This window comes from Rhodococcus sp. AH-ZY2 (genome assembly GCF_030916465.1).
Lineage (GTDB): Bacteria > Actinomycetota > Actinomycetes > Mycobacteriales > Mycobacteriaceae > Rhodococcus > Rhodococcus ruber.
The window spans coordinates 228,238-343,580 of record NZ_CP126460.1 but is presented as its reverse complement, the minus strand read 5'-3'; the positions used below and the strand labels follow the sequence as shown (position 1 = coordinate 343,580).

Here is a 115,343-nt window from a genome sequence, read left to right as displayed (position 1 = left end):
TGAGGGTGCGGTCCGCGACCTCGATTCGATCACCGTCGGCCACAAAGTCCACGCGGTGCAGCAGGTCTGGTGCCAGCCGCGGCGATCGGAGCGCGCGCTCGCCGATGCGGACAGGGTCCGGGCACCCTGTCGTCGCCATGAGACTCCGCCATACGGCCGTTCGTGCCTCGTTGAACGCAGACCGGTCGGGCCGCACGGTGTCCGCGTCCGCGATATGGAGCCACACCCTCGACTGCGGCGCGTGCTCGAGCAGTCGCGGTGTGAGGCCGAAATGATCCGGGTGCATGTGTGTGATCAGGACACGGGTCACGTCAGCGAGGTCGAATCCGCACTCGGCGGCTCCGCGCACGAGCGTGGTCCACGCCTCGTCGGTGTTCAGGCCGGGGTCGATAAGGACGCAACCGTCGTCATCCGCAATCAGGTAGCAGAGTGTGTATCGGATCGGGAGGCTGCCGGCGGGCACCGGAACAGCCCACACGTCGGGAGCGATCTGCTCGACGGCGGGAAGTCTGCGGGCAGACCAGGCGTCCCGTTGTCGACTACCTGTGCAAATCATGACAGTCCTCCGCGTTGTTTGGCGTTGCCCTGAAGCCAAGCCGAAGTGGAGCACGTCACACAAAGTCCAAACGTCGAAATCGTCGGTCGGAAGTGCCTATGGCTGGGTAAAGGCTGTGAGCGAGTATGGATTCCGTCACGATCCTTGTAGGCTGATGCCATGGATCTACGGCTGCTTCGGTACTTTGTTGCGGTAATCGATCACGGGAACGTCACCGCTGCGGCGCAGGCCCTCTACATGTCGCAGCCGTCGCTGTCGCAGGCTATGCGGACTCTCGCAAAGCGCCTCGACGTCACCTTGTTCACCCGGGTCGGGCGGCAGCTACAACTGACGCCGGAGGGCCGCGAACTGGAAGTGCAAGCCCGCGAGATCATCGAACAGGTCGATCTGGCCCGCGCCCAGGTCGAAGAGGTCGTTCAGCTGCGGACCGGGCGGGTCACGGTGGCGACGTCGAGCACCTTCGGGGTGTTTCCGCTCCCGGCCATCGCACGGGCAATGCTCGCGCGCCATCCTCAGATACAGGTTGTCGTGCTCGACGGCCGGTCCCCGGAGGGAGCGGCGACGCTCGTTCGCAACGGTGCGGCCGAGCTCGGTTTCGTCGAGCTGCCGATGCATGAGGAGTCGCTGGTCACCCACCTGCTCGGCAGCGAGGAGATTGTCGTGGTCGGCGCCGAGTCGGTTATCGGCGACGGGGCGGAACCCTTGACCAAGGCGCAGACCCGGCTGCTGCCGTTTGCGCTGCTCGACCGCGCGAGCGCGGGACAGTCGCGTTCCGCGCGGCACATCGTCGCGGTGGCCGAGCGAGTGCTCCTGACCGCAGCCGAGCGCGAAACCCTTTGGGACGTAGTGTCGTACGGAGCAGTTGCGACCTTCGTCTCAGACGCAGCCGCCGACATCGTGCTCCCGGGGACACCACGTCGGTCGCTCTCTCCGCCCCTGCTCCGCGACGTCGGACTGGTCCATCGCACTGGACCGCTGACACCCGCAGCTCAAGCCTTCGTCCGCGCGGCGAGATTGGTCTCCGCTTCCGCCCTGCAGACCTCGACGAAGTCCTGAGTGACGCCTGATTCCCGATCCTCGGCCCACAGCAGGTGGACGTCACGTTCGAGGACAGGGTTCAACGGGCACACCACGGCGCCGATGTGCTCCGCACGGGCCCGGTCCCGGTCGGTGATGAAGCTCGACCCCAGCCCGGCGGCGACCAAACTCAAGCGGTCCTCCCGGCGGGAGGCGCGTAGGGGAACCCGCCGCGGTGAACCGAGCAGGCTGAAGTGCTCCGCCAATGCCGGATAGATGTCGGAAGACGAACTGGACAGAACCAGCGGGCGTTCGGAGAGATCTTCCAGGGTCAATCCCTCCGCCGGAACCACGGTGCCGGGAGGGTGAACGGCGAGAACGGTTTCGGTGTCCAGAACGAGCGAGGAGAGATCGTTCGCCTGGGCGGCCGTCCGCCCGACAACGACGATCGCGACGTCGGCCATCCCACTCTTGACGAGATCGGCCGCGTCCGTCGCGTTCGCCGCGCGGGTCGTGACCACCGATGCCCGTGAACTCTGTCGAAGAAAACTGGCGATGCACCGTGGCCCCGCCCCCGAGGCCGAGTTGTCGATCAGACAGACGGTGAGCCGAGCCGCGGCAGCGCCGCCGTCCTGTCGGATGGCCTCGGGGGTTGCTGCGGCAAGTCGTGTCAGGCGCCGCGCGGTTCCAAGCATCGCGTACCCGGCCGAGGTCAGGGCCATCCCGGTGCCGAGCCGGTAGAACAACGGTGTCCCGAGCTTGCGCTCAAGCGTCTGCAGTGCCTCCGAAATGGTGGCCGGGGAGGCCTGCAGCACGGAGGCGGCGGCGCTGATGCTTCCTTGCTCGCTGACCACCACGAAGAAGCGTAGCTGCTGCAGCTCCATTGCCCCTCCGATCCTGGTCGGGCGGAGCCGGGGAGATCACAGCCCGATCGACTTGGCGATGATGCCCCGCTGCACCTCGTTGGTGCCGCCATAGATGCGAGAGATTCGAGAGTCAGTGTACATCCGGCTGATCCGGTACTCACTCATGAACCCGTACCCTCCGTGCAGTTGCAGACACCGATCGATGACACGCGACTGCAACTCCGTGCAGTACACCTTCGCCATGGACGCCTCGGAGGCGGTCAGCTCGCCGGCCTCGTGCGCGAGCATGTACTGGTCGATCAGTGCTCGACCTGCGGCGATCTCGGTTCGGCAGGAGGCAAGTTCGAACTTCGTGTTCTGGAAGCCGGCGACCGGCTGGCCGAAGACCTTGCGTTCCTTGACATAGTCGATTGTGATGCGCAGCGCGGTCTCCGCGGAAACCTGGGCTCCGAGGGCGATACCCAAGCGTTCACCGACCAGGTTGTGGGCGAGATAGCTGAACGCCGCCCCCTCCTCTCCGAGGAGGTTGCCCATGGGGACCCGCACGTCCTCGAAGAACAACTCGGCGGTGTCAGTGGCCTTCTGACCCATCTTCTCGAGGTTGCGACCTCGGCTGAATCCGTCGAAGTGCGACTCGACCACGAACAGGGAGAGCCCCTTACGGCGCTCCTCGTGCGTGCTCGTGCGTGCCGCGACGATCACCAGATCGGCGTTGATGCCACCGGTGATGAACGTCTTCTGCCCGTTCAGTACCCAGTCGCCGCCGTCCTTTCGGGCGCTCGTCCGCATGCCGGCCAGATCGGAACCCGTCGCCGGTTCCGTCATCGCGATGGCGCCCATGCGACGTCCGTCGACCATGTCCGGCAACCAGCGCTTCTTCTGCTCTGGGGAACCGTTGGCGAGGATGTAGGGAATGACGAGGTTCGCATGGGTCCCCACTCCCCCGAGAGCCACACCCGCGCGGCTGCATTCCTCGGTCCACACCGACTGATACAGGAAGCTGTTCTCCAATCCGCCGCCCCCGTACTCCTCCGGCACTCGCAGTCCGAACAGGCCGAGATCGCCGACTTTCGTGTAGAAGTCGTGCGGCACCTTGCCGGACTTCTCCCATTCGTTGAAGTGCGGCACCACCTCGCGTTCGAGGAAGGTCCGCACGGACCCGCGGAACGCCTCGTGTTCAGGCTGGTAGATCGATGTGGTCATGGCGTCTCCTTGATTGTCAGTCCCGGCGAGAGGAGCCGAGTGCGGTAATCCGTGGCGCGGGTTCCGGCAACGCGAATCCGTTGGCGTCCGTGGAGAAGACAGCGCGTTCACGGTTGTGAGGATGATGCGGGGCCTCATGCATGGCCAGAACTGGCGACACGCACGCGTCGCGCCCAGCGAAGTGCTCGACCCATCCGTCCCGGTCGCGAGTTGCGAACCGGGACTCGAAGAGTCGGCGATGCTGCGGCCAGGCATCGCGGTCGTGCTGGTCTCGGGGGTCCACCTGGTCCGTCAGGTCGAGACCGTCCAGGAGCTCGCGATAGAACTGCGGTTCGATGGCCCCTACTGCGACATGACGACCATCGGCGCAAGTGTAGGTGTCATAGAAGGGTGCGCCCCCATCGAGCAGGTTCCGGCCTGCGGGCTCCGACCACCGACCCTCCGCGGCAAATCCCCACGTCATGGCCATGAGGGCAGCGGACCCGTCCACCATCGCCGCATCGACGATGGCACCGACACCGGTGTCTTTGGCTCTCAGGAGCGCACTGACCAGACCGAACGCGAGCATCATCGCACCGCCTCCGAAGTCACCCACCACGTTGAGGGGAACCACCGGTCGGTCCGGCTCCCGGCGAATCGAACCGAGTACGCCACTGACCGCGATGTAGTTGATGTCGTGCCCGGCACTGTCGGCAAGTGGGCCGCTCTGCCCCCACCCGGTCATACGGCCGTAGACGATCCCGGGCCTCACGCCGGCCACGTCGTCTGGTCCGAGGCCGAGCCGTTCCGCGACGCCGGGACGGAATCCTTCGATCACGGCGTCCGCGTCTGCGACGAGCGCCAAAACCTCCTGGCGGCAGCTCGGATCCTTGAGATCGATCTCGACGATCCGCTTTCCGCGGTCCAGGACGGCCGGGCGCGGCACGGCGCCGGGTCGAACGAGACGGGTCACCTCTGCACCGTGGTCCGCCAGCATCATCGCGCAGAACGGTGTCGGGCCGACACCGCCGAGCTCTACCACGCGAATGCCGGTCAGCGGCGCCGGGCTCATGACCGGGTCCACACCGGGCGCCGCTTCTCGGCGAACGCCGCGGCACCCTCACGCGCGTCGTTGCTCGTCGCGATCGGCGCGGTGATCGGCGCCTGCCGGGCGAACCTGTCCTCCAAATCCCAGTCGACGGACTCCACGAATACTCGCTTGCTCGCCGCGACGGCGAGGGGCCCGTTCGCGGCGATGGTGGCTGCCAGCTCGAGTGCTCGATCCAGCGCCTGCCCGCCGGGGGTCACGTGATTGACCAGGCCGTAGTGATGTAGGCGCCCCGCGTCGATGGGCTCACCGGTCAGAATGAGCTCGAGCGCGATGTTGGCCGGGATGCGCTCGCGAAGGCGGAAGAGCCCACCTGCCGCCGCGACCAGGCCACGTTTCGTCTCGGGAAGCCCGAATCGGGCGGTTTCAGAGGCGACCACCAGGTCGCATGCCAGCACGAGTTCAAATCCTCCCGCCAGCGCCCATCCCTCGACCGCTGCGATCAGCGGCTTCGTCGGCGGCCGCTGTGCAATCCCGCCGAACCCGCGACCGGGAATCGACGGCTTCTCACCGCGGAGGAAGCCCTTGAGGTCCATTCCCGCACAGAACGCGGTCCCCGTTCCAGCGATGACCGCCGCCGACAAGGTGTCGTCCGACTCTAGGTCGTCGACGGCCGCCCCGATGCGCTCGGCCATCGCGAGCGTCATGGCATTGCGCGCGTCCGGTCGGTTGAGGGTGATGAGTAGTACACCGTCGGTGCGTTCGATCAGTACTTCGTCGGTCATGCGAACTGTCCGTTCGGAACGGGAACCAGCGGAGCGAGCCGGTTCGCGATGAGATCGGTGGCTTCGAGGACAATGCGCTCGACGAGTTCCGCCACTGTGGGGACGTCGTGAATCAGGCCTTGCGACGTGCCGACGGTCCAGATACCCAGGTCGGGATCGCCGTTCTCGTACACCCGGCGCCCCCTGGCCCCTGCGACGAGTTCGCGAATGTCTTCGAACACTGCACCGTCGTTCAGGCGCCGGACCACCTCCCGGCTGACGTCATTGCTGGCAACGCGCGCCGTGTTGTTCAGCTGACGGAAGATGAGTTCCGTTGCCCGCTCATCGGCGTTGACGATGGCGTCCTTGATGTCCGGGTGGATCGGCGACTCCTGGGTGCACATGAAGCGTGTCCCCATGTTCACCCCATCGGCGCCGAGCGCGAGGGCCGCGACGAGCCCTCGGGCGTCGGCGATGCCACCCGAGGCGATGACGGGAATCGACACGCTTTCGACGGTGCGCGGTATCAGCACGAGTCCTCCGATGTCGTCCTCACCGGGATGGCCCGCGCACTCGAAGCCGTCGATGCTGATCGCGGCAACGCCGAGGGACTCGGCCTTCATCGCGTGCCGGACGCTCGTGCACTTGTGAATGATCTTGACGCCGTGCGGGCTCAGCATCTCGACGATATGAGCGGGCAGATTGCCTGCTGTCTCGACGATCCTGACCCCGCTGTCCACGATCACCCGGCAGTACTCGTCGTACGGGGGCGGATTGATCGTGGGCAGGATCGTCAGGTTGACGCCGAAGGCGCGATCGGTCAGCCCTCGGGTCCGCTCGATTTCCGCTGCGAGCGCGGCCGGAGACGGCTGGGTGAGCGCAGTGAGGAAGCCGAGAGCTCCAGCGTTGGCGACGGCGGCGGTCATCTCCGCCCGTCCGACCCACTGCATCCCGCCCTGCACGAGCGGTACGTCGATCCCGAACAGCTCCGTGAAGGGTGTGCGTATCGGTCCGGGTGTGGTCACAGTTGCCACCGTCCTTCGAATCGCGGTGTCTCGCGGGCCACCGCAGCGGCGCGACCGACCGGTGCGTCGGTCGCGAAATTGATGAGTTGGGCGTCGTTCTCGCGCGCGACGGCCTCGGCGAACGTGCCGTTGAACGCAGCGTTGACCAACGCCTTGTTCTGCGCGAGCGCGACTGGTGGTCCGGCTGCGATCCGTGCCGCCAGCTCGGCAACCGTGGATTCGAGATCGGCCGCGTCCACCAGCCGGTTCACCAGCCCCAGCTGATGGACCGCCGTCGCGTCGAGTAGGTCCGGCAGGAACAGGAGTTCCTTCGCGCGGTGCACCCCGACCATCCGTGGCAGCAACCACGATCCGCCGCAGTCGACCGACAGGCCGCGCCGGGCGAAGATCTGGGAGAATCGCGAACGGGTCGTGGCGACGACGAGATCGCAAGCGAGAGCAAGGTTCCAGCCCGCGCCCACCGCGTCGCCGTCGACCTTGGCGATCGTCGGCACCGGGATCTCGTGCAGCGCGACGACGGCACTGGTGATCAACCGCATCCGGGCGGACGGGTGCGCCGCCGGACCCCCACCCGCGGTGACATCGGCGCCGGAGCAGAAGGTGTCCGCGGCGCCCTGCACCACCATCGCTCGCGTGGTCCCGTCGTCAGCCACATCCTCGACGGCCTCGCGCAGCGCGATCCACGCGGATCGGTCGAGCGCGTTCTTGCGGTCGGGGCGATTGAGGGTCAGTGTCGTGACCGCACCGTCGCGGGCGACCAGCACACTGGGTGTGCTCATGCGAGAGCCTCCACGACCGTCGCGTTCGCCATGCCGCCGCCCTCGCACATGGCTTGCAGGCCCCAGCGACTGCCCTCCCGCTTCATGCGATGGACCATCGTGGTCATGAGCCGGGCGCCGGACGCACCGAGCGGGTGCCCGAGAGCAATGGCGCCGCCCTGCGGATTCGTGCGTGCTGGGTCGGCGCCTGTTTCCGTCAGCCAGGCTCCGAGGACCGACGCAAACGCTTCGTTCACCTCGAAGGTGTCGATGTCGTCGATCCCGAGACCCGCTTTGGCGAGCACGGCCGCCGTCGCCGGGATCGGGCCGGTCAGCATCGTGAGTGGGTCGGAGCCAACGACACTGAATGAGTGCAGGCGCGCCATCGGGGTCAGGCCGAGTTCGGCGGCGCGCTCCGACGTCATCAGGAGCAGGGCCGCGGCCCCGTCCGAGACCTGGGACGCGGAGCCGGCAGTGTGCAACCCGCCGAATGCGGGCTCGAGCGCGGCGAGGGTCTCGGCGGTCGTCTCGGGTCGGATGCCCTCGTCGGCCGCCACCACGTTGCCGTTGGGGGTGGTGACGGGAAGGATCTCGTCGGCGAACGTTCCTGTGCGTTGCGCCTCGGCCGCACGGTGGTGGGACACGGCGGACAGTTCGTCGAGTTGCCGTCGCGACAGCTGCCACTCTTCGGCGATCCGGTCGGCGCCGGTGCCCTGATTGAAACGGGTGATCCCGTATCGCTGTTCCAGGCTGGGCCCAAGTGCCGACTCCACCCCCATCCGGGCGGTGCCCATCGGGACCCTGGTCATCGACTCGACTCCCGCGGCCACCACGATGTCCTGCATACCTGACAGGATCGACGCTGCGGCGAAATGTACTGCCTGCTGCGATGATCCGCACTGTCGGTCGACGGTGACGCCGGGAACGGATTCCGGCCACCCTGCGGAGAGCGCAGCCATCCGTGCGATGTTCCCCGCCTGTTCCCCTGCCTGGGACACACAACCCATGATCACGTCGTCCACCAGGAGGGGGTCGAGGCCCGACCGGTCGATCAGACCGCGCAGGACCTGACCCGCGAGTTCCACGGGATGCACATCGGCGAGGCCCTTCCTGCGGCGACCGATGGGGCTCCGCACGGCTTCGACGATGACGACGTCACGCATAGGGGTTCCACCTTTCCAATTCCGGGACTTTCGGGTTCTTCCGATTGAATGCGGCCCGACCAGCGCCGAACAAGGACCAGTTGCCGACGGGCGGTGCCGGAGAATTGAATGGGTTCCGCGAAGGAGCAGGTCAGGGCTGCGGAGGCCGGCTACGGCGGGTTGGCGCGACGCTCCCGTTCGTTGACACCACACAGCGCCGTGATGTGGTCTGCGTCTCATCACATCCATGACCCGTTCCCACGGAAGGCCCCCACATGCGCCCACTGAGAAATGTGCTCACCACTGCCGCCTTCGCGGCGGTCGTACCCCTCGCTCTGACTGGTTGCTCCACACCCGAAGGAACCAATTCCACTGCAGCGGAAGGTGGCTCGTCCGAGGCATGCCCCACGTCGTCGGCTCGCGAATCGGTGACGCTCGCCGCCGGGCAACTGATCGAGGGAATGGCGCCTGTGCTGCTCGCGATCGAAAGCGGAGCGTTCGATGAGGCGAACCTGGATGTCAAGATCGAGCCGCTGCCCACCGCGGACGCCCTTCCCCAGATCGCGCAACGCAGACTCGACGGGCAGATGACGTCGTTCAGTACCGCCAACTTCAACATGGCCAACAGCGGGATGAACCTGCGGTGGGTGATGCCGTTGTACGAGCTGCCGTCGACGGAAGAGACGGAGGAGCTGCCCGGATACTGGGCGAACATCCGGTACGTGGGGACAGGTGACGAACTCGACCTGTCAGGTCTGAAGGGTCAGCTGATCGCGACGCCTGTCGCGCCGGCCGGGACCGGCGCGGGTGCCAAGCTGCTCGAGAAGTCGTTGACTGAACAGGGCATGACCCTTGACGACGTAAAGTGGACGGTGCTCAGCGGCGCGGATTCGCTTGCGTCACTGGAGAACGGCGCGGTGGCGGCGGCGTGGCTGTCGCAGCCGTTCGAGCGGATGGCAGCGAAGGACGAGAACCTCCGTTTGCTCGGGACGTACGAGCCGGGCGTGAACGGCAGCGCACTGCTCGCCGGCCCGTCGCTCGGTGACCGCCCCGAGGTTCTCAAGCGGTTCATGATGGTGGTCGGGGACGTGTCCGAGAAGTATCTGCAAGGCAACTACCGCGGGAACCCGGAAACGGTGCGGTTGCTCGCGGCGGCACTCGACCAGGACGAGGCGTCGCTGCGCGAGGGTGTTCCGTTGACGTTTGATCCAACCCTCAGCATGGACGGCGCTGACACGTACGTCGAGGAGCTGCAGGAGTGGACGATGGCCCAGGGCAACCTGGAGTACGACACACCCGTTCCGACCGACCGACTGGTGGACACGGAGACGGTAGCCGCGGCCGCGGCCTGCCGTCAGGGCTGACCGTCGGCGGGTGGGGGCCGACACTCCCCTCAACCCCCACCCGTCGCGGTTAGCGGACGATTCGCTCGCCCAGAACTACCAGCGTCTCGCTGAGAACCTCCCGCACCTGATCCTGTGTGAGGGTCTCGTGGTCCACCCATTCCCGCACTGCGGCCTTCACCATCCCGCCGTACGCACGGATGGTCGCCAGTGCGGTGACCCGCGCGCTCCCGGTGCCCGTGAACCCGATCGCCTCGAGAACCCGATCGGCCGCTTGGTTGTCGGCCTCGTCGAGGATCGCCCGCAGTTCAGGGTCGTTGCCTCCCCCATCAACGCCGACCGCGAGCCAGGTCCGACCGTGGGCCGCCAGAACCTTCATCAGCCAGTCGACGGACGCGGTCACCCGCTCGCGCAGCGTCCCCTCAGGGAGGTCCACGTCGTCGAGCATCGGGACGAACATCATCGCACGCACGACTTCGAGGTACAGGTCTCGTTTGGTCCCGAAGTAGTGGTGGAGCAGCCCTCGGGCGACACCGGCCTCTTTGGCGACCGCCGCCATCTGGACGGACCCGTAGGGTTGCTCACCGAAGACCCGGATGGCGGCAGTCAGGATCGCAGACCGCCGCTCATCCGGCTCCAGGCGTCGCCACCGAGGTTCGAGGTTGGTCGTCATGGCGTCAATGCTGTCACAGCAGCCGCTCGCCTCTCGCAGCCGACGCACGTAGCGAACCTGCGACCACGAACCGGTCGCCGTAGCGTTCCCGAAGTTGATCGGCGCGGGCAACGAATCCGGCGAGACCACCATTGTATTGGTTGATGTACTGCAGCGCGCCTCCCGTCCAGGCGGGAAATCCAATCCCCATGATGGAGCCGATGTTCGCCTCAGCGACGGTGGTGATCACACCCTCGTCGTAGCACTGGTAGGCCTCGATCGCTGCGGCGACGAGCATCCGCTCCTTGGCGTCGTCGAACGGGATGTCGACGAACGGGCGGTGGTAGTCCTCGGCTATTCGCGGCCACAGACCCAGCCGCTTGCCCGCCGGCCCGTCGTACTCGTAGAAGCCGCGGCCCTCGAGTCGCCCCGGTCGGTCGAACTCCTCGAGCATCCGGTCGACGAGCGGGTAAGAGGCGCTGGGTACGAACGGGATGCCACGGGACTTCGCGTCGGCGATGAATCCGGCGCGGATCTTCGCGATGGTCTTCATGTTGATCTCGTCGAAGAGTGTCAGTGCGCCAGCAGGGAATCCGGCCTGCAGCGCGGCCTGTTCGGCGCTCGCCGGATGCATGCCTTCTGCGACGAGGGACAGCGCCTCGTCCACGAACTTGGCGATGACGCGGTTCGCGTAGAAGCCGTACACGTCCTTGACGACGATGGGTGTCTTGCGAATCTGCTTGACGAAGTCGAGTGCGCGGGCCAGTGCCTCGTCGGAGGTGCTCTCGCCGACGACGACCTCGACGAGCGGCATCTTGTCGACAGGGGAGAAGAAGTGGAGACCGATCACGTTGTCCGGGCGGTCGACGGCGGAGGCCATCTCGCCAATCGGCAGGGCTGAGGTGTTCGAGGCAAGTAGCACGTCGTCGTTGCCTACGTTGGCGGCGACCTCGGCGAGGACCTTCTTCTTCAGCTCGACATCTTCGAACACCGCCTCGACGACGAGGTCGGCATCCTTGACGTCGGCGATGTTGTCTGTTGCGAGGATCCGGCCGAGAACAGCGTCGCGCTTGACCTCGTCGATACGCCCCTTGGCCACGGACGCGTCGAGCAAACGTCGGGAGTAGTCCTTACCGCGCTCGGCCGCATCCATGGTGATGTCCCGCAGAACCACTTCAGCACCAGATAGCGCAGCCACATAGGCGATTGCCGCGCCCATCATGCCGGCGCCGAGGACGGCGACCTTCTCGGCGCGGCGCTCCGGGTAGTCAGTGGGCCGGGTCTGGCCCTTGTTCACGGCATTGAGGTCGAAGAACAGTGCCTTGATCATGTTCGCCGACACCTGGCCGCAGATCAGGTTCGTGCAGTAGCGGGTCTCGATGGCGAAGGCGGTGTCGATGTCCACCTGTGCACCCTCAACCGCGGTGGCGACCACGGCGATCGGGGCCGGCATCGGTGCACCCTTGAGCTGCTTGCGTACATTGGCCGGCACAGCGGGCAGGTGGGCGGCGAGGGCGGGTGAGCTCGGGGCCCCACCAGGGATTCTGTAGCCCTTGCGGTCCCAGGGCTGCGCAGCATCGGGGTTCTCGGCGATCCACGCCTTCGCGCGGGCGAGCATCTCGTCGGCCGTGGCGACGACCTCGTCGACGATGCCGACCTTCAGCGCCTTCGACGGATTCATCCGTTGGCCCTGGCCGACGACGTTCAGGATCGCGGGGGTCACGCCGAGCATGCGGACGACGCGGGTGACGCCGCCGGCGCCGGGCAGGACGCCGAGGGTGACCTCGGGCAGGCCGAGCAGGCTGCCCTTCTTGTCCAGGGCGATCCGGTGGTGCGTGGCGAGCGCGACCTCGAAGCCGCCGCCGAGCGCGGTGCCGTTGATCGCGGCGACGACGGGCCGGCCGAGGGTCTCGAGGCGGCGGAACGACTCCTTGAAATGATCGAGCCCGGCAGCGATCTCGGCGGAGTCGGCGGGACCGGCGTTCATCAGCTTGTTCAGGTCGCCGCCAGCGAAGAACGTGTCCTTGCCCGAGGTGACGACGACACCGGTGATGCGGTCCTTCTCGTCCTCGAGGCGTTCGACGATCAACCGGAGTGCGACTGCCATCGAGTCGGTCATGGTGTTGGTGGGCTGGCCGGGATCGTCGATGGTGACCGTGACGACGCCGTCGGCGTCCTGCTCCCAGCGAATGACGTCGGTGTGGTTGTTGGTCATGACGGTTCTCCTCAGACCCGCTCGATGATGGTGGCGACGCCCATGCCGCCGCCGATGCAGAGGGTGATCAGGGCGCGGCGGGCGCCGCGACGCTCGAGCTCGTCGACCATGGTTCCGGTCAGCATCGCTCCGGTGGCGCCGAGCGGGTGGCCCATCGCGATCGCACCTCCGTTGACGTTGATGACGTCGTCGGCTATGCCGAAGTGCTGCTGGTAGTTCAGGACGACGGACGCGAACGCCTCGTTCAGCTCGAACAGGTCGATGTCGTCGACCGTGAGTCCGGCCTTGGCCAGCACCTTCTCGGTCGCCGGGACGGGACCGGTCAGCATGATCGTGGAGTCGGCGCTGCTGGTGGCGGTCGCGACGATGCGCGCCCGCGGCGTCAGTCCGGCGGCCTCGCCCGCGGCCTCGCTGCCGACGAGCACCAGCGCGGAGCCGTCGGCGATACCGGACGAGTTGCCGGCGTGGTGGACGTGGTCGATCTTCTCGACCCAGTGGTACTTCTGCAGGGCGACGGCGTCGAAGCCGCCGAGCTTGCCCATGTCGGCGAACGACGGCTTGAGTCCTGCAAGTGCTTCCGCGGTGGTGTTGCCGCGGACAAGTTCATCGTGGTCGAGCACCACTGCACCGTTGACGTCACGGACCGGCGCGATCGACTTGGCGAAGTAGCCGCCGGTGATCGCGGCCGCGGCCCGCTGCTGCGAGCGCACCGCGTAGGCGTCGACGTCGTCGCGGGTGAAGCCGTTGATGGTGGCGATCAGGTCGGCCGCGACACCCTGCGGGATGAAGTAGGTCTCGTAGTTGGTGATCGGGTCCATCGGCCAGGCGCCGCCGTCCGTGCCGAGCGGGATGCGGGACATCGATTCGACGCCGCCGGCGAGGACGAGATCGTCCCATCCGGAGACGACCTTCTGCGCGGCGGTGTTGACCGCTTCGAGTCCGGAACCGCAGAAGCGGTTGAGCTGGACGCCGCCGACGGAATCGGGGAGTCCGGCGCGCAGGGCGATGGTCTTGGCGATGTCGGCGCCTTGGTCGCCGACCGGGGAGACGACACCGAAGACGATGTCGTCGATGGTCGCTGGGTCGAGCTGCGGGTGACGGGCGAGCAACTCGTGGACGAGTCCGACGCCGAGGTCGATCGGCTTGACGCCGTGCAGTGCGCCGGTCTTCTTTCCGCGGCCTCGCGGGGTGCGGATGGCCTCGTAGATGAAGGCGTGGGTCATGTTCTGCTCCAGTGCGTTCGGGGTCAGAGGAATCGGGCGATGAGGTCTTTCATGACCTCGTTGGCGCCGGCGTAGATGCGGGCGATGCGGCCGTCGACGAAGAGGCGGGCGATGGGGAACTCCTCCATGTAGCCGTAGCCGCCGTGCAGCTGCAGGCATCGGTCGATGACCTCGGTCTGCCGGTCGGAGCACCAGAGCTTGATCATTGCGGCGCGTTTGACGTCGAGTTCGCCGCGCAGGTGCCGCTCGATGGCATCGTCGACGAAGGTTCGCATGACCTCGAGGGTCGTGGTGATCTCCGCGAGTTCGAAGCGGGTGTTCTGCAGGGCGAACAGCGGTTTGCCGAACGCGTGACGTTCCCGGACGTAGGCGAGTGTGTGCTCGTATGCCGACTCGACCGCGCCGAGTGCCGCCACGCCGACGATGAGGCGTTCCTGGGGCAGTTGTTGCATCAGTTGGATGAAGCCCTGCCCCTCGGCGGTCCCGAGCAGGTTCGCGGCCGGTACCCGGAGTCCGTCGAAGAACAGCTCGGTGGTGTCCTGGCCCTTCTGGCCGATCTTCTTGAGCTTGCGGCCGCGGACGAAGCCCGGGGTCTCGTCGCCCACCTCGGCGGCGAGCAGCGAGATCCCGGATGCGCCCTGCTTGGGGTCGGTCTTGACCGCGATGATGATCAGGTCGCAGGTGGCGCCGTTGGAGATGAACGTTTTGGCACCGGAGATCACGTAGTCGTCGCCGTCGCGGACGGCCTGGGTGGTGATCGCCTGGAGGTCGGAGCCGGTTCCCGGCTCCGTCATCGCGATCGCGCCGATCCACTCACCGCTGGCGAGCTTCGGCAGCCAGCGTCGCTTCTGCTCTTCGTTGGCGTAGGCGAGAATGTAGTGCGGGACGATGCCGGTGTGCACGCCGAGCTGCATCGACATTTCTCCGCCGCGGACCTGCTCGCGGAACAGCACCGCTTCGTGCGCGAAGGTGGCGCCGCCGCCGCCGTACTCCTCCGGCACGGACATGCAGAGCAGGCCGAGTTCACCGGCCCTGCGGTAGAGCGCGCGGTCGGGTTGCCCGGATTCGGCGAACTCCTCGCGCCGGGGTGCGACCTCCTTGGTGAAGAAGTCGCGGGCGAGTGCGGTGAGATCGTCAAGTTCGGTCGTCAAATGGTCCAGCGACATGACTGGGGTTCCTCTCGAGGATGTGGTGGAGATGCGCTGTTGGCGTTCAGCGTTCGTAGAGCGCGGCGATGTCTGCGGCGTACTTGTCTCGGATGGGTACTCGGCGCAGTTTCATGGTCGGGGTGAGTTCGTCGCCGCCGGGCAACCAGAAGGTCGGCAGCACCTTCCACCGACGGATGCCTTCGACGCGCGAGAGTCGTCCGTTGGCCGTTGTGACGGCTTCGTCGAGCGCGGCGAGGACCTCAGGATGCTTCGCGAGGGTGTCCGGTGTCGGGTCGGCGATGCCGTGGCGGTCGGCGAACGCCGCGGCCGCGTCGGGGTCGAGGGTGATCAACGCGGTGACATAGGGTCGGTTGTCGCCGATCGCGGCGACGGAGCCGACGAGTGGGCTCGCTGCTTTGAGCGCTCCCTCGATGTTGCTCGGCGACATGTTCTTTCCGCCGGAGTTGATGATCAGTTCCTTCTTGCGGTCGATGATCGTCAGGTAGCCCTCGTTGTCGAGCAGCCCGACGTCGCCGGTGTGGATCCACCCGGCGCCGTCGAGGACCTCGGCCGTCCGGTCGGGATCGTTTCGGTAGCCGCGCATCACGCCGTCGCCGCGGACGAGGATTTCTCCATCTTCCGCAAGTTTCACGTCGGTACCGGGAATGGCTTTGCCGACAGTGCCGTACTTCGGCCGCGCGGCGGGGTTCACGGTGGTGACGGCGGAGGTCTCGGACATACCCCAGGCCTCCATCACCGGGATTCCGAGGGCGAGCATGAACTCCAGCGCCGCGACGTCGATCGGGGCGGCCCCGGACACGGCCGAATCGATGGCGTCCAACCCGAGCTTCGCTCGCAGCTTGGAGAGCACCAGTTTGTCCGCAAGCGTGGCGGCAAGCGTGTCAACTCGTCCGAGCGGCGTGCCGGCGATGGTCGCCTTCGCCTTCTTCCGACCCGCTGCGACCGCCCATCGCGCCAGGGCACCCTTGATGCCGGACTCGGCGGCCAGTGTGGTTTCGACGCTGCCCTTGATCTTGTACCAGAGCATCGGCACCGCGGCGAACGCCGTCGGCCGCACCTGGGGCAGCACGTCGATGAGTGTCTTCGGGTTCTCGACGTCGACCACGGACATGCCGAAGTACATGGGGGCGTACTGGCACAGCCACCGGTTGATCAGGTGCGCGTCCGGCAGGTATGAGACGACTCGACCGGCGGTGAGGTCGCCGATGATCTCTTCGACGACCCCCAGTTGGTACAGCAGGTTTCCGTGGGTGAGCTCGACACCCTTCGGATTTCCGGTCGTGCCGCTCGTGTAGATGAGTGTCAGGACATCGTCGCGGCCGATCGACTGCCATGCCGCGTCGAAGTCGAAGCCGGGATCGGCGCTGGCGATCATCTCGTCCAGGCCGATCGTGTCCGGTTCGGTCGCGTCAACACAGACCGTCGAGATCGCACGGTCTGTGGTTGCCTCTCGAATCCGTTCCAGGAACTGGGATTCGGTCACCAGAACTCGTGGCGCAGCGTTGCCGAGCAGGTAGGCGATTTGGTTCACGCTGCTTGTGTTGTAGATCGAAAACCCGACGGCGCCGAGGTGCATCACCGCGGCGTCGACGAGGTGAAACTCAGGGCGGTTGGTCAGCATGATGCCGACGGTGTCACCGCTCCGTACGCCGAGTGCGACGAGTCCGGCGGCGAGCTCACGGACCTGGGCACCGTACTGCGCCCAGGTGTACGCGACGGTGCCGTCCGCATTGCGAACGGCGGGTTGGTGGCCGTTCCGGGCGACGCGCCGCTGGAAGTGCGTGCACAAGCTGTCCGACAACTCTGCCTCCTTGCTGGGACCCGCATCGATTCGCTGCGGGTGAAGATGGACGCGCCGAGCAGATCCTTCGGCGACATGTTCTGCTGTGACGGAGTCGGTTACCGGCGGCGGAGCCCGCCGTGGCGCAGGCTGAGAACGAGGGCGGTCAGGGGTACCACGTGACGCTGTCGGTGCAAGGTGATCGGCTCGAAACCCGGTATGCGGAAGCGTTTACGCACCACTGCCCTCGGCCGGACGAATTCGAGCAGTCCCTCGCGGCCGTGCAGGCGACCGAAGCCACTGCCCTTCGTTCCGCCCATCGGTACTGCACCCATGCCCGCGAACGCGACAACGGAGTTGATGGAGACCTGGCCGGCGTCGAGGCGGCGCGCGATCTTCTCGCGCTGCTCACCTGCAAACACCGAGGCGCTGAGACCGTAGTCACCAGTGTTCGCGAGTTCGACTGCCTCGTCGATCGACTCCACCGTCCTGACTGTGAGGACAGGGCCGAAGGTCTCCTCGCGCATTGCCGAACACGACTCGGGAACGTTCGCGAGCAGGACCGGGTCGAGGAATCCATCGGTGCGCGGGGTCTCGATACCTCCGAACACAACCTCGCCGCCTACTGCGACGGCGTCCGCAAGGTGCCGCTGCACGGTGTCGATCTGCTTCGGCATCGTCATCGCACCGTAGGTGGTGCCGACGCGGACGCCGCGCAGTTCTGAGATGAGAAGGTCGAGCAACCGGTCAGCGACAGAGCGCACCACGTAGACGCGTTCGACTCCGACACAGGTCTGACCGGCGTTGGTGAAGGCACCCCATGCGATAGCCTTCGCGGCCTCGGTGAGGTCCGCGTCCTCGGCCACGATCGCGGCGTCCTTTCCGCCTAGTTCGAGCACCGTCGGCGTCACCGTCTCCGCGCATGCCCCCATCACAGCGCGACCGGTCGCGGTGGACCCGGTGAACGCGATCTTGTCGACCCCGGATCTGCACAGCGCGGCACCGGTGTCGCCGTAACCTGTCACCACCGTGACAATGCCCGTCGGCGCAGCGGGATTCGCGAATCCGAACGCCCGGGCGTACCAGTCGGCAACGGCCGGGGTGTACTCACTCGGCTTAATCACCACCGTATTGCCCGCAGCGAGAGCGAAGGCCGTCGAACTGTTCGCGGCATAGAGCGGATAGTTCCACGGCGAGATCACACCGACCACCCCAAGCGGCTCGTGATCGACCCGAGCAGCGAAGTTCGCCAGCAGAATCCCCGGCGACACCCGGCGCGAAGCGAGGACCTGTTTCGCGTGACGCTCCGCCCAGCGAATGTGCTCGACGGTCAACCCGATCTCGACGATGGCGTCGTCCACGGGCTTGCCGTTCTCCCGGTGGATCAGATCGGCGAGTTCACGCCGACGCCGCCAGATGTGGCGGCGCCAGCGTTCGAGGTGCCTGCTGCGCTCGTTGACCGATTGAACGCTCCACCACGACGCTGCTGCACGCGCAGAATCGACGACCTCGGTGACATCCCGTGCGGACTGCACCGGGAACACGGCGACGATCTCGCCGGTGGCGGGCTCGCGCGATGTCAGTGAGCCCTGCCCGGGATTCGGCATGGGGACGGCTGAAGTCGGATCGGTTGTCATGGGGCCACTCCTCGAAACAACGCAAGGTGGACGTTGACGGCGTCAACAAGGAGTCGAAATCTCGCCTGTAACAGGAGGATCAGCGGTCGCCGCCGGCACGGCCCCCTACCCCGCACCGACCCTCACGTCCACTCTGTTGACGCCGCGCCAAATATAGACAGCCTATTGGCGCCGCGTCAACAAGTCTGCGAATCAGCCGCGCGTACGGGTCCCCAACTCGTGCAGGGCGAGCACGAGGTCGGTGCAGTGATCCGCGACCTCATCGGCCGTCGCGGAAATCCGACCCTCGAGCCAGTTCAGGAAGACCATCACCAGCGCCCCGGACAATGAGCTGACGACGAGGCCGAGCTTGTCCGGGTCGGCGAGGCCCGCGCTGCCGCCGTCCCGCCACACCACCTGCGCGACGTGGAGCACGAATACCGGGATCGCCGCCACAGCGTGGTCGCGGAGAACGTCGTCAACGAGCGTCTCCCGGAAGAGAATGCGGGCGCGCCGCGGATCCTCCTCGAAGTACGCCGCCGCCGCCATGAACGTGATACGCAGGCGCTCGGGCAACTTGCCATGGATGTCAGCGGCACCGATCACCTCGACGAGCTCCCCGACCACCCGGTCATAGACCGCGATGACGAGATCGCCACGACTGTCGAAGGTCTCGTAGAAGTACTTCGCGCTCAATTCGGCCTCGCGGCACAGGGCGCGCACGGCGGCCGCCCCTGTGCCGTCCGCGCCGATCAGCCGAAAGCCCGCTGCTATGAACTGCTCGCGGCGATCCTGCGCACGCTCGCCCAGGGTGCTACCACGCCAGACAGTGGGACTCTCCATGCCTTCACCCTCCCAGGTATCGCAGTTCACGGCCATCGCACTCTTGACTCAATGCCAACAGTACTGGAAACATACGTTTCCAGTGAGGCGCGGACCCCCGCCTCGACACCACCGGCTCGACACCCAAGGACACCGATGCCTGATCAGAATGTGACCGCAGCCGACCACGAGATCGTCGTCATTGGCGCTGGCTTCGGCGGCATCGCGATGGCCGTCAAACTCCGCGAAGCGGGGATCGACGACTTCGTGATCCTCGAGCGTGCCGCCGCTCTCGGTGGCACCTGGCGCGACAACACCTACCCTGGCTGCGCCTGCGACGTCCCGTCACAGCTCTACAGCTACTCGTTCGCACAGAACCCGGACTGGACCCGGACCTACGGCAAACAGGAGGAGATCCTCGCCTACCTGCACCAGGTTGCCGACCGTTACGATGTGAAACGGCACATCTGGTACGAGGTCGAGATGCTCGGCGCGCAGTGGAACGAAGCCGATCGGATGTGGACGCTCGAGACGAGTGCCGGCACCGTCACTGCACGTGTGGTTGTCACCGCCGCTGGCGTATACGGCGAGGCCAAGTACCCCGACATCCCGGGCCGGGACACCTTCACCGGCACCGCGTTCCACTCGCTGCACTGGGACCACTCGTACGACCCGACGGGCGATCGGATCGCCGTCATCGGGACCGGGGCCTCGGCCGTCCAGTTCGTCCCCGAACTGCAGAAGACGGCGCGGCGGCTGTTGGTCTTCCAGCGGTCCGCGCCATGGATCATCCCCCGGATGGATCGGATCACCTCCCGGTTCGAGCGCCAGTTGATTCGCCGCATTCCGCTCGTCGGCAAGGCGATGCGCGCGCTCTTCTACGGTGTGATCGAAGGGTTCGGGTTGGTCGGCTTCGTCAGCAACAAGTTCCGCTTCCCCTACGAGCTGATGGGCCGCTACCAGCTGCGTCGCCAGGTCCGCGACCCCGAACTGCGCAAGACACTGACGCCGGACTACATGATCGGCTGCAAGCGCGCGATCTTCTCCGATGAGTACCTCCCGGCGCTCACCCGCGAGAACGTCGACGTCGTCACCACCGGCATCGCGGAGATCCGTCCGCACTCGGTCGTCACCCGCGATGGCATCGAGCATGAGGTGGACACCATCGTCTACGGCACCGGGTTCCAGGTTCCCCCCGCCGTCTACGAGCGGATCCAGGGCGTGAACGGAATCACCTACGCAGACCTGTACCGCAAGGCCCCGCAGAGCTATCTCGGCATGGCCGTGGCCGGGTTCCCCAACTTTTTCAACACACTCGGCGCATTCGGTGCCGTAGGCAACCAGTCGGTGATCTACATGATTGAGGCCCAGGTCAAGTACATCGTCGACGCAGTCAGCACCATGCGGCGCCGTGGACTCACCCGCGTCGAGGTCCGAGACGACGTCCAGGATCGATTCGTCGACGAGATGAACCGGCGCAGCGACGGAACGGTCTGGCTCACCGGTGGCTGCGACACGAGTTACTACCACACTGCGGACGGCAAGAACGCCGGCCTCTACCCAGGGTGGAGTTTCGAGTACAAGCGCCGCGTGGAGAAGTTCGACTCAGACGCCTACACGGTGAGTACCCGCTGATGCCGTTTACCATCGCCCGTACACTCGACGCACCGATCGACCGCGTCTTCGACTGGCTTGCAGACGCCACCAACTACCTTGCCGCACTACCGATCACCCGCGTCGACCTGACTGGGCCCGGCAGCACCGAACCGTCTGGAGTCGGCTCCCGCCGAACGATCTGCGCCGCCGGCGTCGAATTCGACGAGGTGGTAACCGAATTCGCACGCCCCATCCGAATCTCCTACACCGTCGAGAAGACGCGGCCCCGACTACCCCACCGGGGAGCGACAGTTTCCCTGACGGAGACCCCGAAGGGAACCCGCGTCCGCTGGCGGCTCGACACCCGCATCGACGTACCCGTCGTCGGTCCACTGGCCGGCTTCCTGCTCGGCGCGCTGCTCGCCCCCGGCTTTCTCTTCATCCTCGCGGCCGCGCAGCGGTCCCTGAACGCGGAACGGATTCGTCCATGACCATCTTGCGACCACAGCGAACTCAACTGGACCTCCGAGGCCGAACCGTCCTAGTCACAGGTGCCGCGCAAGGAATCGGGCTCGGCGTCGCCGAGATCCTCGTCGGACGCGGCGCTGCAGTCGCGTTGGTGGACGTGAACCCGGACGCCGTCGACCTGGCGGCTGCCACGCTCGGGCCCAACGCGCTCGGCCTGGTAGCCGACGTCCGGGACCGGTCCGCGATGGCCAAGGTAGTCGCCGACACCGTTGCCCACTTCGGCCGCCTCGACGCGGTTGTCGCGAACGCCGGCGTGACACCGTCTCCGTCCACCATCCGGACCATGGACGATGCCGACTTCGACCGCGTGATCGGCATCAACCTCACCGGCGTCTACAACACGGTCCGCCCCGCCCTCGACCACATCATCAAGCAGAGAGGGCACGTCGTCGTGGTCTCCTCATGTGCGGCGTTCGCCCCAGGCGCGGGCGGATCGCCGTACATGATCAGCAAGTCGGCGATCGAACAGTTCGGAAGGGCACTCCGTGTGGAACTCGCAGTGCACGGCGCGACCGCCGGAGTCTCCTACTTCGGCATCGTGGACACCGCAATGACCCACGACATGCTCGACTCCGACGACCTCGGCAAGGAGATCGGTGGACTCCTCCCCTGGCCGCTCAGCCGCCGCATCACGGCACGGCAGGCCGCCAAGACGATCGTCGACGGCATGGTGAACCGAGCCCCCACCACCATCGCCCCCGCGGGGTGGCGGCAGTACTCGTGGCTACGCGGAATAGTCAACCCACTACTCGATCACCGCATGAGCGCCGACCGGCACCTACAGGGTCTGCTGCGCACGCTGGAGGAACGCGAGCGGTGAAGCGGCGACGCCCGACCTCCGATTACCCTTCCTACACCTCGAACCTCGTCCCGCTGCGGCCGTCCGTACGCTCACGACTGCTCCGCGGCGCCTCACGATCGACAGTCAAGCGTCTGGCCGATCGAGCACAGGTCGACCCCCGGGCGATCCGGCGCGCGCGAGTCGTGATCGACCAGGTCATGCGCCTGACGGCGTTCCCCGTGCACGGCACGACGGTGGAGGTCGTCGTCGCAGGAACGGTCCGGGGCGAATGGACCAGGCCGCCGGTCGTCTCCAGCGACGCCGCCGTCCTGTACGTGCACGGCGGCGGATTCGTCGCCGGGTCACCTCGCGGCTACCGGGGTGTCGCGGGACGGCTGACCGCGGCACTCGGGTTGCCCGTCTTTGTCGTCGACTATCGATTGGCGCCGGAACACCGCAATCCGGCTGCCGGAGACGACATCGACGCGGCCTTCGAATGGCTTGTCCGACAAGGCTTCGCCGCGGATCGCATCGTCGTCGCCGGAGACTCTGCTGGCGGTCACCTCGCGACCGAATTGATGCTGGCACGGGCAGATCGAGGTCTCACCCCGCCCGCAGCACTGGTGCTGTTCTCCCCGATGACCGACCTCGGCCTCGGTCTCGTCACCCCGGACCGGGCGAACGACGACGGCCTGCTGTCCCTGAAGGTCGCGCGGGCCGCAGTCGCCCACTACCTCGACGGCCGGAGCGCGGTGCCCGACCTGCGGCCGACCCCCGGCAGCGCCCTCCCGCCTGTCCTCGTCCAGGCTAGCGACTGCGAGCTCTTCACCGGCGACGCAGTCGAACTCGCGGACCGACTGCGTCGCGCGGGAGCCAGCTGCGAGTTGCAACTGTGGCCGGGCCAGATGCACGTCTTCCAACTACTCGTGAACTTGGTTCCCGAAGCCACGCGAGCGCACCGGGCCGCCGCGCAGTTCGTACTCCCTCTGGTCAGGCCAGGGGCCGACCGGATCGCCGGGTAGTGCGACCAAACCACCTCTTCGATGCCGCCGATCGGCCCATCCGGTCGGCGGCGTCGCTCACCGTCCAGGAATCGCACCGTCAAGTCCGCCGACGTCGGTGATCTCCCACCCAGCGTTCCGGTCGATCGTGACCGAGTAGGTGACCGTGGACTGCGCGCTGTCCGGGTTCTGCACGCTCGTCGAGTCCACATCCACGAACGCGTTCACCGTGTAAACCCCGTCCGCCTCCGTCTCGACGGTCGCAGCGATGGGGCTCGCAGTCGACTTCCACTGCAGAGGTAGGAGGATCTCCCGTAGGGGTGGGGACGTCGCCTCGAAGCGAGCAGCGAGCTCGTCCGATGTCCCCTCCTTGAGTCGGCCCAGCCACGCGTCCAGATCCTGGAAGTCCACGGTCGCGGCACCGACAGCGTAGTCCTCGGCGAGTTGCTCTGCGTGCTCGCGGTCCGCTGCGGCAGCGCGGTCGTCGTTCCGTGCTCCACTCTCTGACACGTAGAGCGAACCGAACACGGCCGCCGCCGCGGCGAGAACGACACCGCCGACACCTGCCCAGATCAGCACGGACCGCCGGAGGGTCACCGTAGCGGGCCCGGGCTGCGTTGCCTGGGAGCCCCCCTCGGCCGGCGACTCGTCGAGGGCCGACGGCGTCTTGTCCATTACCAAACTCCGTTCGTCATTTCGGGTTCACTTCCACGCGAACCGCGCCATCTTCGTCGACCGCGCCCAATGCCTGTGTTATCAGCGCACTGAGGTCGATCGGCTGCAGCCCACCGCTGACCAGGGGTTGCAGGACCGGGGCGATCGCGGCCAGCGTCGGCCCCTCCCGCTCGACCCAGTCGGTGACGCGCTCCAGCTGAGGTATCAGGCCGTCGCCCTCGACGTACATCCGCGGCGCGTCACCGGCCTTCGAGACACGAGCCAGGGAGTCGACGATCTCACTGAAACGCTGCGCGAACAGGGTCCACAGCGGCGACGACGCCCGGGCGGACGGTTCCAGCCACGACATGTTCCCGCCCATCGCCTGCAAGTCGACCGACAACTGCCTGATCTCCGGCAGCCGCGTCAGCAACGTAGCGGACAACAGTTCCGCCGAACGCTGGAGCTTCGGTGTCACGCTACCCGTGCCGGCGAGCGATTCGTCGAGGGTATTCGTCAAGGACGCGAGCACTGTCGGGTCGAGTTCGTTAAGCAAGCCGGTGACCGACCGCGCCACCATCGGAATCGACATCGAGGCGTCGATCAACTCCGATGAGACGAGCTGACCGTCAATCAGATACGGCCCGTCGGTAGTCGACGGACGGAAGTCGACATACGTTTCGCCAAGTGCCGACAGGTTCTCGACGCGAACCGAGCTTTGAGCGGGAACCTGTTCAGCCTCGTCGAGCGCAAGCATAACCTGCACCCCGCCGGGCGCGACGTCGACGGCACTCACCTCCCCTACCTCGATTCCGCGTACCAGCACAGGTGACCCTGGAAGGAGACCGGCGGCATCGTCGAGAACCATCATGACGGTGATATGCCGCCGGAACGGATCGATCTGCGCCACGCCGAGGAACAGATAGGAGGCGCCGAGAACGAAAACCGCAGCAATAGCGCCCAGCGACAACCACATCCCGCGGGTCACCGGACCACCCCGATCATCCGGAGAGTGTCGACGATCTGATCCACCTGGTCGTCCGTCGACATCGGGTCGCCCACGGTGACAGTCTGCACATTCACCTTCGGGCCGTACTGGAACCACGGCAGGATTTTGTCCCGCAGTAGCTCCGTTAATAGCTTCAGGTTCGACGGGTCGTCCAGGTTGAACGGGCGGGCAGCGAACGCCAACGGCATGAACGCCTCCGCTGCGCCGTCACTCGCGGTGAGCACAGGGGCCAGCCAGGACAGAGCGCGACTGATCTCGGCGATGCGGCCGAACAGCCCGAGCGCGCTGAGGAGCGACGACACCGCGTCCACGAGCTGTTCCACCTCACCGTCAGTGAGAATGTCCGCCAGGAGCGGGGACTTGTCGGCGACCTGCTGGGTCGCGCCGCCGAGCCCGTCGAGCAAGACGTCGAGATCGTCCTGGTTCGACGCCAGGTCCCGCGCATTTGCAGCCAGATTCTCCGAGATCCGCCTCGTCTGCGCCGCGTCCGCAGGGAGAACGGAGTTCAGCTCGTCGACGATCTCCTGGAAAGTGGTGACCGCGCCGCCGTTGACGAACAGCGCGAGCGCGGCCATGGTGTCCTCGATCTGATTCGTCGGCCGGGTCCGGCTGCGAGGAATGGTCGCCCCGTCGGTGAGGGCATCGCCCGATTGGTCGTCTCCACTGGTCATCAACGCAACGTGGATGTCTCCGAGGATGGTCTGTTGTCGCAGTTCCGCTCGGGTCGTCGCAGGGAGCCTGACCGACTCGAGCAACTCGAGATCGACAACGGCGTAGCCGGCTTCGGGTTCCGGTCCGGGCGACGGGTCGACCACCGAGACATCCATCACGGTGCCGATCTGCGCGCCGTCCGCGAACACCTTGGCGCGCATCGGCAGGTTCAAAGCGTCGGTGAACTCGACGTGCACCGTGTAGGTGTCGCCCGTCACGCCGGTGCCGGGGACGGGCACTGTCGCCGGGTCCACTCCGCAGCCAGCGACAGTGACCGCCACCGCTGACAGAGCGCATAGCGCCACCGTCGAGGGATGCCTCATCGGGACGTCACCGCCCCGAGCACCAACTGCGCAAGGTCCGTCGTCGGTATACCGTCGACGTCCCGGCAGCGGCCGGGAGTGGCCGCGTTCACTGCGGTGCACAGAGCGCTCGCCTCGTCGCCGCGGAGCGCGACTTTCGGTGCCGCGTATCCGATCGAGACCCGCCCTGTGACAGGGTCCGTGACATTCCCGAACCCGGCCGCGATGCCTGGCACCATGTCCAGGAGACCACGCAGACCGTCGACGTTCGCCGCCGCCCACCGCAGGAATGGAACCGTCGATTCGAGCTCCTTACTCACAGATCCTCCGGCCAGCACACTCAGTTCGTTCAACATCGGGAGCACCTTCGCTAGTGCGTCGCCCAACTCCACGACCATCGGGAACAGCTGGTTGTCGAGCACCTCGAAGGTCTCGGGGAACCGGGTGAACATTGCCTGGATGTCCGTCCACCCGCGGTTCGCACTCGCTGCGAGCGACGACAACGCATCGATGATCCGGCCGATCCGTGCGATGTCGACATCAGCCGAACCCAGCGCTCCTCCGAGCGTGTTGATCATCGTGTTCACCTCGCCACCGGTACCCGACAGCGCATTGTCCAGGGCCCGCAGCGACTCTCCTAGATCCGACTCGGTGCCGACTTCGGTCCCACGAAGCTCGTCCGATAGGTGGGCCACGGCGTCCAGTGCAGTGGTGAGGCTCTGTGGCGTCAACGTACTGGTGATACATGTGTCGGGATTCCACGCCTGTCCGGCACCGTCGCTGAACACCGTGAGATCACGGTCGGCGACGATGCTGTCGGAGACCGTCGTCGCCGACACCTCGCCCACCGGTGCGTGCTTCTCCTCCACCGTGAAGTCGACACGAACCGTGGCGCCGTTGCCACGGATTGCGGTGACGGCACCGACGTCGATGCCGCGGATGGTTACCTTGCTGTCCTTGTGAAGTCCGATCGAATCCGGCATCAACGCGCAGTACGACAGACTGCGCGCGTCTGGACCGGAATAGACGGTGAAGCCGACGATCACGACGAGGGCAAGAACAACGGTTCCGATGATCGACATGAGTGCCCGGGAGCCGAGCAGGCGGTGGATCATCAGCAGCTTCTTCCTGGGACGGGTACACACAGGCGAGGTGCGACGACGACGGTGCCGGAGTCGTCGATGACAGGGTCATCGGTGGCGAGGATCTGGTCCGTCCGCGTCGCGAGCGACCGGACTGTGGCCAGCATCGTGTCGAGGTTCTCGCTGATGCGGACAAGTTCTGGGGCCAGTTCCTTCAACACGGGGACGAGGGGCTTCACCGTCGCTTGCCACGCGGGTTCCAGGCCCTCGATCCGCTGGATGGCGCTCACTGTCAGCGTTCCGGCCAACTGCATCTCGGCCTGCTTGTCCAGTACCGTCGTCTCCAACTGGTTCACGCTGACGACGAATCTCGCCAATTGTGCTTTGGTCTGCTCCAGTGCACCGGAGTACTCCTCGACAACCGCGAGGGCCTCTGACACCTGGTCGCTCTGGCGGTCGAGTATGTCGGCGAACGACGTTAGCCCCTCAACTACCTGTCGCACACTGTCTGGTGCGGCCTCGAGCGCCGCGCCGGACAGTGTCAGTGACTCGTTGACCGAGCCGCCGTCGACGGCGTCCAATGGGCGGATCGCGTCCTGGAAGACCTGGTTGAGGCTGTACGGCAACCGCACTCGATCTGCAGGTATCGGCTGATCTCCCAAGGGCTGGTCGCCAGCCGGCTGCAGTGCGATGTAGTGGCCACCGACGATGGTCAGCATGCGCACGTCGAGACTCGACTCACGGCCGACAAAGACGTCACGGTCGACGGTGAACGTCAACCGCACGTGGTCGGGTTCGAGTTCGAGTTCGGTGACCGTGCCGACGGATATTCCGGCGACTCTCACCCCGTCGCCAACCGCGATCGACTGAGCCTCGGTCGCGAAAGCCGTGTACGTGTGCTTGCCGACCGGAAGCACCGAGAACAGGCCCGCAGCGCCGAGAAGGGCAACCACCACGCTGACACCGAGCAACCCTCGCCGGAGTTCGCGGCGCTCTGTGAAACCTGCCTGCGATTCCCGTGACCGGCGCTCGCGAAGCCGTCGAACCATCACTGGCACACCACCACTCGCTGCCCCGAGATCAAGACCTGAAGCTGCGTCGGCAACTCCGCTGGCCCTCGACTGCATCCGAGGTCGAGACCTGTCCCGCCGGTCGCAGCCTGCATGTCGAGTGACTGGAGCACCACGGGGAGCCTGCGCAGCGAGTCCACGGCCGCGGCTGGGTTCGGAAAAACAGTTCGGACGAGTTCATCGAGATCGGGATTCGACTCCGGCGTCAACCCAAGGTTCGCCAAAAGACTGTCCAGCGGCGCCATCACGGCTGGCGCCGTGAGGGCGAAGTCGACGACGCCTTCTACCTTGCGTTGCAACTCGTCGAAGAGATTGGCGAGTTGGGTGAGCAGGACGATGGCCTGAGGGGACCGACCTCCGAGTTGTTCGGAGATGATCGACAGATTGCGAATCAACGTCGACACGACCACTTGGCGGTCGGTCGCGTATTCACTCAACTGGCCGATTGAATCCATCGCCGGGCCGATGCCGGTGCCGTCGCCTTCGATGACTGCGATCACGCTGCGTGTCAACTGATTCAACGATTCCGGGGACAGCTCTTTCAACACCGGTCGAAGCCCGTTGAACACGGAGGTGATGTCGAACGAGGGCACCGTCTGTGATGTGTCGATCGACGTACCAGGGCCGATCTGCGACCCAGGCTCGGGTGCCTGCTGCACATCCAGATACCTTTGACCGGTCAGATTTTGGTAGCGGATCGCGAGCGTCGAGTTGTCGAATACCGAGTGGTTCGACAGCACCGTGAACCGCACGCGGGCCAGGCTGCCCGCGAGGACCACCGACTCCACCTTGCCCACGGCGACACCGAACATTCGGACGTCGTCACCGGTCGCAAGGCCACTGGCATCGGTAAACATGCCCTCGTAACTGTCGGTGTCCCCATCGACAGGTCGCTGCACGGCGGTGATCACCGCCGTGAGAAGGACCACGATCAGGACGCCGAAGATGCCCAGTTTCATTCCGGTTCGCAACATGTCACTCCCCCACAGGTTTCGGGGCCGCCATCGAGGCCAGCGGTCCGAGCAGCACGTGCGCCACTCCGGGCGCGGTGTCGACGTTCACCTCGGCCTGCAAGACCGGCCCGGCGGGGCCGTCGGTGAATCCCCGGTTCAGCCGACGGAGAAGCTCGGCAAGCTCCGCAGAGGTCCGTTGCGGCGTCGACACCGAGGCGGTCGCCGCATTCAGAAGGGGCACAACAAGATTTGTGAATCCTGTGAGGTTGTCCTCGCCGGCTAGTCCGAGAGCGGTGCCGGCAGGTAGCAGGTCGTTCACGATCGCGTCCACCGTGGCGTCGAAGTGCTCGCGGTCCTCACGCAGCGGTTGGTTGGATCGCAGCACGTCGAAGACCCCAATGGTGGCGGCCGTGAAGTCGCCCAGCCCCGTAGCAGCGCGGCCATATTCCCCCGCCAGTTCCGAGGCTGGCATCCATTGAGTCTCTTCGACCACGCTGGCGACAGCGATGCCCGCCCGCAGCAGCGGTGCGAAAGAATCGATGCCGGCGGACAGCTGTGTCAGGGCCGATGTCAGCTGCGGGGTCAGAGCCTGACCTGTGATGCTCGAGAACTGCCGCAGTAACGCACTCATCGTGGCGTCGTAGACGTCGCCAGCGCGGGGACCGGTCAGGTCGATCGTCGTTCCGTCTCGAAGCTCGGCGCCACCGGGTCCGGACACCAGTTCCACCCCGCTGATTCCGAACAGGTTCGATGGCGCGTAATCGACGCGAAGACTGTCGTCGATCCCGAACAGGCGATCACGGTCAAGCGCCAGATCCAGTGTCACGATCCCATTGCCGGCGGCGGTGACACCCTCGACAGTTCCGACGTCCACTCCGCGGGAGCGCACCGAAGTGCCCTCGCCGACTCCGTCGCCGAGCAGCTCCGTCTCCACCACAACGTGCATGCGCGGGTCGTCGGCGGACGTCAACGGTCCAAGCCACACCAGGAGGATGGCAACGGCGAGAACCACGACGACGACTCCGGTCCTCGTGGCTTCCGGTCGGGTCGTGGGGACTCCCGGCACTGCGTAATTTGGCATCGTCGTCACCCCGTGAACATGATTGTCGCGTTGAATCCCCACAGCGCGAGGCTCATCAGCATGTTGAGAGCGACGATCGCCACGAAACTGGCGCGCACGGCCCTGCCTGAGGCCAACCCCACCCCTTCCGGGCCACCCGAGGCAAAGAAGCCGTGGTAGCTGTGAATCATGATCACCACCACACCGAAGACGACCGCCTTCGCCGTGGCGGCGAGGATGTCCGGTCCGCTGACGAACTGCAGGAAGTAGTGGTCATAGACGCCACCTGACTGACCGTGCACCGTGATCGTCAGCAACCGGCACGCAAAGTAGCTGAGAATCAGCGTGATGAGGAAGGTGGGCACGATCGCCACACCACCAGCGACCACGCGTGTCGTGACGACGAACGGGAGCGACCTCAGTCCCATCGACTCGAGAGCGTCGATCTCCTCGGAGATTCGCTGGGATCCGATCTCGGCAGTGATCCTGCAGCCAGCCTGCGCCGCGAAACCGATTGCGGCGGCGATGGGCGCGAGTTCGCGAGTGCTTGCGAACGATGAGACGATCCCGGTGAGCGGGCCGAGTCCGACCATGTTCAGGGTCGTGTAGGACTCGATACCGATCAGTGCACCCATCGCCAGCCCGAGAACAGCGAGCAACGGCACAGTGCCGCCACCGACGAAAACGGATCCGCGACCCCATGTCATGTCAGTGATCGCGCGCACCGTCTGATGCCGGTAGTGGACGACAGTGAATGGAACCGACGCGATCACCCGCCAACAGAAGACGAGGGTGAAGCCGAGCGACTCGACAGGGTTGACGCGCAGACCCGCACGAGCGGCACGGACGACACCCTCGAGACCACGGGGCACGTACGACGACGCCATCACGCCAGCCTCGGGGGCAGCAGCTGCGCAAGAATCTGCGTGATCGCGAGGTTCGCGAGGACGATCGAGGCGACCGACAGAACGACCGACGCGTTGACGCCGTCGGCCACTCCTCGCGGCCCCCCCTTCGCTTCGAGGCCACGCTGACTGGCGATGATCACGACGAGGAACCCGAAGACGACCGACTTTCCGAGTGAGACCCAGATGTCGCTCGTGGTGACGAACGCGCCGAACGTTCCCCAGTAGCTGCCGGGGGTGACGCCACGCCCGATGACTGCCGCTAGATAGCCGGACAGGATGCCGACCGCCATGATCAGGACGTTGAGCATCGGGGCTACGACGACCATGGCAACGAAACGGGGTACCACCAGGCGACGCACTGGGTCGATGCCGAGTGTTCGTAGAGCGTCGATCTCCTCGCGAATCGTTCGTGCACCGAGATCGGCGGCGATCGCGGCCGCGCCGGCCCCGCCCAGCAGGAAGCCGGTCGCCATGGGGGCGCCCTGCTTGATCACGCCCATACCACCTGCGGCTCCTAGCAATGCATCAGCGCCCAATTGTTCAATGAGGTTTCCGACCTGGATCGAAACGATGATTCCGAAGGGAATCGCGATGAGCACGGCTGGTACCGCGGTGACGGTCACCAGGAACCACGCCTGCTGAAGCGCGTCCTTCCAGCGGAACCGTCCTCGCACTGTGTCGGTGACCGAACCGCCGACAACGGTTGCCGCAAGCTCGACGGCCCGCCCGAACGTTCGCAGTCCGGATTCCACGACATCGGTGAAGTTGGTCCGGAGTACCTGTGCGGCAGCGCGCATCGAACCGTCCATGGTTAACCCCCTGATCGACAAGTTCTCTACGACACCCGCCGAATCGAACACAATGTCCGACAGTATGTATGCCCCTCTTCTGGAGCGTCAAGCAGTTGTTGTGGCCGCGCGAGGGTCATCTCGCCAACCCCGGGCGGCGCGCGCTTCCGCTGACGAGCGGATCCGAATGTGGCACCGGATCCCCGGAGCCTGCTGAACCCTGCGCGCTTCTCGTTCGACTCTGACGACTCTCACCACGACAGAGACACCCCGTCAGCTGAGGTTCGGCGGAACCGGGCCGTAGCATGCAAGCCAGCCGATTCGAGCGATCTCGGCCACCGAGTTACACCACTCTATGGGGCACTACTTCCCAGCGCTCAGGGCAGCCCCTGCTTCCTCCTCATGCTTGAGCAACTTGCTCACGAGGGCGGGTCGGTCCAGATCACTCATCCGGTCATCGGCGGCGATCGCACCGTCCATGAGAATCACGGCGCGGTGCGCGCACTCGAACACCTCCGATAGCTTGTGCGTGACTACAACAATCAAAGCTCCCGCTGCGGCGAGTTCTTTAAGGACTCCGAGGACCAGCAGCGAGTCAGCCTTAGTGAGGTTCGAGGTCGCCTCATCGACGAACACCTTGTTCGCTCCCAGTGCGAGAGCACGAGCAACCGCAACCAAGGTCCTCTGCCCTGGCGACAGCTCCCTAATCAGAACCGACGGATCGATGTCGAGGCTGACTGACTGCAAGGCCGCACGCACAAGAGGAGCTTCCCTTCGGCGGTCGATTAGTGGACCGAACCGTGAGGTATTCGGCTGTCCGAGTCGAAGGTTGTCGGCAACACTCAGATCCTCAACCAACCCCAGATCTTGGTGAATAAAGGCAACATCCGGGCGTCCTGCCAGGGAATCGACCTGCCGTCCATCGACCTCCACGTGACCACTATCCGCTGTGTAGTAGCCATCGAGCACTTTGATCAGGGTCGATTTGCCGGCGCCATTGGGGCCCATCAGCCCTACGATCTCACCGCCCCGAAGGTCGAGGTTGATCCCCGCCAGAACCGCGTTCCCGCTAAAGGACTTCTTGATGTCGACCAAGCGCAGCGACGGTACGGAGGGGTATCCGGTCGGCTGCGGCAGATCGATCGAGCCCTGCGATACCTGATCCACGCTCACTCCATGCTTATATAGGAACGTCCATGCGTACTTAGGAATGACTATGACCCGGGTCACGCCAATTTGTCAACACCACCTCAGTGGAGACCTCCCTACCCCAGTCCCCCATCTCGCATCATCCGTCCCATTTCAGCCGCCCCTCGGTCCCTGCGTCGAGGCAGCAGTATCCCGTTCAGGGTGAAGCAGGCCCACGAATGCGTGACCTTATGCTGAACCCGAATAGATCTGCCGCGGTGAGTCTTTCGGTCGATTGAATTCTGCGGTAACCTACCTCCAGACTGGTGAACCCTCCGTCAACAACCTCCTGCAGTTTTAGAGCCGGAAAAGCCATGTTCGCGGTTAACAATCTGTACTGGTTGCCGGTGCCTGGGGGCGGGAGATCCTACAGCTCCGGGCCACCGGGTAGATCTGATCTTCGAATGGACCCGCCCCGACGGAGCCGTGGAGGAACGCCGGGCCGAGAACTTCCGGTTCGTCTCCTATCCACCCCGGCCGGCAACGTCGCCGCCTACTATCCCGAAACCAATCCCCTCGTCCCGTTGGATCACGTGGCCCGCAAATCCAACACCCCCGTCTCCAAGGCGATCACCATCCGCCTCGAACCCCACACGAGATCCAAGGACACACCGGAGATCTCCCGCCGTGAACTCGAACCCACTCCCATCTAAGGCCGATGTCCGATGCTGACCTTGATCGCCCACGCCGTCGTTGCGGCCATCCACCTGCCGTTGCGCTACCTCGGGGTGTCCGTACCGCTGCCTGCACCCGGGATCGAACAGCGAGTACCGGTAGGCCATTACGGCATTCACGAAGATGGCTTCGATCCATGGGACGAGTAACCACCCACACCCGCATCACCCGACTCGAGGCGCAACGCCGGTCGGTGCGATCGGACACCGTGGTCGTCGAAGAACCCCTCGAACTCCGCCTCAACGGCACCGCACTGTCGGTCACGATGCGCACCCCCGGCTCCGACATCGAACTCGCCCAAGGATTCCCGCTCACCGAGGGCATCATCACCGACCGCGACGCCATCACCGCGATCCGCTACTGCAACAGCACCGACGAGAACGGACGCAACACCTACAACGTCCTCGACATCGACCTCACCCCCGGCGTCGACCTGCCCGAGACCGGCCTCGAACGCAACTTCTACACCACCTCCTCGTGCGGGGTGTACGGCAAAGCCTCCCTCGATGCGATCCGCCAACGCACCCGCCACTCCCCCGCCCACGACCCCGTCGTCGTCGATCCGGGCGTCCTGGTGACGATGCCGGACACGCTCCGACACGCCCAGACGACCTTCGACCGCGCCGGGGGACTGCACGCCGCTGGCCTGTTCACTACCGACGGTGACCTGCTTGACCTGCGCGAAGACATCGGACGGCACAACGCCGTCGACAAGATCATCGGCTGGGCCGTCGAAAATCGACGGTTAACGCTGCGCCGCACCGTGTTGGTCGTGGGCGGACGCGCCTCCTTCGAACTGACCAGAAAGCCGTCATGGTCGGCATCCCCATCCTGGCCGCCGTCTCCGCCCCCTCCTCCCGGGCCCTCGACCTCGCCCACGACGCCGGACCGACCCTCGTCGGTTTCCTCCGCGGGAACACCATGAACATCTACACCCACCCGAACCGGCTACACAGTTGCGACCGATCCATCAATGCTTCGCTCCTCTGCACCAGAGCCCGACCTGACCTGCCCCTTCGACCATCTGTACGAGAACACAGATAGACACTCCCATCGAGCACAGGACCTCCAGATGACATACCGCCGCAAGACCGTCGACCCCGTCACCGACAACAACGCTCTCACCGACACCGACCTCGCCGCAGTGGTCGAGGCTCTGACCGGCGAATCCTTCGACTATGCCGAATCTGACTCAAAGCACCGCGCACCGCGACGTGACACTCGCCGCTGATCACCGAGGCCGGGACGGTCGCGAGGACCCCTCGACTGGGCGGCCAACCCTGGACACCCCGCGTATCACCGGATCGACGGCTCTCGGTACTCATTCCATTCCATACCGGGCCCGGCCCCTCGGCATGAAACGCACACCGTCACGTCGGTACTGCTTTTGCTGACGATCCCCACTCGTCGCCAGCAATGCTGGCAATGGTTGCGTCCCACGCTCCGCGTGCAATGCGTGCAATGCGTACACGCGCTGTTCCTGCCATAGAAGACCTTCGTGTCAGCCCGTCTTGCCGGTCTCAGCGGTAGGCTCGGCAGACGGTGATCGCGTTCGTTCTAGGCTCGGTAGCCGTGCAGGCCTTCATCGACGAAAACACCGTCCGCGGCATCATGGTGGTCGCTACGGTGGCCGACCCGTCCGCTGGACCGGGCCCGTCGGACATTGACGGCGTTGCGACTGAAAGGCCAAGAACGCATTCACTTCAAGTCCGAGCGCGACACACGCCGGCGTGCGATCTGCTCGGCGTTGGTGACCTTGGATATACACGTCCGCGTCTACCATGCCGCCGAACTCGCACCCAAAATCGGACGTCCCCGATGCCTCGAAGCACTCGTCGGCGACCTGGCCGAGCTACCGCTCTCCCGGTTGGTGCTCGAGGAGGACGATTCGACGGTCAGGTCCGATCGGCGAGTCTTGTTCGATGGCACCGGCAAGCACGGGCTGCGTGACCGGCTGACCTATCACCATCTGCGGGCCAAGCAGGAATTGATGCTGTGGATTCCGGATGCGGTCGCGTGGTGCCTGGCCAAAAGGGGGCGAATGGTCCGCTCACGTGCGGCCGCTGATCGGCAAGACGATGATCGTGGAATAGAAACGCGAAACCCGGCTCGCCAACCGTCCGGAAGGCTGCCGGGTCCACTCCACCAGTGCTACTGCCCTGGGCACAGTCCACGATGCCAGAGCCGGCGAGTGTGCGCAACTACGTGCGCACTCGTGCGTAACTTCGGCGGTGGTGACGGTGCAGGCCGCGCGGTCGACTCCCATACCGCTGCTGGTGCCGGATTCGCAGACGGAACTCGGTCGGTCCGACCGTTCAGCGTTGCAAGGGCCATGGCGGTGGGTCCACTTTCCTGCTCCAGCGAACGGGAAGCTTCATCACTTCCGGGGAGCTTCTGCCTGTTCAACCTTCAGTAGCTCTGCCAAGGCGTCCTTCACGATTGTAATCTGCCATAGTGCTGCGTCTTTCGAAGGCTCGACCAGGGTAAGTCCCAGGGAGTGGTGGGAATCGGTTGAGGGCATCGGGCCAGGTCCGTGGCGTGTCGCTCCCTCGCCGAGAGTGGGCCATCGCGTAGTGATCAACGAGTTACCGACCAAAGTGACGCACAGAAAGCAACCACGCGATGACCCACGACCATTCTGCACTGCTCGCCCAACACGACGCACTCACCGGTGCCGACAGCGCCACCGTGTTCGCCGAACTGATCCGCACCGGCCTGCAGGCGCTGATCGAAGCCGAAGCCACCGACAAGCTCGGCGCCGGCCGCTACGAGCGCACCGACACCCGCACCACCCATCGCAACGGCCATCGCACTAAGACCGTGGCCACCACCAGCCGCGATGTGGAGGTCAAGATCCCCAAACTGCGGTCGGGGTCGTTCTTCCCATCCTTGCTGGAGCGGCGCCGCCGCATCGACAAGGCCCTGTACGCGGTCGTTATGGAGGCCTATGTGCACGGCGTCTCCACCCGCAGCGTCGACGATGTGGTCGGCGCGTTGGGGGTCAGGTCAGGGATTTCGAGGTCGGAGGTCTCGCGGATCTGCGCGGGCCTCGATGGTCGTCGAATCATCCTCGACATCGCCTCTCAGGCAAAGGAAACTGACAACTCAACGCCGTGATATACCGAATCGCGCTCATGCGCGAGTCTCTCTACGACCACTGGCGTGACGGGATGCGTACGCTCCACGGCACGGCAACAAGGCCGCCGCCCCGTACGCCTCGGCCGCCAAGGTGTCAGTTCCCCGCGTGGTGCTGGAAGTCATCGACCGCGCCATCCAGTCCACGGCGGTGCCGGTGTGAGCGACGACGTCCCCCTGGCCGTGATGTACGGGTGACACCGCGCCATGCGCATCGTCGACGGCCCCAACGAAGTCCACGTGCAGGCCCTCGCCAAGAACGAACTCCGCAAATATCGGTAACCGTCGCGAAGGGTGGCCGGCGAGCGGAGACCGTAGCGCCTGAAACCCAAGACCTGAAGGCCTTAGCCTCAATCCACCGACGGCAATGTCCGATAGCGGCGTGTCGAATTGAAGAAAGTGCCCCCTGAACTGGGATGATTGATGTTCTTCAGGCAACAATCGGTCCGGTTCGAGAAAGGCACTTCCGGTGCAAGTGTCCCACAGGTTCGGCGCGAGGTCCGCGATGTTCGACGACGACAACCTCGTGTCCTACGGCGGCCTGGTGCCGGTGATGACGTTGGCCGAACAGACCGGCCTGCCGCATCTGCTGGCCGAGAAGGTCACGATCACCACCTCGAAGATCACATCCGGAGCGGCGAACCCGGCCCCGAAACTGACCACACTCATCGCCGGAATGTGCGCCGGCGCGGACAGCATCGATGATGTCGATGTGCTGCGCTCCGGTGGCATGACCACCCTGTTCGATCGGGTGTACGCGCCGTCGACAATCGGAACCCTGCTGCGCGAGTTCAGCTTCGGACACGCCCGCCAACTCGAATCGGTGCTGCGTACACATCTGGCCGCCCTCTCGGACCGGGTCGATCTGCTGCCCGGCGGCACGAAGCAGGTGTATCTCGACATCGACTCGCTGCTCCGCCCGGTCTACGGCCACGCCAAGCAGGGCGCGAGCTACGGACACACCAAGATCGCCGGCAAGCAGGTGCTGCGCAAAGGTCTGTCCCCGCTCGCCGCGGTGCTCAGCACCGACGACTGTGCCCCGGTGATCGCCGGGATGCGACTGCGCTCGGGCAAGACCGGATCCGGCAAGGGCGCCGGGCACATGGTGGCCGGAGCGATCGCCACCGCCCGGGCCGCCGGTGCCACCGGACGCGTCCTGGTGCGCGGCGACTCCGCCTACGGCACCCGCAAGGTCGTGCGCGCCTGCCTGCGCACCGACGCCCAGTTCTCCCTGGTGATGACGAAGAATCCGGCGATCAAGAAGGCGATCGCCGCGATCGACGACAACGCATGGACGCCGGTGCAATACCCGAACGCGGTCCGCGACCCCGACACCGGAGCCTGGATCTCCGACGCCGAGGTCGCCGAAATCTCCTACACCGCCTTCGCCTACACGAAAGACCGCACTACCGCCCGATTGGTGGTGCGCCGCGTCAAGGACGCCCGCTATCCCGATGCCCTGATCCCGGTGTGGCGGTATCACCCGTTCTTCACCAACTCGACCCTGCCCACCACCGAGGCCGACCTCGTCCACCGCAGACACGCGATCATCGAAACCGTGTTCGCCGACCTGATCGACGGTCCGCTCGCCCACATGCCGTCCGGGTCGTTCGGGGCGAACTCCGCCTGGGTGCTCTGCGCCGCGATCGCCCACAATCTGCTGCGCGCCACCGGCGTCCTCGCCGGCGGTCGATACGGCCGCGCCCGAGGAGCGACGCTGCGCCGCAAGATCGTCGCCGTCCCGGCACGCCTGGCCCGGCCGCAACGAAAGCCGATCCTGCACCTACCCAGCCACTGGCCGTACGCCTCACACTGGTTGCAGTTGTGGCGCAACACGATCGACTATCGGCCCTCTGTGGTTGCCTGACCTCAACCATCCCCGACACCGTCGGTCGAACTCGCTCGCAGTGGAAAAGCGGCTCTTCGCACTTGGTAGGGGCTGGTGCCGATCGACCCCGTTGCCGTGTCGGTGATTGAAAAAGGGCCCGCGCCCTTGTGAGCTGGGTGTTCTCAGGCATCCAGGACAGCAAGGAACGCGGGCATGCACCACGGTAGTTCATTGCTGCTCGATCTCGACGGCGTCATCGTCGAATCGGTGCAGCGCACGGTCGAGGGCAGCCGGATCGTGCAGATCGCAACGGCACCCGAATGGGTCGGGGTCTGCCCGCAGTGCGGGCAGAAGTCCACGCGTTCGAAGGGTTGGGTCACCACCAGACCGCGGGATGTGCAGGTCGGACCCGACCGTCCGCTGTTGGTGTGGCGGAAACGGAAATGGTTGTGCACCAATACCTCCTGTGCCCGTAAGGTGTTCACCGAGTCGACGCCGGGGGTGCCGTCCCGGGCACGGGTCACGCCCCGAGCGAAGGCGCTGCTGGTCGAGGCGGTCCTCGACGGGGACCGGTCGGTGTCCGCGGTCGCCGGCGACTACGGGTGCGCCTGGCACACTGTCCACGGCCACCTCGTCGTGGTCGCCGACGCCGCCCTGGCGACGAACCCGAACCGGTGGTCGTCCTCGGGATCGATGAGACCCGACGCGGGAAGGCGAAATGGGAAACTTGCCCCGAGACCGGGGAACGGAGATGGGTGGACCGGTGGGACACCGGACTGGTCGACCTGACCGGCGATCAAGGGTTGCTGGCGCAGGTCAACGGACGCACCTCCGCCGTGGTGATCGACTGGTTCGACGCCCGCGACGAGGCATGGAAGGCGCAGATCACCCATGTCGCGATCGATATGTCGTCGGTGTATGCGAAGGCGGTGCGCGAGGCACTGCCGCACGCGCAGCTGGTGGTGGACCGGTTCCACCTGGTCAAGAAGGCCAACGAGATGGTCGATACCGTCCGGCGCAGGGTCACCCAGGCCGAGCGGGGTCGGCGCGGCCGCAAGAGCGATGTCGAATGGATTAATCGCCGCCGGCTGCTGCGGGCCGCGGAGCGCCTAACCGATGAGCAACGATCGACACTGTTCGAGAAGCTGACCTCCGCCGACCCGCACGGGGACATCGCCGCCGCATGGATAGCGAAGGAACTGCTGCGCGATGTGTTGCGCTGCACCGACCGTGGTGGTCTGCGATACGAGATCCGAGATGCGCTGCACCGGTTCTACACGTTCTGCGCGGCATGCCGGGTCCCGGAGATCGGCAAGCTGGCGACGACCATCTCGGCGTGGCAGGAACCGATGATCCTGGCGATCACCTCCGGCCTGTCGAATGCGCGCAGTGAAGGCTACAACCGCATCGTCAAGCACGTCGGCCGCATCGCGTTCGGATTCCGTACCCCGGAGAACCAACGCCGCCGGGTACGGTGGGCCTGCACTCGTCGATCACGTCGGGTCGCATCCAGCCGGCGCCAATGCCACTGCTAACTGCGACACTCCTATTGACTTGCTGTCAAGCGGCGGTCGTTTGGCGTCGAGGCTGCAGCGTCTGGACGATGAGTGGATAGAGCTGCCGAACGAGATACCGTTTCAGGCAGCGGATGATTTCCATCTTCGTCTTGCCTTCCGCGATCCGTCGTGTCGCGTAGTTACGGGTCTGCTGGTCGTAGCGCAGCCGCACGAGCACGATGTGGTAGAGCGCTGAGTTCGCCTGCCGGTCGCCTGCGCGGTTGAGTCGGTGACGGTTGGTCTTGCCCGACGACGCCGGTATCGGACAGGCTCCGGCCAGTGCCGCGAACGCGGCTTCCGAGCGTAGCCTGTCAGGGTTGTCGCCGGCGGTGATCAGCAGCTGCGCCACGGTGTCTCGGCCGCAGCCGAAGACGCTCATCAGGTCCGGGGCATGGTCTTCGAGTAGCCGTTGCAGGTGCCCGGACAAGTCCTCGATCTGCTCGGTCAGTGCTTGCCAGCGCCGCGCCAGCAGCCGCAGGCTGTAGGCCGTGGCCTCGGCTGCGGTCACCGGCGCAGGTGTCGGTCGTGACGCCGCCAGCGCAGCGATCAACTTGGTGTTCGACAGGCCCCGGTAACGCGAACGCAGCTCCTCTGGCGCCGTGATCAGCATGCCCTTGATCTGGTTGATCGTCGCTGTCCTGGCGGTCAGTGCAGACGACCTCGAGGTGCGCAGCACCCGGAGCGACTCCACCAACCCATCGCCACCCTTGGGTGCGGCGCTGGCTCGACCCGACAGCACCGCCTCAGCGGCCGAATAGGCGTCGAAGGGATCGCTCTTGCCGCGAATCCGGCGATCGAACCGGTTGGGGCGGTTGACCTCACTGACCGCGATGCCCGCGACCTGCATCGCACGACTGACCCCAGCCCCGTACGAGCCGGTGCACTCGATGCCTACCTTCACCAGCCCAGGCCAGGACCGCAGGAACCGCAACGCCGCCTGGTAGCCGGCCGCGGTCGCTGGGACCTGTACATCTGCCAGTCGTCGTCCGGTGGCATCGATCGCTGCGACGTGGTGGGTGTCGGCGTGGGTATCGATTCCGCCGTAGACCTCGAGGTGATCCTGATTCACCATGGGACTGCGCCCTTCCATCTTGTCGGGTGCGCAGTCCGGCCGGGCGTCAGTCAGTTCACTATCGGGGATCTCGCCAGACTCCTATCAGGACATGACGGCCCGCCGGGCTGCACTCAAACGAGTGAGCCGAGCCGGTCGACACGTCGCAGACAGGACAGCCACCAACCTGCAGTGGCGTCAGAAGAGCCGTGAGCCAGACCCGCCCACCAGACCCATCCTGCGCCCACCGAGCCGAGACCGTCACGCCCATCAAGGAGTCAGACCAACCGGTCCACGAGATCCATAGTGAAGAGCCGGAAAAGCTGGGTAGACCAGCGGATACCCCCCCGGTCTCGGCCACCACCGGACCGCCGTGCACTTCCGAACGCCTACATCAACGGCCAGTCGGTGGATTCAGGCTTAGATGTAGGTATTCGCAGCGCCTAATCCAGCCGAATGCACAAATCAGAGCAGCGGTCTTCAGCCGCGCGACGAGTGTCGCGTTTGACGATCCGCTCATGCGACACGCTGCGCGGCCGGTGACGCGGTTACGACCCACGTGAAGGTTCGATTCGCGAGCTCAGGCGGCTGGGTGGTTGCCGAGGTACTCGTCGATAGCCGCCTGGATGACCGCGCTCATCGGTTGCCCATCCGATCGGCATACTCCGCCAGTCGCTGCCGATCGGCGTCGGTCAGTCGAACAGCCAGGGGCCAGGTTTCTTCGGCCGCGTCCCCACGGCGCGGCCGGCGGGGGCGATAGCCCGGACGAACCTCCACGGAGTGATCGACCACCTCGTAGGCGCCAGCCTTTACGGCATCAGCAATGCCGCGCATAGTGCGCTTCTCGATCTCTGGCGTTGCTCATATTCCCTCCCGCTGCGTTCTCTGACGCGTCGACTTCAACGACCATCAGTCCGTCGGGGACGCTAACCCACCACTATGGGCACTAATAGTCCATATGACAGCTAATATTCCATATGATACCGGAACATGTCGTATCACTGAACCGAGAAATATATTCATGAACAACGTGGGCGTGCTGGCTCAGCGCTGACATCAGTGTCAACACTCGGCAATTTACTAGTGCTTTCTTTTCGCTTCGCGGGCATCGTGCAGGATCCTGCCGACCGCGCCGGTGGAGATACCCATTTGGTCGGCGATCTCGCGGTACTTCATCCCCTGTTCACGTAGTTCGACGACTTGTGTACGGCGTGCTTGCGCGCGTTCGAGGAAGTCTTTTCGGGGCTCGGCTACTAATCGCCGGGCGGTGCGTTCGGAGGAGCCGAGCCGCTGCGCGAGTTCTTTGGCGGTGATGGCTCGGCGTTGCTTCGCCCTCGCTCCGCCGGTCACAGCGCGTACTCCAAGGCCGTGGCCAGATCGAACTTGGTGGCGCGTTTACGGTTGGCCTCCCGCTTGGCCTCGGTCATGACCTTGCCGCCTTTGCTGCCTCGTACGGCCTGACGGGCGCGGAAGGTGGTCTCGTCGAAGTTGCGCCAGATCCATTTGCCGATGGAATACGCGGTGGCGCGGACTTCGACGAAGGGCAGCGGGTCGGTGAACTCGGTGTTGACGGCGTGGCAGCGTTGCAGCACGAGCTGGAGCCACTGGTTGAGGGTGTCGTTGCGGTGGCTCCACCACTGCGGATAGGCCCACTTGCGGGCGGTGTCGAACATGGTGACGTTGCGGCCCAGCCCGGCAGAGCGGTCTGGTCGGCGCGGCGCCTGACGCGGGGTGTGGATGGTGACCAAGTCCCGCAAGGCGTACGGATCGGCGGTCCCGTAGAGGGTTTCCCAGTCGGGATGAATCGGATTCTTGGTCAGCTGCCCGCCGTAGGAGAAATCCCCACCTACGGACAGGCATAGGCCCCGCTCGATGCGATGCGCCAAGCGCAGGGGCATCATGCGCGCCGAATCGGTGCGGCAGATGCGGTTGTCGCCGAGCCACCAGCCCAGGTGCGCGCGACCGGACGGGGACTGGGACACCCAGCTCGGTGCCGGATGATCCGAGGGTTTTTCGAACGCCCGCAGCGCCGCGTCGGGGTGGTCGCAGTCGATGACGATCGATCCGAGCAAGGCGTGTGGGGAGTGCTGGATGTAACGCATCGTCAAGGCGTCGTCGCGGCTCATCCTGTATTGACCGTGTTCGAGTTGCTTCGTCGCGAACGGACGATGCGGAAGGAGCACCTCGCTGCCCCACTGTTCATCACTGAGGAGCAACACCTTCGCGGTATCCATGCCGAATACTGTGCATCACCAAGATCATTTGTTCGGGTAGGCCAAGCCGAGCCATATCAGGTATCCCCGGGGAGTCCTTGGTCCCCGGACCTCTCGCCTCGCCGAGCTCGACGAAAGCGAATGCACCCCAAACCACGAGCACAGCCTTGTTCACGACGTCCACCGCTCTGCCGCCGCAGCCCGCACCGCCTGAGTGCGCAGCAGGCCACGACCTATTTCCCCGCTACTCAACGCGTCAGGACGGTGCCCGATGTGAAACAGGCCGTCGATGTGAGGGCACGCGAACACCGCCAGACCCTTCTCCCCCCGGTGACGCTTTCGGACCGCCCGCGCGTCACCACGGGTGAGATATCCCCGGTGAGCGCATGGAGCGCACCAGATCCAGCGGGCAGACGGATTGTGGGCACGGGAACTCATACGGCACGTCCGATCTGAAGATTGAGCCAGTCGGAAAGCCACTGGATGGCATTTCGCCCGGCGTTGTCGACCACGAGAGTGTTGTAGTTGGTGTGAGCACCGGAGGTGAAGAAACTCGCAGCACTGAGCCCTTCACTGACCAGTGCGGCAAGATCCTGAGCACCCGGGGATTGCGAGAGCGTGACCACAGAGTCCGACAGCTGCGGAAGATCCAGGTTCGCGGCCTCGGTGGTGATACTCGTCGACACCGCGTTCGTCTGCTTGCCCAGCAGCTCCGGCGGGGTCTTGGTGGCCTTACCCGAGAGCATGTCAACCGCAACCGATGCCAGATCCAGCCCCACCGGCAGCAGGCCGGTCATGGCAGCCCCCGCACCGATTGGATCAGGCGCGATCCCCGGCGGCGGGAAGAGCTTTTCGAGAGCTGCCCAGGCGATCTCCTGAATCTGGCCGACGATGTTGGCCAGCCTGATCACATCGACGTTCGACAAGATCGACGCCACGAGGGCAGCGATCTGCGTCGCGCCGGATGGGTCCGGGATGACCGCAAGGATGTGCGAGACCCATCGCATGTCGACCTCCGCGGCCATCGTCACCAACGGCGAGAATTGGTTGTTCAGCTCGCCTGCGATCTGGTGGGCTCCGTGCGCGTCGAGCGCAGCGACCTTCTGCGGCAGCAGGGTCAGGTTGTTGAGAATGCCGGGCAGGTCCAGGGAAGTCACGCCGGTCGCGACGTTAAGAACCTGGTTGACGACCACGGTCGGTTTGAGCACCGACAGCACACTGGTGGCCGAACTGAGCGCCTCAGCGGGGGTGGAAACCAGCGGTCCGACCTGGCCGGTCAGCAGGTTTGCATTGTCGGCAAGCGTCTGGATCTCGGGCGCAGAGGACGGGAGGCTGGCGGAGGCGCCCCCGGCAAGGGTACTCGCGGTGTCCGCGATCTCGAGGGCCGCGTTGAAGGCACTTTTGAGGTCGGATTGCCCCGCGCGGGTGAGGACTTCACCAGCAGTGTGCTCGGCGGTCCCGACCGGCGCGGCGAGGAGCTGGCCGTTCGCCGCGGGGTTCGCTGCACCGGAACTGAGGAGATCGGTCAGCGGAGCGAGGGTCTTCGCGATGGATCGGGCGGTGTCGGCCACCTGGTCGATATCGACAGTCGGTGCCGTCAGCTGCTGCCCAACAGTGGCCACCTCGGTCCCCAGGGCCGGCAGATCCGCATCAGAGAAGTCGGAGGTCAGGGCCGCGGCGAGCTGCGTGTGGACCCCAGATTCCGCAGTGGGGACAGCACCGACGCTCGAGCTCTTGCTCAGGATCGACCCCAGTGAGCCGAGCAACGGGCTCGATCCCTTCTCGATCGAGCAGTACAGATCCCCCGGGTCGCAGATCGAGGCGACGCGGCCGGACAGGGCCCCCATTCCCTGGGGTCGCGGATCAGCGATGCCTTGCCCGGACGTGCGCGGGCCCACGGTCGCTGACCCTTTCGTTCCTGCCCCAGGATCTGCCAACAGACCGACTGCGAGTACACGGCTGGCGTCGATGGGTCCTCTGCCGTTGCCGATGTCGGAGGCGATGTCGCCGGCAGCGTCCGCGCCCTGCGAGTAGCCGATCATCGTGAACTTCGTTCGGGGGCACGAGTTCGCGACGTCTGCGAGCACCTGCTTGGCCTTCGACACCGCGTCGGCCTTGCTGTCGGCGTAGGTATGACCGTTGTCGAAGGCTCTGGCCATGTACGGCAACGTGTAGACCTCGACAGCACTGCCGTGGGCATTCTCGAGCGCGTCCGCGACCGGCTTGAGCATGCCCACCGGCTGACTGGGGTCAGCGTTCTCGTCGGTCTCCCAGGTGCCGGGAATGAAGAGGTTGAACGTCGCCGCGCACTTGGTCGGAGCCGCATGCGCGATCACAGGTGCAGTGAGTAGCGCGCTTCCGCTCGCGACGGTCGCGGTGGCAACCAGCGCAACAGTGCGGCGGGACCTCGAATGTCTGACAGGCATGGGTACCTCTGATGACCGAATGGGGATGTGCCTGCATACGTTCACCCACAACCGGGGTTTTTCCCAACGGGGTGAACTACTTCTCGGACCCGCTTTTCGCTGCTTGAACCGCGCACATGACCGGCCTCAAAGACACGCGCCGAACCGTGGAGGGGCCGCCCCGCATAGCGGAAGCGGCCCTCGGTGACCTTGCCTCAGTGCCAGGTGACGTCGATCTTGTCGATGGCGTCGAAGTGGAAGCCGAACTGATCGCTGTAGACATCGAATCCCTTGTTCTCGGGATAGTCGATCGTCGCGTGGCGTTCGAGGATAGCAACGACTCGGGCTTGGTCGTCGTTGGCCAGCGCTGCAGCCAACGCTTGCGATTCTGCGGCACTGAAGGGGATATCGGAGTTACCGAAATCCAGTGTGCGGGTGCGGTAATCGTAGCCGGATTCATCGCCGTTGCGGACGTGCACGCGTCCGGTGACCCGGATGGTGGCGATCTTCGGTGTGCCGTCGGGGTTGAGAACCCCGGCCTTGCCCATGATGTCCTTGGCCTTGACATCCTTGAGTTTCGACCGTGCATCGTTGCGCAGCTCGTTGGTCTTTCCGGAGATGTACTTGCGTACCGAGGACGGGCTGCGGCCGATCTTCTTGGCTACCTCGTTCACTCCCCCGAGCCGTGCGATGGCGGCGCGACGTTGGGCCAACTCGACCACCTCGGCATGGGGGATGCGTCCTTGCTGCGCCCAGCGGCGCAGAGTCCGGTCCGACGGCGGTGTACGGCCGGCATCGATGGCGGCCTGCCGCAAACCGTCGTTCCCGATCTCGGTCCGGAGCTGTCTGACCGAGACCCTCGAGGTCAATCCGGCCAGCCCCCTACTTGTTTGTTGTGCTTTGGCGACTCCCTCGGCTGCCGCAGCCGCAACAGTGACGTTCATACCGTCGAGGCCGACGGTTTTCTGCGGGACGGATTTCGACCGCGGCTTCGGTAGGTGCAGTGCCACCTAGTCCTCCTGGTCCGGTGAACCGTAGGCTGCGGCGATCGCGAGACGAACGTCATGGGTGGTCTCTGCGGCCGCGAACGCCAGGAGCATCTCGTCGGTCAGCGCTACTTGCTTCTCCAAGGTCATCTTGCCGAGCGCGTCGCTGTCGTCGGCGAGATCCTGCTCCTCCCCCACTAGATACACCCAGGAGTCGGTCATGGTGCGGATCGGCCAGCGTCCGGTTTCACGGGCGATGCGCATCGCCACTCGGCGTCCACGCCAGCGGCAGTGCGCCATGATCGCCGCACGCCACAGGGGCTGGTGGTGGTGCTGCATGCGGGTGGCGGTCCACATGTCGGGGTTTACCATCCGGCCGACGTAGCCCTTGTAGCAGGCGCCGAGGAACCGTTTCATCGCTACATCGCCGGTCTCGGCCGTGACAGCGCGGGCCTCGCGCAGCACTTTGGCCCACTTGTCGAGGGCGCGGCCTTGTTCTTCGTAGACCCAGGCCTCGGTGATGTCGAGGTCATCGACGTCCAGGCCCATCCCGCCGTCTGCGATGGGTGCGCACAATCCGTCGAGGCTGACGGTGGTGATCCATGTTCGTACGGGTTGGTCGTCGAGCATCGCCGGGTGCGGCAGCGGCAGTTTTTCCGGCAGCGCGTACTGCGCGGCGGCGGGCAGAGTCACGCGCCAGATTCCGAATGCCGGCTTGTCGACTGCTGCCGCGGCCGCGGCGTCGGCACCTAGGAGGTTGCGGATTCGGCCGTAGCCGAAGGACAACATTCCTGCGGAGGCGAGGTAGGCGGCGCGCTGGTCGATGGTGACCAGTGAGGTGGCACCGTCGAGATCGTCGGTATCCGGGATGCGGGACCAGCCGGCGGGGGGTTCGAAGTCTCCGCGTGGGGCTCCGTCGATCGGTGGGATCGGGCCGCCGGCGGTGACGACGATGCCCTTGCCGGTGCGGAGGCGTTCGCGGCGGATCTTGTCCAGGACTGCAGCGCCGGTGCGGGCGGGAGTCGGTCCGGGCAGGGTGTCGAGGTGTTTGATGGACCAGGCGAGGCGGCGGCCGAGTTCGCGGGCGGCGGGAAGGTCGTCGTCAGGGAGATAGGTGCCAGCGGCGGGATTGCCGAGGATGCCCATGTCTCCGACACGGTTTCCCCAACCGAAGTCCTTGTTCCAATACGTCCATACGTAGGGCTCGAGGACGAGGTCGACCATCTGGGTGGCCTTGCCGACCTTGCGGATGAGGTGGATGACGTAGCCGGGGTCGCCGCGGAGTTCCCATCCTGCAGCAATCAGAGGCGGCAGGGTTGCGGCGATGGCGTGGGTCAGTTCGGTCGCTGCGCGTTGACGGAGTTGTTCGAGGTCGTCGACGTCGTCTTCGCTGCCGGGATCGATGGTCCATCCGAGCTGGGCGCAGGAGTCGATACCGACGAACCACACCTGGGCGGTGAGTCCGTGGGGGGTCAGCGCTGCCCAGTGCAGCAGCTTGTCCAGCTTCTCGATCGAGTCGACCGGCCCGGTCAGCCGAACGCCCGAGGGTGTGTACGTCGCTGCGGCGGTGACAATGATCGCGTGACCGTCCGCGTCCTCGGTCACAGGCAGGGATTCCCACGGGCGGACCTCGGTCGCCGGCTTCTCCACCTCATCGATGTCGGCAACGTCAACGGGGTCGGGTGGGGCGGTTTCTGCATCGGCCGACTGCAGGTCGTCCTTTGCTGGTGGCGGTGGTGCCTCGGTCGCTGTGTCTTCGGGTGCGACCGAACCGTTCAGCGGCTTTTCAGGTTCGGGGTCGAGGTCGAAAAGGGCGATCTGGTCGTCGATTCCGCTCATCGGCTCACCACTGCAGTCCTTCTGCGATCCACCGAACCTGTCTCCGAGTCGCGGTTACCGGAGCTCGAGTGCATCGATGAGCTTGCGGCGCTCGTCGTCGGTGAAGTGCTTCCGCACCGCCGCGGCCAGCACATCCGGATCCGCCCCCAGACGCTTGAGCGCCTGAGCCACCTTGTCCACCGGCTCGAGCTTGCTCGCAGGCTCTTTCGGCTGCGGCGCGTCGGGCTCCGCAGTCTCTGCGTCGGCTTCCGGCTCCGGATTCTGGGCCGCTTCCCACGCCGCGACCTGCTCCTCGAGCGGAACCCGGGCTAACGAGCGGGCCTGGCGCACAGCGAGATCACCTGCACGCAGGGCTGCTTGCAGCTCGGGGGCGAGTTTGAGCAGAGCGCGGCGTTGGGACACCCAGCCTTTGGACCGGCCGAGTTTCTTCGCTGCCGCGTCTGCGCTCCCGAACTCGGAGACCATCAACTCGACGGCCTTGGCTTCTTCGAGGACGTCGAAGTCGCGGCGGTCGATGTTCTCACTCGTTGCCGCCCACAGGATTTCGCCCTTGTCGACGGCGATGCTGTCGCGTAGCACCACATCGAGGCCGGGGCGGCCGTATTTCTGGGCGGCGGCGAGCCGGCGGTTGCCGTTGACAACGATGTACTGCGCTGCACCGAGGTCGTCTTCGTCTTCGGGCCACAGTTTCAGCCAGGCTGTGCGGCTGACGACGGTGCCGGGTTGCAGCTGCCGGTCGGCGATCGTGGCCAGATCCGACAGATCACCGAGTTCGTCGCGCGGGTTGCGGGGGTTGGCGATGAGCTGATCGACCGGAACATCGGCGAGCAGTTGGCCTTCGAGCGGCTCGATCGTCGTCTTCGTCTTCGTGGGTGTGGGGGTACGCTTGCGGTCGACCGGAGAATTGTCGCCGACTGCTCCGACGAGGGAGGCGAAGTTCGCGCGCCCACCCTTGGGCGGCATCAGCGACCACCGTCCGCGAGCTCAAGGCTGAGCTTGTAGAAATCCTCCCGCGCCTGCAACGAGACGCGGTTGGCTTCGTACTCGGTGACCACACGGCCTTCGGCAGCGGCGCGGGTGTGGACCTTGTAGTGCCGCACCACCGTTCGCGCCAGCGGCCAGCCGTTGGCCTGGACGAACTCGCGGGTCTGCTCGAGGTCGACCTTGCCGTCGCGGGGATCCCAATTGTTCACCACAACAATGAATTTCTTGCCGAGCGGTTCGATGACCTGCTTGATGGTGCGCGCGGTGGGATCGAAGCACAGCGGTTCGGGTTCGATCGGAACGATGACGAGATCGGCGACCTCGAGCACGGCGCGCAGGGCGTCGGCGGAACTGCCGGTGCCGAGCACATCGGTGCCGTCGTCGGCGCCGGACAGGTCGATCCAGCCCGGGGTGTCGACGTAGACGTGCTTGATGCCGGGCAGCTTGTCGAGATTACGTAGCACGTCGAGGTTGTCGTGGACCTGATCGATCAGAAACGGCAACTCCTCGACGCGCGAAGCCCACCAGACTGCGGAGCCCTGGGGGTCGACCGAGATCGCGGCGACCGGGGACTGAACATCGTCGTCGTCACCTGCGGTGAGGACATCCGCTTTGACGGCGGCGAGGTTCATGGTGAGCGTCGATTTTCCGACGCCACCTTTTTGGTTGAGCATGACATGAACAGCCACAGGTTACCTCCGTATGCTTCACCCCAGGGTGGGGCTACTTCGGACTCGCGTCGTCATCGTTTGGCGGAGATGACGATTGCGCCTGCACCACTGTAACGGTTCCGATGCAGTTTCATGAGGCGCGCAACTCGTACAATAGACCCTTACGGGTCTACCGAACAAGCTTTCGCCGTATCATCGCAGATGTGCTTCGCTACCTGACTTTGCACGAAGTTGCCGACCGTGTCGGCATCACCTACAACACCGCCAAAGGCTATCTACGGAAAGGCGTTCTGCCGCAAGCCGATGCGTCGATCGGGCCCCGGTTCGGTTGGCTCCCTGAGACTGTCGACGCGTGGATGGAAACGCGGCCGGGTCGAGGTCGAAGGGTACACAAGGGCACTCCCCCGACTCGAGTCCGCCTCGGTTCTGGGCCGAAAAACTTTGATCGCTTCGGCGTGTCACCGGCACCGTTGCGAAGGCATCATGCATGAGGCGGAACGCGGTGTTGATTCTACCGTTCGAGGGTTACCTCTACCCTGATTCCATTTCGTCACAGTGACGATGAATTATCACGCCGACCGTCATGCGCGACAAAGCGTGCACGATGCTTTTCGGCGCTATACGCAACACTGCCCTGGTGGAACTCGCTGAAGGAGGACAGTATCCCGGCGCTCCTTGCGCCGTCGCCGATCGGCGCATTCCGCTTCAATGGTCGCCCGATACCGTTTGCCGAAGCGGCAGTTTACCGCGGTAAACTGCCGTAGGTTTTGGCCTCGGCGCTCCGTCCATCGACGGATATTATCAGGAAGATCCTCATTTCCATGCCGTTGTCTTGAGCACGCAACCGATGTGTCACCTGCGCTGCTCGTTCATACACGGGTCGACTCAGGGCTCGAACAGCCGAACGCGTGACCTCCCCGGCTCCTCACAACCAAGGAACAACCGAACCTTGGCCGATGCCCGGTGGCACGGATCTAACTACAGTGGCGTTGGTTTCTCAATCCTCCCCGACCACCACTCCTAGCAACCCATCCCTACAAAACTGGACTGCGTGAGTGCATCCGCGGAGTGTCGTCGCATGTCGTGTCTCGATGCGACTGCCTCGTTTACCGCGGTAAACGAGGCAGTCGCAAAGGTCGCCTCTAGCTTGCGTTGGGAGCTCGTCGCGGCCCGCATCAGATGCGCTTCACCTCTGGACAGACAACATCCGCAAGGGGTTTACCGCGGTAAACCAGCCCAGCCTATGTCCTCCAGTGACGAATGTGTGCCGCTCAATCCGCCTTTCCGTTATCCGCCGATATCCGTCCGCGAGATCATGAGGCGTGGGTCGATCTATGCGGGTTTACCGCGGTAAACGAATCCCTGCCCCACTCCCCCGCCTGAACGGGTTTCGGGGCAACCTGTTGCAGCAGAGTCACGGTTGACGGGAGGTGAGACAGAATGCACCGAACGTGCGTCTCGTGTTCGATTCGCCTGTCCCACCGTGCACTGGTGTTGTTTACCGCGGTAAACAACGCGGACCTGTGGTCGGTCCTCCGCGTAGCTCACTCCTACAACCGAGGCTCCGATTCGTGCCGGCGAGAGTGGATCTCACTATAGATACCGAGACGCTCTATGTCAGAACCCCTATAGCCAGTGCGGTTTACCGCGGTAAACCGCACTGGCCCCGGACTATCTGATCGTGTCCTTCTCCAGCTCTAGTGCGCTAGCAGAATCCAACTCGCCTTGGCGGTTTACCGCGGTAAACCGCCAAGGCGAGTTATTCGGGACCGAAGATTACTCGTCTCGACGGAACATACCCTCGATGTCAGTGACCTGTCCGAGATGCGATGTCTCTTAGCGGTCTGGGTGCAACCGGCAAGGAAGGGGCAATGCACTGAACAAGCCGAGATGCGAACAGCGGAGCAGGACTGTCTTCCGCGGTACTGGTTTACCGCGGTAAACCAGTACCGCGACAACATTGATCAAGCTCGCATCCTGGCGCTCTCGCTCAGGAGATTCTGTTCCTGGTTTACCGCGGTAAACCAGGAACGGTTCAGGGGTGGACGTCGACTGGACACGGACTTGCTGTTTACCGCGGTAAACAGCGGGCCGCTGCAAGAAGATCGTTGATGCGAAGCGCAACCGATCGAAGGGCGCAGACGGTCGAGCAACTGCCATGGTCGGTGAATAGCCGGCGAGAGGATTCGCTTCTTGCCCGTGGTTTACCGCGGTAAACCAATTAAGCGGAGGCAGGGTATCCCGCCGTCGAGCAACTCAGAGGTAAGCCGGTGGTCGTCGAGCCTGTCGTTTACCGCGGTAAACCGAAGACACACCTAAGGTGGTTTGGGCTCGTCCGAGACGTGCTTTTGAACCACCTTGCCGCCTGACCGCGATAGCACAGCCTAGGAGCCCATAGCGGGCTCGGAAGTGATAGCCATCACCGCCACGGAGAACAGGACGAGATCACTGGAGATCAGATGAGGGGGTGGAGAGGTCGGGTTTACCGCGGTAAACCGCGGAGTCAACTCCTACGCGAAGACGCACCTTGGCAATAGCCCACTCCGCCGCACAGGGAAATCTCATGGTTTACCGCGGTAAACCATGGGCACGCACTCATCGCTGGGCCGACACACCGCTCAAGGATGAGGTCTGGGTTCGTCAAACTTACCTGCTGGTGGCGACACTCGAGCGTGCCGTCAGTCAACACATTCCGGGCGTCCTAAGCGCGTTTCTCTTGCAACACGCTGCGGATCCGCGCCATCGCGGTACGCCGAACGCTTTCCGATGCAGTCTCTTGCGCTCGTTCCACCATCGCGAGTGCAGCTGCATGACGTTCGGCATCGCGACGTCGTTTCGCGGCCTCGGCACGCTCGGTGGGGGAGGGGAGTGACCAGTCGATCGCGGAGAGTCTCCATCGAAGGTATCGGACAGGATGCTTTAGCGAACCTCGCGTAGGCCACATCCAACCACGTCGCCGAGTGTCTTCAGTGAGCGCAACGGCGATATCGCGACCACTCCAACGCTCCGGATCGACGTAATGGTCTCTGAGAGCCTCACAGACGGACCCGATATGCTCGCCGGTGTCCAGACATGGAGCATGCGCAATTAATCCCGCAGCAGCCTTCTGGAGGCTGATTGGGCGCGGCTCTCGGGGCTGTTCTTGAGAGTCATCCTGCCAGCGCGCGCTCGCGCGCGTTGTCTTGTACTTCTTAACAGAAGTACAAGTACTAAAAGATAGAGCAACAGATTGGGGGCCACGGTCCCGGCTCTGGGGATAACGCGGCCGCCGCGGTTCGTTGGTTGCCGCGGGCGTCCTGGTCCAGCGCTGCGCGGGAGACGTCGCCTGGGGCAGGCGGTCGCGGGTGGTCCGAAGGACGACTGATCTGGGGGAGAGCAGAGCCCAGACGCTGGTGGCCTTGATCTGTTTACGTCCATGATGCGCTTCAGCTGCCCACTGTTCGAGTGTACGTAGGAAACGTCCTCGGACCATCTCGCGGGCCAACCCGAACTCGACCAGCACTCGTCGAGCGCGCTTGAGAACAGTGACAGACACCCCTGCGCGTTCTGCGAGTACTTCGCGGGACGCTGTGACGCGTCGGCCTGTCCGCTGATCCGCGAACGATGCCATGCTCACCGCGACGGCAAAGACACGTTCGGGGTCGGCGTGATGGCGCCGGCAGAGATTTCTGCCCTCTTCGCGGTTGAGAATCTCGCGGACTTGGCGTTGCCATTGTGTGCGACCTGACCATATTGGGGTTTTGGCCTGCAATTGCGGCGAGACGGGAATTGACCACGTGCGGCCGCGCTGATCGCTTTCCTCATTCATTTTTTCGACGCGTTCGATATTTTCTTTAGCCCGAGATACGGCGTCGGAATATTGAATATCGCCGAAATTGGCGACAGGGGAAACGGCGAATTCGTCCTCTGGGCGTGTGATCTGCTCATCGGAGGTCGTCGAAAAGGTTGTTTGCTGTTCAGGGCATGGGGTACCCTGAGACGTACCAGGCACGGTAAGTCCCTTCGGGGAATCGGGGATCTCGGCAAGGAAATCCCTGGTGAAAGCACAAAATGGAGTCGAAGCGGCAACTTCGTCCCCAAAAGGACACCTGACGGTGAGGGTGAAAACTAACGCCGTTAGGTGTTCGGAGTTCCGGTCGATCTCGGCAAAGTTCGACCGAATGACGAGCCTCCGCAAGGGGGCTTTGTCATGTGCTGTCCAAGCGTCATGTAGTTGTGTGCGATGGGTACGGTTCGATCTCCTCCCGTCGGTTTATATTCCTGGCAGTAATTTCATCACATGATCCCTCTCATGTCGCGCACCGGCTCGAATTTATTTTCACGGGTCGATGGTATGCGAGAGTCGGGCAGACGCATTGACGGACTGTAATTACGAATCGTGCCCTCACATCCCCGATTTCGCGGAGACCGGTGAAATCAGGGGGAGGGAGTGAAAGATCAGTGCCTACCGTACCCGGCGTGCCGTGAGCCATCTTGCAGCGACATCGGGCGCGGTGCGCACTCGAGGGCGGGCGCCGCGCAGGTCGTAGGCGAACCGGCGGCGCACGTTACTAGCTGACAGTGAGACGGCCGAAGCACGCGATCGGACCGCTCTCGACGTCCTCGAATCGCACAGGAGTGGCGTGGATGATCCAGGGCGGAGCGTGTGTACAGGTGTGGCCGTAGACGAAGTCGCCGACGAGCACGTCGTGGAGGAGAACACGTCCCTCCGCGCGGTGGATGTCGGCAGAGATGGGCTCCTTGGACTCTCCGAGGGAGTAGGTCTCTGCGCGCCGTGCTCGGGTGAAACTGCGTCGAGGAGTCCGGGGGTCGAGAAGTCCGGGGGTCGAGGAGTCCGAGGGTAGTGCCTTGGCTTCGATGAGTCGCTGGGCGGTGGCGGATGGAGCGTACTTCATCCGTACGGAGTAGGGGACAGGGTCCGGCGTGACGCCTGCGCTGCGCGCACGATCGCAGTGGGTGACCTCGAGTTGCTGGTGTCGCGCGGGAGAGCGGACACGGATCTCGGGGCGATTCAGGGTGTCTGCGAGTCGGGTGTACTAGTGGTTCGTGCGTCGCCGACAGGGTCGCCCGGAGGTGCCTCACGCGTGCAGGAGAGTTGACGTTCGTCGTGCGGCAGCTTGAATTCAGGGAACCTGTCCGGGATGAGCACCTAACTGGGCGGAGTCAGCTTCGAGTGGGTCGGTGTCGACTCGAGTGGGGGAGTGGCCTGGTGAACGCAGCTGCGGATCGGTGCAGTCCGCGGTCCGCGTTCGGGTCTTCGCGATGCGGGACCCGTGCCAAGGCTGGTCTTGCTGGAAGGACGAGCCGTAGACAGTTCTTGTCGCCCAATGATGAGGAAGGGCTCGATCAACCCGTCGCTACTGTCGGGGCAAGGGTTCGGGTTGGGGTGTATCAAAGATCTTGGACAACCTCTTGAGGCGAGAGGATCGAGATCATGGCAGCGAGTTCGAGGCGGAAGTTCAGTCCGCAGTTCAAGACCGAGGCGGTGCAGCTGGTCCTGCAGAGTGACCGCTCGATTGCCGAGGTGGCCGGGGAGTTGGCGATCAACCCGGGCACTCTGGGCAACTGGGTTCAGAAGCACCGGCAGGCCAATCCGGAGCCGGACACGTCGATGAGTCCGGCCGACCACGGCAGGCTGGCCGAGCTCGAGGAGCAGAACCGCAAGCTGAAGATGGAAAATGAGTTCCTAAAAAAAGCCGCGGCCTTCTTCGCCCGGGAGCAGGACTGAACGAGAAGTCAGTCCTGATCGAGGCGGAGAAGGCGAACTTTCCGATCGACTGGATGTGCGCCCAGCTCGGCGTGGCCCGCTCGTCGTTCTACGCGTGGCGCGCCCGCGCCGGGCAGGTTACAGCCACCCAGGCGCGCCGCGAAGCGCTGAAGATGGAGGTCGAGCGCGTTTTCCATAAGCAGCGCGGCACTGCCGGGTGCCGGCGCATCGCTGCCATTCTCAATGACGAGGGGCACCCGGCCTCGGTGGGGCTCGTGGCCGACCTGATGCGCGAGCTCGGCCTGGCGGCGATCCAGCGCAAGGCCTACAAACGCACCACCGTCCCGGACGAGAAAGCCCAAGTCTTCGCCGACAAGCTGGGCCGCGACTTCGCCCCGAGCAGTCACCGCCCCGGCACCGCACTGGTCGGCGACATCACCTACCTACGCACCGGCCAGGGGTGGCTGTACCTGGCCACCGTGATCGACCTGGCCACGCGCAAGGTGATCGGATGGCAGACCGCTGAGCACATGCGCGCCAGCCTGGTCGTCGACGCCCTGGAAATGGCCCGTACGCAGGGCCAAGCCGCCGAAGGGGCAATATTTCACTCCGACCACGGGTCTCAGTACACCTCCGACGAATTCGTCACCTACTGCACCCAGCACGGGTTCGTGCAGTCGATGGGCCGCACCGGGGTGTGCTGGGACAACGCCGCGGCGGAGACGTTCTTCGCCACCCTGAAAAACGAGATGTACCACCAGCAGGTGTTCCATACCCGCGCCCGAGCACGGTTCGCCGTCGCCGAGTACATCGAGGTGTTCTACAACCGTCAAAGACCGCACTCCAGCCTGGGCTACCGCACCCCGGCCCAGGCATGGGCCGACGCCCACAATCCCGCCGCCGAGGACCTAACCGAGGCGGCCTGACACACCCGAAATCACCGAGGACCTGTCCACAATCCTTGACACAGCCCAGGTTCTATTGGGCCTTCGCTGCAGTGTCTGCGGTCCCTTGTGGAGTGTGGCGTCAGTAGTCGTGCGCGATCGTGATGTGAGATGGCTGGCTTTCGTAGGCCGCACCTACTGTTGCCGGTTTCTTCACTGTGTTGGTCCAGGCATCAGGTCGTGGCCGGTGCTGAGCTAATTGACGGGGAGTCCGGCTCGAACCGTGATCGGCTCACGGGGTCATATTTCCGGCGGTCCGATCAAGTGAGAACGTTTGTGTTCAGAATCCCTACGCGTCGGTCGTTGAAATCCTGTCGTGGGGACGTGAAACTACGTCGAAGCTTGTTGGTTGCTTCGGATCGCTCGCTCTGGCGGTGGTGCGAACGACACCGATGGGCCGCTGCGCGAACCGAATTGCGGATTCGTTCCGGCCGGCCGCGATGGTTACTGCGGTGGTGTCCAATCGAACACTTTCGTGGCCGATGCGATGCCAGAGGGTTTACAAGACGTACCTTTGTTTCGAAGTCTGGTGTCGTGCTTGCTGATTCGCGGGGTTCCCGAGCGGCGAACGTGGCTGTAGGAATTGAGGGTCGATGCGATCGCCCATATGGCATCTCGGGCGCAGGGCATGGACCTGATGGGCGCGGAGTACGCGAAGGACGCGATCCGGACCGCTGCCGCTGTTTTGTGTGGTCGCGTCTACTCAACTATTTTGCGGATCACGGTGCTCTCACGGGCCGAGGTGGCGTGTGACGGGCTGCATAAACAGAAAGGCCTCGGTCGTCTGATGTCGCATGCGGTGACGAACCGCGATAGGCATGGGATTACGGACCTCTATGTGGCTTGTCGGCCATGAGTTCTGAGGCGCTGGATCGTCGCAGTCGTGCGATAATTTCTGAGTAGAGTTGTTCATGTCAATGATGTGGGTTTCGGAGTTGGTTTGGCTTTGGTGACAAGAGGCTACTTAGACTCCGGCCGGATGCATTCGAAGAGGAGATCAACCTGTGGCGCGTAGAACAATCGTTGAGACTTTCGACGACATCGATGGAACTGCGTTGGACGATGACGGAGAAACCATCAGTTTCGCTGTCGATGGGGTGGAGTACACCATCGACCTGAACAAGAAGAACGCTCGCGACTTCCGGAAGAAGATCGACTACTGAGGTTTTCTCACCAGGCCGGTGCTTGCAGGTGAAGAAGAACGAGAGCCGCAGCAGCGATCGAGCCGATCCTCCACGGACACAGACTGATTCGCTGCAGCGCCTTCCACCGGGTCTTCAGCAGCGCGTTCGCGCGTTCGGCCGGAGCACGCATCGCAGACAACACCGTGTTGCGGCAACGGGCGCCGGCATCGAGACCATGGCCTTTCGTCGGGACGTGGACACCGATCCCGGCACCGGTGTACCCCTTGTCGGCGAGGGTGGGCATCCCGCCGGCGGCAGCGTGGTAGAGGGCGCCGAGGATCCCGCCCCGACGAGCAGCGGTGAGGTCGTGCACCGAACCGGGGGCAACCTCGGACACCCAGATCGGGTAGCCGGTCGGATCGGTCAGGACCTGGACGTTGCCGCCATGGCGGCGATGTTTACCCGAGTACCACACGTCGTGCCCGGACTCGGAACGCTCCCGGCAGCGAGTCGAGGCGATGAGGGTGCCGTCGAGACAGACATGCTCCCAGCCGGACTCGATCCCACGTTCGAGCACGTCGTGCAGGTCCGGGGCGTGCGCAGCGATCACGTCGATACCTTCATGGAGATACCGGTAGGCGGTGGCCTGCGAGATGCGGGCATCGCGCGCCAGGGTGGCGACAGCGGTGCCGTCGCGAAACCACCGCAGCACCATCAGAGCCTGGACGTAGACGGTCGCGGCCCGCTGCCACGGCCGGCGATCGGTCCTGCGGCGGTGGGCAGCGAGGATACGGGCGACGAAGGTCAGGGTGTGCTCGGGCACGTCGAGCGTGGCACGATAGGTAATCACGTGGGGTCCTGCTCCGGGTTGCTTCTTGCTCGAAACAATCCCTACCAGGCAGGACCCCACGTCCTCTTTTCACGCCACACCGTTCGGATGTCTTTGCTGTCGTCGGTGACTCTCTGGTGAGAAAACCTCACTACGTCGAGCGTGCGACCCGCGTCGGAGGACGCAAGAAGCGAGCCGGAACGGCTCGGTCATCCGATCCGAATTCTCCGAGCTCCAAGGAGATTCGAGAGTGGGCGGTTGAAGAAGGTTTCGAGGTTCCCGCCCGAGGACGTCTGCCTCAATCCCTCGTCGACGAGTACGTCGCTGCTCACTGACAACTAGCTCTCTGCAGTAGCATCGGCTCACTGCTTCGCGCCGTCTTCGTCCACCGTGGTTGGAGCACTCGTGATGGGCCAAATCTAGGGAGGTCGAGTCAGTGCGATCGACAATGAGGAAATAGGGAGAATGCGTGGCCGTCTTCGGGTGGCGATAACTGGACGACACTGCTCGAGTGCCCTGCCGTATCCGATCGGCAGGGCACTTTTGTGTTTTTGTCGCGGACAGAATGTCAGGGATAAGAAGGGCGCGGTGAGGTGCTCGCGTCGAGAGTATCGACGTCCTTCGATGCTGACCGATGTCGTCGCTATCCATTCAGCTGTTTCGGTAGTTACTGTCCCGGCGTCTTGGGGCACACGGCAGAGCGTAGGCCCTCGGGTGATGTGCGAGTCCGCAACCGCACCGTCGTCTCTCGCCGGGTGTGGTCTATCTCGAATGCCGCTTTGATACGGGCGGTGCTGTCGACCGTCGCGTAATTGGATCTGGCGCACTTTCCGTGAAGTCACTGCCACGCTTCGTTATTCGAGGTGGATGACGCGCTTGCGCAGCAGGTCGAGGTTGGCTCGCCCGTACATCTGCCGCTTGAGCATTTTGATTCTGTTCACGTGCCCTTCGACCGGCCCGGAGTTGTGTTCGAGGGTTAGTCCGGCGGTGACAGCATCGAGGTCACGGCGCAGGCCGGTGGTGAAGGACTGCAGGGCCGGTGATCCGGTGGCATCGACGTCGCTCATCCACTCGGGGAGTTCGTGTCCGCGCCGCTCGGTCATGAGCTCGGCGAAGCCGCGAACGTGTCCCTGCAGCGCGTTCAGTGCGGGACTGCGTTCGAGGATGTCGGCGAGACGGTGGCTGTCGACGTCGGTGAGACGGTCGGGTCGGGCGGTCAGCCACCCCGTGACCTGCCGGACGGATGGCACCGGCGGCGGTGCCGGGCGCGTCCGATGCGCAGCACGCAGTGGTGCCAGGAACCGACGGACGGTCTTGGCACTACCCCGGTAGCCGCATTCGGTGATCTCCGCCGTCAGGCGGGTGCCATCGGTGCACGGGCGTGGCCCCTGGATAGTGGACACTGGGTGTGTACGTCAAGCGGCCTGATCGAGGGTAGACCCATGGTCGACCTCGAAGTCAAGTGGTGATCGGTTCCGCAGTGATGAGTGCCGTCGGCGTGTGTTGTATCGAGTGATCCAGCGGAAAACCTCGGTGCGGCATTGCGCTTCGTCGATCCAGCGTTTCGCGCCCTGAAGCGTCTCCCGCTTCAACGACGCATTGAAGGACTCGGCCATCGCGTTGTCGGCGCTCGACCCGATCCGGCCCATCGATTGCCGCACGCCGTGCCGGCGACATGTCGCCTGGTAGTCCGAGGAGGTGAATTGACGGCCGTGGTCGGAGTGAAAAATAGCTCCTTCCAGCGACCCTCGGGCCGCCGCCGCATTGTCGAGCGCGTTCTCCACGAGCTCGGTACGCATGTGATCTGCGATCGACCAGCCGACGAGCCGTTTGGAACACACGTCGATCACGGTCGCCAGGTAGAGGAACTCACCGGTGCTGCTGTGCGGAAGATAGGTGATGTCACCAACGAATACTCGTCCAGGCTCGTCAGCGGTGAAATCACGGTTGACCAGGTCTTCGAAGACCTGCGCCCCAGGATCTTTGATCGTCGTGTTCTTCGGTTTACGCAGGTGCACACCGACGATGTTGTTCTGTCGCATCAACCTGGCTACCCGCTTGTGATTGACCGTGCCCGGCACCGCGTCATCATCGGCCAGTTCGGCGGTCATCCGCCGGTAACCGAGGGTGTGGTCCCATTCCTGGTGGTGGGCACGTATTCGGTCGACAAGCGCCGCATCGGCCTGCTGGCGGGCACGCCGAGCCGCCTTTCCGGCTCGCCACTTGTAGTAGCTCGACCGGTGGATGCCGAGCACCGTGCACATCCGCTTCACCTCATGGGTGTCTCGGTGGTCGTCAACGAACCGGAAGCGGATCACCAGTTCGTCTCTGCCGCGAAATATTTCGTGGCCTTGCGCAGGATGTCTCGTTCCTCGCTGAGCTTGTCGTTCTCCGCGACCAAAGCCTGGTTGCGGGCCCGAATCTGCTCGATCTCGGCCTGCATCCGCGCACACTGCTCCTCGGGTGTCTCCGAGGCATCCACGCTCTTCTCGGGCGCAGACCGCGCCATCGCGGCCTTCTTACGCGCCAAATGCACCCACGTCTTCAACGACCCCCGAGCGACTCCCAGATCCGCGGCCAACGACGAGTACGACACTTCCGGGCGACTCTCGTAGAGTCGCACGGCGTCGGCCTTGAACTCGTCAGAGTATTTCTTCTTCGTCATGGTGATGTCCTGCATTCTCCGGCCCAGTATGGGCCAGTGTCAGCGTGTTCACCACCCAGGGGCTACCCCCAGCTGTTCTGCGTGAACGTCTGGCCTACCCGTTTGAATGGGCGCATGATCGCCCAGCACACAACGGTGAGCAGCACCATGAACCACAATCGCCAGGACCCGTCGACCTGTCCGTCGGCATCGACGTAGAGCTGCACGAGCGCCATCAGGTACAGCGCGACGATGACTGCACCGGCCACGCCCCACACATAGGCGGTGGCGAGCATGCGCAGGATGCGGCCCAGCCAACCACCGGCGATCATCGCGAACGGCACCCACAGTGGCGCGAACAGGATGGCGAAGCGGATCGCGAGCAGTGCGGTGATCTTCAGGATCGAGGCGCCGATCCACAGCATCGATGGCATCGCCAGTTTGATCATGCCGATGAAACCGGTCGAGGTGCGGCCGGAGTCTTTGCCCTGAAACTGGTAGTAGGACAACTGATGGTCGGATTCCAGCGACGCGACGATCTCGCGGAACGTGTCGGCCTTCTGGGCGGCGAGTTCGGCCTGGGCGTCCGGGTCGTTCTTGACGCGCTCCTGCTCTTCGTACGAAAACGCCAGCGAATCACGCAACTTCGGACCGAGCCCGGCTGTGTCCGCATCGTCGTAATTGGTGCCGAACCAACCCGTGCGCCAATCGGGAAGGAAAACTTGGTCGATCAGCACGTTGCGCGGGTCGGTCGGTCCACCGGTAAGTGTGCCGCCGCCCGGGCCGTCCCCGAACTGGACCGAGAAAATCTGATCCTGAGTATCGGTGATCAGCGAGCCGAACGTGTCGTCGGTGACCTGAACCGCCTTTTGCGGTGCACCGACCATCAGCGCCCCGAGCATCAGCCCGGCCGCTGCGATTGCCGAGGTTTGGGTAACGCCGGCGGTGTCTGCCTTCAGCGACTTCCACAGCACGATCACAGCGACGACAGTCAGTGCAATCCCCAGCCACTGTCCGTAGACCCCGCGCATGCCGTCGCTGATCGAGTAGACGATCCGGTCGAACTGTTCGAGTGCCGAGTCGACCCCGGCATCAAGCGCGTCGCGTCCGGTCTTGGTTTGGTCGTCGAGCCAGAACGCCGCGGCCGCCAGTGACTTCCCGATCGTCAGGAAGGTGTTGCCCAGCGTGGTGTCGTTGACCGCGCCGGGAGCGCGCACTAGATCCTCACCGCAGCCGAGGTCGTAGGTGTGCCATTTCAGTCCGGCCCAACCGTAGCTTTCATAACCCGTGCCACCCCCACCTTCGATCGGCGGCCGGTTGGCGCTGGACGAGTCGAAGGTCGTCTCGACGGTCTCATTGGGGAACTCCGGGGCCGGTACGTCCTTGCAGTCGAAGCCGCTGGCTGTGGCCACCCCGGTGCCGACCCCAATCAGGACGACCGCAGCGAACATCAGTACGACCAGAACACGGACCACCAGCCCCACAGGCTGCCCGACGTAGCGGACGGAGAGTGACAGTGCCGGGAGAATCCGGCGTGCTCGTTGCGCGCTCATGCAGGAGTGTCCATCGCGGCGCGGGTCGCGCGGGAATCGAGCGCGGCGAATACGTGTGCCAGGTGGACGAAGTGGGTCCAGTCCGAGCGGACCAGTTCGATGTCGTCAGCCATCTTCACGATGAACCGGCGTGCCTGGTCGAGGTGCTCGGTGTCGGTGTCCTCATCGAGGGTGTCTTCTCCGCCACCACCGAGATCGGCCAACAACGCTTCGTAGCCTTCCCCGGCAGGAAGGTTCAGTAGTTTGAGGGCGCCGTCGATGGCATGGGTGTTGCCACCGAGATCGCCGATGATGACCTCGTAGGTCAATGCGGACTTGTCGTCGCTGCCGCCGACGCCGAGATAGTCGTCGGGCAGCTGCGAGCACACCAACGCGCGAACCTTGTACTTGCGCGAGTCGCGGGCGATGCGCAGATTCAGGGTGCGGCCGGCACCGGTTTGTTCGAGGTACTTGTTCTCGTCGAGAAACAGCACCTTGCGCTCAAAGCGGGGCAGTTCGTAGACGAGCCGGTTCGCAAGCCACGCGGCCATGTGCATGAGCGGGCCGGCCATGCGTTGCTGCGGGGTCCACTGCGACGGGTCGGTGCCGGTGGGTGGGAGCTGCAAGCCGGGCATCGTCAACACCGTCAGTCGAGTGTTGTTGTCGACGATGTCCTCCGGCTCACCGGTGGTGCCCGCTTCGGGGAAGAGCACGCGGGCCTCGGCGAGATCAGCCATCATCGACAACTCCTGATGCACGCTGCGCGCACAGGTACGCAGATCAAGGTTCTCGTCGTCGCGACCGAGCGCGGCGATCGCGTCGAGGACTTCGCGCAGGTTGTGGTGCCGTCCGCCGCCGACGGTGTTCGCCGCGGTCTGCAGGACGGTTTCGGTCCACTCGTGCTCGAGCCGGGCGGGGGAGAGCATCATCTTCAGCACCGACACCGCCACCGAGATCCGCTCGGCCTGCGCGGCCCGCAGGTCGGCTTCGTACTGCGACTGGGCTGCGGTGACGGGATCGGCATCGTCGGCGTAGTCCGGATTGGTCGGGTCGTAGTCGGGGTCGTCGCGGCGCGGATCGACGATCACCCGATAAGGGTTGAGGGAGCCGGGCCGCGAGGTGCGCCCCGTCAACGCCTGAACTTCGGCGATACCCCGGAACTCGGGGAGCTGCGCGAGTTTCTTGAGCGGTCCGGATGGGTCGAGCACCACCCCGTAGGCGCCGGCACGTACCGCTTGGTAGACGAGGATCCCGGCCAGGAACGTTTTGCCCGAGCCGGGTACCGCCACGATCGGGGTCAGACCGGACTTGTGTTTCTTCTCATGCGCGGCGAACAGATCCCACACCGCGGGTCGGGGCGCGATCGAGGCTGTTTCGCCGATCACCACGCCGGTGCGGTCCCCGATCCGGTCGCCGACCGCGGCCATCCCGGCGGAGACGGTTTCGACACTCATGCGCCGGCAGTGCGCGATGTTGGCGAGCGGCTCACCGGGGAGGAATTCGCGCAGCAGTTGGTACTGGCCGTGCTCGTGTTCGAGGCGGATGCGCGGGGCGTACATCTCCTGAAGCATCGAGACCTTCTGCTTCGCCTCGTCCGGGGACGAGCCGACGACAAGCACCCGGTACCAGCCGTCGGTGCGCACCGACAGGCCGGAGTGGTCGTCTTCGATGTCGGAGAGCACCCGTTGAGCGAGCGCGTGCTGTTCGGCGAGTTCCTGCGGTGGTACCTGGTCGTGTTCGACGGTGTAGTGGTCGAACTGCGCCTCGATGCGCGCGGTGAGCCGGCGCAGACTGCGGATGGTCTGGCTCTTGGTCTTCAACCGGATGCGTTCGGACCATTCGAGCGGTTCACCGGAGGAGTCGCCGATGACCTGCCAGGGCAGCATCCGCTCCGGGATCGGCAACGGCGCCATGCGCCCGACCGTGAGCACGATCGCGTAGCCGGTGTAGTCCCGGCCACCGACCTGTCCGCGCACAGTGGTGTACCCGTCACCGGGGGTCAATTCGAGGTCGGTGAGGTCCTCGAGCGCAGCAACATCGGAGTGTTCCCAGTCCCCACCGCCGGAGATCACGCCCTCGGCATCGAGCGGCAACCCCAGTGAGGCCGAGCGCAGCAGCAGATAGTCCATCTGCGCGGCGGTGGCGGGCTTGGCACGCACCCCCTGTCCCGAGAGGATGCGTTCGATCGTGGCGAGGTGCTCGGCGAGCGCCTTCTGCTCGTTGAGGAACGCCGTGTGCGCCCACGAGCGGACGAGTCTCGCGATCCGGCCGAGCAGCGGTGTATCGACGGCGGGCAGCAACCATTCGGAGATGGTGTCGAGCCCGACCGCGAGCGCCGAGCGCGGGGGTAGTTCGATGCCCCAGTAGCGGCCCTTGAGAGTGGGGTTGCCCCACAGCATGGCGTGCTGCTGACCGCGCAGATAGTCCGGCCACGACAACGCGCGCGGCACATCCGCGATCGGTTCGGCCCACCCGTCGTGAGCTTGCGCCCACTGGCGCACCGGCCACGGGGTACGCACCAGCCGGCGGTGTAGACCGGTGACGCCGGCTTCGGCGAGGTTCGCCAGCACCAACGCTTCGCTGCGGATGTAGCGGCGCTGCCGGGCGACCGGGCGCATGTTCCACGGCCCTGGTGGTTGGACGAACCACGCTGTGGACTGGCTACGGGTGCGGGTGATGTTGCCTTCGACCCCGATCAGTTGCAGCCGCACTGCTTTGCGCGTGCGAGCGGCGCGCTTGGCGGCGGTCTTGGTTTGCCGGGTGAACTCCGCGTCGGTGTCGGCAGACGTGCCGCGCTTGGTGCGGCCGCGCCTGCGCTGTGCGGGCGGTGCGTCTGCACTCGCTGCGGTGGTGGAAGTGGTCACCGGAGCAGGGGCGGTGATGCTGCTGTCGGGCACCTGGGACCACGCCAGCTCCGCGGCCTGCGTCGCGTCCGCATTCGGATCCGGAACCGGGGGCGGGGAGGCGATGCGGTGTGCTGCCATCGCCGCCGCCCACGACGGGGGCAACGCACCCGGCGGCACGATCGCCGGTGCGGGCTCGTCGAAATTCGGATCGAACAACGCGGCAATGTCGTTGTCAGGCTGGACAGCCATCGTCAGCAGTTCCCTTCGCTCGACGCTGCGGGGGCGTACTGCGCGAGGCACGCATAGCAGCGGGAATGGTGAAGACGACGGTCTGTCCTGCCTTGGGCGGGCGCGGTGCAGTCAGGTCGTTCCACGCAGCTCGGATCACCGACCGGACCGAACGGTCGGCGTTGACGTACTTCGTCACCCGCGCAGTGATCACGACACCGATCCCGACGATCACCACCAGAGACTGGAAGCCGAGCGGCACCTGCACGACCGCGCGGGCGAGGACGAACACCGTCGCGGTGATGAGCGCGCCGAGTCCGACTGCGGCGTAGCGGAGGCGGAACGGCAGCGTGAAGCCGGTCGGGCCGAGATAGTGCCGGTCCACGCGGTGCAGCATGTCGTCGTTGTCGATCACGATCGGTACCCCTTTTGCGGTCGTCGGCCGGTACTTGCGTGCGGTGGTCAGACCTGGATGCCGACCAGACCGAGGAGCCAATTGCCGATGCCGGTTGCCGCGGTGGTGTTCGTCGCGATGCCCAGATACGCCATGCCCACCAGCGACAGGCCGCCGACGGTGACGACCTTCGAGAGGTTGCCGCGCAGCCCACCCATCAGGACCACGCACGCGATCAACACGAGGATGGTGAAGACGATGTTGTCTTCGATCCAAGCGCGGACCCCGGTCGTGGTGACCTCGGTGGTCTGGGCGAGCACGTCACCACTCGGGATGGTCGTGATCGCCAGTTCGGCAAGACTTGGCGCGAGAGACATGAGCACTCCAGTGATGGTTCGGTCGGTACGCCCGAAAGGCGACGGCCGAGAACGTAAAACGAGCACGCGATCTCGCCCAAACAGGTGAATGCACACAGCGCACACATCCGGCGAGGTCGACGGGGAAGAACGAGCGCGAGAAACACCTCCACGATCGAGACCGGACAGCCATGCCGAGCGCACGTGGCGGGGAGTGCGGAGCAGCGATGTTCACGCGCGCCGTCACCGCACATGAAGCGAGGTGATCGTCGATGCGTCTTCGATGCCTGAACAGCGACCCGAGCGATAGTGCCGGCCGGGGCGGTGGACGAACATGCATCAACGCCAGGTGTGTGCCCTGTGCGAGAGAGGTTCGCAGGGCCGTGATCGGGCTGGGGGAGGCAGGGGTGATCGTGGGGGAGTGGGGGAGTGCGCATCATGGCGCTCGACAGAGCGCGTGAGATGGGCGATGGATTCGAGCGGTGAATCCCAGTGCTGCGCAGAGCGCTCGCGACGCCCACCCCTTACGGGGTCACTCCCCCCGGCGTTCCTTGGGGGGAGTGTAATCCAGAATTGCGCGCGGCGCCAACGGTATTCGCAACCGACCACGTCGAACGCTCTTCGGAGCGCTGACTGCGGCGGTCGTGCCCACGCTCGATAACCACACGGGGAGGGCGGCTGTGGAGCGTTCGGAACACCACGTGCAAGTGCCCATAAGCATGCTCGGATGAACGCTCGCTGAACCGGTATGCGAGCGCTGGGATCAGCAGTCGAAAAAGCGCTCGGTGACATCGCGTTGCAAGCGCTGTGGTGGAGATCTTCTCAGGTGAGCGCCGAACACGTTGAGGCACAAATTCATCGAGCTGGGCACTCGCGGATCCGAGCGCATCACCTGCGTCAGTTCGGAATGCCGTCACCTGCTTGGTGAAAACTCGGCCCCTCTGCCACTGTGCTCGCACACCGCACCGGACGGCATCCGGCGAAGACGAGCACGAGTGAAAGGCGCATGCAGTGAGCGCAACTCCAGACCCACTCAAGGACTGGCTCGTCGCTGCATGGCGCGACACGTTCGGCGACACCACCGACGCTCGCGGCGATCGGACCGGCGACGGGCGGACCACGTGCGTGTCCCGCTTCGTGCCGTTCTCGCCGCTGACGGCAATCTCTGCCGCAGCTGCCTTCTCCAGCCCCATCCTCATTGCTTCTGTCGCGGGAAACGCTTCGGTCGTCGAGGCGCTGACCGGGCTGTACGACTACCGGTGGCCGCTGGCAGTAGCCACCGCTCCGTTGATCGCCCTGGATATTTCGCGGCACCGCACTCACCGGTGGTCACAGATGCTCGACGCGATGGTTCAGCAGAGCACCGGGCATATACCCACCAAGGTCTCGATTTCGCGGCCCACCACCGGGCGCTCGATGCGAGGCGCGACGATCAAGCTCTCGCGCGGTGCAGTGATCCGCCCCAAGCAATTCGAGGCGCTCTCGCGTGCGGTCGAAACGGCCTTCGGGACCAGCGAGACTTCGGCGGTGACGGTGCGGCACGACGCGCACCGCGACCGGCTCGTCATCACCCGCACGCCGATCTCCCCGGACACCCGCAGCGAACGACAGAAGGTCCTGCAGGATGCGCTCGACGGCGCCACGATCTTCAAAAGTCCCAAGGTCAGCGTCGACACCATCGACGAGGACGGCATCGAGACCGGCTACCGCATCGCCTTCGCCAAGTCGATGAACGCCGGAGCACCGGGCTTTCAGGCCAAGGTCGACGAAGCCCTCGCCTCGCTCGCCGGCCCGCACGAATCCGGCCGGAACTGGACCTGCGATTGGTATCCGAACAAGGGCTATCTGGTGATGCGTCTGGTCACCGCCATGCCCGAGCGCGTCGACCACCCCCTGGAACTGGTCGATGAGAACCTGCGGCACCTGCCCTATGCGACCGGCGCGGCGGACCGGATCATGTTCTGGGATGTCTCGACGAGTTCGAACAAGCCGCACTGCTTGATCGTCGGCCCCACCGGCGGCGGTAAGACCTCGGTGATCCGCACGCTGCTGACCGAAGCGGCGCGTCGCGGGGTTCCGTTCGTCGGGGTCGATCCGAAGATGATCGAACTCGACGGCCTCGAGGGCTACCCCGGCTGTGGGGCGATCATCTACGACGCGCTGCGCGCGGCGATGTTCGTGCGCGCCCTGCATACGGAGATGATGGCGCGCAACGCCTACATCCATCAGATGAAGATCGAAGGTTCGCAGCTGCCGCTGATGATCGCGGTGCTCGACGAGTTCTTCATCCTCTCCGGCAAGTGGCAGCGTCTGGCCAAGACCGGCGACGACGAAACCAAGACTCTGCTCAAGGAACTCGATCCGCTCGGTGCGTGGGCGGATCTGGCGGTGCTCGCGCGTTCGGCCGGCATCCGGTTGTTGCTCGGTGTGCAGCGTCCGGATGCGTCCCTGTTCGGTGGTGCCTCCGGCAACGCGCGTGACAACTTCGGCACCCGCATCTCGCTCGGCAATCTCTCGCAGGACGGGGCGTTGATGATGTGGGGGGATTCGACGGTGGGCCGTGAGGTCGACACCTCGGTCAAGGGCCGCGGGATCGCGCTCGGTGACGACGGCTCGCCCGTCGATGCGCAGATGTGGTGGACCCCGAACGTCGACAAGCATCCGAACAAGTGGAACCAGCTGTCGGAGAACGAGAAATCCATCATCGACGGATTGATGCCGGCCGAGGCGCCGCAGTTCACCTGTTACTCGCCGGAGCTGGCCGAGTTCATCGAATCCGAACGCGCCCTGGCGCGGCGGGCACGCAACTACGGAAGCGTGCCCGAGCCGATCGTCCTCGGCGGTACGAGTACGGGCGGTATCGGCACCGTGTCGATGGCCAAGACTGGAGCCGAAGCCGCACCGGAACTTGATCCTGCGGACGAGGACTTCGCCGATGTCATCCCGGCCTCGAGCGTGACCGCCGGGCAGACCGTGCTCATCGACAACGAGGACGGCGACCTGGTGCCGGTCACCGTCGATGCGGTCGATGTGCGTCGCGGCAGCCGAGGCGAGGTCATCGAGACCGTCCTGACCATCGGCGCCGACCGGGTCACCACCCGCATTGCTTTCGACGCGAACGGCGTCGTTGTCCTGCCCGAACCCGACCTCGTGGGACGCAGCGCATGAGCATCGGGCGACCCACCGCACGAGAGTCTGATCGCTGTCCGTGTCGTCGCGATCGCATCAACCCCGTAGTGACCGCTCGTCGGCCCCGTGAACCACGCCCGTAATCACCACCGGAAGGAACCCGATGACTCGTCGCATTTCTCAGTCGATCACCCCTACTGCCGAGGACGTCGCCGCGTTGCGTGGCCCGTTCGTCTCCAAGGGCGCCAACGATCCGGTGATCAAGGCGCTGCGCGAGTACTTCAAACAGACCTCGCCGGTGTGGCTGGCCAAACTCGACGAGAGGCAGGAACTCACGCGCGAACGCCTCGCCGAAATCCGTGAGGCGTCGGCCAAGCGCCGCGTGGTCATCGAAGCGCTGCCCGACGGCAAAGCCCGCACCAACGCGTTGGCCGAGCTCGAGCAGACCGATGCTGTCATCGACGAGATGGACACCGCGCTGGCCGGCGCCGGTGCCTTCGGCGGGATCAACTAACCATGGCGCCGACCGTCGAGATCGAGGCGACCTCCGCGACCACCGCGCGCGCGAGGCTCACCGGCGCCGACGTGCCACCGATGGAACTGGCGGCAACCGAGGACAGGGCGCTGGCCGCTGTCGTGCACGACTTCGTGCGCACCCTCGCAGCCAAGCAGCAGTCCGCCGTCGAGGTCGTCTATCGCACCGGCAAGGACACCCGGTTCCTCACGGTCGGCCCTGACGGCAAGCTCACCGAAAGTGCTCCGAGCGTCCCGATTCCGGTCGTGGTGAGCGAACCCGCTTCGGCGGCCGCCGAGGCTGTTCACACAGTGCTGGCCGCGCCGGTGACCGTGGCTGCCGAACCGTTCACCTACGAGACATCGACACTGGTCGACCGGGCGCCCGCTCAGGAGCCTGCACAGGCCGCGCCGACACGATCGCGGGGTCCGAAGTCCATACCACCCCCAGAATTGGCCACAGAGCCGCTCAGCGGCCGGATCGAGGCGTTGTCGGCGCTGTCCGCACCCCGCGTCAACCCAGCGGCCGGCGAACCCGCCCGCCTCGGGATGCGGGGACGGCTCAACGCGATGCTCGGCCTGGCGCTTGCACCGAAACCCGACTCGATCGAGATGCGGCTGCGCGCGGCGCACACCACGATCGCCCGGCCGCTGCCGGACGGCGCGCTCGTCACCGTCGCCAACGTCAAAGGCGGCGTCGGTAAAACCCCGATGGCGATCGGCTTGGCCGAGACACTGGCCGAGTATCGCGGCCCCGCCACGATCGCGTGCCTGGACCTCGGGGAGGTCGGCGGCAGCTTCACCGATCGGATCGCGCTTCCCCCGGCCGCAGGGCAGGACGTGGCGTCGCTGCTCGCCGATCTCGGTGATCAGGCGCAGCCGGTGCGCTCCTCCGTGCTCACTCGGTATCTGACCCGTCAGCCGTGCGGCTCGTATGTCGTCGCCGGCGGAATCGGGGCGGTGGCACCGGTGAGCTACGACGACGCCGCGACGGTGGCGGCGATCCTCGGACACCACTACGACCTGCTGGTCGCCGACACCGGCAACTCGCGCCACGCCGGCAGCTGGCGGTGGGCGATCACCGCTGCGCACGCCGTGATCGTTCCGGTGCCGCTGCGCCGCGACAGCGCGGTCGCTGCCCAGCGCACCCTGGCCGCGATCTCCGCCGTCCGCCCGGATGTGCTCGTCCGCACGGTCGTGGTCATCACCGAGGGGCCGGGGGATGTGCCGATGGTCGAGACCGATGCCGTCGATGCGTTCTCCGCACTCGGTGTGCCGGTGTGCCGGATGCCGTTCGAGCCGCTGTTCGCCTCCGGTGAGCGCATCACCTTGAGCCAGTTACGACGCGACACCTGCGAGGCGTTGACCGTCCTCGCCGCCACCGTCGTCGACCTGATCGCAGACGACCCCTGATCCCGTTGGTCCGGAACCATTTTCGGTCCGGGCTTAAGGCTGCTCCACGTCATCCTTTTCGATCCCCGACCAGACCCGGCCCTCCCTGTGGCCGACCGATGAAAGGCAATGCCCGATGAGTAACGACAACCCCACCCCGAACCGCGCCGCACGCCGCGCTGCCAGTCGCCACCGCACAGTCCAGCGTCAGGCCACGGCCGCGTTCGTCGCGATCGCCGCAGTGGCGGCAGGACTGGTGCTGGCCCCGACCGCCGGTGCGGCCCCATCCCAGGGCGGCACTACCGGCGGCGGGACGCAAGGCGGCACCACCGCGACCCCGGCACCGCAGACCGAGGTGGAAGTTGTGCCGCAGGCGCCGTCCGAGCCGATCTACTGGTCCGCCCCGCCTGCAGTGCAGCCGCAGTACGAGCCGCTGCCGAACTACGACTACGACACCGGCCGCTACAACCGGCAGACCACGTACACCCCGCCGCTGGACCTGTCGACGCTGCACGCCCCGACCCCGGTCGAGCAGGCCCCGATCTACATCGCCCCGCCCGAGAAGATCATGATCGGCGACTACCACCTCACCCAGCCGAACTGGGTCACCGACGCCGACCGCGAGCGCACCAACAACACCGCCGGCCTGACCCGATCCCAGGTGGCCACCTTCTGGCGTTCCGTCGGTGTCCACGCTGATCGCGCCGACCGCGTCGCCGCCGCACAGATCGGCGGTGTCGCCGCCGGAGCGACCGCAGGCGCCGCGGCCGGTGCGGTACCGGGTGCGCTGATCGGCGGCACCATCGGCGGCATCGGCGGCGCCGCCCTTGGCGGGGTGGTGCCGCTGCCGATCCCGGTGCTGCCCGAAATCACGACCGGTGTCGCAGGAACCGCGGCAGGTGCGGCGATCGGTGGCGCCGTCGGCGCAGTCCCCGGCGCGCTCGTCGGTGGTGCAGTCGGCCTCGCTGCCGGTACCGCCTTCGGTGCCGGGGACGACGAAGGACAGCCGATCGAGGTCGAGTTGCCGGACGTGCAGCAGGACGTGATCACCGAGCAGACCGCGGCGACGGTCGAGCAGTGGCAGACCTCCGGACCGGTCGGTGCCGCCACTGCGGAGGTCGTGCACAGCGCGGTGCAGACAGCACCGCACATCGATTCACAAGCCCGCGAATGGGTCACGGCGCAACCCGGCGGCGAGAACGTGATCGCCGCCGTGGACACCACCCTGGAGGCGTTCTTCGGTGGTTCGGCCGGCACTGCCGCCGAGATGATCTCGACCGCCGTCGGACAGGGCGCTGGCGCCCCGGTCTCCGCCTGACCGTACGAAAGGATGTGGGTGCACCCCGATGAAACTCGGCAAGACAACATTTCGGCATCCGGCCGTCGTCGACCTCCTCGGCGGTGCACCCACCCCACCCTCGGGTGCAACCGCCGATCCGGTTGCACCCGGCGATGCGATCGACGGTGCATTGGTTGCACCGGCGGTGACCCCACACGAGCGACCTGTGCCGCGCACAGCGAGGCGCACCGGCCGCGTTGCAGCGGTTGCCATCGCCATTGCAGTGGGGGTTGCAGCCGTCACCATAGGGGTGATGTGGAATGCACGCGGCGAAGAGTCCGCAGCGGCAGCACCGCCGTCCGACGATGTGGGCACACCGATGCTCGAACTGTCCGCAACGCCGACGGCGCCGGCGTCGGATCTCGATGACGATTGCCGCGCCGACCGGGGTGACCAGCGCAGTGGCGCCGGGGTGATCGCCGCCTGGAACTACGCCTATTACGTCCGGCGCGACGCGGTCGCCGCCCGCGCCTTGGCCACCCCGAATAGTTCCGTCGTCCCGGCCGAGCAGCTGCAGCCGTTCATCGACGAGATCCCCGTCGGCACCAATTACTGCGTCCGCACCAAGGCCTTGTCCGAGGATGTCTATCTCGTCGACCTGTCGGAACTGCGCCCCGACGGCGTGCAACGCATCACCCAGACCGTCACCACCCAGCAGATCGACGGCACATGGTTCGTCGACGTCTTCAACTGACCACCGACTCGGCAACCCGCCCGTTTCCGTGAGGTTCGTGCGGCGCACCTCGTCGATGTCCTGTCCGCACCCCGGGTAGGGGAGTGAGATGCCAAGAGCACGTGTCAGTAGTCGAATCAGCACCCCTCTAGAGAATGTCGTAGAAAGAGGCTTCCGTCGTGTCCGATGACTCCCCTCAGTCCGCACCGCCGTTGCGCCACGATGCGCGGCCGGTGCGTTCGAAGATGCTCGGTGTCGCCGCGGTGGCAACGATGGCGTTGCTTCTTGCGGCGTTGGCGTTCACGCTGTCGTTCGATGCGTTGCGGGCACTGGCCATCGAAATCAACGTGCATCCGAGTCGTGCATGGATGGCCCCGGTTGCCATCGACGTTGCACAGGCCGCTGCAACAGCCGGCTACGTCATCTTCCGCGTTGCCAACCGGCACCTTTGGGCGCGGCGCTACTGCATGAGCTTGGCGGTCGTCACCGTCGCGTTGAGTGTGGTGGGCAACTCGTACCACTCCTATCAACTCGCCGCCCGCAACCTCGCACGCGTTGCAGCGGGTGAGCACCTCGGGTTCATCCCACAACCCCCAGCCATTGCCGCGGTCATTGCGGCGATCTTCCCGCTGTTGTGGCTGGCACTGTTTCACCTGTTCACCATGATGTTGCAGGTTGTCATCGACGAACGCGCCCAACGCCGTGATGCTGCAACGGTGGATCAGCTCGTGCACCGTGAGGGCACCACCGCTGCACCGATCCGCCCCGCGACCGAGAAGACGACGGAGCACGATTTCACGCTTGCCGCGGTGGCAACGCCGGAGAGCGCAATCGATGCCGGCCGCGCCCACGAGGTGCACCACGAAGCGCAGAGTGCATCACCCGGCACCTCACGCAAGTCCGGCGTTGCGGGTGTTGCCCTCGCCGAGACGACCGTGGACGCCGATGTTGTCGGGAACGCCCGCGGCGCCGATGCAACGCGCAACGGTTACCCGCATACCGCGGCCGGGTTGCAGCAGTTCCTCGCCGACGGCAGTTTCACCGACCCGGTCAAACGCGTGGCGGCGATGCTCATCGACGAGCCGCACCTGCGGCAAACCCAGGTTGCGCGGCGGTTGCACGTCGATAAGTCCACGGTCAGTCGTCGGTGGCGCTCGTTCGTTGCGGCCGCCGAAGCTGAAGGCTTCGCCGTGCCGCCGCTCCCGGCGGTCGACAGCACCGGACCGGTGCGGGAACTGCAACCCGCGTGACTCATGTCTGAGGGGTTGCTGCGGTCCGTGAAGCGGCAACCTTCCCGACTTCGCGTTCCCGCTCGCGTCCCCACTTTCAGGGCGATGTCATGCGTCGGTGCCTCATGCTCCCCTGAGCGAGGCCGGCCGTACCGGACAGCTCAGCGAGCCTCATTGACCGCACTCGAGCCCGGTCGACGGGCGTTTGCACCGAAGTCGGGCCTTCAGGGATTCGGTTCCCACGGGTTGACACACCGGACACCGAGCGGGTCGAAGTGCTTGGTGTTGCGCGTCGCCACGGTCATCTCGGCGGCCTGGGCGACAGCGGCGATGAGAGCGGCGTCGAACGGCGCATGTTCGGGCGCCCGGTAGGTGGCCAGCACCCGGGCGGCCGGCAGATCAAACGGCAACACACGGTCAGCGAAGGCGGGCAGGACCCGTTCGTCGAACCACCGGCGCAGGACCACTCCCTGATTCGGGTCGGATCGCTCCTTGGCGACTACGCCTCGTTCGATCTCGGCAATAGTCATGGCCGTCACGAACAGGTCGGCCACCGGCACCGACGCCGCCCAAATCTCGACCGACCGGTTACGGCCCCGAACTCGCAGCGCGGACACCACGTTGGTGTCCAGAACGTACTTCACAACTCGGCGGTTCGGGCGGTCAAACCGAGGCGCTCGGGCTCGAACTCGATGTCGGCACCCTCATCGGTGCTCAAGAGGTCGACGAGCGTGACTGGCTCCCGCTCGAGGGCCTCGCCGAGGATGTCGCGTACCTCCGCCTCGACCGACCGGTGATGCTGCTCAGCACGCGCCCGCAGGGCAGCCTTGGTTCCCGCGGGAAGGTTGCGGATCAGGATCTGTTCCACCGTGACCACCTCCGATATCACACTAGTGATATCACCCAGGAATGTCGGAGAACCGCGACCCGGTGATTTATCCGGGACGGCATCGTCGGCGCTGGCGACATCCTGGACCGCATCGCCGCGGTCGGAATTCAGTGGCCGGCCGTCTATACCGATGACCGCGATCTTGTCCTTACCCGCGTGACGAACTGGCTCGGATCGTTCCTTCCTGATCGGGCACCCGCGGCGGAGGTGGGGCAGTCGGTTGCCGAGCCTTCGGCCGAGAACTATCGCGCTGTGCTCGACGGGCTTTTGGCCGCAGCGACGGCTCACCCCCGCAGCATTCCGGGAGATGCTGGGGCGGTCCTCGAGGGTGACCCCGAGGGCCGACGACAACGGCGCCTTTTCCTGCGGAGTCGACCGAGGGCGCGGACCAGAGCTCGATCGGTGAGTTCGGGCGGGAGCGGTCACCCGTTCCTGGTGCTTCCGCGCCACTGCTGCGCGGCGGCGTGCCCTCGAACGCCGGGCAACACGATCGGCCCACGCGGTCGATGAGGGGTCAGCGGCAGCAGTTCGGGTCCAGCACCGCACGTAACGCGTCGAGGGCTTCGGTGCGGGCGCGGTGGAAGACGTTCATCCCACGTCGTTCGGATTCGACCATGCCGGCCTTGCGGAGCTGGCCGAGGTGGTGACTGACGGTGGATTCGGTCAGGTCGACGCCGGTGGCGAGATCGCAGGTGCACACTTCGCCGTCGTCGGCGGTGAGCAGGATCGACACGAGTTTGATGCGGACCGGGTCCGCGAGGGCCTTCAACCGCAGGGCGAGTTCGAGGGCCGCATCGTCGCTCATGGGGGCGGCCGAGACCGGCGCGCAACAGATGGGGGCGCTGACGTCGATGACGGGTAGGGCTTTCGGCATCCTTCGAGCTTATCTACTTTCTTGACATACGTCGAAAAGGTGGCGCATTCTGTAGGCGTCCAGTACTTCGATATATGTCACACAGGTGGAGGATGTCATGTCCCGCGCACAACTCGCCCTCAACGTCGACGACCTGACCGAAGCGGTCACCTTCTACACCAAACTGTTCGGTGTCGAACCGGCCAAGCTCAAGCCCGGTTATGCGAACTTCGCGATCGCCGAACCGCCGCTCAAGCTCGTACTGCTCGAAAACCCCGGCAAGGGCGGCACCATCAATCACCTCGGCGTCGAGGTCGAATCCAGCGAGAAGGTTCACGCCGAGATCGCCCGCCTGACCGGCGAAGGACTGTTCACCGACGAGGAGATCGGCACCACCTGCTGCTTCGCCACCCAGGACAAGGTGTGGGTCACTGGCCCCGCCGGGGAGAAATGGGAGGTCTACACCGTCCTCGCCGATTCGGACACCTTCGGCTCGAGCCCACAGCACCTCGACGACCCGGCTACCGCCGAAGGCGGCGTGTGCTGCGGCACCGCCGCCGCCCCGACCGAAGGGACGCAGCAGACCCCAACTACAACGTCCTGCTGCTGAACAACCCACCTCATGTCGGCCACCCAGGTTCGGGTGGCCGACATCGATGTCGTCAGCGACGAAGCCGCTGGGCGAGGTCGGCGACACGAGCGGCGATGTCGTCGCGGACCAGCCGCATCCGTTCGATGCCGTCGATGCCGCGTTCGGATGGCTCATCGGTGTCCCAGTTCTCGAACCGTGTCCCGGCCACCGGATCGAGACGGGCTTCGCGGCCGAGGGTGACCACCAAATCGACATCGCGGACCAAGTGCGGATCGACCGGTGTCGGGATCTGCCTGGTGATATCGACGCCGACTTCGAGCAGCACCTCGGCTGCCAGAGCGTTGATGCTGGTACCGGGTTTCGTGCCGGCGGAGTGCACCGCGACGGTGTCGCCGGCAGCGGCTTTCATCAGCCCGGCGGCCATCTGGGATTTTCCGCCGTTCTTCACACAGACGAACAACACCGAGGGTGTGCTCACAGGCGAGGCCCTTTCACGCAGGTCAATTGTCGAGATCGAGGTCGGCGACGGCAGCCTTGGCGGTGCGGCCGACGCCGAGGATGGTGGCCGAACCGGGACCGGTCCAATCGCCGTAACCGAGCAGATGCAAGCGCGGCTCCTTCAACGAGCGGGTGCCGCAGACCGGCACCGTGCCGGTGTGGTCGCGCAGCCGCAACGGCCGCAGGTGTGCGAGGGCGGGACGAAAACCTGTCGCCCACAACACGACATCGGCCCGCTGATGGCGCTCACCCCAGGCGATGCCGTCGACGGTGAGCCGATCGAACATCGGCAGGGCGGTCAAGACGCCGCGTTCACGTGCAGCGAGGACCTCCGGAACCATCACGATGTCCCCGAGGGCGGCGATGCCACCAGGATCGGGCCGGCCCGCAGCCAGAGCGACCGCACGGCGGGAGGCGAGCTCGAACAAGGCCCGGCCGTCGACACCATCGGGCAGGAACCGCGGCGGACGGGTGGTGACCCACGTGGTTGCCGCGACGGTGGAGATCTCGGCGACGAGCTGGGCGGCGGAGTTGCCACCCCCGACCACGACGACATCGGCGCCGGTGAACTCGGTCGGGGTGCGGTAGTCGACGGTGTGCAGTTGCCGCCCGGCGAACAGACCCGCGCCCGGATAGCTCGGCCGAAACGGTCGCTGCCAGGTGCCGGTGGCACTGATCACCCGGCGCGCCCGCCACTGCCCACGGTCGGTGTCGACCAGCACAGCGGGGCCGTCGCGGCGCACCGCCTGCACCCGCACCGGCCGCTCGATCGGCAGGCCGTAGCGGGCTTCGTAGGCGGTGAGATAGTCCACGACATGACGTGCCGGCGGGAAACCGTCCGGCCAGCGCGGCATCGGCCACCCCGGCAGCGACGCGAATTCCGCCGGGGAGAACAGTCGCAGCGACGGCCACATGTGCGGCCACGCCCCGCCTGGGCTGTGCTGATCGTCGAGGATCACGAAGCGGTGCCCGGCCCGGCGCAGGTAGTAGCCGGCAGCCAGACCCGCCTGCCCACCGCCGATCACGAGCACCTCGACGTTCGTCGTCATCGAAGAACCTCGCAGGTCAGCGCGGTGAGGACGGGGTGGTCAACTCGGCGACGAGGGCTTCGACCTTGGCCTTGATCTCGTCGCGGATCGGGCGCACCGCCTCGACGCCTTGACCGGCCGGATCGTCGAGCACCCAGTCCCGGTATGACTTGCCCGGGAATACCGGGCAGGTGTCCCCGCACCCCATCGTGATCACCACATCGCAGGCGTGCACTGCCTCGGTGGTGAGGATCTTCGGATTCTGACCGGAGATGTCGATGCCGACCTCGGCCATCGCCGCGACCGCGGCCGGATTGACCTGATCGGCCGGGGCGCTGCCGGCCGAGCGCACCTCGATCCGGTCACCGGCGAGGGCGGTGAGGAAACCGGCGGCCATCTGTGAGCGGCCGGCGTTGTGGACACAGACGAACAACACACTCGGTGTGCTCACGGCTCAAACCTCTTTCGATGCGGGCACGTGTGCCGACTCGTGACGGGTGAAGCGGTTGCGCAGGGCGAGGGAGACGTACACCAAGGCGACGAGGACCGGCACCTCGATAAGTGGCCCGACCACTCCGGCCAGCGCCTGTCCGGAGGTCACCCCGAAAGTGCCGATCGCCACGGCGATGGCCAGTTCGAAGTTGTTGCCCGCCGCGGTGAACGCGAGCGTGGTGGTGCGCTCGTAGCCGAGGCCGATCGCGGCGCCGAACAGATAACCCCCGCCCCACATGATCGCGAAGTACGCCAGCAACGGCAGCGCGATGCGCACCACGTCCAGCGGCTGGGAGGTGATCTGCTCGCCCTGCAGCGCGAACAGGATCACGATGGTGAACAGCAGACCGTACAGCGCCCACGGTCCGATTTTCAGCAGGAAGGTGTCCTCGTACCATGTACGGCCCTTGGCCTTTTCGCCGAAGTGGCGGGTGAGGAAACCGGCGATCAGGGGGATTCCGAGGAAGATGAGCACCGATTTGGCGATCTGCCACGGCGAGACATCGAGGGTGGCCTGTTCGAGTCCGAGCCAGCCGGGCAGCACCGACAGGTAGAACCAGCCGAGGACGGCGAACATGATCACCTGGAAGACCGAGTTGATCGCGACCAGCACTGCTGCGGCTTCGCGGTCCCCGCACGCGAGGTCGTTCCAGATGATCACCATCGCGATACAGCGGGCCAGACCGACGATGATCAGGCCGGTGCGGTACTCGGGCAGATCCGGCAGCATCAGCCAGGCGAGGGCGAACATCAGGGCGGGGCCAAGGATCCAGTTCAAGATCAGGGAACTGATGAGGAGTTTGCGGTCGCCGGTGACGGTATCGAGACGGTCGTAACGCACCTTCGCCAGCACCGGATACATCATGATCAGCAGGCCCAGGGCAATCGGCAGGGAGATGCCGTCGATCTCGATGAAACTCAGAGCCTCGCCGAGTCCGGGGATCATCCGGCCCAGTAGCAGGCCGACGACGATGGCGGCGCCGATCCACACGGCCAGGAATCGGTCGAGGGTCGACATCTTCCCGACGACCGCCGGGTGATCGGTGTTCGTCGTGGTCATCGCGTCGCCTCCGCTGCATCGTTGACGATGGCGCAGTCCGAGCCTGGTACGACTCCGCGTTCCGGGGACAGCACGGCCGACAACTGGGCCAAGGCCGATGGGATCACCCGGTAGTACACCCACGTTCCGCGGCGTTCGCAGTCGAGCAGACCGGCTTCGCGCAGCACTTTGAGGTGATGCGAGATGGTCGGCTGGGACAGGTCGAAGGCCGGGCTGATGTCGCACACGCAACTCTCGCCGCCCTCATGGCTGGCGATCAGGCTGAGCATTCGTAGGCGCACCGGGTCTCCGATCGCCTTGAACATCCGAGCCAACTCTCCGGCCCAGTCCTCCGTCAGAGGTTCCCGTACCAGTGGCGCGCAACAGAGGTCGTCACTATCAATTTGAATCGACACCCATCAATATTGACAGTGATCGAATCAACGGGCAAACCGGGACCACGCCCCATCGGAGCAGGACCGGAAAGTGCGAGCTCAGCCCGAACGACTGGGTCAGGAGCCACGTGGCGGCGTACGACGCAGGCGGGGGAGCCGAAGCGTACGAATTCGAGGCATGCCTGGGATGATCCTGACTCTCTGATGAACCGTGATCGGGTGTGGTCCCAGACCGACCGGCGGTTCGCGCTTCTTGCCGCTGTCCTCGAGCAGTCCAGGTTCGAGGACAGCGTCGGAATGTCCCGAGCCGGCTTACCTGAAGTGGTCCTCAAAACCGCTGTACAGTCCCCCCTATCATGGGAAGGGTCACGGCAGAGCACGGCAAGTCGGAGTAGGGGTGAGGCAGATGAGCGTCGTCACGCCGAAGACCTTGCGTCAACAACTCGTGCAGTCCGCGGTCCTGGACAAGATCATGAGCAGCGGCATCTCGGTCGACACCGAACCCGTGCGCCGGAACCTCCGGACGATCCGCCGGCAGGTGGGGCGCAGTCCGCTGATGGACCGCTACCTCGACCGCTGGGACAGGATCGTCCGCGACAACGACATCGACGGTATCCGCACGATCGTCGAGTCGGACGACGACACCAGCCGGGAGATGCGGAATCTGTCGCCGCTGTCGGTGCTGCTCAGCGACGACGAACGCCAACGTGTGCTCAACGAGTTCGGAACCCGGCTCAGGGGTACCGCGACACGGTGAATCGGGAAGAACTCGGGCGCGCGATCAAAGCTGCGTGTGCCAACCTCGACGAGCCGCGTGTGATCGTCCTGGGCTCTCAATCGATCCTCGGCAGTTTCGACACCGATGAATTGCCCCCGGCGACCTTCTTGTCTCGTGAAGTCGACATTCTGCCGTTGAGTGGGATCACGGACCCGCCCTCGGTCGAGGACAAACTGCTGCTGCTCGATGCCCGACTTGGTGAGGACTCACCTTTTCATACTGCCTTCGGGTTCTATGTCGAAGGCATTCACAAGGATGTCGTGGTCCTCCCGAAGAATTGGGACAATCGGCTCGTCCACTTCGTCGTCGACGACGACGCGTCCACCCGGTACGGGCGGACCGGGTTGTGCTTGGACCCGGTGGATCTGTGCGTTTCCAAGACGATCGCCGGCAGAGAAAAGGACTACGAGTTCGTCGCGGCACTCGTGACGGAACAGCTCGTCACGGCCACCGCGATCCAGGACCGCATCGCGAGCGGTATCGACTGGCCACCGACCTACATCGAAGACCAGGAACGGTCCCTCGCCAGAGCTCAGAGCTGGTTGGACCACCTGTCGAGCCGGGTTGTGGTGCGGTCCGACGGAAGTCGCGCCACACCCACGTCACCGCCGACTGCTGGACCCGAGATTACAGCTGCACTCCCTTGGGCATCCGCATCCGATCGAGCAGATGTTGGACCGAAGGACCCGAGAGGGGAACAGCGCGGAACCTGAGCTTGGCGATGACGGCCCCACCCGGGAGGTCGGGGCCCGACCTGTTGCGTTGACGGCCTCACCGACGGCGAGGCCACGGTGTTCGGCATCAACCGAATCCATGAGACGCGGCGGGAAGGAACTACACGTTGGTTCCTGCTCTCGTCTTTCCTTCTGCCTCGAGATTGCGTCGAGGACCGCTGACAGTATGGGATCGGATGGCATGGCCGACCAACCCATGAAGTTGCGGTCGGCTTTGGCGTTGGCCATCGGTCCGATGTTGCCATCGAGGATGACCCGCAGGTGCGGTGCGAGGTGCTGCATCCACCAGGAGGGCACGGCGGACATCGAGCCCGAGGTCCTGGCCGACCACCTTCACACCTCACCCCAGGCTGGGTCGAAAGCGCTCAAAGGCCACGAGTATGTGGCACCGGCAGAAGGTGGCTGGACGGTCCACGGACGGCAGGGGCTGTCGACGCGTTTTCTCGATGAGAATCCGACGCCGGAGGTGCCTGCACCTACTGTCCGAGTACGACTACCGGCCCGACCATGCTGGGCCGGGGAGAACAAACGCAGATCCTCCGGGATGAGGTCTCAACGGCCGTTGCCGTTGCGGACGAGAGCTTGAGCATTGCGGATCAGCGATTGGAGGGTGCCGCGTTCAGGATCCCACCACTCATTGGACCAGCTCAGCGCGCCGATGATCAGCCCTTGAGCAGCTCGCAGATCCAGATCGGGATGCAACTGGCCGGCCTCCTCGGCCTCCACGAGATGACGTCGCCAGATCGCACCGTATTCGCGGCGAAGTTCCTGTTGCCGATCCCGGATGCTCTCGGGCATCTGGCTCATATTGCGCGTGGACGCCGCTGCATAGTGGGAGATCGTCAAGGCGACTTCGAGGTGCCCGGCTACCGCTGCGAGTACGCGGTCCAGTGGCGTCGCCGTGGGAGGAAGCGCGTCGATCACGGAAGTCACATGCTCGATGAACCGGTGGTGCCCGACGGCCATCACCTCATCGACGAGGTCTTCACGTGAAGGGAAGTACCGGTAGATCGCCGGGGTCCTGATTCCGGCGATCTCCGCGATGTCGGACAGCTTCGTACCGGCATAGCCTTCCCGATACATGTAGCTACGAGATGGCCGCGCCCGGCGGAGGTTGTACGCATGTGGCCCTCGTCGTCTGCACAGTTCTTCCCTGCGGCCTTGCAGGAGCTTACCCAGCCATGAATGCCAGCGCGGCATGCTGATCAACCTAATTCAGTCGTCTACACTATAAGTTGTTTGCAGAGTAATAGTTGATCTGGTAGGAGCCATGCGATCGACAAGTGAGCTGGTCACGGACGCACTGAGCGTGCTTCGCGCTGCCGACGTCCGGGTGGAAACGAACGGCTCCCTCGGGGACTGGATGCTCGCCCTTCCGGCCCAGCGAGTACTACCGGTGCGGATGAAAGCGTCCGCGTCGCCTCCCACGCCCAGCGCCCTGAAAAAGCTTGTCGACGCGCAACGTAAGAAGCAACGCGACGTGAAGCTCTTTCTCGTTGTTGCGCGCGCCACTTCACATCTCACACAGTTGGCCCATGCTTCGGCCGTCCACCTGCTCGCTGTAGATGAACGGCGTCTGATCGTCGACGGCACCGACTACTCCACGACGATCAATCAAGAACCCACACCCGACCACATACCGCTCCGCCGCAGGGGGCGACCGCCGTGGATCCGGTGGGCGATCGAACGCCTCCTGCTCTTGTCCCCCCAACCGCTGCCCCAGAGGATCCTGGCCAGCCACCTGCACACCACACCCCAAGCTGTGTCGAAAGCTCTCAAAGGCCACGAGTATGTCGAACCGGTAGAAGGCGGCTGGACGGTCCACCGACGGCAAGAGCTGTTGACCCGCTTCCTCGACGAATATCCCGGCCCGGGAGGTGCCTGCACCTACTGGTACGGACTCGACGCGCCCACTGGGCAGATCACCGATGCACGACAACTGTGCCGCGACATGGACGTTTGCTGTCTCCAGACGGGAGACATCGCCGCTGACCATTACGCACCGTGGCGCATGCCGGTCACTGCGGCGCTTTATATGCGCGAACTTCTCGATTTCGTTCCTGCTGGCTTCAGCGTCGCTTCCCGCGAGGAGTACACTTTCACAGCAACCGTCCCAGAAGATCCCACCCTCTGGCGTACCGCCGCCGTCCTCACGGACTCAACCCCCGAGTTCGTCGACCCGATCATTGCGCTGCACGATGTGATGCATGGTGAAGGAACAGACGCACTCGACGCAGCCGAACACCTACAGGACGCGATCCTTCATGGCGCGGTACGTAGATAGCCGCCGGCAGTGACCGACATCGTCGTCCAATCAGCATCGAACGCAGCCGATCTCGGTCTTCGCGCCCTTGCGGACCTGGCCGCCGCAGCCGCAGGTCTCGACTATCGGGTCATCGGTGGCCACATGGTCCATCTGCTCACCTACGTCTATCCCACCAGCGACGCACACCAACGTGCCACCGCCGACGCGGACGCCGGCATCTCGCCAGAAATCGCAGGAAGTCCCGACCTCGACACCAAACTCGTAGGCCGCGGATACACGCGCGTCCGGGGGAACAGATGGGAGGCCCCCTCCGGCGATCCCGACCATCCCCTCGCAGTCGACCTGCTGGTACCAGCGACCTCCGGACAAGGACGAGAAACAAAATTCCTCGGCGACAAGAAATTCGGCTTCGACGCCATTCCCGGACTGTCCCTCGCACTGCACTCCCAGCCGCTCGACGTGACGGTCCACGCCCAGCTCTACAACGGTGATTCCACCACGTTCACCGTATGCATACCGGACGTGGAATCGGCGGTCGTGCTCAAAGCTCTCGCCTGGAACAGCCGCCATCACCCGAAGGATGTCGAAGACTTGAGCTCGTTGATGGCCATCGTCCACCAACACCGAGACGATCTCCAGGTATGGAAACTCGACCAACCCTGCACAGGTTCTCGAAAAGACGCCGCGCGTGTCCTCTGAGGCTTAGCGACTATGGCGGACAAGGGACAACGTATTACCGGCCTGCGCATGGCGCATGCGCGCTTCGGCGCCCTGATCCAGCGTTACATCCACGGATAAGGATCGACTGATGGCGAGATCGTCTCTGCCGCTGCGTGCACGGACTGCGTCCACCGCACTTCGGCGTGCCCATGCCGCGCGCTGGACCTCCACACTCGGCAGCGCAGGATGGGTCGCACCCCGCCAGGGTGCACCGAACACTCTGGGGCGCCGCCAGAAGGTGACCACAGCAACCGCGCTGCGGCTCGACCGCATCGTCGACGAACTCGTTACCGCCTTCCGCGCATCGAATGGCGCTGCAGCCGTCTCGAGCACAGTCGTACTCGGCGTCGCGCCGGAAATCCACGACCGCCTGATCTGCGCCTACCTGCTCGACAAGGCATTACCGGCACCTACGGGGGCGCAGGTCCGCGTCGAGATCAAGCGGGAAGGACCTCGGATCAGCGTGCAGGTCACCCTTGAACCGGCTTCCACGACGACCAGGAGCGCCCCCACACAGCGTCAGCGGCGGCACACGTGAGCCGGTGACCCTCTCAGCCCCGCGAGCGCGTTCGACCCCGATCGCTGGAACGACGCGCACGGTATAGCGGGATCGGCGTCGACTTCGGCTGACTCCCACCGAGCACGGCCTACCCCTAGGACCACCTCGCCGAATGCATACTTTAAAAGTAAATTGAAAGTATGTCGGCGCATGAGGTTCCGTTCTCGGACATCCAGAACAAGGGCAAAGCGACGCTGTCGGCGTGGCAGCGCTCAGGCACGCGCCCGCTGCGCGTGACCCGACGCGATGACGAAGATCTGGTCCTGATCACAGCGACCCGAGCCGACAGGAACGTGCGGTCCTGACAGCGGCGACGGCCATGGTCGATGCCCTGCTGCACGCGAACAATCCCGGGCTTGTCCGCACTGTCGTCGAGGCGGCGTTTCCGTGGGTGAGCTACCTCTCCGACGAGGAAGGCGCCGATTTCATCAACGAGCTCATCACATCGCTGTGCGCAGGCTCATCCCTGGACAATCCGGCTCTCGCGGCCCGCGCCATCGAGATGTGGCGTCATACCGCGGAGGTGTATGCCGACCCGGAGCTCGCCCGCATCCTGTCGACGCCATCCGAGGGCGATTTCGGAACTGTGCCGGTGCCGGAGCTGTGAGCCCTGAACGAGGGAAGCAGGTCGCGCTGCCGGCATCCGATTCCGATTCTCTGTGGGAGCTGCGGTTCGCGACCAACGAGGCTGCGAAAGGCTGGGACGAGCTGTGTCGGCAGGCGCCGGCGAACACGTTGGTGGCCTACGAGGAGATGCGGCGCCGCGAGGTCGAGCAAGTGCCCACCACGCGTCATCACCGGCTCGAAGGCACGCTCGCGTCCGGGGTGCGCAACGGTAGTGAGAGGGAGCAGTGGCAGTACGAGGTCACTGCCGACAGGCGAATCTGGTATCTGATGGACGTCGAGCGGCGCACGTTGTGGTTGAGGTATGCCGGTACAGCGCACCCCGAAAAGATGGAGTGATCTTTCAAGGAGGACGTTGTCATCGAATGCGTACTCGGCTGTGTGACTATGCGGACCACAGTCCCGCGTTGTTCTTCGCTTCGCAGACCGGCCTTATCGACCCGTCACGCCGACTGATGCATCTGTCGACGCGGAATCAGTTTGGCGCGTACTGCTTCCTTTGTGTGCGCCCGTGCTTCGATCTCGCGGGGGCCGCGGTACCGCCGCGCTGCAAACAGCCCTCGACGGCAGCCGACGCGAGAATTTCGGCACGATCGTGTCGATCCCGGACAGATGCAGGTTGCTGATCACCACGACGCCGCGCCGCGAATCGGCAACACCGATGAGACAGTGAACGCTTCGGCGGCAGCCTGACCCCGGCGGCAGCATCCCGATCTCGCCCACGACGAGCAACTCGGTCCGGGCAATCCTGCTGATGGTCGTGCGGGTCGCTCCATCGAGATGCTCAGGGATCCTCCTGAACATCGGCGACATCGAGACCCCAACCGGAAAGCGCCTGTGCATCTCGAAGGATTCATCTCACCGATGCGGGACTACATCGTGACCGAAAACGCGACCGAACGTACTTCCCGTGACTACGTTCGATGGAAACCGAACGTCCACCAGCGGAAAGGATTCCACTGATGTCTGACGCATCGAATCCCGGCGGTGCCGGTTCGCCCGCACCCGGCTACTACCCTGACCCATCCGGTGTCATGCGATGGTGGGACGGAAGCCGGTGGACCGATCGCGTACAGAACAGCGGACCGCCTCCGTCGGCACCTCAGCCGCCCAAGAAATCGCACACCGTGCGCAACATCTTATTGGCGCTGGTCGCAGTGGGTGTATTGGCGATCGGTGGCTGTATCGCATTCCTCGCTGTTGCCGCGAACGAGGTCAACGAGGCAATCGAAACCGCGGAGGCCCAGGACTCTGCCCCTGGCGGGCCCGATAACCCCCTGACGATTTCCGAGGGTCAACCCTTCGAGGTTTCGGGCTTCCAGTACGCACCCGGATGGTCCGTCACGCAGGACGGACTCGGTTACGTCCAGATAGAGGGCCTGAAGGTGACCAATGCGCGAGGTGACAGGGACGGCGCGTTCGTGGAGATCAAGTTCATGGACGGAAACGAGGTAGTGGCGCTCGTCGACTGCACGACAGAACAGATCCCGGTCGGTCAAACCACGTCCTTGAACTGCTCCAGTGGCGACAAGTTCCCAGCGACGTACGACAGGATCACCATCAACGACACCTTCTGAGCGCAGCAGGAGCTCATGCCGGCGCCGACTGCCGTCACGGTGCTGCGTGAGGGGTGTTGCTGAGGGTCAAGCCCCTGGTAGTGGTGTAACTCGTTTTTGATCCTTCGTTGGTGGTCAGGCGGGTAGTTGCATCAGTTCATCGGTGCTCACCTCCGTCGCCTGGCTGGTGTCGGTGTTGGTGGTCAGGGTGAGCCGGCAGCGGCTGAGCACTTCTAGGCCGAGGTATCGGCGGCCTTCGGCCCATTCGTCGGTCTGCTCGGCCAGGACGGCGCCGATGAGGCGGACGATGGCATCCCGGTTGGGGAAGATGCCCACGACGTCGGTGCGGCGGCGGATCTCGCGGTTGAGCCGCTCGGTTAACCGGCCCTCCCACGACACGATCACGGTTGCAGCGTGAGGTCCTGAGCCGACGACCGGTTGAGGCGCATGCTGGCGGTGTCGGCTCCGATCGAAAGGCGGCGGACAATGACCGTTCGGGTGCGCATCAGCAGCAACGGGCATGTGATCGACGGCCAATGGGAAGGATGCGCAGCAGCAAACGCGTTCCTGACGCATCTGGCCGGACGCGGATTCAGTTCGGCAACGGTGCGGGCATATGCGTTCGACGTGCTCAATCTGGCCCGATTCCTGCTCGATCGCGACCTCACGGTGGCTGCGGTGACGCCGGTGACGGTGTTCGAGTGGGTCGACTGGCAGAACGTGCACCGCAAACCCCGCCCAGGCATGGCGACACGAGGTGATCGGGGCACTGCGGCATCGACGATCAACCGACGAGTCGCGGCGATACGCGCATTGTTCGAATACCTGGTGATGACCGGGATACGCACCGAAAATCCGGTGCCCTCACCGCGGCGCGGACAGGGACTGCGACCACCAGCGCGAGGACTGCTCGGACACCTCGGGCCGGGCCGACCCCGAGCCGGAGGCAGGCTGGTACGCCAACCGCGGCTACTGCCCGAGTCCCTCGACGCCGACGCGATCGAGCAGTTTGCGGCGTCGCTGCGCACCCATCGGGATCGAGCGATGTTGTGGGCGATGCTGTTCGGCGGGCTGCGCAACGCCGAGGTGCGATCCCTGCGGTTGGCAGACGTCGATTTCGGCCAGCGACGACTCCGGGTGCTCGGCAAAGGCTGCAAGGAACGGGTGGTGCCGGTCGATGCGGTGTTCTTCACCGAACTGTCGGCCTATCTGCGCCTCGAACGGCCACCGGGGTTGGCGACCGAGGAGTGTTTCGTGGTGCTGCGCGGCCCCACCGCGGGGGCGCCGGTGACCGAGGCGGGACTGCGGTCGCTGTTCCGGCGGCACCGGGACCTCTCCGGTGCGACGAGGGTGCGTCCGCACCGATTGCGCCACACCTACGGCACCGAACTCGCTGCCGCCGGAATCGATCTGATGGTGCTGCGAGAATTGATGGGGCATGTGTCTCCGGACACCACTGCCGAATATGTGCATTTGTCGGTCGAGCAGCTCGCCGCCGAATACGGCGCGGCCCGCGCCAGTCTCGCCGGAACACGACAATGAGCACCGCGGTGGTTGCGACGGTCGTCCTGCCGGCCGGACCGGGTGCGGTGCTCACCGACTACCTCGAGCACGTCGCCAGCCTCGGGCTCAGCGACAGGTCGGTGCGCGCTCGCACCCTCATCGCGACCACCTTCCTCACCACGCATCCGGACTTGCGGGACTGGATGACCCGACCCGCTGCCGACCGGCTGGCCGAACTACGCCGCACCGGGGCCTGGCCACTGCTGTGTCACCTCATCGGACGCGGCAACCTGCGGCTCGACCTCGAACTCGCGGCCGTCAAGAACCTCACCGGACTCGGCCGGGCCGTCGAGGACCGCGACCCGGACGGGTTCGCCGCGGTCCGGGCCGCCGGCCTGGTTTTGGGGTGGACACCGCAATGGGTCGAGACCGTCCTCGGCGAGTGCCTGGCGGTGCTGCTCGCCTGGCACGGCGGTTCCGTCAGCGGTGTGAGCGCCGAGACCGTCGGCGAGTTCGACGCCGCATTGGCTGCCACACAGTCAATCCCGGATACATCGAAACGCGCCTACCGCAACCGTATCGCGGGACTGCGACAAATGCTGTTTCAGGCCCGCATCGTCGACACCCCACCACGGCGCCGACCGTGGGCCCGCACCTACGCCCAACGCTTCGCCGACGCCCCGATGGCCGATCCGATCCGCGAGGCCCTGTTGCGTTACGTCACCGTCCGGGCATCGGTGCTCCGCCCGAAATCGGCCGAATCGCTGATCAACGACCTGCTGCCGTTCGCGGACTACCTCACCACCAACCATCCCGAGGTCACCTCCCTCGAGGATCTCGACCGCAGTCACATCGAGGGCTTCCTCGTCTGGAATCGCACCCGCACCTGGCGTGGGCAACGCGCCGCTGCCGGGGCCGGGCGCATCATCTCCAAGGCCGTGATCCAATCGACGGTACTGAGCGTGCGCAACCTGCTCGAGGACATCACCGAATGGGGCTGGGAGCAGGCCCCACCGCGCCGTCTGGTCTTCGCCGCCGACGTCCCGAAACTCGACCAACCGCTTCCGCGGGCATTGCCGCCCGACATCGATGCTGCGGTGATGAATGCGGTTTCCCAGCTGGATGATTCGTTCGCTCGTATCGGGTTGACGGTGCTGCGCGGAGCCGGTCTGCGGGTCGGGGAGCTACTGGATCTCGAGCTCGGCAGCGTCATCGATTACGGCCCGGCCGGGACCTGGCTCAAGGTTCCGTTGGGCAAGCTCGCCACCGAACGCATGGTCCCGCTCTCGGCGACCACTATCGCCGCGTTGGACGAGTGGACCGGCGGGCGTGGTATCTGTCGGCCATTGCCGCATCCCCGCACCGGAGAGTTGACCGATTTCCTGTTCGTCGCACACGGCCGCCGTCTCAGCCAGACCCGGCTGCGCAACGGTCTGCTCGCTGCCGTCGAGGCTTGCGGACTGCGTGGGGCCGGGGGTGCGCCGTTGGTGGTGACCCCGCATCAGCTGCGGCATACTTGGGCCACCGAACTCGCCAACGCCGGGATGAGCCTGCAGGCGTTGATGGCGTTGCTCGGGCATGTCACTCCGCAGATGACTTTGCGTTACGCCACTTTGGCTTCACCGACGTTGCGGGATGCCTATGACCAGGCGATGGGCAAGATGCGGCGGCGGTTCACGCTCACTCCGGTCGGCAAACCGATCGTCCCCGACGCGGTGAGTTGGCTCGGCAGTGAGATGCTCAAAACGCGTGTTGCCCACGGTTACTGTTCCCGTCACGAGAGCGCGGGTGCGTGTCCCTATGCCAACATCTGCGAGACCTGCGACAACTTCGTCACCGGACCTGAGTTCCGCGGCGCGCTCGAGGCGCAACGCACCGACATCCAGGCTCTCGAGGTCGATGCTCGTGACCGTGGATGGCCCGATGAAGCTGCCCGGCATCATCGTGTCGCTGAGGCGTTGACCGACCACTTGCAGCGTCTCGATCGCTGATTCGATGTGAGATCAGGGTTGATCTCATCCCTGAGGGCCGGATAATCGAGCGGTTGAACAAGGAAATCAAGCGTCGAGCCGATGTCGTGGAGATCTTCCCGAACCCGGCGGCGTTCCTGCGTCTGGCGACCGCGGTGGTCATCGAGCAGCACGACGAATGGCAGGTCACCCGCCGCTATGTCTCGGATGTGAGCATGGACGAGCTCCGTGCGGTGATCGCCGCGAAGGAACACGCTACCGAACCGGCGTTGTCGTTGACCGGCTCAAGCGAAACAGCATAGTATTCAGCACGACTCGTTGATCGCTACGTGTGCTGCAGAGCCAATCCGAAGTCCACCACTCCACGGGGCGCTATCGTTCGATCTGGATCGGGTAGTGGACGAGCGTCGACTGGAGTTGGAGATGTGTGGGCGAGCTCGATGAAGACGCCGACGCCGAATCGCTCACCGGTAATGCCACGGGTGAGGCGACGGGGACGTTTGTGCCCGAGTTCGTGCCGTTCGCCGGTCGGGACGGCAATCTGTTGTTGTCAACTCCCGCCCCGGTGCGCTGTGAGAAATAGTCAAATCCTGTGGATCGAGGGTCGTCAGGCGACCTCGGACACCGGCGAATCAGGTGACGGTTCGGGGGTGATATCGACGGGCCGTTCGAGGAGCTTGCCCTTGTGGAACAGAGCGCCGGCCCGTACGAGCGCGACCAGGTGTGGCGCGTTGATCGCCCGCCACCGGGACTGCGCGGCCTCGATCAGCTTGTAGGCCATCGCCATCCCCGCCGCCCTCGAACCCGGGCCCTTGGTCACTTTGGTCCTCAATCGCACTGTGGCGAAGGTGGATTCGATCGGGTTGGTGGTGCGTAGGTGCACCCAATGCTCGGCTGGATACCGGAAGTACTCGAGCAGCACGTCGGCATCGTCGGTGATCTTCTTCACCGCCTTCGGGTACTTCGCGCCGTAGTCGCGTTCGAACGCCGCGATCGCCAACTGGGCCTTGTCGATGTCCTCCGCGTTGTAGATCTCCTTCATCTGATGAGGCTCAGCGAAGGTGCTCGCTTGTGCTCGTCGAAAGTGCCCACTCGTGGGCGGGTTCACTGTAGCGGTTGCCGGGTGCCGGTGGTGGCTTGACGGAGCTTTTCCGACCGGGCGTGGTGATCACGCAGCCGGTAGGAATCCCCGTCGAGGTTGAGTACCACCGATCGGTGCAGAAGCCGGTCGAGCATCGCGGCGGCGACGGTCGTATCGCCGAGGACCTCACCCCACTCTCCGACACCCCGGTTGGTGGTGATGATGATCGAGGTCTTCAGATAGCGTTGCGCGACAACCTGAAACAGTGCGGAGGCGGCCTCGCCGGGCAGGGGTAGGTAGCCGAGTTCGTCGATCACCAGCAGCGTCGGGCCGGCGTAGAACCGCATCGTCGTCGCCCACCGGCCTTCGATCGCAGCGCGATGGCAGCGGGCGGCCAGATCGGCGGCGGTGGTGAAGTAGGTGCGATAACCGGCATGCGCGGCCGCCCGCGCCAAGCCCACCGACAGGTGGGTCTTTCCGACCCCCGGCGGCCCGATGAGCAGGACGTTCGTCGCGGTTTCGAGGAACCGGCAGGTGCCCAACTCGGCGATCAATGCCCGATCGAGGCCGGGGGCGGCGTCGAAGTCGAAGTCCTCGAGACAGGCCGGGGTGGGCAGGCACGCGAACCGCAACCGCCCGGCGAGGCGGCGGGCTTCGGTGGCGTCGACCTCGATCGACAGCAGCTGTTCGAGCGCTGCGGTCATCGACAGACCGTCCTTCTGGGCTCGGTCGAGCACCGACGGCAGCGCTTCGGCAGCGTCGTGCAACTTGAGCGTCGCCAAGTGTCCTCGCAGACGCTGATAAAGACTTGCCGAGGTCGCGGTGGTGTCGGGGGTGGTGGTCATACGAGGGTGTTCCTTCCGCGGGCTGCGCGCTCGTAGGCGGCCAGGTCGACCACCGTCGATCGCGGTGTCGTCGACGGTGGGTGGCGGTCCGTGGTGTTGGTGCGCAATGCTGCTGCCGCAGTGAGCGCCTCGGGTCCGGGTGGGATGCGTTCTTTGCGGCGGTGCGGTCGGCCTCCGGCCGCGGCACCGGCCATCGCGGCCTGTTCAAGGGCGTGAACGTGGCCGTGATCGCGCACCACGGCGCCGGCCCCGTCCGGCGCCAACCGGTGGCGGGCGACGGTGATCTGCGAGGCGGTGACGATGTCGATCACCTCGTCGCCGAGCTGCCGGGTGACGGTGACCTGCGCTGCGGCCAGTTCCGGGGGCACCGAGTAGCGGTTGCCGCGGTAGGCCACCAACGCCTGCCTCGAGACGGTGCGCGGTTCGCTGAGCACCACCGGATACGGACTGCTCGGCATCGACGTCAACGGTTCCCGGTCGGCGACGGTGCGCACCGGGGCCTTGCCGTCGGCGGTGGCCCGCATCCGGGCATCGGCGCGTCGACTACAGAATTTGTCCACGCTCGCCTGGGCCTGCTCGACGGTGAGCTCGTCCGCCACGGTGCGCCACCATCGCTGGGCCGCAGTGTGATTGGACTTCTCGACGACACCCTTGCGATTGCCGGACCGCGGTGGGCAGATCGCCACCAACACGCCGTAATACTTGGCGACCCCGGCGAAGGAGGCAGTGACTTTTCCGCTGTCGGGGTAACAGACCGTCGACATTCGATCGAATCGCCAGGTGTGGGTCAGGCCGCCGAGTTTTCGGCAGATCCGGTCGAGGCCGTCGATCAGATGCGGCTGGGTCATGGCCGGGGCGAGCACCCCGCGCCACCGACCCGAATGCGCGAGCGATCCGACCAGCAGATATGCGGTCTTACCCCAGCCCCACGAGGCGGGTGGGTTCGGCAGCTCGACCCAGTCCCACTGGGTTTCCGCCCCCGCCGGATGGTCGATGACCGCGTTGGGGCGGTCGGTCGCGCACGCGCAGGCTTGGCAGACGGGCCGGAGCTTGCGTTGCCGGATCTGGCGGGTCAGCGTCTGATACGAGGCGGTGTAGCCGAGGTCTTCGAGTTCGTCGCACAAGGTCCGTGCCCACAGATGCGGATCCTCGGTCAGACGAGCGGTGACGTAGTCGACGAACGGTTCGAACGGATCCTCACCAGCGGGTTTACGGATGCCGGGGGTGGTGGTGCCGTTCAGATAGTTGCGGATCGTGCGCCGGTTTCGGCCGGTGTGCCGGGCGATCGCCGAGATCGTCCAGCCTCGTTTGTGCAGTGCGTGGATCTCCACGTCTTCCTCCCATGTCAACATGAGAAAGCGGTCTCCTTCGGGGTGCTGGTGCGTGGTCAGAGACCACCAGCATCGAAGGAGACCCGCCCTCATCGGCGGAGCCACACGGGTGAGCACTTTCGGTGAGCAGGTCTGAGCAGGATCAAAGAGCGCCATCACATCGCCGCCAACGCGCCCGGATGCGCCGACTTCGGGAGCGCAGCAAGAACATTGGCTTGCTTGTGGAACCAGCAGCGTTGCTCGCGGGTGTCGGGGAACACCTCCCGCAGCGCCTTCCAGAACCCGAGCGCACCGTCGCCGACCGCCAACGCCGGGGCGCGCATCCCGCGGCGGCGGCAGCCGCGCAGCAGATCGGCCCACGACTCGGTCGATTCGCGGTAGCCGTCGGTGAGTGCGACGAGTTCCTTGCGGCCGTCGGCGCGGACCCCGAGCATTACCAGCAGGCAGAGTTTTTCCTGCTCGAGGCGGACTTTCAGGTGGATTCCGTCGACCCACAGGTACACGTAGTCGACCTGCGAGAGGTCCCTGGTGCCGAAGGCCTTCGCCTCGTCCTGCCACTGGGCCGTGAGCCGGGTGATCGAGGATGCGGACAGTCCGGCGCCGGTGCCGAGGAACTGTTCGAGCGCCGGCCCGAAGTCACTGGTTGACAGGCCGTGCAGGTACAGCAGCGGCAGCACCTCCGATACCTGCTCGGACTTGCGAGCCCAGGCGGGCAGGATCGCCGAGGAGAACCGCTTGCGCTCGCCGGTATCGGGGTCGATCCGCTTGTCGTTCACGCGGGGCGCCTTCACCGCCACCGCACCCGCCGAGGTCACGACCTCACGTTCGGCGTGGTATCCGTTGCGGACCACCAGTCGGTGGCCGTGTTCGTCGACCTCACCGGCATACCGGGCTACATAGTCGGCGACCTCGGCCTGCAACGCCGCGGCCAGCATCTGCCGGGCACCGTCGCGGACGATCTGGTCGAGCAACGACCGGCCCGCACCGGCCGCATTGCGGGTCTCGTTGGAGTCGTCGTTGTTGTCTACTACCGTGAGCACGGGCGTGCCTTCCCGCCAGCGCGCCAACGCTGGTCTTGATCAGAATTCGGATTCCTTGCAGATCATCTTCCGGGAAGGCACGCCCGCCCGGGATCCACAGGTTCTGATCATTGCTCGTGCGCTGTACGGATGTGTCACAAAGTTCGACAAGGTCGGCGCCGATGACGTCAGCCCGCGGTGGATGTCGATCAGTGCCCTGCTCTCCGCCTTACCTGCCGCCGCCGAGAGTTCTTTGTGGTGGAAATACGGGGTTGGAAGTCAGCTTCGATGCATTACGTCCTTGTAGGAACAATGTGTTAGTTCTGAAGCCATGTGACGATGTCTTCGAGCTGAGTGCTGAGTTCGTTCCATGGACGGTTGAGGTCGAGTGTTCGAGCGCCGATGCGGTTGCCTTGGACGACGACGTCCAGTCCGGGCTGCGCAGGTGCTTCGGTACGCGCATAGAGCAATAGCCCGCTGACCGAGCCGTCGCGGTTCACGTCGGCGTTCTTCACGTACGTCAATACTTGGTACAGATTGGTCGAGTGGACAGTCGGCTTGCCCCACATCCCGGCCTGCATCGATCGGCCGTAATATTTCGCATCAATGATGAGTGCCCGGTGTCCACGCCGCAGTGTGACATCGGTGCGCATTGCCGGGAGCTGTTCGGCTCCGAGTGCGCCTGCATCGTCGTAGTCCCACTTGACGGTGGAGCCGGTGGGGGAGAGTTCGGGGTGGTGGACGATGTAGTACTCGCGCAGGAATCGTTCATACAAGCTGCTCATCGCGTCGTCCGAGACCCATGAGGTGAGCTTGGTGCTTCCGGCATCCTGTGTGGGGAGGAGCCCGCGGACGATCAGTTCACAGACACCGAGCAACAGCCGGTATGTGGCGTTGGCGCGGTGGTAGGTCAGCGTGCGCCAGCGGATCGATGTCGGCGCGATCAGCGTCACCGCGTCCAGGTATGGCAGAAGCCGACGCAGCGCAGCCCGGCGGGGCGCGGCGACATCACCGTGGCGGAGGAGTAGGACGATGACCGACTTCAGCGCCCTGTTGTGGGGCGTGTCGAGCTCGTACTCGTCGAACTCGCACACCAGCCTTCCTCGGAACGTAGAGCGAGTGGCTGCGGTGCGAGTGATATCGATACGTCCGCGAATGGTGGCGAGCGCTTCGCTGCGGTGCAGGTAGTCGCGATGAAGACCGCGCTTGACCTGTGTGCCGACGCCACGCACGAGAATTTCCGCGAACAGATCGTGAAGATGGTCGAAGGCCTCGGCCGCGATTCGGTCGTTGCCTTCGCTGCGGATCGCTCGAAAGGCATAGGCCATCATCACGTACACGTTACGGATAGCGATGGACCTCTCGGTCATGCGACGGCGGCCCTGAGCCTGCTGGCCCACTCCTCGGCCGTGGTCGGCTCGTCGAACCAGTACTCGTCGAGAAGGGGGATGAGTTCGTCCTCGACCACCGAGTACAGCCATTCATCGTCGGTGGCGCCTTCTGGAGGGCTGGAGAGGAAGCTGTGTCCGATGGCGAAGCCCTGGCCGAGTGCGGGGTCGTCGGCGATGGTCTTGTTGAGGTCGATGACCACTTCGACGAGGCGGTCGAGGGTGGGACTTCCAGCGTCTTGCTGCCAACGGGTGAATCCGGCAGAGTGGAAGCCCGGGGTCATCTCGAAAAATCCGAAGCGACGACGCAGTGCGTAATCCAGGACGGCAAGGCTGCGGTCGGCGGTGTTCATCATGCCGATGATGTGGACGTTGGTGGGGACGGAGAACGTCTCGTTCTTGTACAACAGTCGGAGGTCTTGTCCGCGTTTGTCGGCTTCGATGAGCATGAGCAGCTCGCCGAAGATCTTGGAGATGTTGCCGCGGTTGATCTCGTCGATGATGAAGAAGTACGGCCGGTCGGTGTCGTCGGCGCGGGCCTTCTCGCAGAAGCGATAAAACGGCCCTTCAGTGAGCGTGAAACCACCGGTCTCGGTGGGCCGGTATCCCATCATGAAGTCCTCGTACGAGTAGCTCTGATGGAACTGGACCATCTGGACCCGACTCGGATCCTTCACCCCCATGATCGAGTATGCCAGGCGCTTTGCGGCGAAGGTCTTCCCGACACCGGGCGGGCCAGCGAGGATGACGCTCTTCTTCCGCGCCAGCAGAGAGCGCAAACGTTCGTATCGCTCCTCCGGCAGATAGACCTCCTTGAGGAATGCCGTCTTGTCGTAAGCCGGAAGTGGCGTCGGAGTCCCGAGCAACTCCGGCTCTTCCTCGCCGGCGATGAGCTCTTCAAGGTTCTCGACGTAGTCGTGATAGCTCGTAATATCGGTCAGTGTTTTGATTGCGGCATCCCCGGGGTGCTCCCAGGACCCCATATGGGTCCACTTCACTGAGCGCACATGGCGATACGAGGTGCGACCCGGCTCGAACCGGGCGCTGGAGGTGACCTCGCCGCGCCCGACGATCTCGCGCCGCCCGCGCTTGGCATAGACGATGTCGCCCACGGCGATCTCGTTCTGGAACTCCCACACTGCAAGAACGTCGTTTCTCAACGACCCGCCGGTCCCCTCGACGTCGAGTGCCTGTCGAATCGACTCTCGACTCGGGTACGTAGCGAGGTCGTCGAGCTCGTCCCAACCGATCGCCATGATGCCGCTGGACGAGAACTCCTCCCACTCCGAAGCTTGCGGCCCAGGGGAGTAAAGCCAGTAGTGGCGTGGACGAGGCTCAACCAGCTCACCGACTTCAACGTCTGTGAGAGTCGATTCAGCGCGGGAGGCGTCCCAGAGCTCCGCTACCCCAGGTGTCCAGAAGTGGAACGGTCCCTCGACCTCGTGAGCGAGGGCGGCGCGGATCGCGAGTAGATCGCGGTCGATCGAGCCAGGGGTGCCGCCTGACGCCCCGCCGATTCGATCGGCCAGACCATCACGGATTTTCACCTTCATCGAGGCCGAAGAGATCGGCTCGAACACATCGGGTCGCGCAAGGAACTGCAGGGCGTTGCGGATGTCGGAGCGGTCGTCACCGGAGGCGAGCATGACGCGCTGCAGCTCCCACGGATCGCTCCGCGCTGACTCGCGCTCGGCCTCCGACAGGCCAGTCCAGTGGCGCACGAAGGTCGAAGCCCAAATGACGTGTCGCCACAGTACCCCGTTGTACCAGGAACCGGGGTCGAACCCTGCGGTCCCGGCCGGGCGGTCAAGCCAGGTGGACATTGGCTCCGGGATTGCCAAAGGGGAGTCGAGATGCGTCAGCACCCGGTCGACATGGGCCCTGCGTGTCTCGGGGCGGGCCGACCGAAGCGCGTGCTCTCGTAGGAAGACGAGTTCGGCCGCAAGGAGCACGACCTCACGAGATGCTCCTTGAAGTTGCCGGTCGAGCTTTTCCCATTGGCCCTGGTCCTTTCCGACGATGGGGTTGTCCCCAATTCTGGCCCGAAGTTCTTCTGCCGCCTCAGCTGTCCAGATCGTGGTCGCCGGGTCGATCACGGACCGACCGTCTCCGAGCATATGAGTGAACACCTCGCCGATCTCGCGCGCGATCTTCATGTCAGGGACCGGCCGTGAAGATTCGAGGGCAAACTCTGAGTCGACATCAAAATGATCATTGGCCATGTCTGCAGTCTGCCCGATCGTTACCCGCGCAAGGTATAGGCGTCCCCCCGCGATTAGCGATGAAAACCTCAAGTCGCGGCGGCAAAGACGCAGGGCTCTGGTCGACGACGGGGTCGAACGAGCCGATACGCAAGGGCTCTCCACTGAACTCCGGCCCAAACTTTGCGTAAAGCTGCATCGTGCTACCAGCTGGCCCGTCGTCGATCAAGGACACGATGCTGATCGACGACGGGAAAGGGCGGGATGTCAGCTATTCGCTGCTGCCACTGCTGCCGAGAATCGGCGGTAATACCGGGGTGGGTTCCGGTTCCGGCTCTGGTTCCGGTTCGGGGGCGGGATCCGGAACGAGTTTCACGACACGGCTGGTGGAGGTGGTGCTGCTGCCCTCGAGATACGAGACGGTGACCGCATCCTGGGGTCCGACTGCAACACCGGTAGGATAGACGACACCGGTGAAGGGCAGCGCAGTGCGGGTGCCATCTGCTCCGAGGCGGACGATTCGGGGAGCGTCGCCTTCTGCACCCGCGAGCACGGGCGATCCGTCAGTTGCAGCGGCGACATCGAGCAGGTCGAACCCGGGTACCGCGGTCTCGGTGCGGGTTCCATCACGCCTGACTGTCACAACCGCCGAATCTCCGTCCCGAAACTGCGCATCCCCGATCAGGATGTTGCCGGCCCGGTCCAGATCGACACCGCGTGGTTGTACGAATCCGGTGACCGTTTGAGTGATGTCGCCACTGGTGATGTCCGCTCGGATGACCTGCGCGTCGTCATTGCCGGTCCCGCAGTCGAGGACCACGAGTTCGGTGCTGTCAGTGGCCACATCGCAGGGGTTGTGGACTGCGAGAGGGATCTGGGCGGCACCACCACCTGGAGGGATTCGAGTCACCCAGCCGGGCGCCACCTCTCCCGTACGTGAGAGCGAACTTCCCACCGTGTAGACGATGGAGCCATCGTTCGCCCGGGCGATACCGCTACCACCGCCGGGAGCGTCGACGGTGAAACCCCATTGTGTTCCGTCGGTACCGACGTACGTGATTCGAGCGCCGGTGACGGCTCTCCGCTGCGCGGTTCGGTGCCGGGGTCGATGGATGCGGCCTCGTGGTCGACGACGGTGTGGTGCTGGGGATGGCATCATCGATGCTGACCCCGATTCCCTCCGCGTCGTTCATCGAGCAGAAAGCGTGATGGCACATGGACTATCGCAGCACCGACGCATCCGACCGTCGCCGTGACCCGCGCGAGCCTCGGCGCCGGCCGGACCCCACGGCGGAGCAGACCGCGCCCGGACCGAACATGACGGACGCGATCCACCGCCGGCTGTTTTCCGACTACACACCCACCGCTGGACCGCGCTGACCGGTATGCGTGCGGCACGGACCTCGGCGATCAACTCGTCGGGCAGTGCCCGCACCCCGTTTCGGCCCAGGACCGACCGCACGAGCTCGCTGAGGGAGAGCCCGAGCACCTGTCCCAGCTCGGCGAGCGTGGTGGCTCGGAGTGCTGGCCAGGGACGGGATCGAGGGGTTCGGTGCGGCACCGCTGCCGCAGGCCGTGAGTGCGCCGAAAGCGGCGAGCCCGAGGGCAGCAAGTCGAAACGCGGTCTTCATATCCGGTGGATCGTCGGACGGTCCGGAACGGTTACCGGATTTGTCCGGTCTTGTCTGTGGGGCACGGCGAAATGCCACGCAGATGGCATATCCCCGATGACACGAGCGCGGTGGGATCTGATATCTGTTGGCGATGACTGCACCACCTGGATGGCATCCCGATCCCGAAGGCGCCGCGCAGCTGCGCTGGTGGGACGGAACCCAGTGGACCTCTGCGACCCAACCGCTCGTTCCGGAATCTGTACAGCCGTCCGAGTCCCTACCGCCGTCGAGCTCGCCGGAGTCCTCGCAGCAGCGCATCACGCTGTTCAATGCGAAGAAGCGTGCCCAGGAGCTGCAGTCCGAGGTGGATCGCTTGCGCCGTCTGGTCGATCAGATGGGGCTCGGTGGGGTAGCAGCGCTCGATGCCGAAACCGCGCGCCTGAACGACCAGGTTGCCGCGTTGCGCGCCGAACACACCAACCTGGCCGCGCAGATCACCGCAGCACGAGCGGAACTCGTCGAAGCCCACAGTCAGCAAGAACTCCAGACCGTGGCGTTGTACCGGTATCACCACCCGGCAGAAACGTCCGTACAGCTCAAGGATGAACTCGCCCGCGTGCAGGCAGCGATCAAACAGGCGGTGCGCGACAAGACCGCGATCACCGCCACCTCGAACTTCACGTTCAACAACTCCGCAACGCAGGGGCGAAAGTTCGTCTCGGAGATGTCGAAGATCATGCTGCGCGCCTACAACGCCGAGGCGGAGAACTGCGTCAAGACCGTCAAGGCCGGAAATCTCGCGGCGGCGTCCGCACGACTGTTCAAGGCTTCCGAACAGATTGCCCGTCAGGGGCAGATGATCGCTCTACGCGTAACAGATCACTATCACCGCCTTCGATTGCGGGAACTCGAACTGGCCGCCGATGTCCACCAGAAGGTCCAGGAGGAAAAGGAAGCCGAACGCGCGCGGCGCGAGGAGTTGCGCGAGCAACGCAAAGCCGAGCAGGAACTGGCCGCCGAACGCGCCAAGCTGGACAAGGAATTGGCGCACTACCAATCGGCCTTGGCCACGTTGGAGGCGAACGGCGACAGCGCTGCTGCCGAACGCCTGAGATCCAAGCTCGTTGATGTCCAGCGCGCCATCGATGACGTCGACTATCGGGCAGCGAACATCCGCGCCGGGTACGTCTACGTCATCTCGAATATGGGCGCTTTCGGAATCAACATGGTCAAGATCGGGATGACCCGCAGGCTCGACCCGATGGACAGGGTGCGTGAACTCGGTGACGCATCGGTGCCGTTCCGCTTCGACGTGCACGCCTTGTTCTTCTCCGAGGACGCGGTGACCGTCGAAGCCAGACTGCACGAAGCATTCGCCGAACGGCGGGTCAACAAGGTGAACCCGAGACGCGAGTTCTTCTACGCCACTCCCGAGGATGTCCTCGAAGTGCTAGGTCGGCACGTCGGCGAGGTGCTTTCGTTCACCGCCGAACCCGAGGCGGAGGAATACCTTCTCAGCATCGGGAAGAAGGACGCCGCATTCTGACCGGTGGACTGTGGGGCGGCCCCGGCGGATAGTTGGGGCCGGCTCGGATACATCTGCGTGCGTGGAATATTGACGACGCACACCCATCGACAAGAGCTCCCGATCCCGTGAGGCTCATGGTGACTCACGACAAGCGCTGCCCCTTGTTCGTCTACAGTTTGCGGGCGCCGACGGATCTGCGCGACGGTGCCGGGATGACTGCGGTGACATCGTCACTGGCAGGTTGGACAGAGGGGTTCGTTCGCCTTGTGTGCACCCGGTGCGATGTCGGCCTGATCCCTCCCGGCGTTTCCGGAGAGCTCATGGTGTGAGCGCTTCCTCCGGATTGAGGGTGCGCATGCGATCGTAGTGGAGTTGCTCTGCCCGGTCGGGGGTGAGGTCGTGGCAGTAGCTGTGTGGTCGTTCTCGGTTGTAGAACGCCACCCATTCGGCGGTGCCCAGCGACAACTCAGTGGCTCCATGGAACAGGGGCTGGTTGTCGACCAGTTCGTTCTTGTAGTCCGAGTTCACCGATTCGGCCAGGGCATTGTCGAAACTGTCCCCGACGGTGCCGATAGAGGCCGCGATCCCTTCCTCGGCCAATCGCTGCCCGAACACGATGGCAGTATACTGCGATCCGGCGTCGCTATGATGGACGAGTTTGCTCAAATCGACTACCCCGCAACGTTTTCTGTTGTCGATCGCATTGTTGATCGCATCGGTCACCAAGTTCACCGTCATCTCCGTGGCCACCTTCCAGCCGACGATCTTGCGGGCGAACACGTCAGTCACGAAGGCTGTGTACGCCCAACCGGATTCGGTGCGGCAGTAGGTGAAATCGGCCACCCACAGGCGGTTGGGTGCCGCGGCATAAAACTGCCGGTCGACCAGATCCGTCGGCCGCTTGGCCGCCGCGTCAGGGATGGTCGTGCGCACCCGTTTCTTCTTGATCGCGCCGTGCCATCCCATCTCCCGCATGACCCGTTCAACCGTGCAACGGGCGACATCTAATCCGTTGCTGCGCAGCATTATCCATGTCTTTCGTGAGCCCAGAACGCGGGTCAGGGGTTTGTTCTTGCGGAGCATGAAGATCGCATCGATGACCTGCGCGTCAGCGAGCATACGGGCGCTCGGCCCGCGGTTGATGTGGTCGTAGTATGTGGACGGGGCGATGCGCCAGCCGTGCTCAGAGAGCACGGCGCACATCGAATCGACACCCCAGATAAGACCATCCGCACCCACCCGATGTCCCTGGTGGGTGCGGATGAAGTCCACAATTACCGGTGTGGCCGGTCGATTTCGGCCGCGAAGAAAACCGACGCCGCTTTCAGGATGCCGTTGGCCCGTTTGAGTTCGGCGACCTCCTGTTTGAGCCTGCGGATCTCCTCGTTGTCGGCCCTCGAGGCGCCTTCCGCATCAGCGGCCGGGGCCTTACGAACCCACTGACGGACAGTCTCCGCCGAGGTCACCCCCAACAGATCTGCGGTCTTGCGCATCGCCGGCCACTCCGCCGACCCGTGGGCCACCAACTGGGCCACCATGTCCACGGCGTCTCGCTTCAACTCAGCCGAGTACCGCTTCGATCCTGCTGCCATAGGTTTCATCCTCCCTTGAGAGGAGCCCTCCGGAAATCCCGGGAGGGATCAGCCCGTCTTGCTGGTGGTGTGTTGATCTGGGGCCGAGGTCGCGGCTGACACATCACTTTGTATGGCCTTGACGACATATGGTTTTGATGCCATATTGGGGGTGTGGACGTAGATGCCCCGGAAGGGTTCTGGGACTGGCTCGACCGTATCGAAGTCAAAGCCAGAGGAGGTGACGAGCATTCTCGGCGCATCCTTGCTCGGGCTGTCGACGCACTGAAACTGCTGCGGGATCTGCCCGGGCCTCCGGACGAGGACAAGCCTGACCTCAAGCGGGTACGTCAGTTGGGTCGGTATCCGGTGTGGCGCACAGCCCGTCCTTTCGACCCTGGCATTGCGTTCCGCTTGATCTGTTGGTTCCCGCCGAACAGCAACACCGTGGTGGTGGCGCTGTTTGCGGGCGACAAGTCGAGGATCGGTGACGTGTTTTACAACAGTGTCGGCCCCCGAGCCGATACCGCGATCCGAGCATGGAAGTTCCAGGCAGAAGAAGGAGATCAGTGATGGCCGAACCGTTGGACCGGACCCGATTCACCCGCGGAAACGACCGTATCGACCGACTGGCCGCGGACCCGCTAATCGCCGACGACGTCGCCCGTTACGCGGCCGAACGTGCGGAGGTCAACCGGATCTATGCTCAAGGTCTCGCGGACATCCGCAAGGCTGGCAACCTGACGCAAACCGAAGTTGCGAAGATCCTCGACACCGACCAGGGCACAGTGTCGAGGATTGAGAACCGGGATGATCTGCTGCTCTCGACCCTGCGGCAGTACCTGGCCGCAACCGGTGCGGTGCACGCGAAGATCGTCGTGGAGAAGGACGGTGTCGAGATCGCTCTCGACCTCGACACTTTCGCGTCATCGACACCCGCATGATGCGGTAGCGGCGTCCCGGACGGCATCGTCCGGGACGCCGTCTCGTTCTGGTTGTCAGCTGCTCGCATGGGCCGGTCATTGTCAGTCGTCAGTGCACTGCGAGGGCCCGAATCGTGCCGCGGCCCTCCTGGTCGGTCTTGGATTTGCGCAGCCGGATGTGCAACCCGTCGAGCCGATGCACCGCGATGTCCCTGCAGGTGAGGGCGACGAGTTCGCTGCGCCGGACCGCCCCCGCGAAACCGAGCAGCAGGATCGCGGCATCGCGGCGTTCCAGAACCTCATCGGCCCGACTCCGGCAGCTCGAGCGGGCTTTGTCGACGATGGTGAGGACGTCGGCGGTGAGTAGCGGTGCCCGCGGATTGCGGGGTCGGTCTCCGGCGGTGGGCGTAGTCGCGGCGGATCCTGGACATCGTTGCCGCACCAGGTCATCGCCGGTGGGGCTGGAGTGTCCGGCTTCGCGGTGATGATGCGCGATCGCCGTGAGATGGTGCGCCAAAGTGGCCGGGGGCGTAGGCGCGGGTGCCGTCCGGAGTGAGGGTGTCGGCGGCGGAGACCAGATATGCGGCGAGGGTCACCGGATGCGCCGGCAACGCGGCGTGTCCCTCGCTTCGTCACCAGGTGGTGAATGTCCGCCGTACCGGGGCGTAGGTGCGGCGGGTACCGGCGGAGCGGGCCGAGGCCACCGAGGCACCGATCCGCTCGAGGGTGTGCGGAAGTGTCTGTATGGAACATGAGAGTCGGCGCCACCAGGATCTGTCGCACTGATGAAGAACGCCGAGCCCAGGAGGCAGCTGAGCGCCTTAGGGAGCTTGAGGAGCAGTACGGCCTGGACCGTCTGCCCAACACCGAGGATGACCCGAATCACGACATCTACATTGACGTGCCGATATCGACGCCCCGGATGTCGACCTGCCGAACGTTGGCGGTTTTCTGTGTAGGTTGGCGGTTTTCTGTGTAGGCGGGCGCGTTGGTGTTGAGCGCTGGATAGCTGAGGTACGCACTGATGCCCCCGTCGTTGCCGCGGAAGGGGTGCGCCGTGCAGCTTGAATGCGGGTGTTCGTTAGTCCCACGGCGTCGAGGTGAACCCTGCTGCACGCATGTGTTGCCGTGCTTCTTCCTGAAACGTCTCGACCTGTTCCTTTAAGGTCTCGACATACCCTGCCTGCGCCCGTGCCGCGTCGGAAGTCTCGTACTTGGGTAGCCCGCGTTCCTGGCGGAAGACATTGACGAACTTGTCCAGCTCGATCGCTGCGGCTTGCATCGCCGCGTTCTTCGCCATCGGCTCGGTGGTCTGGCTGACTACCGTCCGGAGTGCCTCGAAGACGCGTACTGCTGCATCCTGCAGTTCAGTGGAGGCGAACAGCTTCAGGTTGCTCAGCGACAAACCGAGACGTTTCAACTCGGTCACCTGGGTCTCCACGAACGCCATCTTCTCCATGGCATTTGGGTCGATCTCTCCGGCATCGGACAGCACTTGGTCGCGAAGAAAGTTGAAGAGTTTATTTTCATCGATGACAGCGAGAAGCATGTCTGATGCCGTGGTGGCGTAGCTGCTGGCGGCTTCGAAGACGATCGCCTGATTGCGTTGCTCCTGCTCGCGTTCCGCTTTTCGGGCGTCGAGATCGTTCTCCTGATCGATCTTGCGAAGGTCGCTCTTCTTGGTCGAGACCAGGTTGAATCCTCCAGTTACCACCGCACCGAGGAGGGTGCCCGCGGGAACGCCCCACCAGAAGCCGGGCTGCGTGAAGAAGTCGGAGAGTGCGCTCATGGCGGGCAACCTAGCAACTACCCCTGACAGAAAGATCGCCGGTAAGGGCTTCCACACCGTTTGACGCTGGTTGGGCCGTGCGTGGATCCTTGTTGCGGATTGCACTGCGCCACCGCTCCGGGGAACCCGGGCCGCCTCCGGTGGGTTGGTTGCAGTGTGGTGTCGGTGCTGGTGGGTGTTTTTTGGTTGTGACCTGGGGTGATGCCATGTCCCGTTGTGGTGGGGTGCCGGAGACTGGGGCCGGCGGATGCGTGCGGGGGTCGGAGCGTCGGGGTGCGCGCGGGGCCTGGTGATGCTGGTTTTGGGCGTTTTTGAATTATGTTGTGCTGCAATATATCTATATAAATATATTGTCGTACAGTGATTTTGAGTGACTTTGCGCATAGGAACATTGGTGTTGTGTCGTATTTGGTTGGTAGCATGAGTATTTCAATGCTATCTGGTTCGTATAGTGTCCGGGTGTGTCTGGTGTGGTGGGGTATGATGGGTGCGTGACATCGGGACGGGTTGAGAGAGACGGGGGCAGTGCGTCCCCGTCTCTCATTCGGGTGGGGGGAGTCAATAGCGTGTCGATGAATTGTGTTGGTGAGACTGTTATTTTGATTTTGAGCGGAGCGCAGCGACGCGTTCGGCGGCAACGTGACGGGAGTACCGTCGAGCCGCGCAGCGGCTCCCTGGTGGGGAGCGTAGCGACCCGCCCCGTTCCCCGGCGCGGAGCGCCGGGGAAGCGCCGCGAGGTGCTGCTTTGCATGAGACGGTCTGAATCTTTAACCTTAGCAATACGTGGCCGAACGCAGCGTTCGGCCACGTATTGCTAAGGTTAAAGATTCAGACCGTCTCATGCAAAGCAGCACCTCGCGGCGCTTCCCCGGCGCTCCGCGCCGGGGAACGGGGCGGGTCGCTACGCTCCCCACCAGGGAGCCGCTGCGCGGCTCGACGGTACTCCCGTCACGTTGCCGCCGAACGCGTCGCTGCGCTCCGCTCAAAATCAAAATAACAGTCTCACCAACACAATTCATCGACACGCTATTGACTCCCCCCACCCGAATGAGAGACGGGGACGCACTGCCCCCGTCTCTCTCAACCCGTCCCGATGTCACGCACCCATCATACCCCACCACACCAGACACACCCGGACACTATACGAACCAGATAGCATTGAAATACTCATGCTACCAACCAAATACGACACAACACCAATGTTCCTATGCGCAAAGTCACTCAAAATCACTGTACGACAATATATTTATATAGATATATTGCAGCACAACATAATTCAAAAACGCCCAAAACCAGCATCACCAGGCCCCGCGCGCACCCCGACGCTCCGACCCCCGCACGCATCCGCCGGCCCCAGTCTCCGGCACCCCACCACAACGGGACATGGCATCACCCCAGGTCACAACCAAAAAACACCCACCAGCACCGACACCACACTGCAACCAACCCACCGGAGGCGGCCCGGGTTCCCCGGAGCGGTGGCGCAGTGCAATCCGCAACAAGGATCCACGCACGGCCCAACCAGCGTCAAACGGTGTGGAAGCCCTTACCGGCGATCTTTCTGTCAGGGGTAGTTGCTAGGTTGCCCGCCATGAGCGCACTCTCCGACTTCTTCACGCAGCCCGGCTTCTGGTGGGGCGTTCCCGCGGGCACCCTCCTCGGTGCGGTGGTAACTGGAGGATTCAACCTGGTCTCGACCAAGAAGAGCGACCTTCGCAAGATCGATCAGGAGAACGATCTCGACGCCCGAAAAGCGGAACGCGAGCAGGAGCAACGCAATCAGGCGATCGTCTTCGAAGCCGCCAGCAGCTACGCCACCACGGCATCAGACATGCTTCTCGCTGTCATCGATGAAAATAAACTCTTCAACTTTCTTCGCGACCAAGTGCTGTCCGATGCCGGAGAGATCGACCCAAATGCCATGGAGAAGATGGCGTTCGTGGAGACCCAGGTGACCGAGTTGAAACGTCTCGGTTTGTCGCTGAGCAACCTGAAGCTGTTCGCCTCCACTGAACTGCAGGATGCAGCAGTACGCGTCTTCGAGGCACTCCGGACGGTAGTCAGCCAGACCACCGAGCCGATGGCGAAGAACGCGGCGATGCAAGCCGCAGCGATCGAGCTGGACAAGTTCGTCAATGTCTTCCGCCAGGAACGCGGGCTACCCAAGTACGAGACTTCCGACGCGGCACGGGCGCAGGCAGGGTATGTCGAGACCTTAAAGGAACAGGTCGAGACGTTTCAGGAAGAAGCACGGCAACACATGCGTGCAGCAGGGTTCACCTCGACGCCGTGGGACTAACGAACACCCGCATTCAAGCTGCACGGCGCACCCCTTCCGCGGCAACGACGGGGGCATCAGTGCGTACCTCAGCTATCCAGCGCTCAACACCAACGCGCCCGCCTACACAGAAAACCGCCAACCTACACAGAAAACCGCCAACGTTCGGCAGGTCGACATCCGGGGCGTCGATATCGGCACGTCAATGTAGATGTCGTGATTCGGGTCATCCTCGGTGTTGGGCAGACGGTCCAGGCCGTACTGCTCCTCAAGCTCCCTAAGGCGCTCAGCTGCCTCCTGGGCTCGGCGTTCTTCATCAGTGCGACAGATCCTGGTGGCGCCGACTCTCATGTTCCATACAGACACTTCCGCACACCCTCGAGCGGATCGGTGCCTCGGTGGCCTCGGCCCGCTCCGCCGGTACCCGCCGCACCTACGCCCCGGTACGGCGGACATTCACCACCTGGTGACGAAGCGAGGGACACGCCGCGTTGCCGGCGCATCCGGTGACCCTCGCCGCATATCTGGTCTCCGCCGCCGACACCCTCACTCCGGACGGCACCCGCGCCTACGCCCCCGGCCACTTTGGCGCACCATCTCACGGCGATCGCGCATCATCACCGCGAAGCCGGACACTCCAGCCCCACCGGCGATGACCTGGTGCGGCAACGATGTCCAGGATCCGCCGCGACTACGCCCACCGCCGGAGACCGACCCCGCAATCCGCGGGCACCGCTACTCACCGCCGACGTCCTCACCATCGTCGACAAAGCCCGCTCGAGCTGCCGGAGTCGGGCCGATGAGGTTCTGGAACGCCGCGATGCCGCGATCCTGCTGCTCGGTTTCGCGGGGGCGGTCCGGCGCAGCGAACTCGTCGCCCTCACCTGCAGGGACATCGCGGTGCATCGGCTCGACGGGTTGCACATCCGGCTGCGCAAATCCAAGACCGACCAGGAGGGCCGCGGCACGATTCGGGCCCTCGCAGTGCACTGACGACTGACAATGACCGGCCCATGCGAGCAGCTGACAACCAGAACGAGACGGCGTCCCGGACGATGCCGTCCGGGACGCCGCTACCGCATCATGCGGGTGTCGATGACGCGAAAGTGTCGAGGTCGAGAGCGATCTCGACACCGTCCTTCTCCACGACGATCTTCGCGTGCACCGCACCGGTTGCGGCCAGGTACTGCCGCAGGGTCGAGAGCAGCAGATCATCCCGGTTCTCAATCCTCGACACTGTGCCCTGGTCGGTGTCGAGGATCTTCGCAACTTCGGTTTGCGTCAGGTTGCCAGCCTTGCGGATGTCCGCGAGACCTTGAGCATAGATCCGGTTGACCTCCGCACGTTCGGCCGCGTAACGGGCGACGTCGTCGGCGATTAGCGGGTCCGCGGCCAGTCGGTCGATACGGTCGTTTCCGCGGGTGAATCGGGTCCGGTCCAACGGTTCGGCCATCACTGATCTCCTTCTTCTGCCTGGAACTTCCATGCTCGGATCGCGGTATCGGCTCGGGGGCCGACACTGTTGTAAAACACGTCACCGATCCTCGACTTGTCGCCCGCAAACAGCGCCACCACCACGGTGTTGCTGTTCGGCGGGAACCAACAGATCAAGCGGAACGCAATGCCAGGGTCGAAAGGACGGGCTGTGCGCCACACCGGATACCGACCCAACTGACGTACCCGCTTGAGGTCAGGCTTGTCCTCGTCCGGAGGCCCGGGCAGATCCCGCAGCAGTTTCAGTGCGTCGACAGCCCGAGCAAGGATGCGCCGAGAATGCTCGTCACCTCCTCTGGCTTTGACTTCGATACGGTCGAGCCAGTCCCAGAACCCTTCCGGGGCATCTACGTCCACACCCCCAATATGGCATCAAAACCATATGTCGTCAAGGCCATACAAAGTGATGTGTCAGCCGCGACCTCGGCCCCAGATCAACACACCACCAGCAAGACGGGCTGATCCCTCCCGGGATTTCCGGAGGGCTCCTCTCAAGGGAGGATGAAACCTATGGCAGCAGGATCGAAGCGGTACTCGGCTGAGTTGAAGCGAGACGCCGTGGACATGGTGGCCCAGTTGGTGGCCCACGGGTCGGCGGAGTGGCCGGCGATGCGCAAGACCGCAGATCTGTTGGGGGTGACCTCGGCGGAGACTGTCCGTCAGTGGGTTCGTAAGGCCCCGGCCGCTGATGCGGAAGGCGCCTCGAGGGCCGACAACGAGGAGATCCGCAGGCTCAAACAGGAGGTCGCCGAACTCAAACGGGCCAACGGCATCCTGAAAGCGGCGTCGGTTTTCTTCGCGGCCGAAATCGACCGGCCACACCGGTAATTGTGGACTTCATCCGCACCCACCAGGGACATCGGGTGGGTGCGGATGGTCTTATCTGGGGTGTCGATTCGATGTGCGCCGTGCTCTCTGAGCACGGCTGGCGCATCGCCCCGTCCACATACTACGACCACATCAACCGCGGGCCGAGCGCCCGTATGCTCGCTGACGCGCAGGTCATCGATGCGATCTTCATGCTCCGCAAGAACAAACCCCTGACCCGCGTTCTGGGCTCACGAAAGACATGGATAATGCTGCGCAGCAACGGATTAGATGTCGCCCGTTGCACGGTTGAACGGGTCATGCGGGAGATGGGATGGCACGGCGCGATCAAGAAGAAACGGGTGCGCACGACCATCCCTGACGCGGCGGCCAAGCGGCCGACGGATCTGGTCGACCGGCAGTTTTATGCCGCGGCACCCAACCGCCTGTGGGTGGCCGATTTCACCTACTGCCGCACCGAATCCGGTTGGGCGTACACAGCCTTCGTGACTGACGTGTTCGCCCGCAAGATCGTCGGCTGGAAGGTGGCCACGGAGATGACGGTGAACTTGGTGACCGATGCGATCAACAATGCGATCGACAACAGAAAACGTTGCGGGGTAGTCGATTTGAGCAAACTCGTCCATCATAGCGACGCCGGATCGCAGTATACTGCCATCGTGTTCGGGCAGCGATTGGCCGAGGAAGGGATCGCGGCCTCTATCGGCACCGTCGGGGACAGTTTCGACAATGCCCTGGCCGAATCGGTGAACTCGGACTACAAGAACGAACTGGTCGACAACCAGCCCCTGTTCCATGGAGCCACTGAGTTGTCGCTGGGCACCGCCGAATGGGTGGCGTTCTACAACCGAGAACGACCACACAGCTACTGCCACGACCTCACCCCCGACCGGGCAGAGCAACTCCACTACGATCGCATGCGCACCCTCAATCCGGAGGAAGCGCTCACACCATGAGCTCTCCGGAAACGCCGGGAGGGATCAGGCCGACATCGCACCGGGTGCACACAAGGCGAACGAACCCCTCTGTCCAACCTGCCAGTGACGATGTCACCGCAGTCATCCCGGCACCGTCGCGCAGATCCGTCGGCGCCCGCAAACTGTAGACGAACAAGGGGCAGCGCTTGTCGTGAGTCACCATGAGCCTCACGGGATCGGGAGCTCTTGTCGATGGGTGTGCGTCGTCAATATTCCACGCACGCAGATGTATCCGAGCCGGCCCCAACTATCCGCCGGGGCCGCCCCACAGTCCACCGGTCAGAATGCGGCGTCCTTCTTCCCGATGCTGAGAAGGTATTCCTCCGCCTCGGGTTCGGCGGTGAACGAAAGCACCTCGCCGACGTGCCGACCTAGCACTTCGAGGACATCCTCGGGAGTGGCGTAGAAGAACTCGCGTCTCGGGTTCACCTTGTTGACCCGCCGTTCGGCGAATGCTTCGTGCAGTCTGGCTTCGACGGTCACCGCGTCCTCGGAGAAGAACAAGGCGTGCACGTCGAAGCGGAACGGCACCGATGCGTCACCGAGTTCACGCACCCTGTCCATCGGGTCGAGCCTGCGGGTCATCCCGATCTTGACCATGTTGATTCCGAAAGCGCCCATATTCGAGATGACGTAGACGTACCCGGCGCGGATGTTCGCTGCCCGATAGTCGACGTCATCGATGGCGCGCTGGACATCAACGAGCTTGGATCTCAGGCGTTCGGCAGCAGCGCTGTCGCCGTTCGCCTCCAACGTGGCCAAGGCCGATTGGTAGTGCGCCAATTCCTTGTCCAGCTTGGCGCGTTCGGCGGCCAGTTCCTGCTCGGCTTTGCGTTGCTCGCGCAACTCCTCGCGCCGCGCGCGTTCGGCTTCCTTTTCCTCCTGGACCTTCTGGTGGACATCGGCGGCCAGTTCGAGTTCCCGCAATCGAAGGCGGTGATAGTGATCTGTTACGCGTAGAGCGATCATCTGCCCCTGACGGGCAATCTGTTCGGAAGCCTTGAACAGTCGTGCGGACGCCGCCGCGAGATTTCCGGCCTTGACGGTCTTGACGCAGTTCTCCGCCTCGGCGTTGTAGGCGCGCAGCATGATCTTCGACATCTCCGAGACGAACTTTCGCCCCTGCGTTGCGGAGTTGTTGAACGTGAAGTTCGAGGTGGCGGTGATCGCGGTCTTGTCGCGCACCGCCTGTTTGATCGCTGCCTGCACGCGGGCGAGTTCATCCTTGAGCTGTACGGACGTTTCTGCCGGGTGGTGATACCGGTACAACGCCACGGTCTGGAGTTCTTGCTGACTGTGGGCTTCGACGAGTTCCGCTCGTGCTGCGGTGATCTGCGCGGCCAGGTTGGTGTGTTCGGCGCGCAACGCGGCAACCTGGTCGTTCAGGCGCGCGGTTTCGGCATCGAGCGCTGCTACCCCACCGAGCCCCATCTGATCGACCAGACGGCGCAAGCGATCCACCTCGGACTGCAGCTCCTGGGCACGCTTCTTCGCATTGAACAGCGTGATGCGCTGCTGCGAGGACTCCGGCGAGCTCGACGGCGGTAGGGACTCGGACGGCTGTACAGATTCCGGAACGAGCGGTTGGGTCGCAGAGGTCCACTGGGTTCCGTCCCACCAGCGCAGCTGCGCGGCGCCTTCGGGATCGGGATGCCATCCAGGTGGTGCAGTCATCGCCAACAGATATCAGATCCCACCGCGCTCGTGTCATCGGGGATATGCCATCTGCGTGGCATTTCGCCGTGCCCCACAGACAAGACCGGACAAATCCGGTAACCGTTCCGGACCGTCCGACGATCCACCGGATATGAAGACCGCGTTTCGACTTGCTGCCCTCGGGCTCGCCGCTTTCGGCGCACTCACGGCCTGCGGCAGCGGTGCCGCACCGAACCCCTCGATCCCGTCCCTGGCCAGCACTCCGAGCCACCACGCTCGCCGAGCTGGGACAGGTGCTCGGGCTCTCCCTCAGCGAGCTCGTGCGGTCGGTCCTGGGCCGAAACGGGGTGCGGGCACTGCCCGACGAGTTGATCGCCGAGGTCCGTGCCGCACGCATACCGGTCAGCGCGGTCCAGCGGTGGGTGTGTAGTCGGAAAACAGCCGGCGGTGGATCGCGTCCGTCATGTTCGGTCCGGGCGCGGTCTGCTCCGCCGTGGGGTCCGGCCGGCGCCGAGGCTCGCGCGGGTCACGGCGACGGTCGGATGCGTCGGTGCTGCGATAGTCCATGTGCCATCACGCTTTCTGCTCGATGAACGACGCGGAGGGAATCGGGGTCAGCATCGATGATGCCATCCCCAGCACCACACCGTCGTCGACCACGAGGCCGCATCCATCGACCCCGGCACCGAACCGCGCAGCGGAGAGCCGTCACCGGCGCTCGAATCACGTACGTCGGTACCGACGGAACACAATGGGGTTTCACCGTCGACGCTCCCGGCGGTGGTAGCGGTATCGCCCGGGCGAACGATGGCTCCATCGTCTACACGGTGGGAAGTTCGCTCTCACGTACGGGAGAGGTGGCGCCCGGCTGGGTGACTCGAATCCCTCCAGGTGGTGGTGCCGCCCAGATCCCTCTCGCAGTCCACAACCCCTGCGATGTGGCCACTGACAGCACCGAACTCGTGGTCCTCGACTGCGGGACCGGCAATGACGACGCGCAGGTCATCCGAGCGGACATCACCAGTGGCGACATCACTCAAACGGTCACCGGATTCGTACAACCACGCGGTGTCGATCTGGACCGGGCCGGCAACATCCTGATCGGGGATGCGCAGTTTCGGGACGGAGATTCGGCGGTTGTGACAGTCAGGCGTGATGGAACCCGCACCGAGACCGCGGTACCCGGGTTCGACCTGCTCGATGTCGCCGCTGCAACTGACGGATCGCCCGTGCTCGCGGGTGCAGAAGGCGACGCTCCCCGAATCGTCCGCCTCGGAGCAGATGGCACCCGCAC

99 protein-coding genes and 10 pseudogenes (2 of these 109 only partly in view) are annotated in these 115,343 nt (G+C 64.8%); 45 read left to right on the top strand and 64 right to left on the bottom strand.

What is annotated here, in order from left to right; all coding sequences use genetic code 11:
• Positions 1 to 556: the 5' portion of an MBL fold metallo-hydrolase gene (locus QNA09_RS29100; protein ID WP_064256985.1), read on the bottom strand. 518 nt of this gene lie to the left of the window's left edge; 556 of the gene's 1,074 nt are visible here — the first part of the coding sequence; it begins with the start codon at positions 554 to 556; the stop codon falls past the left edge of the window.
• 159 nt (positions 557 to 715) lie between these two features.
• Here QNA09_RS29100 and QNA09_RS29095 point away from each other — a divergent pair, with 159 nt between their 5' ends.
• A complete protein-coding gene (locus QNA09_RS29095) occupies positions 716 to 1,612 on the top strand; it encodes a LysR family transcriptional regulator (protein WP_064256986.1) in 897 nt (298 codons plus the stop codon).
• Here the strand turns inward: QNA09_RS29095 and QNA09_RS29090 are convergent.
• The 7 genes from QNA09_RS29090 to QNA09_RS29060 are packed head-to-tail and all read right to left on the bottom strand — an operon-like array spanning position 1,546 to position 8,379.
• Positions 1,546 to 2,457 carry a LysR family transcriptional regulator gene (locus QNA09_RS29090; RefSeq protein WP_064256987.1) on the bottom strand — a complete coding sequence of 304 codons (912 nt, stop codon included), beginning with the start codon at positions 2,455 to 2,457 and terminating at the stop codon, positions 1,546 to 1,548. The two genes, QNA09_RS29095 and QNA09_RS29090, sit on opposite strands and share 67 nt — an antisense overlap.
• A gap of 36 nt (positions 2,458 to 2,493) precedes the next feature.
• Entirely contained in the window at positions 2,494 to 3,642 is a 1,149-nt protein-coding gene (locus QNA09_RS29085; protein WP_064256988.1) for an acyl-CoA dehydrogenase family protein, read from the bottom strand.
• Between the two features lie 16 nt (positions 3,643 to 3,658).
• The gene (locus QNA09_RS29080) at positions 3,659 to 4,693 is read right to left on the bottom strand and encodes a CaiB/BaiF CoA-transferase family protein (RefSeq protein ID WP_156665292.1); all 1,035 of its coding nucleotides are present in this window, start codon (positions 4,691 to 4,693) and stop codon (positions 3,659 to 3,661) included.
• Positions 4,690 to 5,454, bottom strand: a complete 765-nt coding sequence (locus QNA09_RS29075) for a crotonase/enoyl-CoA hydratase family protein (protein WP_064256990.1) — start codon at positions 5,452 to 5,454, stop codon at positions 4,690 to 4,692. The genes QNA09_RS29080 and QNA09_RS29075 overlap by 4 nt, the downstream gene beginning before the upstream one ends.
• Entirely contained in the window at positions 5,451 to 6,440 is a 990-nt protein-coding gene (locus QNA09_RS29070) for a nitronate monooxygenase family protein (protein ID WP_064257018.1), read from the bottom strand. The genes QNA09_RS29075 and QNA09_RS29070 overlap by 4 nt, the downstream gene beginning before the upstream one ends.
• Before the next feature lie 14 nt (positions 6,441 to 6,454).
• Positions 6,455 to 7,237 carry an enoyl-CoA hydratase/isomerase family protein gene (locus tag QNA09_RS29065; RefSeq protein WP_064256991.1) on the bottom strand — a complete coding sequence of 261 codons (783 nt, stop codon included), beginning with the start codon at positions 7,235 to 7,237 and terminating at the stop codon, positions 6,455 to 6,457.
• Complete coding sequence (locus tag QNA09_RS29060; protein WP_064256992.1) at positions 7,234 to 8,379, bottom strand: thiolase family protein; 1,146 nt, start codon at positions 8,377 to 8,379, stop codon at positions 7,234 to 7,236. The genes QNA09_RS29065 and QNA09_RS29060 overlap by 4 nt, the downstream gene beginning before the upstream one ends.
• 407 nt (positions 8,380 to 8,786) lie before the next feature.
• Between QNA09_RS29060 and QNA09_RS29055 the strand changes: the two genes are divergently transcribed.
• Complete coding sequence (locus tag QNA09_RS29055) at positions 8,787 to 9,722, top strand: ABC transporter substrate-binding protein (RefSeq protein WP_064256993.1); 936 nt, start codon at positions 8,787 to 8,789, stop codon at positions 9,720 to 9,722.
• 49 nt (positions 9,723 to 9,771) lie between these two features.
• Here the strand turns inward: QNA09_RS29055 and QNA09_RS29050 are convergent, their stop codons facing one another.
• From QNA09_RS29050 to QNA09_RS29020, 7 genes are all read right to left on the bottom strand, one after another.
• Positions 9,772 to 10,374 carry a TetR/AcrR family transcriptional regulator gene (locus QNA09_RS29050; RefSeq protein WP_064256994.1) on the bottom strand — a complete coding sequence of 201 codons (603 nt, stop codon included), beginning with the start codon at positions 10,372 to 10,374 and terminating at the stop codon, positions 9,772 to 9,774.
• Positions 10,375 to 10,387: 13 nt separating this feature from the next.
• Positions 10,388 to 12,568 carry a 3-hydroxyacyl-CoA dehydrogenase NAD-binding domain-containing protein gene (locus tag QNA09_RS29045; RefSeq protein ID WP_064256995.1) on the bottom strand — a complete coding sequence of 727 codons (2,181 nt, stop codon included), beginning with the start codon at positions 12,566 to 12,568 and terminating at the stop codon, positions 10,388 to 10,390.
• 11 nt (positions 12,569 to 12,579) lie between these two features.
• Positions 12,580 to 13,791, bottom strand: a complete 1,212-nt coding sequence (locus QNA09_RS29040; RefSeq protein WP_064256996.1) for an acetyl-CoA C-acetyltransferase — start codon at positions 13,789 to 13,791, stop codon at positions 12,580 to 12,582.
• Between the two features lie 23 nt (positions 13,792 to 13,814).
• Positions 13,815 to 14,957 carry an acyl-CoA dehydrogenase family protein gene (locus QNA09_RS29035; protein WP_064256997.1) on the bottom strand — a complete coding sequence of 381 codons (1,143 nt, stop codon included), beginning with the start codon at positions 14,955 to 14,957 and terminating at the stop codon, positions 13,815 to 13,817.
• Between the two features lie 46 nt (positions 14,958 to 15,003).
• On the bottom strand, positions 15,004 to 16,761 hold the full coding sequence (locus tag QNA09_RS29030) for a long-chain fatty acid--CoA ligase (RefSeq protein ID WP_064256998.1): 1,758 nt from the start codon (positions 16,759 to 16,761) through the stop codon (positions 15,004 to 15,006).
• 98 nt (positions 16,762 to 16,859) lie between these two features.
• A complete protein-coding gene (locus QNA09_RS29025) occupies positions 16,860 to 18,377 on the bottom strand; it encodes an aldehyde dehydrogenase family protein (RefSeq protein ID WP_082899726.1) in 1,518 nt (505 codons plus the stop codon).
• Positions 18,378 to 18,569: 192 nt separating this feature from the next.
• Positions 18,570 to 19,199: a TetR/AcrR family transcriptional regulator gene (locus tag QNA09_RS29020; protein WP_064257019.1), complete on the bottom strand. Its 630-nt coding sequence runs from the start codon at positions 19,197 to 19,199 to the stop codon at positions 18,570 to 18,572.
• Between the two features lie 135 nt (positions 19,200 to 19,334).
• On the opposite strand from QNA09_RS29020, the gene QNA09_RS29015 reads away from it, so the two are divergent.
• The 4 genes from QNA09_RS29015 to QNA09_RS29000 all read left to right on the top strand — a co-directional run bounded on the left by QNA09_RS29015 (position 19,335) and on the right by QNA09_RS29000 (position 23,105).
• Positions 19,335 to 20,813 (top strand): NAD(P)/FAD-dependent oxidoreductase, encoded by a 1,479-nt coding sequence (locus tag QNA09_RS29015; RefSeq protein ID WP_064257000.1) that lies wholly within the window; start codon positions 19,335 to 19,337, stop codon positions 20,811 to 20,813.
• A complete protein-coding gene (locus tag QNA09_RS29010) occupies positions 20,813 to 21,265 on the top strand; it encodes an SRPBCC family protein (RefSeq protein WP_064257001.1) in 453 nt (150 codons plus the stop codon). The genes QNA09_RS29015 and QNA09_RS29010 overlap by 1 nt, the downstream gene beginning before the upstream one ends.
• Entirely contained in the window at positions 21,262 to 22,122 is an 861-nt protein-coding gene (locus QNA09_RS29005; protein WP_064257002.1) for a short-chain dehydrogenase/reductase, read from the top strand. Before QNA09_RS29010 ends, QNA09_RS29005 begins: the two co-directional genes overlap by 4 nt.
• Positions 22,123 to 22,286: 164 nt before the next feature.
• Positions 22,287 to 23,105 carry an alpha/beta hydrolase gene (locus QNA09_RS29000; protein WP_082899728.1) on the top strand — a complete coding sequence of 273 codons (819 nt, stop codon included), beginning with the start codon at positions 22,287 to 22,289 and terminating at the stop codon, positions 23,103 to 23,105.
• Positions 23,106 to 23,162: 57 nt separating this feature from the next.
• Here QNA09_RS29000 and QNA09_RS28995 read toward each other — a convergent pair whose 3' ends face one another.
• From QNA09_RS28995 to QNA09_RS28950, 10 genes are all read right to left on the bottom strand, one after another.
• A complete protein-coding gene (locus QNA09_RS28995; protein ID WP_064257003.1) occupies positions 23,163 to 23,759 on the bottom strand; it encodes a hypothetical protein in 597 nt (198 codons plus the stop codon).
• Positions 23,760 to 23,775: 16 nt separating this feature from the next.
• Complete coding sequence (locus QNA09_RS28990) at positions 23,776 to 24,726, bottom strand: MlaD family protein (protein WP_082899729.1); 951 nt, start codon at positions 24,724 to 24,726, stop codon at positions 23,776 to 23,778.
• Positions 24,723 to 25,712: an MlaD family protein gene (locus tag QNA09_RS28985; RefSeq protein ID WP_231912075.1), complete on the bottom strand. Its 990-nt coding sequence runs from the start codon at positions 25,710 to 25,712 to the stop codon at positions 24,723 to 24,725. The genes QNA09_RS28990 and QNA09_RS28985 overlap by 4 nt, the downstream gene beginning before the upstream one ends.
• 65 nt (positions 25,713 to 25,777) lie before the next feature.
• Positions 25,778 to 26,875 carry an MlaD family protein gene (locus tag QNA09_RS28980; protein ID WP_064257022.1) on the bottom strand — a complete coding sequence of 366 codons (1,098 nt, stop codon included), beginning with the start codon at positions 26,873 to 26,875 and terminating at the stop codon, positions 25,778 to 25,780.
• The gene (locus tag QNA09_RS28975; protein ID WP_064257005.1) at positions 26,875 to 27,891 is read right to left on the bottom strand and encodes an MlaD family protein; all 1,017 of its coding nucleotides are present in this window, start codon (positions 27,889 to 27,891) and stop codon (positions 26,875 to 26,877) included. Before QNA09_RS28975 ends, QNA09_RS28980 begins: the two co-directional genes overlap by 1 nt.
• Positions 27,891 to 28,886, bottom strand: coding sequence for an MlaD family protein (locus QNA09_RS28970; protein WP_064257006.1), 996 nt, complete (start codon positions 28,884 to 28,886; stop codon positions 27,891 to 27,893). The genes QNA09_RS28975 and QNA09_RS28970 overlap by 1 nt, the downstream gene beginning before the upstream one ends.
• A gap of 1 nt (position 28,887) precedes the next feature.
• Complete coding sequence (locus QNA09_RS28965) at positions 28,888 to 29,877, bottom strand: MlaD family protein (RefSeq protein WP_082899731.1); 990 nt, start codon at positions 29,875 to 29,877, stop codon at positions 28,888 to 28,890.
• 74 nt (positions 29,878 to 29,951) lie between these two features.
• The gene (locus tag QNA09_RS28960; RefSeq protein ID WP_156665294.1) at positions 29,952 to 30,815 is read right to left on the bottom strand and encodes an ABC transporter permease; all 864 of its coding nucleotides are present in this window, start codon (positions 30,813 to 30,815) and stop codon (positions 29,952 to 29,954) included.
• Positions 30,812 to 31,642: an ABC transporter permease gene (locus QNA09_RS28955; RefSeq protein ID WP_064257009.1), complete on the bottom strand. Its 831-nt coding sequence runs from the start codon at positions 31,640 to 31,642 to the stop codon at positions 30,812 to 30,814. Before QNA09_RS28955 ends, QNA09_RS28960 begins: the two co-directional genes overlap by 4 nt.
• Before the next feature lie 342 nt (positions 31,643 to 31,984).
• Positions 31,985 to 32,788 (bottom strand): ATP-binding cassette domain-containing protein, encoded by an 804-nt coding sequence (locus QNA09_RS28950; RefSeq protein ID WP_156666128.1) that lies wholly within the window; start codon positions 32,786 to 32,788, stop codon positions 31,985 to 31,987.
• A 393-nt stretch (positions 32,789 to 33,181) separates the two neighbouring features.
• Here QNA09_RS28950 and QNA09_RS28945 point away from each other — a divergent pair.
• The 8 genes and pseudogenes from QNA09_RS28945 to QNA09_RS28910 all read left to right on the top strand — a co-directional run.
• A pseudogene (locus QNA09_RS28945) lies at positions 33,182 to 33,462 on the top strand (hypothetical protein); the annotation flags it as partial.
• A gap of 12 nt (positions 33,463 to 33,474) precedes the next feature.
• Positions 33,475 to 33,633, top strand: coding sequence for a hypothetical protein (locus tag QNA09_RS28940; RefSeq protein ID WP_156666129.1), 159 nt, complete (start codon positions 33,475 to 33,477; stop codon positions 33,631 to 33,633).
• Positions 33,621 to 34,528, top strand: a pseudogene (gene fdhD / locus QNA09_RS28935) (formate dehydrogenase accessory sulfurtransferase FdhD). The gene QNA09_RS28940 and the pseudogene fdhD overlap by 13 nt, the downstream one beginning before the upstream one ends.
• A 28-nt stretch (positions 34,529 to 34,556) precedes the next feature.
• Positions 34,557 to 34,715 carry a hypothetical protein gene (locus QNA09_RS28930; protein WP_156666130.1) on the top strand — a complete coding sequence of 53 codons (159 nt, stop codon included), beginning with the start codon at positions 34,557 to 34,559 and terminating at the stop codon, positions 34,713 to 34,715.
• A 1,391-nt stretch (positions 34,716 to 36,106) separates the two neighbouring features.
• Positions 36,107 to 36,538: pseudogene (locus QNA09_RS28925) on the top strand (transposase); the annotation flags it as partial.
• A 133-nt stretch (positions 36,539 to 36,671) separates the two neighbouring features.
• Positions 36,672 to 36,901, top strand: a pseudogene (locus QNA09_RS28920) (acyl-CoA dehydrogenase family protein); the annotation flags it as partial.
• Positions 36,902 to 37,088: 187 nt separating this feature from the next.
• Complete coding sequence (locus tag QNA09_RS28915; protein WP_064257011.1) at positions 37,089 to 38,486, top strand: IS1380 family transposase; 1,398 nt, start codon at positions 37,089 to 37,091, stop codon at positions 38,484 to 38,486.
• A gap of 128 nt (positions 38,487 to 38,614) precedes the next feature.
• Positions 38,615 to 39,982, top strand: a pseudogene (locus QNA09_RS28910) (ISL3 family transposase).
• Positions 39,983 to 40,007: 25 nt separating this feature from the next.
• Here QNA09_RS28910 and QNA09_RS28905 read toward each other — a convergent pair.
• The 9 genes from QNA09_RS28905 to QNA09_RS28865 form a co-directional block, all read right to left on the bottom strand.
• Entirely contained in the window at positions 40,008 to 41,075 is a 1,068-nt protein-coding gene (locus QNA09_RS28905) for an IS110 family transposase (RefSeq protein WP_064061575.1), read from the bottom strand.
• A 1,059-nt stretch (positions 41,076 to 42,134) separates the two neighbouring features.
• The gene (locus QNA09_RS28900) at positions 42,135 to 42,404 is read right to left on the bottom strand and encodes a helix-turn-helix domain-containing protein (protein ID WP_064257730.1); all 270 of its coding nucleotides are present in this window, start codon (positions 42,402 to 42,404) and stop codon (positions 42,135 to 42,137) included.
• Entirely contained in the window at positions 42,401 to 43,288 is an 888-nt protein-coding gene (locus QNA09_RS28895; protein WP_064257729.1) for a replication initiation protein, read from the bottom strand. The genes QNA09_RS28900 and QNA09_RS28895 overlap by 4 nt, the downstream gene beginning before the upstream one ends.
• Positions 43,289 to 43,701: 413 nt before the next feature.
• Positions 43,702 to 45,693, bottom strand: a complete 1,992-nt coding sequence (locus tag QNA09_RS28890) for a cutinase family protein (protein WP_308072597.1) — start codon at positions 45,691 to 45,693, stop codon at positions 43,702 to 43,704.
• A gap of 194 nt (positions 45,694 to 45,887) precedes the next feature.
• Entirely contained in the window at positions 45,888 to 46,682 is a 795-nt protein-coding gene (locus QNA09_RS28885; RefSeq protein ID WP_064257727.1) for a hypothetical protein, read from the bottom strand.
• A complete protein-coding gene (locus QNA09_RS28880) occupies positions 46,683 to 48,497 on the bottom strand; it encodes a hypothetical protein (RefSeq protein WP_064257726.1) in 1,815 nt (604 codons plus the stop codon).
• Between the two features lie 54 nt (positions 48,498 to 48,551).
• Positions 48,552 to 49,460 carry a peptide transporter gene (locus QNA09_RS28875; protein ID WP_219130580.1) on the bottom strand — a complete coding sequence of 303 codons (909 nt, stop codon included), beginning with the start codon at positions 49,458 to 49,460 and terminating at the stop codon, positions 48,552 to 48,554.
• On the bottom strand, positions 49,460 to 50,155 hold the full coding sequence (locus QNA09_RS28870; protein WP_080597800.1) for a ParA family protein: 696 nt from the start codon (positions 50,153 to 50,155) through the stop codon (positions 49,460 to 49,462). The genes QNA09_RS28875 and QNA09_RS28870 overlap by 1 nt, the downstream gene beginning before the upstream one ends.
• Before the next feature lie 4,547 nt (positions 50,156 to 54,702).
• A complete protein-coding gene (locus QNA09_RS28865) occupies positions 54,703 to 55,047 on the bottom strand; it encodes a hypothetical protein (RefSeq protein WP_064257745.1) in 345 nt (114 codons plus the stop codon).
• A gap of 539 nt (positions 55,048 to 55,586) precedes the next feature.
• Here QNA09_RS28865 and QNA09_RS28860 point away from each other — a divergent pair.
• Both QNA09_RS28860 and QNA09_RS28855 read left to right on the top strand, forming a co-directional pair.
• Positions 55,587 to 56,785, top strand: a protein-coding gene (locus QNA09_RS28860) for an IS3 family transposase (RefSeq protein WP_141764068.1) whose coding sequence is annotated in 2 segments (ribosomal slippage) — positions 55,587 to 55,842 and positions 55,842 to 56,785 — 1,200 coding nt in all. Because the reading frame shifts where the segments join, the coding sequence is not laid out codon by codon here.
• A 1,022-nt stretch (positions 56,786 to 57,807) separates the two neighbouring features.
• The gene (locus QNA09_RS28855) at positions 57,808 to 57,966 is read left to right on the top strand and encodes an Lsr2 family protein (RefSeq protein ID WP_257606232.1); all 159 of its coding nucleotides are present in this window, start codon (positions 57,808 to 57,810) and stop codon (positions 57,964 to 57,966) included.
• A 7-nt stretch (positions 57,967 to 57,973) separates the two neighbouring features.
• Here the strand turns inward: QNA09_RS28855 and QNA09_RS28850 are convergent, their stop codons facing one another.
• Complete coding sequence (locus QNA09_RS28850; RefSeq protein WP_219130572.1) at positions 57,974 to 58,777, bottom strand: IS5 family transposase; 804 nt, start codon at positions 58,775 to 58,777, stop codon at positions 57,974 to 57,976.
• 116 nt (positions 58,778 to 58,893) lie between these two features.
• Here QNA09_RS28850 and QNA09_RS28845 point away from each other — a divergent pair, with 116 nt between their 5' ends.
• Positions 58,894 to 59,091 carry a histone-like nucleoid-structuring protein Lsr2 gene (locus QNA09_RS28845; RefSeq protein WP_231912171.1) on the top strand — a complete coding sequence of 66 codons (198 nt, stop codon included), beginning with the start codon at positions 58,894 to 58,896 and terminating at the stop codon, positions 59,089 to 59,091.
• 519 nt (positions 59,092 to 59,610) lie between these two features.
• On the opposite strand, the gene QNA09_RS28840 is transcribed toward QNA09_RS28845, so the two are convergent.
• The 6 genes and pseudogenes from QNA09_RS28840 to QNA09_RS28815 all read right to left on the bottom strand — a co-directional run bounded on the left by QNA09_RS28840 (position 59,611) and on the right by QNA09_RS28815 (position 66,777).
• Positions 59,611 to 60,006 (bottom strand): transposase, encoded by a 396-nt coding sequence (locus tag QNA09_RS28840; protein ID WP_248957603.1) that lies wholly within the window; start codon positions 60,004 to 60,006, stop codon positions 59,611 to 59,613.
• Between the two features lie 165 nt (positions 60,007 to 60,171).
• A protein-coding gene (locus QNA09_RS28835; RefSeq protein ID WP_153008490.1) for an IS3 family transposase occupies positions 60,172 to 61,421 on the bottom strand; the annotation gives its coding sequence in 2 pieces (ribosomal slippage) (positions 60,172 to 61,091 and positions 61,091 to 61,421; 1,251 coding nt in all).
• Between the two features lie 71 nt (positions 61,422 to 61,492).
• A pseudogene (locus QNA09_RS28830) lies at positions 61,493 to 62,851 on the bottom strand (hypothetical protein); the annotation flags it as partial.
• 98 nt (positions 62,852 to 62,949) lie between these two features.
• Positions 62,950 to 66,027 (bottom strand): ATP-binding protein, encoded by a 3,078-nt coding sequence (locus tag QNA09_RS28825; protein ID WP_064257741.1) that lies wholly within the window; start codon positions 66,025 to 66,027, stop codon positions 62,950 to 62,952.
• Positions 66,011 to 66,421: a hypothetical protein gene (locus tag QNA09_RS28820; RefSeq protein WP_064257742.1), complete on the bottom strand. Its 411-nt coding sequence runs from the start codon at positions 66,419 to 66,421 to the stop codon at positions 66,011 to 66,013. Before QNA09_RS28820 ends, QNA09_RS28825 begins: the two co-directional genes overlap by 17 nt.
• Positions 66,422 to 66,468: 47 nt before the next feature.
• Positions 66,469 to 66,777, bottom strand: a complete 309-nt coding sequence (locus QNA09_RS28815) for a hypothetical protein (RefSeq protein ID WP_064257743.1) — start codon at positions 66,775 to 66,777, stop codon at positions 66,469 to 66,471.
• A gap of 990 nt (positions 66,778 to 67,767) precedes the next feature.
• Here QNA09_RS28815 and QNA09_RS28810 point away from each other — a divergent pair.
• The 6 genes from QNA09_RS28810 to QNA09_RS28785 all read left to right on the top strand — a co-directional run bounded on the left by QNA09_RS28810 (position 67,768) and on the right by QNA09_RS28785 (position 75,052).
• Positions 67,768 to 69,924, top strand: a complete 2,157-nt coding sequence (locus QNA09_RS28810) for an FtsK/SpoIIIE domain-containing protein (RefSeq protein ID WP_219130581.1) — start codon at positions 67,768 to 67,770, stop codon at positions 69,922 to 69,924.
• 124 nt (positions 69,925 to 70,048) lie between these two features.
• Positions 70,049 to 70,399, top strand: coding sequence for a hypothetical protein (locus tag QNA09_RS28805; RefSeq protein WP_064257459.1), 351 nt, complete (start codon positions 70,049 to 70,051; stop codon positions 70,397 to 70,399).
• 2 nt (positions 70,400 to 70,401) lie between these two features.
• The gene (locus tag QNA09_RS28800) at positions 70,402 to 71,811 is read left to right on the top strand and encodes a ParA family protein (RefSeq protein ID WP_064257458.1); all 1,410 of its coding nucleotides are present in this window, start codon (positions 70,402 to 70,404) and stop codon (positions 71,809 to 71,811) included.
• A 115-nt stretch (positions 71,812 to 71,926) separates the two neighbouring features.
• Positions 71,927 to 73,108 carry a hypothetical protein gene (locus QNA09_RS28795; protein WP_064257457.1) on the top strand — a complete coding sequence of 394 codons (1,182 nt, stop codon included), beginning with the start codon at positions 71,927 to 71,929 and terminating at the stop codon, positions 73,106 to 73,108.
• A gap of 28 nt (positions 73,109 to 73,136) precedes the next feature.
• The gene (locus QNA09_RS28790) at positions 73,137 to 73,823 is read left to right on the top strand and encodes a hypothetical protein (RefSeq protein ID WP_064257456.1); all 687 of its coding nucleotides are present in this window, start codon (positions 73,137 to 73,139) and stop codon (positions 73,821 to 73,823) included.
• Between the two features lie 158 nt (positions 73,824 to 73,981).
• Positions 73,982 to 75,052 carry a DUF2637 domain-containing protein gene (locus QNA09_RS28785; protein ID WP_156666233.1) on the top strand — a complete coding sequence of 357 codons (1,071 nt, stop codon included), beginning with the start codon at positions 73,982 to 73,984 and terminating at the stop codon, positions 75,050 to 75,052.
• A gap of 203 nt (positions 75,053 to 75,255) precedes the next feature.
• Here QNA09_RS28785 and QNA09_RS28780 read toward each other — a convergent pair whose 3' ends face one another.
• The 3 genes from QNA09_RS28780 to QNA09_RS28770 form a co-directional block, all read right to left on the bottom strand.
• Positions 75,256 to 75,675, bottom strand: coding sequence for a type II toxin-antitoxin system VapC family toxin (locus tag QNA09_RS28780; RefSeq protein WP_064257455.1), 420 nt, complete (start codon positions 75,673 to 75,675; stop codon positions 75,256 to 75,258).
• On the bottom strand, positions 75,672 to 75,899 hold the full coding sequence (locus tag QNA09_RS28775) for an Arc family DNA-binding protein (RefSeq protein ID WP_064257462.1): 228 nt from the start codon (positions 75,897 to 75,899) through the stop codon (positions 75,672 to 75,674). The genes QNA09_RS28780 and QNA09_RS28775 overlap by 4 nt, the downstream gene beginning before the upstream one ends.
• A 535-nt stretch (positions 75,900 to 76,434) precedes the next feature.
• Complete coding sequence (locus QNA09_RS28770) at positions 76,435 to 76,794, bottom strand: Rv2640c family ArsR-like transcriptional regulator (RefSeq protein WP_060654893.1); 360 nt, start codon at positions 76,792 to 76,794, stop codon at positions 76,435 to 76,437.
• A 97-nt stretch (positions 76,795 to 76,891) separates the two neighbouring features.
• On the opposite strand from QNA09_RS28770, the gene QNA09_RS28765 reads away from it, so the two are divergent.
• Positions 76,892 to 77,383, top strand: a complete 492-nt coding sequence (locus tag QNA09_RS28765) for an ArsI/CadI family heavy metal resistance metalloenzyme (RefSeq protein WP_064257461.1) — start codon at positions 76,892 to 76,894, stop codon at positions 77,381 to 77,383.
• Between the two features lie 52 nt (positions 77,384 to 77,435).
• Here the strand turns inward: QNA09_RS28765 and QNA09_RS28760 are convergent, their stop codons facing one another.
• Genes QNA09_RS28760 through QNA09_RS28740 form a run of 5 tightly spaced genes read right to left on the bottom strand, consistent with a single transcriptional unit; the run spans position 77,436 to position 80,838 of the window.
• Positions 77,436 to 77,843 carry a low molecular weight phosphatase family protein gene (locus QNA09_RS28760; protein ID WP_064257454.1) on the bottom strand — a complete coding sequence of 136 codons (408 nt, stop codon included), beginning with the start codon at positions 77,841 to 77,843 and terminating at the stop codon, positions 77,436 to 77,438.
• Between the two features lie 22 nt (positions 77,844 to 77,865).
• The gene (locus QNA09_RS28755) at positions 77,866 to 78,912 is read right to left on the bottom strand and encodes an ArsO family NAD(P)H-dependent flavin-containing monooxygenase (RefSeq protein WP_064257453.1); all 1,047 of its coding nucleotides are present in this window, start codon (positions 78,910 to 78,912) and stop codon (positions 77,866 to 77,868) included.
• Positions 78,913 to 78,928: 16 nt separating this feature from the next.
• Positions 78,929 to 79,342, bottom strand: coding sequence for an arsenate reductase ArsC (locus QNA09_RS28750; RefSeq protein ID WP_082921158.1), 414 nt, complete (start codon positions 79,340 to 79,342; stop codon positions 78,929 to 78,931).
• 3 nt (positions 79,343 to 79,345) lie between these two features.
• Positions 79,346 to 80,443, bottom strand: coding sequence for an ACR3 family arsenite efflux transporter (arsB, locus tag QNA09_RS28745; RefSeq protein WP_064257452.1), 1,098 nt, complete (start codon positions 80,441 to 80,443; stop codon positions 79,346 to 79,348).
• On the bottom strand, positions 80,440 to 80,838 hold the full coding sequence (locus QNA09_RS28740; RefSeq protein ID WP_064257451.1) for a helix-turn-helix transcriptional regulator: 399 nt from the start codon (positions 80,836 to 80,838) through the stop codon (positions 80,440 to 80,442). The genes arsB and QNA09_RS28740 overlap by 4 nt, the downstream gene beginning before the upstream one ends.
• A 385-nt stretch (positions 80,839 to 81,223) precedes the next feature.
• Between QNA09_RS28740 and QNA09_RS28735 the strand changes: the two genes are divergently transcribed.
• Together QNA09_RS28735 and QNA09_RS28730 are read left to right on the top strand one after the other, a co-directional pair.
• Positions 81,224 to 81,574, top strand: a complete 351-nt coding sequence (locus QNA09_RS28735) for a hypothetical protein (protein WP_197481928.1) — start codon at positions 81,224 to 81,226, stop codon at positions 81,572 to 81,574.
• On the top strand, positions 81,571 to 82,308 hold the full coding sequence (locus QNA09_RS28730) for a hypothetical protein (RefSeq protein ID WP_197481929.1): 738 nt from the start codon (positions 81,571 to 81,573) through the stop codon (positions 82,306 to 82,308). The genes QNA09_RS28735 and QNA09_RS28730 overlap by 4 nt, the downstream gene beginning before the upstream one ends.
• Before the next feature lie 573 nt (positions 82,309 to 82,881).
• Here QNA09_RS28730 and QNA09_RS28725 read toward each other — a convergent pair.
• The gene (locus QNA09_RS28725) at positions 82,882 to 83,412 is read right to left on the bottom strand and encodes a TetR/AcrR family transcriptional regulator (protein WP_064257449.1); all 531 of its coding nucleotides are present in this window, start codon (positions 83,410 to 83,412) and stop codon (positions 82,882 to 82,884) included.
• A 187-nt stretch (positions 83,413 to 83,599) separates the two neighbouring features.
• On the opposite strand from QNA09_RS28725, the gene QNA09_RS28720 reads away from it, so the two are divergent.
• The 7 genes from QNA09_RS28720 to QNA09_RS28690 all read left to right on the top strand — a co-directional run bounded on the left by QNA09_RS28720 (position 83,600) and on the right by QNA09_RS28690 (position 88,075).
• Positions 83,600 to 84,613, top strand: coding sequence for a hypothetical protein (locus tag QNA09_RS28720; protein ID WP_156666232.1), 1,014 nt, complete (start codon positions 83,600 to 83,602; stop codon positions 84,611 to 84,613).
• A 9-nt stretch (positions 84,614 to 84,622) separates the two neighbouring features.
• Positions 84,623 to 85,294: a hypothetical protein gene (locus QNA09_RS28715; protein ID WP_082921156.1), complete on the top strand. Its 672-nt coding sequence runs from the start codon at positions 84,623 to 84,625 to the stop codon at positions 85,292 to 85,294.
• 109 nt (positions 85,295 to 85,403) lie between these two features.
• Positions 85,404 to 85,853 (top strand): hypothetical protein, encoded by a 450-nt coding sequence (locus QNA09_RS28710; protein WP_064257447.1) that lies wholly within the window; start codon positions 85,404 to 85,406, stop codon positions 85,851 to 85,853.
• Between the two features lie 161 nt (positions 85,854 to 86,014).
• Positions 86,015 to 86,179: a hypothetical protein gene (locus tag QNA09_RS28705; protein WP_231912114.1), complete on the top strand. Its 165-nt coding sequence runs from the start codon at positions 86,015 to 86,017 to the stop codon at positions 86,177 to 86,179.
• A gap of 14 nt (positions 86,180 to 86,193) precedes the next feature.
• Positions 86,194 to 86,481 carry a hypothetical protein gene (locus QNA09_RS28700; protein ID WP_231912113.1) on the top strand — a complete coding sequence of 96 codons (288 nt, stop codon included), beginning with the start codon at positions 86,194 to 86,196 and terminating at the stop codon, positions 86,479 to 86,481.
• Complete coding sequence (locus tag QNA09_RS28695; RefSeq protein ID WP_064257446.1) at positions 86,478 to 86,837, top strand: hypothetical protein; 360 nt, start codon at positions 86,478 to 86,480, stop codon at positions 86,835 to 86,837. Before QNA09_RS28700 ends, QNA09_RS28695 begins: the two co-directional genes overlap by 4 nt.
• A 623-nt stretch (positions 86,838 to 87,460) precedes the next feature.
• Positions 87,461 to 88,075: a DUF2510 domain-containing protein gene (locus tag QNA09_RS28690; protein WP_024100410.1), complete on the top strand. Its 615-nt coding sequence runs from the start codon at positions 87,461 to 87,463 to the stop codon at positions 88,073 to 88,075.
• 114 nt (positions 88,076 to 88,189) lie between these two features.
• Here the strand turns inward: QNA09_RS28690 and QNA09_RS28685 are convergent.
• A pseudogene (locus QNA09_RS28685) lies at positions 88,190 to 88,447 on the bottom strand (transposase); the annotation flags it as partial.
• A gap of 93 nt (positions 88,448 to 88,540) precedes the next feature.
• Here QNA09_RS28685 and QNA09_RS28680 point away from each other — a divergent pair.
• The 4 genes and pseudogenes from QNA09_RS28680 to QNA09_RS28665 all read left to right on the top strand — a co-directional run bounded on the left by QNA09_RS28680 (position 88,541) and on the right by QNA09_RS28665 (position 92,110).
• Positions 88,541 to 89,596, top strand: a complete 1,056-nt coding sequence (locus QNA09_RS28680; RefSeq protein WP_064257805.1) for a tyrosine-type recombinase/integrase — start codon at positions 88,541 to 88,543, stop codon at positions 89,594 to 89,596.
• Positions 89,593 to 91,548, top strand: coding sequence for a tyrosine-type recombinase/integrase (locus QNA09_RS28675; protein ID WP_064257806.1), 1,956 nt, complete (start codon positions 89,593 to 89,595; stop codon positions 91,546 to 91,548). The genes QNA09_RS28680 and QNA09_RS28675 overlap by 4 nt, the downstream gene beginning before the upstream one ends.
• Before the next feature lie 44 nt (positions 91,549 to 91,592).
• Positions 91,593 to 91,829, top strand: a pseudogene (locus QNA09_RS28670) (transposase); the annotation flags it as partial.
• Between the two features lie 125 nt (positions 91,830 to 91,954).
• Positions 91,955 to 92,110, top strand: coding sequence for a hypothetical protein (locus QNA09_RS28665; RefSeq protein WP_156666319.1), 156 nt, complete (start codon positions 91,955 to 91,957; stop codon positions 92,108 to 92,110).
• 24 nt (positions 92,111 to 92,134) lie between these two features.
• Here the strand turns inward: QNA09_RS28665 and QNA09_RS28660 are convergent.
• The 4 genes and pseudogenes from QNA09_RS28660 to QNA09_RS28645 all read right to left on the bottom strand — a co-directional run.
• A pseudogene (locus QNA09_RS28660) lies at positions 92,135 to 92,569 on the bottom strand (transposase); the annotation flags it as partial.
• 62 nt (positions 92,570 to 92,631) lie between these two features.
• Complete coding sequence (istB, locus tag QNA09_RS28655; RefSeq protein ID WP_068158116.1) at positions 92,632 to 93,453, bottom strand: IS21-like element helper ATPase IstB; 822 nt, start codon at positions 93,451 to 93,453, stop codon at positions 92,632 to 92,634.
• Positions 93,450 to 94,805 carry a helix-turn-helix domain-containing protein gene (locus QNA09_RS28650; protein WP_068158111.1) on the bottom strand — a complete coding sequence of 452 codons (1,356 nt, stop codon included), beginning with the start codon at positions 94,803 to 94,805 and terminating at the stop codon, positions 93,450 to 93,452. The genes istB and QNA09_RS28650 overlap by 4 nt, the downstream gene beginning before the upstream one ends.
• 137 nt (positions 94,806 to 94,942) lie before the next feature.
• Positions 94,943 to 95,824: pseudogene (locus QNA09_RS28645) on the bottom strand (IS256 family transposase); the annotation flags it as partial.
• Between QNA09_RS28645 and QNA09_RS28640 the strand changes: the two are divergent.
• Positions 95,817 to 96,110, top strand: a complete 294-nt coding sequence (locus QNA09_RS28640) for a hypothetical protein (protein ID WP_156666277.1) — start codon at positions 95,817 to 95,819, stop codon at positions 96,108 to 96,110. The pseudogene QNA09_RS28645 and the gene QNA09_RS28640 sit on opposite strands and share 8 nt — an antisense overlap.
• Positions 96,111 to 96,120: 10 nt before the next feature.
• Here the strand turns inward: QNA09_RS28640 and mcrC are convergent, their stop codons facing one another.
• The 3 genes from mcrC to QNA09_RS28625 all read right to left on the bottom strand — a co-directional run bounded on the left by mcrC (position 96,121) and on the right by QNA09_RS28625 (position 100,236).
• The gene (gene mcrC, locus QNA09_RS28635) at positions 96,121 to 97,173 is read right to left on the bottom strand and encodes a 5-methylcytosine-specific restriction endonuclease system specificity protein McrC (RefSeq protein ID WP_064257655.1); all 1,053 of its coding nucleotides are present in this window, start codon (positions 97,171 to 97,173) and stop codon (positions 96,121 to 96,123) included.
• Positions 97,170 to 99,413 carry an AAA family ATPase gene (locus QNA09_RS28630; protein ID WP_082921202.1) on the bottom strand — a complete coding sequence of 748 codons (2,244 nt, stop codon included), beginning with the start codon at positions 99,411 to 99,413 and terminating at the stop codon, positions 97,170 to 97,172. The genes mcrC and QNA09_RS28630 overlap by 4 nt, the downstream gene beginning before the upstream one ends.
• Positions 99,414 to 99,663: 250 nt before the next feature.
• The gene (locus QNA09_RS28625; RefSeq protein ID WP_219130582.1) at positions 99,664 to 100,236 is read right to left on the bottom strand and encodes a hypothetical protein; all 573 of its coding nucleotides are present in this window, start codon (positions 100,234 to 100,236) and stop codon (positions 99,664 to 99,666) included.
• Positions 100,237 to 101,156: 920 nt separating this feature from the next.
• Between QNA09_RS28625 and QNA09_RS28620 the strand changes: the two genes are divergently transcribed.
• The gene (locus QNA09_RS28620; protein ID WP_064257652.1) at positions 101,157 to 102,551 is read left to right on the top strand and encodes a DUF4041 domain-containing protein; all 1,395 of its coding nucleotides are present in this window, start codon (positions 101,157 to 101,159) and stop codon (positions 102,549 to 102,551) included.
• A gap of 300 nt (positions 102,552 to 102,851) precedes the next feature.
• Here the strand turns inward: QNA09_RS28620 and QNA09_RS28615 are convergent.
• Positions 102,852 to 104,125, bottom strand: a protein-coding gene (locus QNA09_RS28615) for an IS3 family transposase (protein ID WP_156354424.1) whose coding sequence is annotated in 2 segments (ribosomal slippage) — positions 102,852 to 103,846 and positions 103,846 to 104,125 — 1,275 coding nt in all. Because the reading frame shifts where the segments join, the coding sequence is not laid out codon by codon here.
• Positions 104,126 to 104,278: 153 nt separating this feature from the next.
• Between QNA09_RS28615 and QNA09_RS28610 the strand changes: the two genes are divergently transcribed.
• Positions 104,279 to 104,677, top strand: a complete 399-nt coding sequence (locus QNA09_RS28610; RefSeq protein WP_064257651.1) for a hypothetical protein — start codon at positions 104,279 to 104,281, stop codon at positions 104,675 to 104,677.
• Positions 104,677 to 105,048, top strand: a complete 372-nt coding sequence (locus tag QNA09_RS28605) for a helix-turn-helix domain-containing protein (protein ID WP_064257650.1) — start codon at positions 104,677 to 104,679, stop codon at positions 105,046 to 105,048. The genes QNA09_RS28610 and QNA09_RS28605 overlap by 1 nt, the downstream gene beginning before the upstream one ends.
• 88 nt (positions 105,049 to 105,136) lie before the next feature.
• Here QNA09_RS28605 and QNA09_RS28600 read toward each other — a convergent pair whose 3' ends face one another.
• Positions 105,137 to 105,544 carry a hypothetical protein gene (locus QNA09_RS28600; protein ID WP_308072595.1) on the bottom strand — a complete coding sequence of 136 codons (408 nt, stop codon included), beginning with the start codon at positions 105,542 to 105,544 and terminating at the stop codon, positions 105,137 to 105,139.
• Between the two features lie 564 nt (positions 105,545 to 106,108).
• Positions 106,109 to 106,816, bottom strand: coding sequence for a hypothetical protein (locus QNA09_RS28595; protein ID WP_064257648.1), 708 nt, complete (start codon positions 106,814 to 106,816; stop codon positions 106,109 to 106,111).
• Between the two features lie 1,591 nt (positions 106,817 to 108,407).
• Between QNA09_RS28595 and QNA09_RS28590 the strand changes: the two genes are divergently transcribed.
• Positions 108,408 to 109,115 (top strand): hypothetical protein, encoded by a 708-nt coding sequence (locus QNA09_RS28590; RefSeq protein WP_064257648.1) that lies wholly within the window; start codon positions 108,408 to 108,410, stop codon positions 109,113 to 109,115.
• Between the two features lie 564 nt (positions 109,116 to 109,679).
• Positions 109,680 to 110,087 (top strand): hypothetical protein, encoded by a 408-nt coding sequence (locus QNA09_RS28585; RefSeq protein WP_308072595.1) that lies wholly within the window; start codon positions 109,680 to 109,682, stop codon positions 110,085 to 110,087.
• A gap of 88 nt (positions 110,088 to 110,175) precedes the next feature.
• Here QNA09_RS28585 and QNA09_RS28580 read toward each other — a convergent pair whose 3' ends face one another.
• On the bottom strand, positions 110,176 to 110,547 hold the full coding sequence (locus tag QNA09_RS28580; protein ID WP_064257650.1) for a helix-turn-helix domain-containing protein: 372 nt from the start codon (positions 110,545 to 110,547) through the stop codon (positions 110,176 to 110,178).
• Positions 110,547 to 110,945, bottom strand: a complete 399-nt coding sequence (locus QNA09_RS28575; RefSeq protein ID WP_064257651.1) for a hypothetical protein — start codon at positions 110,943 to 110,945, stop codon at positions 110,547 to 110,549. Before QNA09_RS28575 ends, QNA09_RS28580 begins: the two co-directional genes overlap by 1 nt.
• A 153-nt stretch (positions 110,946 to 111,098) precedes the next feature.
• Here QNA09_RS28575 and QNA09_RS28570 point away from each other — a divergent pair.
• A protein-coding gene (locus QNA09_RS28570; RefSeq protein ID WP_156354424.1) for an IS3 family transposase occupies positions 111,099 to 112,372 on the top strand; the annotation gives its coding sequence in 2 pieces (ribosomal slippage) (positions 111,099 to 111,378 and positions 111,378 to 112,372; 1,275 coding nt in all).
• A gap of 300 nt (positions 112,373 to 112,672) precedes the next feature.
• On the opposite strand, the gene QNA09_RS28565 is transcribed toward QNA09_RS28570, so the two are convergent.
• The gene (locus QNA09_RS28565; RefSeq protein WP_064257652.1) at positions 112,673 to 114,067 is read right to left on the bottom strand and encodes a DUF4041 domain-containing protein; all 1,395 of its coding nucleotides are present in this window, start codon (positions 114,065 to 114,067) and stop codon (positions 112,673 to 112,675) included.
• Positions 114,068 to 114,987: 920 nt separating this feature from the next.
• Here QNA09_RS28565 and QNA09_RS28560 point away from each other — a divergent pair.
• On the top strand, positions 114,988 to 115,343 hold the 5' portion of the coding sequence (locus QNA09_RS28560) for a hypothetical protein (RefSeq protein WP_219130582.1). 217 nt of this gene lie beyond the right edge of the window; only the first 356 of its 573 coding nucleotides appear in the window; its start codon is at positions 114,988 to 114,990; its stop codon lies beyond the right edge, outside the window.

Excerpts from the sequence above, each read along its gene's own strand:
- QNA09_RS29095 (WP_064256986.1), top strand. The coding sequence starts at position 716 with ATGGATCTACGGCTGCTTCGGTACTTTGTTGCGGTAATCGATCACGGG.
- QNA09_RS29090 (WP_064256987.1), bottom strand. The coding sequence starts at position 2,457 with ATGGAGCTGCAGCAGCTACGCTTCTTCGTGGTGGTCAGCGAGCAAGGA.
- QNA09_RS29085 (WP_064256988.1), bottom strand. The coding sequence starts at position 3,642 with ATGACCACATCGATCTACCAGCCTGAACACGAGGCGTTCCGCGGGTCC.
- QNA09_RS29080 (WP_156665292.1), bottom strand. The coding sequence starts at position 4,693 with ATGAGCCCGGCGCCGCTGACCGGCATTCGCGTGGTAGAGCTCGGCGGT.
- QNA09_RS29075 (WP_064256990.1), bottom strand. The coding sequence starts at position 5,454 with ATGACCGACGAAGTACTGATCGAACGCACCGACGGTGTACTACTCATC.
- QNA09_RS29065 (WP_064256991.1), bottom strand. The coding sequence starts at position 7,237 with ATGAGCACACCCAGTGTGCTGGTCGCCCGCGACGGTGCGGTCACGACA.
- QNA09_RS29060 (WP_064256992.1), bottom strand. The coding sequence starts at position 8,379 with ATGCGTGACGTCGTCATCGTCGAAGCCGTGCGGAGCCCCATCGGTCGC.
- QNA09_RS29050 (WP_064256994.1), bottom strand. The coding sequence starts at position 10,374 with ATGACGACCAACCTCGAACCTCGGTGGCGACGCCTGGAGCCGGATGAG.
- QNA09_RS29045 (WP_064256995.1), bottom strand. The coding sequence starts at position 12,568 with ATGACCAACAACCACACCGACGTCATTCGCTGGGAGCAGGACGCCGAC.
- QNA09_RS29040 (WP_064256996.1), bottom strand. The coding sequence starts at position 13,791 with ATGACCCACGCCTTCATCTACGAGGCCATCCGCACCCCGCGAGGCCGC.
- QNA09_RS29035 (WP_064256997.1), bottom strand. The coding sequence starts at position 14,957 with ATGTCGCTGGACCATTTGACGACCGAACTTGACGATCTCACCGCACTC.
- QNA09_RS29025 (WP_082899726.1), bottom strand. The coding sequence starts at position 18,377 with ATGACAACCGATCCGACTTCAGCCGTCCCCATGCCGAATCCCGGGCAG.
- QNA09_RS29020 (WP_064257019.1), bottom strand. The coding sequence starts at position 19,199 with ATGGAGAGTCCCACTGTCTGGCGTGGTAGCACCCTGGGCGAGCGTGCG.
- QNA09_RS29015 (WP_064257000.1), top strand. The coding sequence starts at position 19,335 with ATGCCTGATCAGAATGTGACCGCAGCCGACCACGAGATCGTCGTCATT.
- QNA09_RS29010 (WP_064257001.1), top strand. The coding sequence starts at position 20,813 with ATGCCGTTTACCATCGCCCGTACACTCGACGCACCGATCGACCGCGTC.
- QNA09_RS29005 (WP_064257002.1), top strand. The coding sequence starts at position 21,262 with ATGACCATCTTGCGACCACAGCGAACTCAACTGGACCTCCGAGGCCGA.
- QNA09_RS28995 (WP_064257003.1), bottom strand. The coding sequence starts at position 23,759 with ATGGACAAGACGCCGTCGGCCCTCGACGAGTCGCCGGCCGAGGGGGGC.
- QNA09_RS28980 (WP_064257022.1), bottom strand. The coding sequence starts at position 26,875 with ATGATCCACCGCCTGCTCGGCTCCCGGGCACTCATGTCGATCATCGGA.
- QNA09_RS28975 (WP_064257005.1), bottom strand. The coding sequence starts at position 27,891 with ATGGTTCGACGGCTTCGCGAGCGCCGGTCACGGGAATCGCAGGCAGGT.
- QNA09_RS28970 (WP_064257006.1), bottom strand. The coding sequence starts at position 28,886 with ATGTTGCGAACCGGAATGAAACTGGGCATCTTCGGCGTCCTGATCGTG.
- QNA09_RS28955 (WP_064257009.1), bottom strand. The coding sequence starts at position 31,642 with ATGGACGGTTCGATGCGCGCTGCCGCACAGGTACTCCGGACCAACTTC.
- QNA09_RS28940 (WP_156666129.1), top strand. The coding sequence starts at position 33,475 with ATGCTGACCTTGATCGCCCACGCCGTCGTTGCGGCCATCCACCTGCCG.
- QNA09_RS28930 (WP_156666130.1), top strand. The coding sequence starts at position 34,557 with ATGACATACCGCCGCAAGACCGTCGACCCCGTCACCGACAACAACGCT.
- QNA09_RS28905 (WP_064061575.1), bottom strand. The coding sequence starts at position 41,075 with ATGGTGAATCAGGATCACCTCGAGGTCTACGGCGGAATCGATACCCAC.
- QNA09_RS28895 (WP_064257729.1), bottom strand. The coding sequence starts at position 43,288 with ATGGATACCGCGAAGGTGTTGCTCCTCAGTGATGAACAGTGGGGCAGC.
- QNA09_RS28890 (WP_308072597.1), bottom strand. The coding sequence starts at position 45,693 with ATGCCTGTCAGACATTCGAGGTCCCGCCGCACTGTTGCGCTGGTTGCC.
- QNA09_RS28880 (WP_064257726.1), bottom strand. The coding sequence starts at position 48,497 with ATGAGCGGAATCGACGACCAGATCGCCCTTTTCGACCTCGACCCCGAA.
- QNA09_RS28875 (WP_219130580.1), bottom strand. The coding sequence starts at position 49,460 with ATGCCGCCCAAGGGTGGGCGCGCGAACTTCGCCTCCCTCGTCGGAGCA.
- QNA09_RS28870 (WP_080597800.1), bottom strand. The coding sequence starts at position 50,155 with ATGCTCAACCAAAAAGGTGGCGTCGGAAAATCGACGCTCACCATGAAC.
- QNA09_RS28865 (WP_064257745.1), bottom strand. The coding sequence starts at position 55,047 with ATGAAGTACGCTCCATCCGCCACCGCCCAGCGACTCATCGAAGCCAAG.
- QNA09_RS28825 (WP_064257741.1), bottom strand. The coding sequence starts at position 66,027 with ATGGCTGTCCAGCCTGACAACGACATTGCCGCGTTGTTCGATCCGAAT.
- QNA09_RS28815 (WP_064257743.1), bottom strand. The coding sequence starts at position 66,777 with ATGTCTCTCGCGCCAAGTCTTGCCGAACTGGCGATCACGACCATCCCG.
- QNA09_RS28805 (WP_064257459.1), top strand. The coding sequence starts at position 70,049 with ATGACTCGTCGCATTTCTCAGTCGATCACCCCTACTGCCGAGGACGTC.
- QNA09_RS28800 (WP_064257458.1), top strand. The coding sequence starts at position 70,402 with ATGGCGCCGACCGTCGAGATCGAGGCGACCTCCGCGACCACCGCGCGC.
- QNA09_RS28795 (WP_064257457.1), top strand. The coding sequence starts at position 71,927 with ATGAGTAACGACAACCCCACCCCGAACCGCGCCGCACGCCGCGCTGCC.
- QNA09_RS28790 (WP_064257456.1), top strand. The coding sequence starts at position 73,137 with ATGAAACTCGGCAAGACAACATTTCGGCATCCGGCCGTCGTCGACCTC.
- QNA09_RS28770 (WP_060654893.1), bottom strand. The coding sequence starts at position 76,794 with ATGCCGAAAGCCCTACCCGTCATCGACGTCAGCGCCCCCATCTGTTGC.
- QNA09_RS28765 (WP_064257461.1), top strand. The coding sequence starts at position 76,892 with ATGTCCCGCGCACAACTCGCCCTCAACGTCGACGACCTGACCGAAGCG.
- QNA09_RS28755 (WP_064257453.1), bottom strand. The coding sequence starts at position 78,912 with ATGACGACGAACGTCGAGGTGCTCGTGATCGGCGGTGGGCAGGCGGGT.
- arsB (WP_064257452.1), bottom strand. The coding sequence starts at position 80,443 with ATGACCACGACGAACACCGATCACCCGGCGGTCGTCGGGAAGATGTCG.
- QNA09_RS28735 (WP_197481928.1), top strand. The coding sequence starts at position 81,224 with ATGAGCGTCGTCACGCCGAAGACCTTGCGTCAACAACTCGTGCAGTCC.
- QNA09_RS28725 (WP_064257449.1), bottom strand. The coding sequence starts at position 83,412 with ATGTATCGGGAAGGCTATGCCGGTACGAAGCTGTCCGACATCGCGGAG.
- QNA09_RS28720 (WP_156666232.1), top strand. The coding sequence starts at position 83,600 with ATGCGATCGACAAGTGAGCTGGTCACGGACGCACTGAGCGTGCTTCGC.
- QNA09_RS28710 (WP_064257447.1), top strand. The coding sequence starts at position 85,404 with ATGGCGAGATCGTCTCTGCCGCTGCGTGCACGGACTGCGTCCACCGCA.
- QNA09_RS28705 (WP_231912114.1), top strand. The coding sequence starts at position 86,015 with ATGTCGGCGCATGAGGTTCCGTTCTCGGACATCCAGAACAAGGGCAAA.
- QNA09_RS28700 (WP_231912113.1), top strand. The coding sequence starts at position 86,194 with ATGGTCGATGCCCTGCTGCACGCGAACAATCCCGGGCTTGTCCGCACT.
- QNA09_RS28690 (WP_024100410.1), top strand. The coding sequence starts at position 87,461 with ATGTCTGACGCATCGAATCCCGGCGGTGCCGGTTCGCCCGCACCCGGC.
- QNA09_RS28680 (WP_064257805.1), top strand. The coding sequence starts at position 88,541 with ATGACCGTTCGGGTGCGCATCAGCAGCAACGGGCATGTGATCGACGGC.
- QNA09_RS28675 (WP_064257806.1), top strand. The coding sequence starts at position 89,593 with ATGAGCACCGCGGTGGTTGCGACGGTCGTCCTGCCGGCCGGACCGGGT.
- istB (WP_068158116.1), bottom strand. The coding sequence starts at position 93,453 with ATGACCACCACCCCCGACACCACCGCGACCTCGGCAAGTCTTTATCAG.
- QNA09_RS28650 (WP_068158111.1), bottom strand. The coding sequence starts at position 94,805 with ATGTTGACATGGGAGGAAGACGTGGAGATCCACGCACTGCACAAACGA.
- mcrC (WP_064257655.1), bottom strand. The coding sequence starts at position 97,173 with ATGACCGAGAGGTCCATCGCTATCCGTAACGTGTACGTGATGATGGCC.
- QNA09_RS28630 (WP_082921202.1), bottom strand. The coding sequence starts at position 99,413 with ATGGCCAATGATCATTTTGATGTCGACTCAGAGTTTGCCCTCGAATCT.
- QNA09_RS28620 (WP_064257652.1), top strand. The coding sequence starts at position 101,157 with ATGACTGCACCACCTGGATGGCATCCCGATCCCGAAGGCGCCGCGCAG.
- QNA09_RS28605 (WP_064257650.1), top strand. The coding sequence starts at position 104,677 with ATGGCCGAACCGTTGGACCGGACCCGATTCACCCGCGGAAACGACCGT.
- QNA09_RS28595 (WP_064257648.1), bottom strand. The coding sequence starts at position 106,816 with ATGAGCGCACTCTCCGACTTCTTCACGCAGCCCGGCTTCTGGTGGGGC.
- QNA09_RS28590 (WP_064257648.1), top strand. The coding sequence starts at position 108,408 with ATGAGCGCACTCTCCGACTTCTTCACGCAGCCCGGCTTCTGGTGGGGC.
- QNA09_RS28580 (WP_064257650.1), bottom strand. The coding sequence starts at position 110,547 with ATGGCCGAACCGTTGGACCGGACCCGATTCACCCGCGGAAACGACCGT.
- QNA09_RS28565 (WP_064257652.1), bottom strand. The coding sequence starts at position 114,067 with ATGACTGCACCACCTGGATGGCATCCCGATCCCGAAGGCGCCGCGCAG.